Annotated in this window: 103 protein-coding genes, 4 pseudogenes and 3 riboswitches (2 of these 110 running past the window's edge); of the genes and pseudogenes, 39 read left to right on the forward strand and 68 right to left on the reverse strand. The window is 65.7% G+C overall.

Translation table 11 applies throughout. From position 1 onward, the window contains the following. Positions 1-429, forward strand: the 3' portion of a protein-coding gene (locus tag U9J23_RS26120) for a hypothetical protein (RefSeq protein ID WP_085470921.1). The gene continues 366 nt to the left of window position 1, outside the view; the window shows 429 of its 795 coding nt (coding positions 367-795); its start codon lies off the left edge, out of view; it ends in the stop codon at positions 427-429. A 385-nt stretch (positions 430-814) separates the two neighbouring features. On the opposite strand, the gene U9J23_RS26125 is transcribed toward U9J23_RS26120, so the two are convergent. Further along, on the reverse strand, positions 815-1,693 hold the full coding sequence (locus tag U9J23_RS26125; RefSeq protein WP_263510503.1) for a helix-turn-helix transcriptional regulator: 879 nt from the start codon (positions 1,691-1,693) through the stop codon (positions 815-817). 34 nt (positions 1,694-1,727) lie between these two features. After that, on the reverse strand, positions 1,728-2,498 hold the full coding sequence (locus tag U9J23_RS26130; protein ID WP_272269511.1) for an SDR family oxidoreductase: 771 nt from the start codon (positions 2,496-2,498) through the stop codon (positions 1,728-1,730). A gap of 160 nt (positions 2,499-2,658) precedes the next feature. Between U9J23_RS26130 and U9J23_RS26135 the strand changes: the two genes are divergently transcribed. Continuing rightward, positions 2,659-3,930, forward strand: a complete 1,272-nt coding sequence (locus U9J23_RS26135) for a benzoate/H(+) symporter BenE family transporter (protein WP_192379039.1) — start codon at positions 2,659-2,661, stop codon at positions 3,928-3,930. Between the two features lie 384 nt (positions 3,931-4,314). Here U9J23_RS26135 and U9J23_RS26140 read toward each other — a convergent pair whose 3' ends face one another. Continuing rightward, positions 4,315-4,626 carry a WhiB family transcriptional regulator gene (locus U9J23_RS26140; protein ID WP_263510502.1) on the reverse strand — a complete coding sequence of 104 codons (312 nt, stop codon included), beginning with the start codon at positions 4,624-4,626 and terminating at the stop codon, positions 4,315-4,317. Between the two features lie 17 nt (positions 4,627-4,643). Next, entirely contained in the window at positions 4,644-6,071 is a 1,428-nt protein-coding gene (locus U9J23_RS26145) for a short-chain fatty acyl-CoA regulator family protein (protein WP_272269505.1), read from the reverse strand. A 148-nt stretch (positions 6,072-6,219) separates the two neighbouring features. Between U9J23_RS26145 and prpD the strand changes: the two genes are divergently transcribed. Genes prpD through U9J23_RS26160 form a run of 3 tightly spaced genes read left to right on the forward strand, consistent with a single transcriptional unit; the run spans position 6,220 to position 9,789 of the window. After that, positions 6,220-7,722: a 2-methylcitrate dehydratase PrpD gene (gene prpD, locus U9J23_RS26150; RefSeq protein WP_272269502.1), complete on the forward strand. Its 1,503-nt coding sequence runs from the start codon at positions 6,220-6,222 to the stop codon at positions 7,720-7,722. Between the two features lies 1 nt (position 7,723). Continuing rightward, positions 7,724-8,638, forward strand: coding sequence for a methylisocitrate lyase (gene prpB, locus U9J23_RS26155; RefSeq protein WP_272269499.1), 915 nt, complete (start codon positions 7,724-7,726; stop codon positions 8,636-8,638). After that, positions 8,638-9,789: a bifunctional 2-methylcitrate synthase/citrate synthase gene (locus tag U9J23_RS26160; RefSeq protein WP_272269496.1), complete on the forward strand. Its 1,152-nt coding sequence runs from the start codon at positions 8,638-8,640 to the stop codon at positions 9,787-9,789. The genes prpB and U9J23_RS26160 overlap by 1 nt, the downstream gene beginning before the upstream one ends. Before the next feature lie 111 nt (positions 9,790-9,900). Here U9J23_RS26160 and U9J23_RS26165 read toward each other — a convergent pair whose 3' ends face one another. The 4 genes from U9J23_RS26165 to U9J23_RS26180 all read right to left on the reverse strand — a co-directional run bounded on the left by U9J23_RS26165 (position 9,901) and on the right by U9J23_RS26180 (position 16,336). Beyond that, positions 9,901-11,115 (reverse strand): cobalamin-independent methionine synthase II family protein, encoded by a 1,215-nt coding sequence (locus U9J23_RS26165; RefSeq protein ID WP_272269494.1) that lies wholly within the window; start codon positions 11,113-11,115, stop codon positions 9,901-9,903. A gap of 29 nt (positions 11,116-11,144) precedes the next feature. Next, positions 11,145-13,427 (reverse strand): 5-methyltetrahydropteroyltriglutamate--homocysteine S-methyltransferase, encoded by a 2,283-nt coding sequence (metE, locus tag U9J23_RS26170; protein ID WP_272269492.1) that lies wholly within the window; start codon positions 13,425-13,427, stop codon positions 11,145-11,147. A gap of 163 nt (positions 13,428-13,590) precedes the next feature. Beyond that, a riboswitch (cobalamin riboswitch) is annotated at positions 13,591-13,775 on the reverse strand. A gap of 228 nt (positions 13,776-14,003) precedes the next feature. Then, complete coding sequence (locus U9J23_RS26175; protein WP_272269489.1) at positions 14,004-15,509, reverse strand: PepSY-associated TM helix domain-containing protein; 1,506 nt, start codon at positions 15,507-15,509, stop codon at positions 14,004-14,006. Positions 15,510-15,817: 308 nt separating this feature from the next. Continuing rightward, positions 15,818-16,336, reverse strand: coding sequence for a hypothetical protein (locus tag U9J23_RS26180; RefSeq protein ID WP_272269526.1), 519 nt, complete (start codon positions 16,334-16,336; stop codon positions 15,818-15,820). 218 nt (positions 16,337-16,554) lie between these two features. Further along, positions 16,555-16,688, forward strand: a riboswitch (cobalamin riboswitch). Between the two features lie 227 nt (positions 16,689-16,915). Here U9J23_RS26180 and U9J23_RS26185 point away from each other — a divergent pair. Genes U9J23_RS26185 through U9J23_RS26205 form a run of 5 tightly spaced genes read left to right on the forward strand, consistent with a single transcriptional unit; the run spans position 16,916 to position 21,663 of the window. Next, a complete protein-coding gene (locus tag U9J23_RS26185; RefSeq protein ID WP_326603249.1) occupies positions 16,916-17,992 on the forward strand; it encodes an ABC transporter substrate-binding protein in 1,077 nt (358 codons plus the stop codon). A gap of 8 nt (positions 17,993-18,000) precedes the next feature. After that, the gene (locus tag U9J23_RS26190; RefSeq protein WP_272269484.1) at positions 18,001-19,086 is read left to right on the forward strand and encodes a FecCD family ABC transporter permease; all 1,086 of its coding nucleotides are present in this window, start codon (positions 18,001-18,003) and stop codon (positions 19,084-19,086) included. Further along, positions 19,083-20,153: a FecCD family ABC transporter permease gene (locus U9J23_RS26195; RefSeq protein WP_272269481.1), complete on the forward strand. Its 1,071-nt coding sequence runs from the start codon at positions 19,083-19,085 to the stop codon at positions 20,151-20,153. Before U9J23_RS26190 ends, U9J23_RS26195 begins: the two co-directional genes overlap by 4 nt. Further along, positions 20,150-20,980, forward strand: coding sequence for an ABC transporter ATP-binding protein (locus U9J23_RS26200; protein WP_272269479.1), 831 nt, complete (start codon positions 20,150-20,152; stop codon positions 20,978-20,980). Before U9J23_RS26195 ends, U9J23_RS26200 begins: the two co-directional genes overlap by 4 nt. After that, positions 20,977-21,663 (forward strand): (2Fe-2S) ferredoxin domain-containing protein, encoded by a 687-nt coding sequence (locus U9J23_RS26205; RefSeq protein ID WP_272269476.1) that lies wholly within the window; start codon positions 20,977-20,979, stop codon positions 21,661-21,663. Before U9J23_RS26200 ends, U9J23_RS26205 begins: the two co-directional genes overlap by 4 nt. 105 nt (positions 21,664-21,768) lie before the next feature. On the opposite strand, the gene U9J23_RS26210 is transcribed toward U9J23_RS26205, so the two are convergent. The 10 genes from U9J23_RS26210 to U9J23_RS26255 all read right to left on the reverse strand — a co-directional run bounded on the left by U9J23_RS26210 (position 21,769) and on the right by U9J23_RS26255 (position 31,081). Beyond that, positions 21,769-22,329, reverse strand: a complete 561-nt coding sequence (locus U9J23_RS26210; protein ID WP_272269473.1) for a DUF7676 family protein — start codon at positions 22,327-22,329, stop codon at positions 21,769-21,771. Continuing rightward, complete coding sequence (locus U9J23_RS26215; RefSeq protein WP_272269471.1) at positions 22,326-22,832, reverse strand: (2Fe-2S)-binding protein; 507 nt, start codon at positions 22,830-22,832, stop codon at positions 22,326-22,328. The genes U9J23_RS26210 and U9J23_RS26215 overlap by 4 nt, the downstream gene beginning before the upstream one ends. Before the next feature lie 133 nt (positions 22,833-22,965). Next, the gene (locus U9J23_RS26220; protein ID WP_272269469.1) at positions 22,966-23,781 is read right to left on the reverse strand and encodes an ABC transporter ATP-binding protein; all 816 of its coding nucleotides are present in this window, start codon (positions 23,779-23,781) and stop codon (positions 22,966-22,968) included. Beyond that, the gene (locus tag U9J23_RS26225) at positions 23,778-24,881 is read right to left on the reverse strand and encodes a FecCD family ABC transporter permease (protein ID WP_326603253.1); all 1,104 of its coding nucleotides are present in this window, start codon (positions 24,879-24,881) and stop codon (positions 23,778-23,780) included. The genes U9J23_RS26220 and U9J23_RS26225 overlap by 4 nt, the downstream gene beginning before the upstream one ends. Continuing rightward, on the reverse strand, positions 24,878-26,074 hold the full coding sequence (locus U9J23_RS26230) for an ABC transporter substrate-binding protein (RefSeq protein WP_272269463.1): 1,197 nt from the start codon (positions 26,072-26,074) through the stop codon (positions 24,878-24,880). The genes U9J23_RS26225 and U9J23_RS26230 overlap by 4 nt, the downstream gene beginning before the upstream one ends. A 36-nt stretch (positions 26,075-26,110) precedes the next feature. Then, positions 26,111-26,233: riboswitch (cobalamin riboswitch) on the reverse strand. A gap of 277 nt (positions 26,234-26,510) precedes the next feature. Then, positions 26,511-27,275 (reverse strand): TniQ family protein, encoded by a 765-nt coding sequence (locus U9J23_RS26235; protein WP_272269523.1) that lies wholly within the window; start codon positions 27,273-27,275, stop codon positions 26,511-26,513. 52 nt (positions 27,276-27,327) lie between these two features. Further along, a complete protein-coding gene (locus U9J23_RS26240; RefSeq protein WP_272269461.1) occupies positions 27,328-28,392 on the reverse strand; it encodes an ATP-binding protein in 1,065 nt (354 codons plus the stop codon). Next, positions 28,389-28,784, reverse strand: a complete 396-nt coding sequence (locus U9J23_RS26245; RefSeq protein WP_272269459.1) for a hypothetical protein — start codon at positions 28,782-28,784, stop codon at positions 28,389-28,391. Before U9J23_RS26245 ends, U9J23_RS26240 begins: the two co-directional genes overlap by 4 nt. Before the next feature lie 75 nt (positions 28,785-28,859). Then, positions 28,860-30,449, reverse strand: coding sequence for a helix-turn-helix domain-containing protein (locus tag U9J23_RS26250; RefSeq protein ID WP_272269457.1), 1,590 nt, complete (start codon positions 30,447-30,449; stop codon positions 28,860-28,862). Then, entirely contained in the window at positions 30,446-31,081 is a 636-nt protein-coding gene (locus U9J23_RS26255) for a TnsA-like heteromeric transposase endonuclease subunit (RefSeq protein WP_272269455.1), read from the reverse strand. Before U9J23_RS26255 ends, U9J23_RS26250 begins: the two co-directional genes overlap by 4 nt. A gap of 348 nt (positions 31,082-31,429) precedes the next feature. On the opposite strand from U9J23_RS26255, the gene U9J23_RS26260 reads away from it, so the two are divergent. Next, positions 31,430-32,608 (forward strand): site-specific integrase, encoded by a 1,179-nt coding sequence (locus U9J23_RS26260; RefSeq protein WP_326603258.1) that lies wholly within the window; start codon positions 31,430-31,432, stop codon positions 32,606-32,608. A gap of 5 nt (positions 32,609-32,613) precedes the next feature. Further along, positions 32,614-33,627 carry a hypothetical protein gene (locus U9J23_RS26265; protein ID WP_272269757.1) on the forward strand — a complete coding sequence of 338 codons (1,014 nt, stop codon included), beginning with the start codon at positions 32,614-32,616 and terminating at the stop codon, positions 33,625-33,627. A 390-nt stretch (positions 33,628-34,017) separates the two neighbouring features. On the opposite strand, the gene U9J23_RS26270 is transcribed toward U9J23_RS26265, so the two are convergent. From U9J23_RS26270 to U9J23_RS26290, 5 genes and pseudogenes are all read right to left on the reverse strand, one after another. Next, positions 34,018-35,019, reverse strand: coding sequence for an IS481 family transposase (locus U9J23_RS26270; protein ID WP_272269754.1), 1,002 nt, complete (start codon positions 35,017-35,019; stop codon positions 34,018-34,020). Between the two features lie 2 nt (positions 35,020-35,021). Next, positions 35,022-35,816 carry a 23S rRNA (adenine(2058)-N(6))-methyltransferase Erm(46) gene (gene erm(46) / locus U9J23_RS26275; RefSeq protein WP_272269752.1) on the reverse strand — a complete coding sequence of 265 codons (795 nt, stop codon included), beginning with the start codon at positions 35,814-35,816 and terminating at the stop codon, positions 35,022-35,024. A gap of 422 nt (positions 35,817-36,238) precedes the next feature. Continuing rightward, entirely contained in the window at positions 36,239-36,754 is a 516-nt protein-coding gene (gene soxR / locus U9J23_RS26280) for a redox-sensitive transcriptional activator SoxR (protein WP_272269750.1), read from the reverse strand. After that, a complete protein-coding gene (locus U9J23_RS26285) occupies positions 36,751-38,187 on the reverse strand; it encodes an MFS transporter (protein ID WP_272269747.1) in 1,437 nt (478 codons plus the stop codon). Before U9J23_RS26285 ends, soxR begins: the two co-directional genes overlap by 4 nt. 136 nt (positions 38,188-38,323) lie before the next feature. After that, positions 38,324-38,576, reverse strand: a pseudogene (locus U9J23_RS26290) (integrase core domain-containing protein); the annotation flags it as partial. A 424-nt stretch (positions 38,577-39,000) separates the two neighbouring features. Here U9J23_RS26290 and U9J23_RS26295 point away from each other — a divergent pair. After that, positions 39,001-39,393 carry a transposase family protein gene (locus tag U9J23_RS26295; protein WP_272269745.1) on the forward strand — a complete coding sequence of 131 codons (393 nt, stop codon included), beginning with the start codon at positions 39,001-39,003 and terminating at the stop codon, positions 39,391-39,393. A 103-nt stretch (positions 39,394-39,496) separates the two neighbouring features. Here U9J23_RS26295 and U9J23_RS26300 read toward each other — a convergent pair whose 3' ends face one another. After that, positions 39,497-40,402 carry a sigma-70 family RNA polymerase sigma factor gene (locus U9J23_RS26300; RefSeq protein WP_326603323.1) on the reverse strand — a complete coding sequence of 302 codons (906 nt, stop codon included), beginning with the start codon at positions 40,400-40,402 and terminating at the stop codon, positions 39,497-39,499. A gap of 84 nt (positions 40,403-40,486) precedes the next feature. On the opposite strand from U9J23_RS26300, the gene U9J23_RS26305 reads away from it, so the two are divergent. Together U9J23_RS26305 and U9J23_RS26310 are read left to right on the forward strand one after the other, a co-directional pair. Then, on the forward strand, positions 40,487-40,783 hold the full coding sequence (locus U9J23_RS26305) for a hypothetical protein (RefSeq protein WP_272269739.1): 297 nt from the start codon (positions 40,487-40,489) through the stop codon (positions 40,781-40,783). After that, positions 40,780-41,148, forward strand: a complete 369-nt coding sequence (locus U9J23_RS26310) for a DoxX family protein (protein WP_272269737.1) — start codon at positions 40,780-40,782, stop codon at positions 41,146-41,148. Before U9J23_RS26305 ends, U9J23_RS26310 begins: the two co-directional genes overlap by 4 nt. A 180-nt stretch (positions 41,149-41,328) precedes the next feature. On the opposite strand, the gene U9J23_RS26315 is transcribed toward U9J23_RS26310, so the two are convergent. Continuing rightward, positions 41,329-41,715 (reverse strand): nuclear transport factor 2 family protein, encoded by a 387-nt coding sequence (locus U9J23_RS26315; protein ID WP_272269735.1) that lies wholly within the window; start codon positions 41,713-41,715, stop codon positions 41,329-41,331. Positions 41,716-41,796: 81 nt separating this feature from the next. On the opposite strand from U9J23_RS26315, the gene U9J23_RS26320 reads away from it, so the two are divergent. Both U9J23_RS26320 and mbp1 read left to right on the forward strand, forming a co-directional pair. Continuing rightward, positions 41,797-42,825: a DUF418 domain-containing protein gene (locus U9J23_RS26320; RefSeq protein WP_272269732.1), complete on the forward strand. Its 1,029-nt coding sequence runs from the start codon at positions 41,797-41,799 to the stop codon at positions 42,823-42,825. A gap of 627 nt (positions 42,826-43,452) precedes the next feature. Beyond that, positions 43,453-43,692, forward strand: coding sequence for a microaggregate-binding protein 1 (gene mbp1, locus U9J23_RS26325; protein ID WP_272269729.1), 240 nt, complete (start codon positions 43,453-43,455; stop codon positions 43,690-43,692). Between the two features lie 624 nt (positions 43,693-44,316). On the opposite strand, the gene U9J23_RS26330 is transcribed toward mbp1, so the two are convergent. The 7 genes from U9J23_RS26330 to U9J23_RS26365 form a co-directional block, all read right to left on the reverse strand. Beyond that, positions 44,317-45,369, reverse strand: coding sequence for a phytoene desaturase family protein (locus tag U9J23_RS26330; RefSeq protein ID WP_272269727.1), 1,053 nt, complete (start codon positions 45,367-45,369; stop codon positions 44,317-44,319). Between the two features lie 422 nt (positions 45,370-45,791). Then, a complete protein-coding gene (locus tag U9J23_RS26340) occupies positions 45,792-46,313 on the reverse strand; it encodes a MarR family winged helix-turn-helix transcriptional regulator (protein WP_442802297.1) in 522 nt (173 codons plus the stop codon). Positions 46,314-46,638: 325 nt separating this feature from the next. After that, positions 46,639-47,226: an AMIN-like domain-containing (lipo)protein gene (locus tag U9J23_RS26345; RefSeq protein WP_272269724.1), complete on the reverse strand. Its 588-nt coding sequence runs from the start codon at positions 47,224-47,226 to the stop codon at positions 46,639-46,641. A gap of 106 nt (positions 47,227-47,332) precedes the next feature. Continuing rightward, on the reverse strand, positions 47,333-47,944 hold the full coding sequence (locus U9J23_RS26350) for a hypothetical protein (RefSeq protein ID WP_272269722.1): 612 nt from the start codon (positions 47,942-47,944) through the stop codon (positions 47,333-47,335). Positions 47,945-47,997: 53 nt separating this feature from the next. Beyond that, positions 47,998-48,339, reverse strand: a complete 342-nt coding sequence (locus U9J23_RS26355) for a lipopolysaccharide assembly protein LapA domain-containing protein (RefSeq protein ID WP_264722660.1) — start codon at positions 48,337-48,339, stop codon at positions 47,998-48,000. Positions 48,340-48,606: 267 nt separating this feature from the next. Continuing rightward, positions 48,607-48,756, reverse strand: coding sequence for a hypothetical protein (locus tag U9J23_RS26360; RefSeq protein ID WP_272269720.1), 150 nt, complete (start codon positions 48,754-48,756; stop codon positions 48,607-48,609). 8 nt (positions 48,757-48,764) lie between these two features. After that, complete coding sequence (locus U9J23_RS26365) at positions 48,765-48,944, reverse strand: hypothetical protein (protein ID WP_272269718.1); 180 nt, start codon at positions 48,942-48,944, stop codon at positions 48,765-48,767. 602 nt (positions 48,945-49,546) lie between these two features. On the opposite strand from U9J23_RS26365, the gene U9J23_RS26370 reads away from it, so the two are divergent. Further along, entirely contained in the window at positions 49,547-49,846 is a 300-nt protein-coding gene (locus tag U9J23_RS26370; protein ID WP_326603325.1) for a hypothetical protein, read from the forward strand. Between the two features lie 375 nt (positions 49,847-50,221). Next, positions 50,222-50,629, forward strand: a complete 408-nt coding sequence (locus tag U9J23_RS26375) for a four-helix bundle copper-binding protein (protein ID WP_272269712.1) — start codon at positions 50,222-50,224, stop codon at positions 50,627-50,629. A gap of 29 nt (positions 50,630-50,658) precedes the next feature. On the opposite strand, the gene U9J23_RS26380 is transcribed toward U9J23_RS26375, so the two are convergent. The 3 genes from U9J23_RS26380 to U9J23_RS26390 all read right to left on the reverse strand — a co-directional run bounded on the left by U9J23_RS26380 (position 50,659) and on the right by U9J23_RS26390 (position 53,185). After that, positions 50,659-51,471, reverse strand: coding sequence for a potassium channel family protein (locus tag U9J23_RS26380; RefSeq protein WP_326603266.1), 813 nt, complete (start codon positions 51,469-51,471; stop codon positions 50,659-50,661). 77 nt (positions 51,472-51,548) lie between these two features. After that, positions 51,549-52,796: a cation:proton antiporter domain-containing protein gene (locus U9J23_RS26385; RefSeq protein WP_272269708.1), complete on the reverse strand. Its 1,248-nt coding sequence runs from the start codon at positions 52,794-52,796 to the stop codon at positions 51,549-51,551. An 89-nt stretch (positions 52,797-52,885) separates the two neighbouring features. Further along, positions 52,886-53,185 carry a YrhK family protein gene (locus tag U9J23_RS26390; protein WP_200360353.1) on the reverse strand — a complete coding sequence of 100 codons (300 nt, stop codon included), beginning with the start codon at positions 53,183-53,185 and terminating at the stop codon, positions 52,886-52,888. Positions 53,186-53,228: 43 nt separating this feature from the next. Between U9J23_RS26390 and U9J23_RS26395 the strand changes: the two genes are divergently transcribed. From U9J23_RS26395 to U9J23_RS26405, 3 genes are all read left to right on the forward strand, one after another. Beyond that, complete coding sequence (locus U9J23_RS26395) at positions 53,229-53,783, forward strand: DUF421 domain-containing protein (RefSeq protein WP_272269704.1); 555 nt, start codon at positions 53,229-53,231, stop codon at positions 53,781-53,783. Between the two features lie 16 nt (positions 53,784-53,799). Next, complete coding sequence (locus tag U9J23_RS26400; protein WP_272269701.1) at positions 53,800-55,218, forward strand: DUF2254 domain-containing protein; 1,419 nt, start codon at positions 53,800-53,802, stop codon at positions 55,216-55,218. Positions 55,219-55,323: 105 nt separating this feature from the next. Further along, complete coding sequence (locus U9J23_RS26405) at positions 55,324-55,794, forward strand: DUF4383 domain-containing protein (protein ID WP_231782007.1); 471 nt, start codon at positions 55,324-55,326, stop codon at positions 55,792-55,794. A gap of 251 nt (positions 55,795-56,045) precedes the next feature. Here the strand turns inward: U9J23_RS26405 and U9J23_RS26410 are convergent, their stop codons facing one another. The 7 genes from U9J23_RS26410 to U9J23_RS26440 form a co-directional block, all read right to left on the reverse strand. Beyond that, on the reverse strand, positions 56,046-57,230 hold the full coding sequence (locus U9J23_RS26410; protein ID WP_272269697.1) for a hypothetical protein: 1,185 nt from the start codon (positions 57,228-57,230) through the stop codon (positions 56,046-56,048). Positions 57,231-57,502: 272 nt separating this feature from the next. Further along, complete coding sequence (locus tag U9J23_RS26415; protein ID WP_272269695.1) at positions 57,503-57,847, reverse strand: helix-turn-helix domain-containing protein; 345 nt, start codon at positions 57,845-57,847, stop codon at positions 57,503-57,505. Next, complete coding sequence (locus U9J23_RS26420; protein WP_272269693.1) at positions 57,831-58,982, reverse strand: tyrosine-type recombinase/integrase; 1,152 nt, start codon at positions 58,980-58,982, stop codon at positions 57,831-57,833. Before U9J23_RS26420 ends, U9J23_RS26415 begins: the two co-directional genes overlap by 17 nt. A gap of 842 nt (positions 58,983-59,824) precedes the next feature. After that, positions 59,825-61,267 carry a hypothetical protein gene (locus U9J23_RS26425; protein WP_272269690.1) on the reverse strand — a complete coding sequence of 481 codons (1,443 nt, stop codon included), beginning with the start codon at positions 61,265-61,267 and terminating at the stop codon, positions 59,825-59,827. Between the two features lie 352 nt (positions 61,268-61,619). Continuing rightward, positions 61,620-61,922, reverse strand: coding sequence for a hypothetical protein (locus U9J23_RS26430; RefSeq protein ID WP_272269688.1), 303 nt, complete (start codon positions 61,920-61,922; stop codon positions 61,620-61,622). Further along, positions 61,919-62,425, reverse strand: a complete 507-nt coding sequence (locus U9J23_RS26435) for a hypothetical protein (protein ID WP_272269687.1) — start codon at positions 62,423-62,425, stop codon at positions 61,919-61,921. Before U9J23_RS26435 ends, U9J23_RS26430 begins: the two co-directional genes overlap by 4 nt. Continuing rightward, complete coding sequence (locus U9J23_RS26440; RefSeq protein WP_272269685.1) at positions 62,422-62,781, reverse strand: hypothetical protein; 360 nt, start codon at positions 62,779-62,781, stop codon at positions 62,422-62,424. The genes U9J23_RS26435 and U9J23_RS26440 overlap by 4 nt, the downstream gene beginning before the upstream one ends. Before the next feature lie 741 nt (positions 62,782-63,522). On the opposite strand from U9J23_RS26440, the gene U9J23_RS26445 reads away from it, so the two are divergent. The 3 genes from U9J23_RS26445 (at position 63,523) to U9J23_RS26455 (ending at position 67,130) form a co-directional block, all read left to right on the forward strand. Next, positions 63,523-63,954, forward strand: a complete 432-nt coding sequence (locus U9J23_RS26445; protein WP_068166605.1) for a helix-turn-helix domain-containing protein — start codon at positions 63,523-63,525, stop codon at positions 63,952-63,954. 732 nt (positions 63,955-64,686) lie between these two features. Continuing rightward, positions 64,687-66,051 carry a cytochrome P450 gene (locus U9J23_RS26450; RefSeq protein ID WP_272269986.1) on the forward strand — a complete coding sequence of 455 codons (1,365 nt, stop codon included), beginning with the start codon at positions 64,687-64,689 and terminating at the stop codon, positions 66,049-66,051. A 68-nt stretch (positions 66,052-66,119) separates the two neighbouring features. Then, complete coding sequence (locus U9J23_RS26455) at positions 66,120-67,130, forward strand: GAF domain-containing protein (RefSeq protein ID WP_272269954.1); 1,011 nt, start codon at positions 66,120-66,122, stop codon at positions 67,128-67,130. A 253-nt stretch (positions 67,131-67,383) separates the two neighbouring features. On the opposite strand, the gene U9J23_RS26460 is transcribed toward U9J23_RS26455, so the two are convergent. The 8 genes from U9J23_RS26460 to U9J23_RS26495 form a co-directional block, all read right to left on the reverse strand. Beyond that, positions 67,384-67,980: a hypothetical protein gene (locus U9J23_RS26460; RefSeq protein WP_272269956.1), complete on the reverse strand. Its 597-nt coding sequence runs from the start codon at positions 67,978-67,980 to the stop codon at positions 67,384-67,386. Positions 67,981-67,992: 12 nt separating this feature from the next. Then, a complete protein-coding gene (locus U9J23_RS26465; protein WP_272269958.1) occupies positions 67,993-68,349 on the reverse strand; it encodes a hypothetical protein in 357 nt (118 codons plus the stop codon). Between the two features lie 300 nt (positions 68,350-68,649). Further along, positions 68,650-70,236, reverse strand: coding sequence for an NlpC/P60 family protein (locus U9J23_RS26470; RefSeq protein ID WP_272269961.1), 1,587 nt, complete (start codon positions 70,234-70,236; stop codon positions 68,650-68,652). Beyond that, positions 70,233-71,054 (reverse strand): hypothetical protein, encoded by an 822-nt coding sequence (locus U9J23_RS26475; protein WP_326603279.1) that lies wholly within the window; start codon positions 71,052-71,054, stop codon positions 70,233-70,235. The genes U9J23_RS26470 and U9J23_RS26475 overlap by 4 nt, the downstream gene beginning before the upstream one ends. Continuing rightward, positions 71,054-73,126, reverse strand: coding sequence for a hypothetical protein (locus U9J23_RS26480; RefSeq protein WP_272269964.1), 2,073 nt, complete (start codon positions 73,124-73,126; stop codon positions 71,054-71,056). The genes U9J23_RS26475 and U9J23_RS26480 overlap by 1 nt, the downstream gene beginning before the upstream one ends. A gap of 92 nt (positions 73,127-73,218) precedes the next feature. Next, entirely contained in the window at positions 73,219-76,284 is a 3,066-nt protein-coding gene (locus tag U9J23_RS26485; RefSeq protein ID WP_272269965.1) for an ATP-binding protein, read from the reverse strand. Then, on the reverse strand, positions 76,268-76,678 hold the full coding sequence (locus U9J23_RS26490) for a hypothetical protein (protein WP_272269967.1): 411 nt from the start codon (positions 76,676-76,678) through the stop codon (positions 76,268-76,270). Before U9J23_RS26490 ends, U9J23_RS26485 begins: the two co-directional genes overlap by 17 nt. Before the next feature lie 45 nt (positions 76,679-76,723). Continuing rightward, complete coding sequence (locus U9J23_RS26495) at positions 76,724-77,032, reverse strand: hypothetical protein (RefSeq protein ID WP_272269968.1); 309 nt, start codon at positions 77,030-77,032, stop codon at positions 76,724-76,726. Between the two features lie 1,014 nt (positions 77,033-78,046). On the opposite strand from U9J23_RS26495, the gene U9J23_RS26500 reads away from it, so the two are divergent. From U9J23_RS26500 to U9J23_RS26520, 5 genes are all read left to right on the forward strand, one after another. Beyond that, complete coding sequence (locus U9J23_RS26500; protein ID WP_272269970.1) at positions 78,047-80,203, forward strand: type IV secretory system conjugative DNA transfer family protein; 2,157 nt, start codon at positions 78,047-78,049, stop codon at positions 80,201-80,203. A 124-nt stretch (positions 80,204-80,327) separates the two neighbouring features. Continuing rightward, the gene (locus U9J23_RS26505) at positions 80,328-80,678 is read left to right on the forward strand and encodes a hypothetical protein (protein WP_099698763.1); all 351 of its coding nucleotides are present in this window, start codon (positions 80,328-80,330) and stop codon (positions 80,676-80,678) included. 2 nt (positions 80,679-80,680) lie between these two features. Next, positions 80,681-82,093, forward strand: coding sequence for a ParA family protein (locus U9J23_RS26510; protein WP_272269976.1), 1,413 nt, complete (start codon positions 80,681-80,683; stop codon positions 82,091-82,093). Positions 82,094-82,207: 114 nt separating this feature from the next. Further along, positions 82,208-83,392: an insoluble domain protein gene (locus U9J23_RS26515; RefSeq protein WP_272269979.1), complete on the forward strand. Its 1,185-nt coding sequence runs from the start codon at positions 82,208-82,210 to the stop codon at positions 83,390-83,392. Between the two features lie 27 nt (positions 83,393-83,419). Continuing rightward, entirely contained in the window at positions 83,420-84,103 is a 684-nt protein-coding gene (locus U9J23_RS26520) for a hypothetical protein (protein WP_272269981.1), read from the forward strand. 175 nt (positions 84,104-84,278) lie between these two features. Here U9J23_RS26520 and U9J23_RS26525 read toward each other — a convergent pair whose 3' ends face one another. Next, complete coding sequence (locus U9J23_RS26525) at positions 84,279-84,419, reverse strand: hypothetical protein (protein ID WP_326603283.1); 141 nt, start codon at positions 84,417-84,419, stop codon at positions 84,279-84,281. On the opposite strand from U9J23_RS26525, the pseudogene U9J23_RS27810 reads away from it, so the two are divergent. After that, positions 84,355-84,546: pseudogene (locus tag U9J23_RS27810) on the forward strand (DUF2637 domain-containing protein); the annotation flags it as partial. The gene U9J23_RS26525 and the pseudogene U9J23_RS27810 sit on opposite strands and share 65 nt — an antisense overlap. A 141-nt stretch (positions 84,547-84,687) precedes the next feature. On the opposite strand, the gene U9J23_RS26530 reads toward U9J23_RS27810, so the two are convergent. Beyond that, a protein-coding gene (locus tag U9J23_RS26530) for an IS3 family transposase (protein WP_265572296.1) occupies positions 84,688-85,946 on the reverse strand; the annotation gives its coding sequence in 2 pieces (ribosomal slippage) (positions 84,688-85,601 and positions 85,601-85,946; 1,260 coding nt in all). A gap of 72 nt (positions 85,947-86,018) precedes the next feature. Here U9J23_RS26530 and U9J23_RS26535 point away from each other — a divergent pair. Beyond that, positions 86,019-86,699 (forward strand): hypothetical protein, encoded by a 681-nt coding sequence (locus U9J23_RS26535; RefSeq protein ID WP_326603286.1) that lies wholly within the window; start codon positions 86,019-86,021, stop codon positions 86,697-86,699. 340 nt (positions 86,700-87,039) lie between these two features. Here U9J23_RS26535 and U9J23_RS26540 read toward each other — a convergent pair whose 3' ends face one another. From U9J23_RS26540 to U9J23_RS26605, 14 genes and pseudogenes are all read right to left on the reverse strand, one after another. Further along, positions 87,040-88,335, reverse strand: a complete 1,296-nt coding sequence (locus U9J23_RS26540; protein WP_272269762.1) for an acyl-CoA dehydrogenase family protein — start codon at positions 88,333-88,335, stop codon at positions 87,040-87,042. A gap of 33 nt (positions 88,336-88,368) precedes the next feature. Continuing rightward, the gene (locus tag U9J23_RS26545; protein WP_272269764.1) at positions 88,369-89,421 is read right to left on the reverse strand and encodes a phosphotransferase family protein; all 1,053 of its coding nucleotides are present in this window, start codon (positions 89,419-89,421) and stop codon (positions 88,369-88,371) included. 96 nt (positions 89,422-89,517) lie between these two features. Further along, positions 89,518-91,377, reverse strand: a complete 1,860-nt coding sequence (locus U9J23_RS26550; RefSeq protein ID WP_248675466.1) for a GAF domain-containing protein — start codon at positions 91,375-91,377, stop codon at positions 89,518-89,520. A 79-nt stretch (positions 91,378-91,456) separates the two neighbouring features. After that, complete coding sequence (locus U9J23_RS26555; protein WP_272269767.1) at positions 91,457-92,701, reverse strand: bifunctional 3,4-dihydroxy-2-butanone-4-phosphate synthase/GTP cyclohydrolase II; 1,245 nt, start codon at positions 92,699-92,701, stop codon at positions 91,457-91,459. Between the two features lie 5 nt (positions 92,702-92,706). Further along, positions 92,707-93,201: a flavin reductase family protein gene (locus U9J23_RS26560; protein WP_272269769.1), complete on the reverse strand. Its 495-nt coding sequence runs from the start codon at positions 93,199-93,201 to the stop codon at positions 92,707-92,709. A 65-nt stretch (positions 93,202-93,266) separates the two neighbouring features. Further along, positions 93,267-94,364, reverse strand: coding sequence for an LLM class flavin-dependent oxidoreductase (locus U9J23_RS26565; RefSeq protein WP_229583182.1), 1,098 nt, complete (start codon positions 94,362-94,364; stop codon positions 93,267-93,269). 50 nt (positions 94,365-94,414) lie between these two features. Then, positions 94,415-94,837, reverse strand: a complete 423-nt coding sequence (locus tag U9J23_RS26570) for a nuclear transport factor 2 family protein (RefSeq protein WP_272269771.1) — start codon at positions 94,835-94,837, stop codon at positions 94,415-94,417. Between the two features lie 144 nt (positions 94,838-94,981). Beyond that, positions 94,982-95,707, reverse strand: coding sequence for an SDR family NAD(P)-dependent oxidoreductase (locus U9J23_RS26575; RefSeq protein WP_145709121.1), 726 nt, complete (start codon positions 95,705-95,707; stop codon positions 94,982-94,984). Then, positions 95,704-96,504, reverse strand: coding sequence for an alpha/beta fold hydrolase (locus tag U9J23_RS26580; RefSeq protein WP_326603329.1), 801 nt, complete (start codon positions 96,502-96,504; stop codon positions 95,704-95,706). The genes U9J23_RS26575 and U9J23_RS26580 overlap by 4 nt, the downstream gene beginning before the upstream one ends. A gap of 264 nt (positions 96,505-96,768) precedes the next feature. After that, positions 96,769-97,593 (reverse strand): annotated as a pseudogene (locus U9J23_RS26585) (LLM class flavin-dependent oxidoreductase); the annotation flags it as partial. Between the two features lie 147 nt (positions 97,594-97,740). Then, complete coding sequence (locus tag U9J23_RS26590) at positions 97,741-99,378, reverse strand: long-chain fatty acid--CoA ligase (protein ID WP_272269776.1); 1,638 nt, start codon at positions 99,376-99,378, stop codon at positions 97,741-97,743. Continuing rightward, positions 99,375-100,415, reverse strand: coding sequence for an LLM class flavin-dependent oxidoreductase (locus U9J23_RS26595; protein WP_145709118.1), 1,041 nt, complete (start codon positions 100,413-100,415; stop codon positions 99,375-99,377). Before U9J23_RS26595 ends, U9J23_RS26590 begins: the two co-directional genes overlap by 4 nt. A 139-nt stretch (positions 100,416-100,554) precedes the next feature. Next, the gene (locus U9J23_RS26600; RefSeq protein ID WP_272269778.1) at positions 100,555-101,307 is read right to left on the reverse strand and encodes an SDR family NAD(P)-dependent oxidoreductase; all 753 of its coding nucleotides are present in this window, start codon (positions 101,305-101,307) and stop codon (positions 100,555-100,557) included. 751 nt (positions 101,308-102,058) lie between these two features. Then, on the reverse strand, positions 102,059-103,192 hold the full coding sequence (locus tag U9J23_RS26605; RefSeq protein ID WP_268655833.1) for an IS630 family transposase: 1,134 nt from the start codon (positions 103,190-103,192) through the stop codon (positions 102,059-102,061). Positions 103,193-104,089: 897 nt separating this feature from the next. Between U9J23_RS26605 and U9J23_RS26610 the strand changes: the two genes are divergently transcribed. The 5 genes from U9J23_RS26610 (at position 104,090) to U9J23_RS26630 (ending at position 109,342) form a co-directional block, all read left to right on the forward strand. After that, a complete protein-coding gene (locus U9J23_RS26610) occupies positions 104,090-105,064 on the forward strand; it encodes a hypothetical protein (RefSeq protein WP_272269780.1) in 975 nt (324 codons plus the stop codon). After that, on the forward strand, positions 105,061-105,501 hold the full coding sequence (locus tag U9J23_RS26615) for a hypothetical protein (protein WP_272269782.1): 441 nt from the start codon (positions 105,061-105,063) through the stop codon (positions 105,499-105,501). The genes U9J23_RS26610 and U9J23_RS26615 overlap by 4 nt, the downstream gene beginning before the upstream one ends. Before the next feature lie 787 nt (positions 105,502-106,288). After that, positions 106,289-106,576 carry an N-formylglutamate amidohydrolase gene (locus U9J23_RS26620; RefSeq protein ID WP_326603295.1) on the forward strand — a complete coding sequence of 96 codons (288 nt, stop codon included), beginning with the start codon at positions 106,289-106,291 and terminating at the stop codon, positions 106,574-106,576. A 332-nt stretch (positions 106,577-106,908) separates the two neighbouring features. Beyond that, positions 106,909-108,165: an IS701 family transposase gene (locus tag U9J23_RS26625; RefSeq protein ID WP_326603297.1), complete on the forward strand. Its 1,257-nt coding sequence runs from the start codon at positions 106,909-106,911 to the stop codon at positions 108,163-108,165. Positions 108,166-108,373: 208 nt separating this feature from the next. Then, a complete protein-coding gene (locus tag U9J23_RS26630) occupies positions 108,374-109,342 on the forward strand; it encodes an IS481 family transposase (RefSeq protein ID WP_272269785.1) in 969 nt (322 codons plus the stop codon). Between the two features lie 291 nt (positions 109,343-109,633). Here U9J23_RS26630 and U9J23_RS26635 read toward each other — a convergent pair whose 3' ends face one another. Next, positions 109,634-110,725: an IS110 family transposase gene (locus tag U9J23_RS26635; RefSeq protein WP_272269786.1), complete on the reverse strand. Its 1,092-nt coding sequence runs from the start codon at positions 110,723-110,725 to the stop codon at positions 109,634-109,636. Between the two features lie 281 nt (positions 110,726-111,006). Here U9J23_RS26635 and U9J23_RS26640 point away from each other — a divergent pair, with 281 nt between their 5' ends. Next, on the forward strand, positions 111,007-114,213 hold the full coding sequence (locus U9J23_RS26640) for an SIR2 family protein (protein ID WP_326603300.1): 3,207 nt from the start codon (positions 111,007-111,009) through the stop codon (positions 114,211-114,213). A 99-nt stretch (positions 114,214-114,312) separates the two neighbouring features. On the opposite strand, the pseudogene U9J23_RS27815 reads toward U9J23_RS26640, so the two are convergent. Beyond that, positions 114,313-114,546: pseudogene (locus U9J23_RS27815) on the reverse strand (IS1634 family transposase); the annotation flags it as partial. A gap of 444 nt (positions 114,547-114,990) precedes the next feature. On the opposite strand from U9J23_RS27815, the gene U9J23_RS26645 reads away from it, so the two are divergent. Continuing rightward, on the forward strand, positions 114,991-115,343 hold the 5' end (the start) of the coding sequence (locus U9J23_RS26645) for an IS110 family transposase (protein WP_272269789.1). It continues 727 nt past the right edge of the window; only the first 353 of its 1,080 coding nucleotides appear in the window; its start codon is at positions 114,991-114,993; its stop codon lies off the right edge, out of view.

Here is a 115,343-nt window from a genome sequence, read left to right on the forward strand (position 1 = left end):
AGCCCCTCCTCGGTGCGCAAATACATCTCCGGTAAGACCAATGAGCTCCGCAACGACGCGCGGTCGAAGCTCAAGGACGTCAAGGCCAAGGACGTCATGGACAAGGCCGGTGTTCTCAACCCCGACGGCACCCCGAAGATCGCCACCATCCGCGTTACCGGCCGCGTGCACGTACGCAACGGCGACGAGGCAGGTTACGACTACCGGACCCGCACACTGGACTTCGGCAACTCCGATATTCCCTTCAGCGCCGCAGAATCCCAAGCGTTGGCGGCAGCACTGGCCAATGACGACCAAGCACGAGTCGTCGCCATCCTCGAACGCCACGCCACCATCGACTACCCCGAGAACAAGGGATTCGACGTCTACAACGACCAGTTCGGCTTCCACTTCGACGCCATCGACAAGATCGACGTCACCTGGCACTGACACCGACTCACGCCGATGACGGGTGAACGCAGGCGTAGCACCTGAAACCGGATGTTCACCGGACTCCACCCAGCCACCCGGGAACCTATCTCGAGCACCCCGACCCGCAGTCCCGACCCAGGCGTCACCATCGACGGAGCCGGCACCGTGTCGGCCACCGCGACGAGCATGCACGTCCCGCCGCACCAGCACTCGAGTCCACCGGAACTGCTCGACGTCGCCGAATTACTCGACCGCTTCCGGCCCCGGCGGCCGAACAACAAGCCACAGGTCCGTGCACACATGCGGCCGACTACCGCCGCGTCCGCCCGACTCGTCCTTCAGTCATCACAAGGGGGCGTAGCGCTCGCATCGCGCCCTCCCCATGCTTCGGTCGAACGATCCGTCAGTGCCCGGACGCCGATTCCGCTGGCGCGGAGCGGATCCGATCAGCGAGCACCCGAAGTTTGGACTCCGATTCCGACCCGGGATCGGTGCTGTAGACGAACAAGGTCTGATCCGCTTCCCCGGTCACTTCGAGTGCCTCGTAGAACACGTCGATACGACCGACCAAGGGATGGTCCAGCCGCTTGATGCCATCGCGCCGCTCCACCACCCGATGATCGGCCCACCACCGGCGGAACTGTTCACTGCGCACAGACAGATCACCCACGAGTTGCGCGAGCAGTGGGTCGTCAGGGTGACGGCCGGCATCGAGACGCAGCGTCCCGACCATCGACGACACGACCTTCTCCCAATCGACGTAACGCTGCCGCGCTTCCTCGTCGAGAAGCGCCCACCGAAGCAAGTTGCGATCACGCGCCGGTTTCGCGGGAAAATCCGTGAGCAGGAGCGCGGCCAATTTGTTCATCGCCAGCACATCCGTACGCCGCCCACGGATGAACGCCGGATGCTCGGTGAAGGTATCGAGCAGCCGGTGCAGCGACGGCCGCACCCGCTGCACCGAGGCCGTCGGGAGCCGCCGCTGTGGTGCCGCAATAGCACGAGCGAGGTCGAGCAGATGCCTAGTGGCCAAATCGTCCAATTGCAGTGCTTCGGCCAGGGCGTACAACACCGTCTCGGAGGGACGTTTGTGCCGACCCTGCTCGAGGCGGGTGTAGTAGTCACAGCTGACTCCGGCCAGGGCCGCGACCTCTTCTCGCCGCAACCCCGGGACACGTCGACGCGTCCCACTCTCAGGCGGCGCCACCAGAGCACGTCTGACCTTGAGAAATTCACCGAGTTCGAGACCAGCATTCAATCGCGCGACCCTTCCGTTCACCACACCCCCATGATGCGCGCACCGAACGGCCCCGACCTCATGTGGTGCGGTGCAACTTGTGGATCGCGGCCTGCGCAAGCGGCTTGACCACGAGCCGGTCGATGTTCACATGGTGCGGCCGCTCAAGCGTCCACGCGATGCACTCGGCGACATCGTCACCGGTCAGCGGATCAGGCACCCCCGCATAGACCGCGTCCGCGGCGGCCTGGTCACCACCGAGCCGACGCAGCGAGAACTCCTCGGTATGCACAAGGCCAGGTGAGATCTCGACGACCCGGATCGGCTCCCCGTTCAACTCCAACCGCAAGGTCTCGGCGACCACCCGCTCGGCGCTCTTGGCTGCACAGTAACCACCGCCACCGGCATAGGCAGTCTCGGCGGCCAGGGAGGACACGACGACGATGGTGCCGCGACCGGACTCCCGCAGCGCCGGGATCAACGCCTTGGTCAGGCGCACCGTACCGAGCACGTTCACCTCGTACATCCATGCCCACTTGTTCAGATCGGCAGTATCGATCGACTCCGTGCCCCGCGCCCCGCCGGCATTGTTGACCAGGGCATGAACCGGACCGGCAGCGGCCACGATCCGCGCCACATCGTGATCGGAGGTGATGTCCGCGGCCAGCACATCGCACCCGATCTCCGCGGCCAGAGCGTCGAGGCGGTCCTGGCGCCGGGCCACCGCCAGCACGGACCAGCCGCAGCGGACCAGATGCCGTGCGGTGTCCGCACCGATACCGCTACTCGCACCGGTGACCACAGCGCGTCGGCGATCGGACGAGGGAACGAGGTTCGTGGAATGCGTCATGCGTCCATCTGAGCAACATGTCGGCTCAAGAAGAGTCGTCAACGGTGCCCAGTTGATCCTGGGTATGCCATACCCAGGATCAACTGGGCACCGCCCGCGGCTCGCACACGGGTGAAACGCTGGTGAACTGGATGGACCCATCCGCAGATCCGGAGCGAGCATGTCTGTCACCACCGATCCGTCACCGACCACCATCCGTGCGCGCAACTTCCTATTCGAGCGTCCTGGCATCCGTCCTGCAGGGGTGCGCGATGTCCTACGCGACGTGGGCGCACAGTACGCCGCCAACGGAGTGGTCGGGTTGGTCTTCTCCGCGTCCGGGCCGATTGCCGTGACGTTGGCCGTCGGTGCAGCCGCAGGCCTGACCGACGCCCAGCTCGCTTCGTGGGTGTTCGCAATTTTCCTCTCCGCCGGTCTTGCGACTGTGGTGATGTCGCTGGTGTACCGCCAGCCGCTCGGTTTCGCGTGGTCGATTCCCGGCACCGTGCTGCTGGGACCGTCACTGCAGCATCTGTCCTTTCCCGAAGTGGTCGGCGCGTTCTTCACCGCAGGACTCGTGATCTTGGGATTGGGGATGAGCGGGGTGGTGCGCCGAGCGATGGCCGCGATCCCGATGCCGATCGTGATGGCGATGGTCGCCGCAGTGTTCCTGCGTTTCGGCACCGACATCGTCACCGCCACCCGGGACAACACAATCGTGGCCGTTCCGATGGTGCTCGCCTTCCTCGTCCTATCTGCCGTCCCGTTACTGGGCAGGTTTCTCCCGCCGGTCCTGGGTGCCCTCGGCGTCGGCGTGGTCGCTGTCGTGGCCAGCGGCCAGTTCACGCTCGAGCCCGGTGGCGGGTCGTTCTTCGCCACACCGACATTCACGGTCCCCGAATTCACCTGGGCAGCCCAACTGGAACTGGTAGTGCCGCTAGCGATCACCGTGTTGATCGTTCAGAACGGTCAGGGCATCGCTGTGCTCAACGCGGCAGGCCACCGCCCACCGGTCAACGTCTTTGCTATGAGTTCCGGAATCTTCTCGGTGCTCAACGCGGGGTTCGGCGCAGTATCGGCATGCGTGACGGGCCCGACCAATGCGCTGCTGACGTCCTCGGGTGAAAAGCACCGGCAGTACACCGGTGCCCTCGTTTACGGCGTGCTCTCGCTGGTATGCGCGCTTGTTGCCCCGACCCTGGTTCGACTCATGCTGGCAACCCCGGAGGCGTTCGTCCTGGCGCTGGGCGGCATCGCGATGCTCAAAGCGCTTCAACAGGCCTTCGTGACGGCCTTCGCCACCACCTTCACCTTCGGCTCGCTGGTCACCTTCGTGGTGACGATCGCAGACTTGAACCTGTTCAATATTCACGCCGCGTTCTGGGGCATCCTGATCGGTTACCTCGTTTCGAGGGTGCTCGAACGCGGCCAGTACGCGGACCAGCGGCGTTAGGCGGCCTTCCTCGGCGAATGCAGGGCAGAGCGTTCGTCGTGAAGGGCGTTTCCAATGCAGGGGGTCGGTGTGTCGATCTTGGCTGCATCTCGACAAAGAAGAAGTGTAGGTTCTCGCCGAACTTGTCAGTGGTGCAACGCGTGGACCTGCGACGTTCCCAGTTCGTGTCAGTCCGAGATTCTCAGGATCGTGTCAGAACATCGAGTCCGCTCGGACCGCGGTCTACGGATCGGAACCGAGACTTCCCCAGTCGGGGGTGTCCAGCAGAACCACGTGGCGGCGTTGTTCCACAAGCCCCTACCGGTGAGCAGGCGCTCAGGGCGCCCGGGTCGCGAAATCCTCTCGTCCGATCTGACACTTGCCGAAGACAGTGGAAGGAGCAACTCACTCGATGCCTTCGCGTCCACGTCGTGGAGCGTACGTGAAGGCTTTTCGTTCGTGTTCGGTTGCTCCGCCCCACACGCCATGGTGCTCGCCGGTGGCCAGTGCGTGGTGCAGGCATTCGTGGCGCACCGGGCACGGTCGGCAGATGAGCTTGGCGGTGTGTTCACGTCGTGCGCGTTGCCCACGAGTTTCGTCATCGGGCGCGAAGAACGGAGCAGACCCGAAGAATCTGCATGCGGCAGCGTCCCACCAGTGCTCCGATGTTGTGGTCGTCGACCGCGCGGCGTCGATGCGGTGGTGTAGCAGGGGCATGGTCGAGGTCCGGTTCGTCACTGCGGTGTTTCGGGCGTGTAGGGGACGGTGGTGGCGCGGTTCTCGTCGATGTCCAGGGCCCGGCCGGCTTGCGGGAACGCGCGCTGGGCGCAGTCGGTTCGGTCGCAGACCTTGCAGCCGGCGCCGATCGGAACGGTCGTGGCGACATCGTCGAGGTTCAATCCTCGGGAATAGACGAGCTTGTGGGCGTGGGTCAGATCGCAGCCCAGGCCGATGGCGAAGCTGCGTGGCTGCGACAGATGCCCTCCGGTCGAGTGTTCGTCTGTGGTGCGTGCGATCCAGAGGTACTTTCGACCGTCGGGCATCTGCGCGACCTGGGTGCGGATTTTTCCTGGTGTGGCGAAGGTGTCGTGGACGATCCACAGTGGGCAGCTTCCGCCAACCCGGGAGAAGTGGAATGCTGTGGCGGACTGGCGTTTCGATATGTTTCCGGCCTTGTCCGTGCGAACGAAGAAGAACGGAACTCCGCGTTGTCCGGGACGTTGGAGGGTGGACAGGCGGTGGCAGACGGTTTCGAATCCGACCTCGAATGCGTTCCCGATCAGATCGATGTCGTAGTGCAGGCTTTCGGCCGTGCGCAGGAACTGCGTGTAGGGCAGGAGGAGTGCTCCGGCGAAATAGTTGGCCAGGCCGATTCGGGCGAGCGCTTTCGACTCGGGCGGCAGATCGGAGGCCGCAGTGACGAGCGCGTCGATCGTTTTCTTCTGGGTGAGGAACGCCAACTGGGTGGCCAGGTGGAAGGCGCGCTGGCCGTGGGTGAGTCGACGGGCCAGAGCGAGGGTCCTCGTGGTCGCGTCGTAGCTGCGTTTCGGGCCGGGTGTGCCCGGAGCGTCGGTGCGGATCCGCACGGTGACGGAATGTTCGTCGCGAAGCAGACGCGCGAGTTGCAGGTCGAGACCACCGAGGGACAGCTCCCGAGAGACGAACATCTCCTCGGCGGCATCGTCGAGTTCGGCGATGTGATTGCGGTGGTCGTAGAAGAAATCCCGCACGTCCTCGTAGGGCATGGCGGGTTGCGATTCGGCGGTGGTGCCGTCGTGTGTCGGTGACAGTCGTTCGACCTGTTCGGTGGCGCCACGCAGCCGCCGGTGCATGGCGACCAGAACCTGAGCCGCCGTCGGATGGCGGGTGACCAGCTCGTCGATCTCGGTCGCGCCGGTATCGACGGCGTCGGCATGGTCGGCGAAGACGTCCTGCAGATCGGCGATCAGGCGGGCGTCGCTGTCGACGGCAAAGAAACCCATATCGAGGTCGAAGGTCGAGTTCAGACGCAGCAGGACGGGGACGGTGAGCGGTCGCTGGTCGTTCTCGAGTTGGTTGACGTAGCTGGTGGACAATTGCAGCATCCGCGCCAGGGCTGTCTGGGTCAGTCCCCGTTCCTCACGCAGCCGGCGCAGTCGGGCGCCCGCGTACAGCTTCTGCATGGGCCGAACCTAACAGGAACGGTTTTCGCAACTTACGCAGATTCGGTGGTCGGCTTACACACAAATACTCCTGTGCAAGGTATTTCCACTCCGCTGCGGTGTGCATAGCGTGCGAATCGACAGCTGAGATCCTGTGGAAGGTCGTGTAGTGAAAACCCATCTCGTCCGTACCCATCGCTCTGCCGAAGAGTTCCCGAAGCACGAACACCTCGCCTGGAAGATCGCCGAGGTCGCCACCGATCCGGTCGAGGTCCCTGCCGACACCGCCGAGATGATCGTCAACCGCATCATCGACAACGCGGCGGTCGCGGCGGCGTCGGTGACGCGTCGTCCGGTGGCCAATGCGCGTGCCCAGGCGCTGACCCACCCGTACAGCCCCGGTTCCACGGTCTTCGGTGTCGGTGGCACGTTCTCTCCCGAGTGGGCAGCATGGGCCGACGGCGTCGCGGTGCGTGAACTCGACTTCCACGACACCTTCCTCGCGGCAGAGTACTCGCATCCGGGCGACAACATCCCGCCGATCCTGGCGGTCGCGCAGCACACCGGCCGCAGTGGTGCGGACCTGATCCGCGGCCTGGCCACCGGGTACGAGATCCAGGTCGATCTGGTGCGTGCGATCTGCCTGCACGAGCACAAGATCGACCACGTCGCCCACCTCGGCCCGTCGGCCGCGGCCGGCATCGGCACGCTCCTGAGCCTCGACACCGAGACCATCTACCAGGCGATCGGGCAGGCACTGCATACCACGACCGCGACCCGTCAGTCCCGCAAGGGCGAGATCTCGAGCTGGAAGGCGTACGCGCCGGCCTTCGCAGGGAAGATGGCCGTCGAGGCCGTGGATCGGGCGTTGCGCGGCGAGGGCGCACCGTCACCCATCTGGGAAGGGGAGGACGGGGTCATCGCCTGGCTGCTCGGTGGACTTGATGCGGAGTACCACGTGCCGCTGCCCGCCCCGGGGGAGGCCAAGCGCGCCATCCTCGACACCTACACCAAGGAGCACTCGGCCGAGTACCAGAGCCAGGCACCGATCGATCTGGCCCGGCGCATGCGCGAGCGCATCGGTGATCTGGAGCAGATCGCGTCGATCGTGCTGCACACCAGTCACCACACCCACGTGGTGATCGGCACCGGCTCGAACGATCCGCAGAAGTTCGATCCGCAGGCCAGCCGTGAGACGCTCGACCACTCGGTCATGTACATCTTCGCTGTCGCGCTTCAGGACGGCACCTGGCATCACGAGCGTTCCTACGCCCCCGAGCGGGCGCAGCGGCCGGACACCGTCGAACTATGGCGCAAGATTTCCACCGCGGAGGATCCCGAGTGGACCCGCCGCTACCACTCGACCGATCCCGATGAGAAGGCGTTCGGTGCGCGCGCGGAGATCACCTTGAAGAGCGGCGAGGTGATAGTCGACGAACTGGCCGTTGCCGATGCGCATCCGCTGGGCGCGCGTCCGTTCTCCCGCGAGCAGTACATCGCCAAGTTCCGCACCCTCGCCGAGGGTGTCGTGGACCCGGCCGAGCAGGACCGCTTCCTCGACGTCGCACAGCGTACCCCCGAACTGGCCGCCGGTGAGCTGAACCAGCTGACCTTCACCGTCTCGGACGAGGTTCTCGCCCGCGCTCCGAAGTCGCCGAAGGGACTGTTCTGACATGACGGGTCTCATCGCCGCTGTCACTTCCGCAGCCGACAAACGTCTCGCCCTCCGCACATCGCTGGCTTCCGAGTCGATCACCAGGCTCCCGGGTGCGATCAATCCGCTGACCGCCAAGCTGGTCCAGGAGATCGGCTTCGAAGGGGTCTACGTCTCGGGAGGCGCGTTCTCGGCCGCGCTCGGTCTGCCGGACATCGGCCTGACCACCCTCACCGAGGTCGCCGCACACAGCGCCCAGATCGCGCGCTGCACCGATGTGCCGGTGCTGGTCGATGCGGACACCGGATTCGGTGAGCCGATGTCGGCAGCTCGCACTGTGACCGTCCTCGAAGATGCCGGGGTGGCCGGCCTGCACCTCGAGGACCAGGTCAACCCGAAGCGTTGCGGGCACCTCGACGGCAAGGCCATCGTGCCGACCGACGAGATGGTGCGCAGGGTGCGTGCCGCCGTCTCCGCGCGGCGGGATCCGAACTTCGTGATCTGTGCTCGCACGGACGCCGCCGGCATCGACGGTATCGATGCCGCGATCGAGCGTGCGAAGGCCTACGTGGACGCCGGAGCGGACCTGATCTTCACCGAGGCGCTGCACACTCGTGCCGACTTCGAGAAGTTCCGCGGCGCGGTGGACACTCCGCTGCTGGCGAACATGACCGAGTTCGGCAAGTCCCAACTCATCCCGGCGCAGGCGCTCGAGTCCATCGGGTACAACGCGGTGATCTACCCGGTCACCACTCTGCGGTTGGCGATGGGCGCGATCGAACGTGGACTGCGGGTCATCGCCGAGGAGGGCACTCAGGAAACCCTGCTCGACGAGATGCAGACGCGTTCGAGGCTGTACGAGTTGCTCGAGTACGAGCGCTACAACGAGTTCGATTCCGGAGTCTTCAACTTCACTTTGTCGAGGAGTCAGTGATGACAGCTGCCCACCACGGTTCGCAGACGACCGATTCTGCTGTCCCCACCATCTACAAGGGACTGGCCGGTGTCGTTGTCGACACCACCGCCATCTCCAAGGTGGTGCCCGAGACCAACTCGCTCACCTACCGCGGTTACGCCGTGCAGGACCTCGCAGCACGCTGCAGCTTCGAGCAGGTCGCCCACCTGCTGTGGAACGGGGAACTTCCCGACGATCGACAGCTCGAGCTGTTCTGCCAGCGTGAGCGGGCGAGTCGGCGTGCCGACCGGTCGCTGCTGTCTCTGGTGGCGAAGATGCCCGAGAACTGCCATCCGATGGACGTGGTACGCACCGCGATCAGTTATCTCGGCGCCGAGGATCCCCAGGAATGGGACAACGATCCGAAGTCCAAGCGGGACAAGGCGCTGCGTATGATGGCGTTGTTGCCGACGATCGTGGCGGCCGACCACCGTCGGCGGCGCGGCCTGGATCCGATCCCGCCGCACCACTCGCTCGGATTCGCCGAGAACTTCCTGAACATGTGCTTCGGGGAGATTCCGGATCCGCGGATCGTCAGGGCCTTCGAGGTTTCGCTGATCCTGTACGCGGAGCACAGTTTCAATGCCTCCACGTTCGCTGCGCGCGTGGTGACCTCGACGCTGTCGGATATCTACAGTGCCGTCACCGCCGCGATCGGCACTCTCAAGGGGCCGTTGCACGGTGGCGCCAACGAGGCCGTGATGCACGACATGCTCGAGATCGGTGAACCGGAACGTGCCGAGGAATGGTTGCGGGGCAAGCTCGCCCGCAAAGAGAAGGTGATGGGATTCGGGCACCGGGTGTACAAGAACGGTGACTCCAGGGTGCCGACCATGAAGACGGCGTTCCTCGAGGTTGCCGCCCTCACCGGAGGGGAGAAGTGGGTGCAGATGTACGAAATTCTCGAGAAGACCATGGCGGAGTCCACCGGCATCGAGCCGAATCTGGACTTCCCCACCGGGCCGGCCTACCACCTGATGGGCTTCGACATCGAGGTGTTCACCCCGATCTTCGTCATGAGCCGTATCACCGGGTGGACCGCGCACATCATCGAGCAAGGTGAGTCCAACGCACTCATCCGTCCGCTGAGCGAATACACGGGGGTGCCGCAGCGGTCGATCGTGGCCTGACACTCGCTCGAACGGCCTCCCGGGTAGTTCCGTCACCGTCTCCTGACCCCGGGATGCTCCCGATCGGGCCCGCAGCGTTCAACGCTACGGGCCCAATCGTTTGCGGTCATGTCATGCGATGCGCTTCGTCGCCAACTCCGCGCCTCGGACCAGGGATTCGAGCTTGGCCCACGCGATCTGAGGATGAATGCGTCCGCCGAGTCCGCAGTCGGTGGAGGCGATCACATTCTCGGGACCGACGAGATTCGCGAACCGTTCGATGCGGTCGGCCACGAGTTCGGGATGTTCGACGACGTTCGTCGCGTGACCGATGACGCCGGGCACGATCTGTTTCCCGTCGGGAAGTTTCACGTCCTCCCACACCCGCCACTCGTGTTCGTGACGGACGTTGGCGGCCTCGAACGAGTACGAACCGGCGTCGATGTCCAGCATGGTTTCGACGAGGTACTCGAATTCGAGGTCGGTGGTGTGCGGACCGTGCCAGCTGCCCCAGCACAGATGGAAGCGGATCCGGTCCTGGGGCAGACCCCGCAGGGCGTGGTTCAGCGCTTCCACCCGGATGCGGGTGAAAGCCAGGTAGTCTTCGACCGTCGGCTCGGGGTTGATCTGGTCCCAGTTCTCGGCGATGGACGGGTCATCGATCTGCAGGATCAGACCGGCGTCGATGATTGCCTTGTACTCCTCGCGCATGGCATCCGCGCATGCCCAGATGAACTCTTCCTCGGTGGCATAGTGCTCGTTGCCGATCCGGGAGGCACTGCCGGGAGACAGTGACGTCATGAATCCGTTCTCGACCCCTGCGGCCGCCAGCGCGGTCCTCAGATTCGCGATGTCCGACGCAATGGCGTCGTGTCCGATGTAGGTGACCGGTCCCGTCGCCGTAGGGAAGAGGGGTGCCTCCTTCCCGACCGACACGCCGCTGTCGGGATCGCCGTACGCCTCCGCGAACAGTGTCCAGTCGCGCCGGTCGGGGAAGGTGGTCAGACGAACGTTGCCGGGCGTCGACCGGACCGGGGCACTGCCGAACGGTCCGCCGTCCGTCAACTCGAGGCCGGACAGTCGCTGGAACGAGTACGACCACCAGGCGCCGTAGTCGACCGTCGACGACATGGCCTTGCCGTACTCGCCGTCGCCGGGAGTGGAGATGCCGAGGTCGACCTGGCGCCGAACCAGCGCGGTCACCTCGTCGCCGAGCAACTGTGCGAACTCCTCGGAGGTATCGAGGCGGAAGCCGTCTGCCGCTTCTCGTCGTGCTCGGTTGGCTTCGACGAGGGCCGTGGTGCGCGGGAGACTTCCCGCATGGGTAGTGCGAATATGGGTGGACATTGTCGACGACCTTCTTCGTAGTGCGGTAGTTATCGGTTCAGCTCGGCACGCACGGTGGCGGCAGCGGTGACGAGATTTGCCAGTGAGGCCGTGACCTCCGTCGTACCGCGGGTCTTGAGCCCGCAGTCCGGGTTGACCCACAGTCGCTCGGCGGGCACTGCCTGCAGAGCCTTGCGCAGCAATGCGGTGATCTCGTCCTCGCTCGGCACCCGCGGCGAATGGATGTCGTACACGCCGGGCCCCACGCCGAGTTCGAAGCCCGCGGCGTCGAGATCGCCGAGGACCTCCATGTGCGAGCGGGCCGCTTCGATGGACGTGACATCGGCGTCGAGTTCGGCGATCGCCTCGATCACCTCTCCGAACTCCGAATAGCACAGGTGGGTGTGGATCTGCGTGGAGTCGGCGACACCGGACGTCGCCAACCGGAACGCACCGACCGCCCACTTCAGATACTCGGGCTGTTCCGACGAGCGCAGCGGCAGGAGTTCACGAAGTGCAGGCTCATCGACCTGGATGATGCGCACCCCGGCGGCCTGCAGGTCCACCGTCTCGTCGCGGATCGCGAGGGCGATCTGGTCGGCGGTGTCGGCGAGCGGCTGATCGTCGCGGACGAACGACCACGCGAGGATCGTCACCGGGCCGGTGAGCATGCCCTTGACCGGCTTGTCGGTGAGGGACTGGGCGTAGGTGATCCAGTCGACGGTCATCGGGCCGCGGCGGGCGACGTCGCCGTAGAGGATCGGCGGCCGCACACAGCGCGTGCCGTAGGACTGCACCCAGCCGTTGGCAGTGGCGAAGAATCCGTCGAGCTGCTCGGCGAAGTACTGCACCATGTCGTTGCGCTCGGGTTCGCCGTGCACCAGGACATCGAGTCCCATTTCCTCCTGCAGCGCAACCACTTCGGCGATCTCGTCGCGCATCTGCCGCACGTACTCGCCGTGGTCGATCTCGCCTTTGCGCAGCGCGGCACGGGCCACCCGGATGCGGGTCGTCTGCGGGTACGAGCCGATCGTGGTCGTCGGCAGCAGTGGTAGATCGAGATGGCGACGCTGGATCTCGCGCCGTCGATCGGCGGGGGTGCGGGTGCGATCGGTGGAGATCGAGGCGAGGACACCGCGCACCCGATCGTTGCGTAGACGCGGATCCGACGCTCGTACCTGCGCGGCGGTACGGGCAGCGGCGAGTTCGTCGGTGACGGCGTCGCGCCCCGTACGCAGAGCGGTAGCGAGAGTGACTATCTCCGAGACCTTCTCGTCGCCGAAGGCCAACCACGTGCGCAGCGACTCGTCGAGATCCGGTTCTGCATCGATCGTGTACGGCACGTGCAGTAGTGAGCACGACGACGACACCGCCACGTCGGCTGCGGAACCGAGCAGTGTGGCCAGCGTCGCCAATGCCTGTTCGAGGTCGGTGCGCCAGACGTTGCGGCCGTCGACGACACCGGCGACGATGAGCTTGTCGGCGAGCTCGGGCAGACCTGCGATTCCGGTGGTGGTACCGGCTACCAGGTCGACGGCGAGGCCTTCGACTCCGGTGTGTGCGAGCCGCTCGAGCGCCGGCCCGAGGCTGCCGAAGTACGACGCGACGAGGATCGCCGGCCGCTTCTGTGACTGAGACAGCGCGTTGTACACCCGTCCGATCGCATCGAGGGCAGGTGCGTCGAGATCGCGGACCAACACCGGTTCGTCGAGCTGTACCCAGTCGACCCCGGTGTCGGCGAGCTGCGCCAACAGGTCCCGATAGAGGGAAACGAGCTCGTCGACACGGTCGAGCAACGGTCCTTGCCCGTCGACGGGCTTCGACAGCAGCAGGAACGTCAGTGGACCCAGGACCACGGGGCGAGCGGGCACACCGAGCTCGCGTGCCTGCGCGATCTCACCCAGAATCTTTGTGGCGTCGAGTTCGAAGACGGTGTCGGGTCCGATCTCAGGGACGAGGTAGTGGTAGTTGGTGTCGAACCACTTGGTCATCTCGAGCGGGGCGACCTCGTCGGTGCCGCGAGCGGCGGCGAAGTAACGGTCGAGGTCGTCGGGGTTACCCGCGACCCGGGCAGGCAACGCCCCGAGCATGACTGCTGTGTCGAGGACGTGGTCGTAGAACGAGAACGTTCCGACCGGGATCGAGTCCAGCCCGGCCGTGTGCTGACGTGACCACGTGTCGGCGCGCAGGTGCGCGGCAACCGATTCCAGACCCGCGCGGTCGAGGCGCCCGGCCCAGTAGGCTTCGGTGGCCTTCTTCAATTCGCGGTTCGGTCCGATGCGTGCGGAGCCGAGTACGGTGGCAGTGAACGGGGATGCTGTCGGAGCAGACATCAGGTTTTCTCCGGTGTTCGTCGCTGGGTGGTCTACCGCCCGACGAACGCGCATCCCGATACGAGCCCCGTGTTCTCGACCCGTGGTCGAAGGTGTTGCCGATCGGCGCGCGCCCATTCCACGAGGCGGCATACCGTCGGGCACGGCGTGCCCGACACGATCGGCAGGTCTTCGGACTTGCAGGCACCCATTCCCGACTGCGTCGGGGACGGACCTAGTGGCCGTCGCTTCCCGGACCCTGCTGGTCCAGTGCTCGGTGACGGCGGTCGTTCCTGCATACCGCTGCGGGACAGTCCCGGATTCCCACCGGGTTCCCTCTCACACCCGATACCTGTCGGCATCGGGTGCTTCGGCGCGCACACGAGGTCTTCGGGGCTCCTCACGACGACATGCGGCGAACCGATCGCAGCGCCGACTATACAAGGATCGCCTCTTTCCTCGGCATGCGTGGGCGCGACGACGCTCTACCAAGCCCGGAATGCGTTCCTCTGCCTACGAATTCGAGAGTGTGAGGACTGCCCGGTCGGCCCATACCCGGTGGAAGGGTCCGAGCCGCCGAGCCGGAGACAGCGAGACTCAGCCGGTCGCGGAGGTCGCCTCGGGGGAGTGCTCGGGCGAACGCCGGCGCCGCAGGAGACCGACCGCGACGTCGACGAGCAGGAATGCGAGCAGGCTCAGGCCCAGCAGCGGAGCGAACCACCCGACGGTCACCGCAGCAGCGACCACCGCGACGACGGTGACCGGGTGCAGGCGTCGCCACGTCCCACGCAGCGGTGGGCGCGCCACCCGGCGCGATCCGCGTGTGGGGCGACGCTGCCACCACAGCTGGTAGCCGCGCACGATCAGCGTGCCCAACGCGACCGCGAGAGCGAGCAACACCAGCTGGTTGAACAGCCCGAACAAGATGCCCATGTGCAAGGCGATGCCCCAGGTGGTGAGTTTGGCGGCCAGCGGCCAGTCCGCGAACGTGTTGGTGGCGGTCACCGCCCCGGTGGCCGGGTCGATCGCGACCGCGTCGGTGACGAACTGCCAGGGCTGGCGGGTTTCGGTGACGGTGACGGCGGTGTGACCGTCGGCCGGGATGCTCATCTCGACGTGTTCGGTGACCCGATGCTCGGCAGCGGCGGCAAGGACGCGGTCCAGAGCGCCGACGTTGCGACCGAGTGCGCCCGCATCGGCAACAGCGGCAGTATGGCCGTCGTGGCCGTCGTGTCCACCGGCTGCAGGCGCGGTGTCCGAGACGCCGAGGGTGGTATCGAGCGTCGGGGTGGTCCAGCTCAACGCGGTACGCAACTCGCCCACATTCGCCCCGGCATATGTGGACCAGGTCAACCCGGTGGCCGACAGGAAGATCAAGCCGACCGCGATCCACATGCCGGTGGTGCCGTGCCAGCCGAGGGTGCGGTTGCGGCCCCGGGCTGTGCGGTCGAAGGTCCACAGTCGCGCCGACTGCCGGGTGCGGGTGCGCTGGGTGCGGTAGCGCTGCACCCACAGGTACACCCCGCCCAGAGCGATGACCCACAACCACGAGGCGGCCAGTTCGCTGTAGATCCGGCCGGGCTCACCCAGATGCAGGTGCCGGTGCAGCTGGGAAATCCAGGTGCGTACCGGCAGCGCGCTGCTACTGCCGTAGACCACCGACTCCCCGGTCGACGAGGCGGTCGCGGGATCGATGAACACGGCAGTGCGTTCGGATTCACCGAGGGACGGATCGGTGAACAGCACCCGGGTGGTCTCACCGACCTCGGATGCCGGGCGTACCGCCGAGACGGTCAGGTCCGGGCGTAGTTGCTGTGCGGCGCGAACCTGCTCGGCGAGCGGCAGTGCCGGACCGGTGGAATCGACGTGCAGCAGGTCGCGGTAGAGCACCTGTTCGAGGGTCGGGGCGATCGCGTAGAGGCCCCCGCTGATCGTCGCGATCAGCAAGAACGGAGCCACCAGGATCCCGGCGTAGAAGTGCAGCCGCATGATCAGCGGCCGCATGCTGCGCGGCGGTGAAGAATCCTGCGCCGCAGGCCGGGCGGGCTCGGCGGCAGAATTGTCCGCGGCGATGGTGCCGCGGTCGAGTTCGGGAACGGACATGAGTGTGTCTCGATTCGGCTGTCGTGAGGTGCTCACCGTGTGCGCGTTTCTCGGCGGTGTCCGCGCAGAAGCACGGGCACCGCTGGAGATGCGGTCGGCGAGGTGACCGTCAGGAATAGCGGGCATCGAGGGGACTTGGCAGATCGAATCCGGTCGATGCCGCTGAGGGCACGCACGCCCTACACCCGGCACCTATCAGGGGGCGGAGGCGGGGCGGCGGAAGAAGAAAGTCGGACCCACCCCTCGGCGATCGCGTGCTCTCCCGCGCCGGGGACGGCGCAGCAGGCGGATCAGGGAGGGAAGGTCGGCTACGCCGCGGTCGGCGGTCCGCGGGTACCGGCGGCGGCGCCGGCCAACAACCACAACGACAGCGTCGCCCGATAGACCGGGGTCGCCGACCACACCACGGTCCGCACCGGCGGGACAGAAACGAGCACCAGCATCACGCGGGTGAACGCCCCCAACACGTGCAGACACGCATCTTCGACGGCGCGCACCACAGCGGCGGAGACTGCAACAGCGGCAAGGTGGGCGGCGATCATCGCGGGCGACAGTTCCAGCCCGTGCGCGTGGTCGTCGACCACCGTGAGGGTGGTGTGCCCGACCACCTGCCCGGCAGTCAGTGCCGCGAGGAGAAACAACCAGTTCCGATCGCGCACGGTGACGGCGGCGACCGCGGCACCGACGCCGGCGCACGCGGCCAGCAGCAACACCACCGCCGACTGGCTCGGCGGCATCCCGCCACCGGCCACACCATGGGCGGCGATACTCACCGCCCCCGACACCGACCCCACGGCAGCACCGCGCACCTGCGCAAGCACCGGCATCCGTGAGTCCACCCCGCGAGGATAGCGTTGATGCCCCTCGGGTCTCTCCTCCGGTTTCGCGACAGGGCAGGGCGATGAGCTCGGTCTCCCGCACCGCGGTGGTACCGGCGTCGAACAGGACACAACCGCTACGCCCTTCGAGTGGCGTTGCACCACCACCGACCTGCACCGCCCCCGGCCCCTACTTCGGCCGAGCCGGCAAATCGGGCATGGTCGGCTCCTGCTAGCCTCAGTGCGTCCATCACGATGGGATCCGAGGAAGCCGGTGTGAATCCGGCGCGGTACCGCCACTGTGAGCGGCGCTTCGACAAGCGTCTGCGAGCCAGATACTCACCCCATTCGTACCTTTCGGCATCGGGGCGGCCTACCCCGAGAAAGGCTGCGCGAAGCCGTGCACCCATCTCTCTCCCATTCTGTCTCCGCTGTACCTCCTCGGCGTCCGGATCCTGTCGAAGGGCGCGCCATCGCGATCGCCCACGCACCCGGAATCAGTGATCAGGTCGCTGCGACCCGCACCCTCCATGCCTCGATCCTGCCCGAGTGCCGATTCCCCCAGCGCCTCGAAAGGAGGGCCGTCGCATGACTCCGCTGAACCGTCGGACGCTGACCGTCGCCGCCGCATGTCTGACGCTGATCAGCGTGAGCGCATGTGGCGCAGACGAGAAGGAGACCGCCGCGTCGGCCGACTCCATGACCGTCGAGAACTGCGGGATCGACGTCACCGTGGAAGCGCCACCGGAGCGCGTGTATGCCGCCTACCAGCCGGCCATCGAGATCGCGCATGCGCTGGGCATCAGCGACCGCCTGATCGAGACCGCCTTCCTCGACGCTCAGGTTCTGCCCGAGTACGCAGATGCCCAGGAGCAGGTGCCGTACGTCGAGAAGCTCCCCAGTCGTGAGGCGCTTCTGGCCACCGGGCCCGACTTCATCCTGTCGGGCTACAACAACGTGTTCACCGAAGACGGCGCCGGCGACGAGAGCTTCGGCACGCGGGCGAGTCTGACCCGGCTCGGCATACAGAGCTGGATCCTCAGCCCGCTGTGCCCCAGCGCGGACGGACTGTCGGACGAGGCGATCGACCCCGCCACCGTGAGCGTCGAGACGATCTATGACGACCTGCGCGACCTCGGGGCCCTGTTCGACGTCGAGGAGCGCGCCGAGCAGGTCATTGCCGATCAACAGCAGCGCATCGCGGCGGTCGACCAGGTGCTGGCCGGGGCGGACCGCCCGAGCGTCGCGATCGTCCTACTCGACGAGGGCGGTGGCATCCGCGTCGCCGGTGGCATCGACTTCGGTACCCAGATCATCGCGCAGGCCGGGGGCGTGAACGCCTTCGCCGACCTCGTCGAGCGACGCCACGTCGCGATCGACCTCGAAGAGCTGATCCGTCGCGACCCCGATGTCATCTTGACCAGCACCTGCTGCGACGCCTCCTATACCCGCCAGGACGGCGCCGAGGAGGCGCAGACGATCATGCAGAACCCGGCGCTCGCGGGCCTGTCGGCGGTGCAGAACGGTGCCGTGCATCCGTTCCTGTTCGCTGACCGCGCCGCCGGAGTCCGCATCGCCCATGCAATCGAGCTGCTGGCTTCGCTGCTGCACCCCGACCTGGCCCCGGCCATCCAGGACGAGACCGGACAAGACGGGGGCGAGTGAGGTAGGCGGTGACGACGGCGGCAACGACCCCCGAGCGATCTGCGGACGGTCCGGCCACGGCTGCCGGCGCGCCTGTCGTGCGCTCCGGCCTGCTGAGCGGCAACCGTACTCGCCTACTCGGGCTCGCGGTGGCCACGGCTGTTCTGGTGGCCGTGACCCTCGGCTCGGTCCTGCTCGGCACCCTGCCGGTCAGCCTCTCCGACGTCGTCGAGGCCGTTACAGGCTCGGCGGACAGCGACGTCGAGCGTGCGGTGCGATATATCCGCATCCCGCGGACCGTAACCGGCCTGCTGGCCGGGATGGCGCTCGGCGTCGCCGGCGCGGTGATGCAAGGTCTGACCCGCAACCCCTTGGCGGGACCCGGACTGTTGGGCATCAACGCCGGCGCGGCGCTGGCGGTGGTCTCGGCGATGGTCGGTCTCGGCATCACGAGCGCTGCCGGTTATGTGTGGTTCGCCTTCGCAGGAGCTGCGGTGGCCGCAGTCTTCGTCTACATGCTCGGCTCGCTCGGTCTGGGTGGTGCCACGCCGGTGAAGCTCGCTCTGGCCGGGTCGGCGTTCACCGCGCTCCTGGGCGCGGTCACCACGATGATCACGCTCCAGGACGCCTCCACGATGGAGGACTTCCGCTATTGGGTGGTGGGATCGTTGACCCGTTCGGACAGTGAAGCTCTGGCCGCGGTAGCGCCGTTCATCGCCGTCGGCGTCGTCCTGGCTGTGGGCCTGACCCGCGCGCTGAATGCTCTGGCTCTGGGTGACGATCTCGCCCGCAGCCTCGGTACCCGTGTGTGGGTCGACCGCACCGCGGGGGCTCTCGCCGTGGTTCTGCTTGCGGGTGGCGCCACCGCTATCGCAGGTCCGGTCGGGTTCATCGGGCTCGTGGTACCCCACATCGCACGGATGATCACGGGCTCGGACTACCGCTGGGTGCTCGCCTGGACCATCGTGCTCGCGCCCATGCTGCTGCTGATCGCCGACATCCTCGGACGCCTCCTGGTCCAGCCCGAACAGCTGCAGGTCGGGATCATCACCGGCCTGGTCGGCGCCCCGTTCTTCCTCTACCTGGTCCGCAACCGCAAGGTGGTCGGCACATGAGTTCGCCGGTGCGCCGCGGTCCAACCCGCGACACGCTCCTGGTGGCCCCGCGAGGTACCCCGGTCTCCTTTCGGATCAGCCGCTCCTCGGTGCTGCTCACCGTCCTCACCGGCATGGCCGCCGTTGCGGTCGCCACGGCTTCCTTGGTCCTCGGGGTGTACCCGATCTCGGCTTCCGACGCCCTCACCATCGTGGGCGGCGGAGGCACCCTCATCGAGCGCGAGGTCGTGCTGGGCGACCGCCTGCCCCGGGCACTGGCCGGGCTCGGTGTCGGCGCAGCCTTTGCGCTCTCGGGGGCCATATTGCAGCGCATCGCCGCCAATCCGCTCGTCAGCCCCGACATCATCGGCATCAATTCCGGGGCGGCGATGGGCGCATTGACCGTGCTGCTCATCGTGGGGGGCAGCGGTCTGCAACTCGTGTTCGGTGCGCTGGCCGGCGCGATCCTCGCTGCGCTGATGATCGTGCTCATCGCCTACCGGCGCGGTCTGCACGGCTTCCGGCTGGTGCTGGTCGGGATCGGTGTCGCGGCGATGCTCTCCTCGGCCATCTCCTATCTGCTCACCCGTTCCGACATCCACCGAGCCATGAGTGCCGCCGCCTGGCTGACCGGCAGCCTGGCCAATCGCAGCGGGCTGCACGTGACCATCATCCTCATCGCGCTGGCGGCGACGGTCCCGGTCCTGATCGCGATGTCGCGGCACCTACGGCTGCTCGAGCTCGGCGACGATCTCACCCGCACCCTGACCGGAACCGGTCAAGGCCGCAAGGTGCTGTTGCTCCTGATCGCAGTGGTCCTCGCCGCGATGGCGACCGCAGCTGCCGGCCCCATCGGTTTCGTCGCGCTGGTGGCACCACAGATCACCCGCCGCATCCTCGCCGAGCGGCAGGTCGGCCTTGCGCCCTCTGCCGCCGTCGGCGCCCTCCTGGTGGTCAGCGCCGACCTGGCCGGCCGCTCGATCTTCGCGCCGGCGGAGATGCCCGTCGGAGTCCTCACGGCGATCCTCGGAGCGCCGGTCCTGCTCTATCTCCTCGCCCGCGCCCACCGCATCGGAGCCGCCGGATGACACCGCAGCCAGCACACGCGACCCCGTCGGTCTCGTTGACGACCGAGCAGCTCAGCCTGGGCTACGGCTCCTCGCTGATCGTCGACCAGGTGAGCACGAGCCTGCCTGCCGGCCGGATCACGGCGATCGTCGGACCCAACGGGTGCGGCAAGTCGACACTGTTGCGGGGCCTGGCCCGCCTGTTGTCGCCGCAGCACGGCCGAGTCCTTCTGGACGGTACCGAGCTCACCGAGATGCCGGCGCGCACGCTGGCCCGCACCCTCGGTCTGCTGCCGCAGCAGCCCCTCGCCCCGGACGGCATCACTGTCGCCGATCTCGTCGGCCGGGGCCGGCATCCCCATCAACGGTGGTTCCGCCAGTGGAGTGCCGAAGACGAGCAGGCGGTGGCTGCCGCACTGGCGGCGACCGGCGTCGACCAACTGGCCGAGAGCCCGATCGACGAACTCTCCGGTGGCCAACGCCAACGCGTGTGGATCGCGCTGGCGTTGGCCCAGAATCCCGACATCATGCTGCTCGACGAGCCCACGACCTTCCTCGACCTGGCCCATCAGATCGAGGTGCTCGACCTGCTCGCTTCCCTCAACCACCGGCTCGGACGCACCATCGTGCTGGTGTTGCACGACCTCAATATGGCCAGTCGCTATGCCCATCACCTTGTGGCGATGCGAGCGGGGACGCTGGTGACCGCCGGACCGCCCAGCGAAGTCATCACTCCCGAGGTGGTGCGCGACGTCTTCGGTGTGGAGGCCACCGTGATCACCGATCCCGTCGCAGGCACACCGTTGGTCCTACCCCACCGGTCGGTCGACATCGAGGCCGCCCGGTGACCGGGCGCGTTCTGGTCGGCATGTCGATCCGCGAGGTCAACGCCGCCCGGGAGCTGGAGGCCGCCGCAACAGGAGCGGGCGCGCGGCTCGCCTTCCTGCAGATCGCCGAGCCCGCACTGTCGACAGTGCTGACCGAACTCGCCGACCGAGGGGTGACACGGATCGAGTTGCTCGGGGTGTGTTTCGGGCCGCTGGCCCCCGGCTTGTCGTGGCTGCGACGGGTCGCCGCGCACTGGTGGCGCGAGCGCGGCCCCGAGGCACCGGATGTCGTGATCGCTACCGTCCTGGTCGGCGCGGACGTCGCCGTCCCCGGTGTCATTGATACGGCTCTGCAGAGTGTACGGCCGGTCCGTGGCACCGAAGCGCCGGTCACCTCGCCCGCGTGGGAACAGGTGCCGCCGTATCGTCGCCACGTGACGGTCTGTCGGGGGCCGCGCTGCAGCGCGCGGGGTGCCGAGCAGACCTGGACGGCCCTCGCGGACGGACTGACGCAACGGGGGCTCAAGGACACCGAGGTCCTGATGTGCGCCGCGACCTGCATGTTTCCCTGTAATCAGGCCCCGGTCGTCGCCGTCCAACCCGATGACGTCTGGTACGGCCGTATCGGCCCGGCAGAGGTCGACGAGCTCATCGAAGTCCACCTCGTTGCGGGGACACCCTTGGACGGCGCACGGATCCGATAGGCCGAGATCCTGTCCCAGCCAAGCGTCGGCCAGGGTGCCTCTCGCTGCGTGGTCCCTGAGCGACGCCGCTCCGCGCCGGACCTCGGTCGGCGCCCGGCTTCACACTCATGTGTGCCGGAAGCCCCTACCTGTGCGATCGCGTGGATCGGGTTCCAGCCCCAGAAATTCCGCGCGGATGCGGTCCCACGCCTCGAGGTGTTCCCAGACCGGTTCATCGGTCAACTGTTGGGTATTGGTGAGGAACGGGGTGGGCAGCATGATCGTGAGCATCTGCTCGTCCCGGCCGTTGAACATGCGCAGACCCCACGAGGTGACGGTGTCGTCCTTGCCGATCCTGCGGTACAGCTCGGCGCGGCCGCAGCGGCGGATCCGGCCGAGTTCCGGTCCACTGGCGGTGTGTTCGCCGATGCACAGATGGAAGTGCCACCGGCCGAAGTCGACGGTGACGTACCCGTCGTACATCCCGATCTTCTTCGGTGCGTTCGGGGCCGCGACCTCCAGCGCCGAACCTTCGATGAGCAGACCGAACCACATGTCGTTCCAGTAGTCCTCGAACAGCAGCCGGATCAGACGCAGCAGGCTGTCCTCGTCGGTCGGCAACGGCCAACGCTGTTCACGCCCACCGTCCTCAGTGTCGAGCGTCTCGGGATCGAAACCAACTGTCACGGAATCTCCTTCGAAAGGTCCTTCGGCGGGGTAGGAAAGACGCAATCGCCGCAGACCCCGCCGGTGGGGGTGCGGTAGTACAGACAGCAGCTGCGACGTCGACCGGTCGCCGGGTCGATGGCGTCGGCGAGACGCGGATCGGACAGCAGTGAGTCGACGTGAGGACCCGTGGCGGAACCGATCACCCGGCCTGCACCGATCAAGGCCGATGCAGTGTTACCCCACAGCAGTCCGGCTGCGGCCTTGTTGGACCATGAGTCGACGAGCGGTCCGATCTGCCGGTCGAGCACCTCCACGGCGACACCGTCACCGAAATCCGGTTCGGTGATGTGCAAGTGCAGCCCGCCAGCGTTCCGCCACAGGAGCAGCTCGGGATCGAGCCGGACACACCGTCCGGAGTCGACGACGGAACCGATCGCCATCGACCACAAGCGTGCGACGTAGCCGAAGAAGAGGGTCGATACTGCCACGCGCGGTTCGGCGGTCCCTATCCGTGCTGCCATGTCGGCCACCAGAGCGTCGCGGGTCGCGGGGGTGCGTAGCTCGGCGGTGGGACGCCATCTGTCGTCGGCAGGGCCCGTGCTTACGCGGAAGTACGGGCCCCACACTGTAATTCGCTCAAGAGTCCCGATCGCATCAGACACGGTTGTTCTCCGCTTCCAGGTCGAACACCATCCTGCGAGGATCGAACCGCATGCGTCCACGATCGAACGCCGCCCCGATACGGCCAGATTCGGCGAGGGCAGCGGGGGTGTCGCAGGTCAGGGTCCGGTCGGCGTCGAGCAGCCACATCCGGTCGGACACCCGGAACGCGAGTTCGAGTTCGTGGGTGGACATCACGACCGCCAGATTCTGCTCGCGTGCCAGGCGTCCCAGTACATCGACGAGTTCGACGCGTGACGGAACGTCGAGGAACGAGGTGGGCTCGTCGAGTACCAGCAACGACGGATCCTGGGCGAGCGCCCGGGCGGCGAGAGTCCGTTGTCGCTGGCCATCGGACAGTTCGCCGAACTGACGGGACGCCAGGGGCGTGGCTCCCACAGCGTCGAGGGCCCAGTCCACCGCAGCCCGGTCCTCGGGGGACACCCGGGCGCTGGCCGGCAGGTGCGGCGTCCGGCCCAGGGCGACGAGTTCGCGCACGGTCAGCAAACCCGGGTCGATGCGATCGGTGAGGACCACCGAGATGCGGGTCGCGAGATCGGCGGGGCGCACCGTGGCGAGGTCCTCACCGTCGACGAATACCTGTCCGCCCAGAGGCGGTTGCAGCCCACACAGCGTGCGCAGCAAAGTCGATTTGCCCGCGCCGTTGGGTCCGACCAGCGCGGTCAGTTCGCCCCGTCGAGCAACGGCGGTCAGGTTCGCGGCGATCTTGGTGACCGTGTTCGCGCGGAAGGCGCGACGACGGGTGTAGCCGATGGTCAGATCCCGCAGTTCCACGCCGGCGGGGGTCACAGCGCCGCTCCCAGTGCTCCGCGGCGCGAGCGGATCAGGACGGCGATGACCACGGGTGCCCCCACGATCGCTGTGACGGCGTTGAGGGGGAAGACGGTGTCGGTGCCCGGCATCTGGCTCACGATCCCGCAGATCAGTGCCAGCGCACCACCGAGTAGCGCCACGCCCGGCAGGAGTACGCGGTGGTCCGAGGTGCCGAACGCCATGCGCGCCAGGTGCGGAACGATGAGGCCGAGGAAGCCGATGGGGCCACAGAAGGCCGTGGTGGCACCGGCCAGCAGGGCAGCGGAGATCACCGTCGTCAACCGGACGATGCGGATATCGATGCCCATCGAACGGGCGTATCCCTCGCCGAGGAGCAGAGCGTTCAAGGCACGCACCGTCAGCAGGGCAACGGCGATCCCCCCGAGTACGACGGGGACGAGCAGCCTCAGATCCGACCAGGTCGTCGCCGTGAAGCTGCCCAACCCCCATACCAGGAACTGCTGGCTTCGTTGCGGATCCGCATAGACCAGCAGGACGGATACCACCGCGGTGGTCGCCGACCCCAGCATCACACCGATCAGCAGCAACGTCACCGCGGATTTCACCCACCGCGCCAACACCACGATCAGCAGAAGTACCGCGGCTGCGCCGAGCGCCGCGGCGATCACCACCCCGGCACGGCCGAGGCCCGCCAGCCCTGCGGTGAACCCGCCGGCGCCGCCACCCCCGGCGACCACCACGACAGCGACACCGAGACTGGCACCGGAGCTCGCACCGAGAATGAACGGGTCGGCCAGAGCGTTGCGGAACAGCGTCTGCATCTGCAGGCCCGCGATCCCGAGAGCTGCGCCGACCGCAAGGGCGGTGACGGTGCGCGGCAGGCGCAGATCGCGTATCACCATGTCCCAGCGCGTATCTGTCGCGGAGCCGCCGGACAACACCCTCACGGTCTCGGCGAGCGGGACTGTCACCGATCCCAGGGTCACCGACAGTACCGTCGCGACGGCGACTGCGACCGCGAGAGCCACGAACACGACGGTGACGCGGCCTGCCCGAGGTGATGCGTCCAGCCGCCTATCGACCGCGGGCTCGGGTGTCTTCAGCACGGCGGTCATGCCGGCAGTTGCCGATAGAACGTGAACTCGTGGTCGGGCAGGAGATCGGGATGCAGGATCGCGACGAGATCCGCCAGGATCAGGTCGGGACGCAGCACGCCGCGCTCGTAGAAGTCGTTACCGCCGTTCGGTCCGAGTGCCTTGTTCGCGTTCCAGACCCGGCCGGTATCGACCGCGGCGAGCGATCCGTAGCGTTCGTCGTCCGCGAGAGCGTCACCGATGGAGGTCCAACTGTTGACCACCAGCCAGGTCGGAGCGTCGGCGGCCTGCGCGACCACGGCTTCGAAATCGAGGGGAAGCGAACCGGTGGTCGTCACGTCCTGCCACGGCCACTGCGCACCGGCATCGCCGAACAACCGGCCCATGTAACTGCCGCCGGAGGACATGTACCAGGTGCCCTGCGACATCCCGCCGAGCAACACGGGCACGGTCTCGACGTCGGCGGCCTTCGCCGCGACGTCGAGATACCGGTCGCGGATACCGTCGTAGACCTCGGCGGCCCGAGCTTCCGTGCCGGTGAGCGCAGCCACGACCTTGATCCACTCGGCTCGGCCCAACGGGGACGCCTCGAGCCATTCGGCGTTGGCGACCACGCCGATCCCGGCCTCGCGCAGCTGCGTGTAGGCGGGGTCGTCGGTGCCGCCGGTCATCACCACTTCGGGTGCGGCCAGCACGACGGCCTCGGTGTCGATCGAGGCACCTGCTGCGTATTCGGCGATGTCACCGGAGGCGATGCGCTTGATCACGGTGGTGTCGGAGACGTACGAGCCGTTCGAGACGCCGGTGAGCACATCGAGTTCGTCGAGCGCGGTCACCAGTGGCAGGTGGGTGGTCGAGCCGGAGTACAGGCTCGTGATCGGCACCTGGATCTGTTGGGCTTCGGCCAGCTCGCCCGCCAGCTCCGGGGCGGGTGCCCCGCACTTGACCAGCACGTACGACTCAGGTTTTGCGCCCGTGAACGGTTCGTTCACGGTGAGCACCTGGTAACTCTTTTCGTAGGTAATGGAGAAGTTCTCGGCGTCGACGATCTCGGACTTGTCGGGGAAATAGTCGACCGACGGGTCGAAGTCGGTGATACACCCGTCCGAGGCGGCGTTCTCGGTATCGGATCCCGCCGTCGAACATCCTGCGAGCAGAAGGCTCGCGGCGGTCAGCGCGATCAGGAGCTTCGGGAAGGCTGCGCGTACACGCATGGCGATTACGCCCTCTCTCGGGGAAGTCCGCCCCGGGCAAGGAGGTACGGCGACGTGAGTATCTGGCTCCCGGAGATCGTTCTCCGGTCACAGTGGCGGGACCGCGCCGGAATCACACCGGCTTCCTCGGGCGTCGTCGCAATGACGTGCCGAAATTAGCACACCCTGTCAGATGGTCGGTTTTGCCCTTTGTGCACGGTTAGGCACGACGGCGAGACATGAGGTGTCATGCAGGGACAGGGCCAGACCCCGCTTGAAAGTTCGAATGCCTCGGCCCAGCTATCGGTGTGAGGTCGGCAGGAGCCCGATTGCTGTGGGCGCGTGCTCTCGTGTGTTTCGGCCAGACTCCCGTTACTCCGCCCCACGTGTGCGGCAGAACTCCGACAAGCGAGGAGCATCAGGCATGTCGACGGAACGAATCTCGTCCCTCAGAACATCAGACTGCTCCCTTGCTTGAGTGAAGTCCGACTGCTGCGACGAGTCGCTGGCACAGCCGGTCGAGGGCTTCGATGATGGGTATATCGACGGTGCCGTAGTGCAACTGGCGGCTCGGTTGCCGGTCGGCGAGGGCAGCGAACTCGATCAGATTCTGTTGGGCCGTGCACATCTTCTCCGGCGCAGACAGCGCTGGGACATCACGCAGGTCGTACCGGCAGAGCGGCTGCACACGTCCTGGTCGCTGGGCGGGGTCGCGGGGGCGGCGCTGCGGACATCGCCACGGCACCGCGATATTGCCCATCCATGTGGTGCCGGTCCACGGAACTTGCCCGCACCCGGGACACACCGTCCGCAGATACACCTGATGGCGCAGGCAGATCGGCAGCAGCGGATTCGCCCAGCCTGCGTGCCACCACGGATCTGATTCGACCAGACAGCGGGGACAGTACCGCGCCCCCGCGGGATCGGGTCGAATCTGGCAGTGGTGAACCAGGTAGCGGGCCGCGGCGGCATCGATCGGTGTCCCCCACAAAGCGAGCGACAGCTCACCCATGGGGACGCCGAGGTAAGCGGCGATCCGCCGCTGATTCGCGCTCAGGTAGTCGAGAACGCGGTGATAGGCGACCGGACCCTGCACCACCTGCAACTCCCGCAGAATCTGCAGCGGAGAGAGCCGATACCGCGCACCGACGCGCATCAGCCATCCCGGCAGGTACTCACCGCGGTGCAGGTGCACGGTGATCGGCCACCGCTCCACCCACATCGCCACGACTGTCTCTGGACCTCGGGTGGTGTCGGGTCGAGGTGCGCTGGGCTCAGCCCGTGCGGGCAGCGGATTCGCTGGCATTGTCGACGGTCGCGGTGGTGATCAGCTCGGCGGTGACGGTTTCGACGCCGGTGGCGATCGCGAGATACGAGACGCGGTCGAGCAGGTTCGTCAGCGACGCGATCCGCCCTTGGGTGCGGCGGTGCACCAGCCGGGCGTGCTCGCACAGCATCCCGGCGCGGGCGTCGGCGAGGATGAGGTGGTCTTCGGCGGTGCGCAGCAGCGCGAGCCAGCCGCGCATCCCGGTGTCGGTGTCGATGCTGAACGGGGCGACCGGGCAGCGGGTGGCGCGGCGGCTGGTCTGGGCGTAGACGGTGTGCTCACCGAGCAGGCCTTCGTCGAAGAAGCGTTTGGCGGTCAGATTCACCCCGACGTAGACGAAGGTGGCGGCCATGTCGTTGGCCAAACCCTTGAGATGGTTGGACACCTCCAGGCCGTTGCGGTGCCGGAAGTCGACGAAGTGCAGATCGTCGAGCACGATCAACCGGGTGCCGCAGGAAGTGACGCAGTCCACCGCCAAGGCCCCGAGTTTCGAGGTGGAGGCACGGTCCACGGCCGGGTGGCCGTAAAGCCGCAGGATCTGCTGGTTGAGGCCTTTGAGGGTGACCCCGGCGCTGAGCGGGATGAACGCCACCGGCCACCGTTGATGCCCCTCCACGGTGAGGGGTCCTTCGCGGCGGAGAACACGGCGGTGGAAGTCGCGGGCGTAACGGGTGGCGATGGTGGTCTTGCCGAGACCGGGCTCGGCGTCGATGACCACCGAACCACGCAGCTTGTCGCCGTCCCGATACGCCGAGGCCATCACCTGATCGCAGATCCCGTAGGCAGCGGTGAGTTGACTGGTCTTGATCGTCGGCAGGTTCGCGTTCCACACCATCCGGGATTCGTTGTAGTCCTCGCGGTCCTCCTCCGACAGCCGGGACATCGCGGGGCGCGAGAGGATCTCGAACGGCGGGCGGGCCGGGGCGGTGACGAAGGCGTGCCATCCCTGTTTGCGGGAAAGCTGGTAGCGGGCGGTGCCATACGTCGTCAGCCAGGTGGCCCAGGGGTTCATTCGTCGAACACCTCGAAGATCTCCTCGTCGGGATGCTCCGCGTAGTACCGGTCGAACACGTCGATGTCGTCGACCACCTCCAACCGGTGAGATCGACCGGCGGCGAGTCCGTCGAGCAGCTCGGCGACTCCCGGCACGGACGCGGATTCGCGTTCGTCGTCGAAACCGGTCGGCTGTCCCTCGAGGTTCGCGCCTGGGCGGTGTGCGCTCAGGCGGCGGGCCAGGGCGCGGTCGCGGCGGGTCGCGACGTCGTCTCGACTCCACGCGAGCAACAGATCCCGTACCGCGGCGGCGGGATCGAGGTGGCGACGCTCGCGCACGGCGACGCGTTTGGCGTAGTCGGCGGCGTCCTTGCTGAACGGCTGGTTCAGGCAAGCGCCGTGCTCCCACACCAGCTGATGCCAGCGGTGGGTGTCCGGGTCCTGGAACCAGGCGTGCCGGATGTCGTGGTTATCGACGAAGATCGGTCACTTACCGGCGTGGACACCGACGTACGGGGAGCGGGCGGTGCGATACAGGCTGAGCCCGGGGCCGTCGTAACGCAACCCGTCGACCTCGACGCCGTAGTGCTGGATCGTGCGCCACCGCACATCGAGGAACTCGTACGCCAGATCCGGATTCGCCGGCAACAGCAGACCACCGGATTTGGCGACGCCGATCTCGAACATCTCACTCGGCGAGAACCCCACCCGCGGCAGTTCCGGTACGCACAGTCCGTCGTGGCGGGTGTGGTGATAGACCCGGCCCACCCATTCCCGGATGATCTGCTCGAGCTCACTGGCGTAATAGAACGCGGCGTCTTCGACGTCCTTGCCCCGCGAGTAGACGTCCGGGCCCTTGTAGGCGGGCAGGTGCTGCAGCAGTGATTCGCGCAGGGTACGGAAGAAGCGTTCAACGGTGGGTTTGTCGGTGGGCTTGTGCGGGATCGCCGGCTGGACGGTGATGCCCAGTCGGGCGCACACCCCGATCACGTGCGAGGACAGGTACTGCTTGCCGTGATCGACGACGATCGCTTCGGGCAGACATGCCGGTAGATCCCCGATGCGTTGCTGGGAGATCCCGTCCGGGGTTTCGGTGCCGACGAGCAGGTTTCGTGGCACCCCGTGATACGGCCAGACCTGATCCGGATTCGCGTCGGTGTCGCGGGCGGGAGTGATGCACTGGTACAGCACATTCGCCACGTCCTGGGACCGCGTCGACAGCGGTGTCAGGCGCAGGCCGAGGATGCAGCGGGTGTACAGGTCCATCGCCACGGTCAACTCGACCCCGACCCAGCGCATGGTGACCGGTTCCATCGCGAACACATCCAGGGGCGTGGTGTCGAGCACCACGTACTCGCCCGGACGGGTCGCGCGTAGCCGGCCGAGGACACCGCGGGGCCGATCGGCCACCGAGCGGCGGCCTTTCGCGCTGCCGAACGCGTGCCGCCCCTTCGACAGTGCCTTGAGCCGTTTGTAGGCGGTACTCTTGCCCGGCACCGGCACGACCCCTGGTCCGTATTCGGCCTCCAGTTCCCGGGCGATTGTGTCGATGACTGCGCCCATCGTCGGGGTCGAGGCTGTGACGTAACGGTCGAGCACTCTCACACATGCGGTGTCCCACCGTGGGTCCACGCCGAGGGTGTATCTGTTGCGGACACGGGCGTCGACCAAACCAGCGATGCCACCTGTTCGGTACTCGGCGATCCAGCGCTGAAGGGTCCGCACCGACACGCCGAGTTCTTCGGCCTTTGCTCGCAGTGTCGTTTTGAGCGGTGCTGCATCGCTTCCAACGGTTGTCAGTACGCAGCGAACCTGCTCGGCTCGTTTCTCCAGTTCATAGCGCTGCGTCGCGGTCAACGACGACAGCACGACGGCGGCGGGATCCAGATCAGGATCATTCGTCGCTGTCGGCGTGGCCATCGCACTATTGCGTGCACCGAGCTCGGCGATCGTCATCCGCTGCAATGTTTCACCAGATCGCAGAACGACCTCTGCGCCGGACAATCCGACGACTTCCCACGAGGAACCGTCGACCCACATCTGCACGCCCAGCCGAAGTTCGAGAACATTCGTCATGGTGCGTCCCTCACGGCCGTCAGTACCGACTGCCCGGACAACGGCACCAACAGATCCACCGACCAGATGCCAGACCACAACATCGCCAACACCGCCAACCGGCCGCCGGGCTTCTTCGCGGAGGCACTGACCTCGTCGAGGGTCATCCCCACGCGTGCCGTCGTCGTTGCCATCGCTGACAAAGAACCAGAGGCCACCCACCCGAATCGACGGGCAGCGCCGATCGTCCGGACGTTCGCCAGAACCACCGGATCGGCACCTGACCACACCTCGTAGGACCATCCCCGCGAGGCACACACTCGCTCAGTCCACGCGAACACCTGCGCTACCTCGTCGCGACGGGCGAACTCGGCCGGCTTGACGTCGACCACCGTGAATCCGCCGTCTATGCGTTGGAGCAGCAGGTCTGGCACATGCCGGCGCTTGGCGTTCCCGTCCGGGCCGCACAACCACATCGGCTGCGCCGCGATCCTCACCACCTCGGGTGCATAGTCCGCCAGCCACAACCGATCCAGCTCGAGCCTGCTCTCGTAGAGGACATGGGCACGGTTGGTGGCCGACCAGAACATCCCGGCATAGTGCCGCCGACGGGGAGGGCTGCGGACCTTCCGTACAGGTAGTCCCTGGATCATCCGACAGGGATCCGCTGCAGCGAGAGTCGTCGCGACAGGATCACCTGATTCCTGCACGTACCTGACCTCAACCTCGCTGGTCCGGGGCACTTTTACAGTGTCCGCCCGAGTGACATGAAACTTGGAAAATGACACGCCGGTGACACGAAATCTGGAAAATGACACGTTCCCGTGGAACCTACAACAACCGAAGAAATCGGGTGGACCTCCGCTCTGGGCCTATGTCACTCGTGGTTTGTGCGGGGTTGGTGTTGCTAATTGCCATTAGCGCACCATCGACCCCGAAACCCCAGCTGAGCGCGTTTTCCGGTGGAAACCTGTCCGAACAGGGCGGTAGGCTTCCGGTTCGTGCCCGACGACCTGCTCATGCGCCATCCGGACCCCTCCGACGCCTCTGTGTCGACCGCCGCGGAGCCCGCCACGCCGTCCGTGCCGGTCTTGCCGACCGAGACCCTCACGCAGGTGGCCGGGACAGCGGCGCGGTCGCGGTCCGAGTCGACCCGGCGTAACTACGCCGCCGACTGGGACCGCTTCACCGCCTGGTGCGGCAGGGAAGGACATGTCGCGTTGCCGGCGCATCCGCTCACCGTCGCCGCCTACCTCCACGAGGCCGCCGCCACCGTGACGCAGGCGGGGGAGCGGGCCTACTCACCCTCAACGTTGGCCCGCTGGGTCGCGGGCATCGGCTACCACCACCGCCGCGCCGGCCATCCCGCCCCCGGGGCCGACGAGCTGGTCACCGCGACCCTGTCCGGGATCCGCCGGGACTATGCCGCGGCGGGGGAGCGGCCCCGGAGCCCGCGGGTGCCGTTGCTGACCGCCGACATCGTCACCATCGTCGAGACGATGCGCGCCGACAGTGCCGGCTGGGCCGCGGAGGTCCTCGAACGCCGCGACTCCGCCATCTTCTTGGTGGGCTTCGCCGGGGCGTTCCGGCGCAGCGAACTCGTCACGCTGACCTGCAGTGACATCTCGCTGCACCGGCTCGACGGCCTGCACATCAAGCTCCGGAAATCGAAGACCGATCAGGAGGGACGGGGGAGCATCCGGGCCCTGCCGTTCACGCACAGTCATGCGAGTTGCCCGCCGTGCGCGTGGCTGCGGTGGGCGCAGGTCGTCGCCGCCTTCGACGCCGGGGGCCGCCCCGCCGTCATCCGGCTGCTCCGCACCGCCGAACCATTCGAGGCGCACGTGTGCCGGGGGTCGCGGCCGCGCATGGTGCCGTCCTCGCCGTGGCTGCGGGCGATCCGCAAGAACGGCAACCTCTCCGACACCGCCCTGTCGGGAGCGGCGGTGCACAAGGCGATCCGCCGCCGCGCCGAACAGGCCGGCTACGACCCCGAGATCGTGAAACAGCTCGGTGGGCATTCGCTGCGGGCCGGGTTCGTCACCCAGGCCTTCCGCAACGGCGCCTCCGCGCACGCGATCATGCGCCAGACCGGGCACAGCACCCCTGCCATGCTCGAAACCTACGCCCGCGAACACGCCCCGCTCATCGGCAACGCCGTCACCAACCTTGGACTCTGAACGCGATGATCGACGCTGATCGGATAGTCGACCGCCGCAACGATGTTCACGATGCGGACCTCGGCCTCCGCATCCCGGCTCGCTACCGGCACGACTGGGCGCTGTTCGCCGACTGGTGCACCGCCGCCGATCATCGACCGATTCCCGCCGCGTCGGAGACCCTGGCACTGTTCCTGCACGAGCACCCGGCCGCGGTCGCGACGCAGCGACGCCGCCTGTCGGCGATCAACGCCGTCCACACCGAGCACGGCTATCCCGCCCCGGGGCGGACCGAGACCGTGCGCCGCCGCCTCGACACCACCCGTGCCCAGCGTCTCGACCGGCTCCGGCGCCTTCTGGTGCAGCGAGCGGTCGAGCTACCCACCACCGGCTGGCCGAGCGGACTGTTCGGCCGCCGCGACGGCCTCCTGCTCGTCCTCGCCGCCACCGGCATGAGCTTCACCGACATCACCCGGCTGCGCCGCCGCGACCTCCGCCTCGATGGAGACGTTCTCGTCGTCACGACCCGGGCCGGCGAGCGTTTCCGTCTCGCGCCGGATCCCGAGAACGGGGACAATCCCGCCGTCGCGATCTATGAGCGGTGGGCGGAGATCCAGGCATTTCTCGACCTATATCCCGGCACGCATCTGCTGCGCCATCACCTCACCGACCCCATCGAAATCGTCACCGATCCGCTCGATGCGGAGCAGGCCCGTCAACCGCTGTTGTGTCCGATCGACCGCTGGGGACACCTCCCACACGGCCAACCCATGACTGCGCAGTCGGTGTCGATGCTGGTGCGGGCACACGTGGCCGGCCGCGCCCCGGTGCGGCGGGCGCTCCCCGTTCCCCTCCAGGACGACGTTGATACCTGGGTCGAACCGGAGATCGAACTCGATCCCGCCTACTACGAGCGCGGCATCGCCGCCCGCAGCCGCGATCACGAGGCACTCGAAGACCTTGCCGATGCCTTCGACGAGATCGAAGCGCGCACCGATGCGCTACTCGAGGACCTGATGGGAGTGCTGGAGAGGCTGTAGGCGTTCTCCCCCAAACTGCGAGCCAGTCCGGTCCACGCCATTCACGCGTGCGCAGTGCAACGATCCGTCGATATCCACCGCGGTACGGATCGGCATCGTGTGCGGGTGGGAATAACCGGTCGTATCATCCTGCCTCGTCCTCGGCCTGGTAGCGGGTCACCCGAGTGGACACCCACTTGCGGGAAAACCCCATTGCGCTGGCGATATGCGCGTTGGGCCAGCCACTCGGTGGCCCTCGACGAGGAGCAATCTTCCGAGATAAGTCGTGCGGGCATTACCGTAGGACACGAGAACCTCCGAGCGGATGTGGGCCTGAGACAAGCCCCCAGCTCGGAGGTTCTCTTCGCATCAAGTCGACACGCCTGCTGCCGACGTCCCGACCGGGTACAGCTAGCTGTACGAGGCCATGACGTTGGTGACACCGGACTGGAGCTTGTCCGCGGGCGGTCGATCGCCGACGGCAGTGTGGGGCCGGTGGTAGTTGTAGTGGATGTTCCACACCTGCAGGGCCTCAGAGCGCTGGTGTTCGCTGGTCCAGGTGCGCGCGTAGAGAAACTCCTCTGCCAGGATTCGGTTGTAGCGCTCGACCTTCCCGTTGTGGCGTGGGGTGTACGGGGTGATCCGCTGATGGCGGGCACCGTGGAGGACCTTGACGAAGTCTTTCGCCCGGTAGCAGGACCCGTTGTCGGTGACTACGCGGTGAATGTGGGCGATGCCGTGCGCGGCGAAGAACGCCCGGGCGCGGTGCATGAACGCGATTGCGGTGGAGGACTTCTCGTCAGTCAGGGCTTCTGTGTACGCAACTCGGGAGTATCCGTCGACCGTCGAGCGCAGGTAGACATAACCGGCGCGCGCGCCAGCGGTCTTGGCTCGGTCGACCGCCTTGGCCTGGACGGAGCCTCGGCCGTGGGCGCGCCAACCGCCGCCGTCGGGTATGCGGCCGACCTTCTTGACGTCGACGTGGACCATGTGGCCGGGCCAGCGGGCAACGATCCGTCGTGGTGCGCGGTTGCTCTCACCGGACGGGTCGAGGAAGCTGCGCCGGTTCAACCCGAGGCGGGCCAGGTGCCGGCTGACGGTCCGCACCGAGATGACGACGCCGTCATTGGCGAGTTCGAGGGCGATGCGCCGGGCCGACCACTTCCTCTCGCGGCGCAGGTGCTCGATCCGGGTGACGACCTCTGCTGCGGTGGCAGTGGGCTGGCGGTGCGGGACGCTGTGGCGATCGAGCAGACCGCTCTCACCGAACTCGCGGTACCGGTGCACCCATTTGCTGGCGCAGGCGCGAGAGATCCCCATCTCGGCAGCGACGTGGGAGATCGGACGAGTCAGACATCTCTCGACGAGCCGTCGACGGCCTTCCACAGACAACGGGGCGTTGGGGTGCGTCATCGTCAATTCCCGGCTGCTTCCGATCGGAAGCCGGAGATGATCGCGAATAGCTCAGACCACTGTTCGGGTGAGAGATCGCGCGGCAGCGGTGTGCCCCGAAATCGTTGTTCGGCGAGCCACTTCTTGACCGCCGCCTTCGCCGGGGCGCCAGCAGCCCTCGGTAAGATCTGATGCAGCCCATGGCCTTTGCTTGTGAACACGGAGTGGACGAAGGCGCTATAACGGGTTCGTAGGGCGGGGTCGACGAGTGGATCGATCCGCCGAGTGATGGTCATCAGCCCTGCATCGACTCCAGGTCGTGGCGCGAATGCCGATGCGGGAATACGGCCGGCCAGGCCGTAGTCGTACCACGGCCACCATTGCGCCGTCATCATCGTCGCGCCACCGACCGCCGCGCGGCGTCGTGCGACCTCCCACTGCACCACCAGGACCGCTGTCGTCCAGTGTCCGGCGTGCAGGATGCGCCGCAACATCGCCGTGGTGTGGTGGAAGGGCAAGTTCCCTACGAGGGTGTGCGGTGTTCGTGGCAGTCGGTAGCGCAGGAAGTCGGCGTGCACGATCGTTGTAGTCGGGTTGACGCGGCGTTCAAGCGTTCGCGCATGTCGTGGATCGATTTCGATCGCTGTGATCGGACGGCGTAGCGCCTGCAAGGGCAATGTCAACGCCCCACCGCCGGAGCCGATTTCGATGATCGGCCCGTCCGTTCGGGAAACGAGGTCGACGATCATGTCGACCGCATTGCGGTCGGTGAGGAAGTTCTGGCCGAGCTCGTGGCGGCCGGAACGATAGGTAGGCATGGGGTATGAACTCCGGGCGATTGTGGGGTGGCCCGGGCAGCACAAGGACGCCGCCCAGAACTGACGTGCTGAAAGCGGCGGAGTGTGTTGAAAGTTCGCTCCGCCGCTAGAAGCGGCGGAACTCGGTCACTGCCATGCTTGTACCTCCCACGGCCGCACCCTACAACATCGGTGCCATCACGCGCACAACGTCATGACCCGCAACACCTAGGTAAAGCGCCCCCAGGCGACGGGAAATCATCTGTCTTTGCCCGTCAGCTTCTGGCTTCACCTTGAAGCCGTCCGGCCACAGCCGAACAGGAGAAGGATCAGCACGCTTCCGCCATGGGCGAGCACGCCGCGGAGATACCGTTGTGCTTCTTCCATGTCAGCTCCCAATCTGTAATGCCAGGTTGTGCGCGTAGCGGAAGGGCAACTGAAAGTCACGACGATGCCTTGTTTGTGACGATGTCGTGCCTCTGGATACGGACCGGGCCTGGGCCTTGTGCGCTGAGGGTGTCGTCGGGGTTCAGGAGGAGACAGGCCTTCATGGACAGACATCCACAGCCGATGCAACCGGTCAATTCGTGTTCGAGGTCCTCGATCTGGCGAAGCCGTTCCTCCAGTTGACGTTTCCACAGACGCGAGACGCGTTGCCAGTCCTCGTGGGTGGGCGCATGGTCGGTCGGTAAACCGTGGAACACCTCTTCAACGTCTGCAAGCGGTATACCAAGTCGCTTGGAGACGATCAGGAGGGAGATCCGGCGAAGCATATGCCGCGGATACAGCCGTCTGTTGGCGGAGTTCCGTGCGCTGAAGATCAACCCCTTACGCTCGTAGAAACGCAATGCCGACGCCGATACGCCCGTTCGCCGCATCACCTCCCCGATGGTCAGGGGCTCGGTCGAGTCGATATGACGTCCACAGGCTTCGCCTGCTTCATTGTTGGTGTCCGTCATGACATGGCACCTACATCGTGTCCGGGTTCCGGGGAGCGCATGAACAACAGCACAGCGATGGACGCGGAGAGCAGGAGGCAGACACCGCCGACTCCGATCTGAGTGAAGTGCCACGACGTGGTCAACGCGTCCACCTCGGCGTCATGGGCGGTGTCGAGGCGGCCCGCGCTCACCGCAGCCGCGCGTTCGGGGTCACCGAGCTGATGGGAAAGGAACCCGATCAGGGCGGCGCTGAAGGCGGCGATCACGAGGGCCTCGGCTGCTCCGCGGAGGGTATTGAGAAACCCTGCCGCCGTGCCGACAAGGCGTGCAGGAACAAGGCTCATTGCCTGGCCGTCGGTGATTCCGAATGATGCCCCCATACCGACACCGATCATCAGGAGCGGTACCGCGATCAGAGTCGTCGTGTTGTCGGGGCCGAGCATGAGCAGGCCGAAGTTCCCGGCGACGACGAGCCCGAGTGCGATCATGATGATCAGTCGCGCGGAGACGCCTTTGTTGACCATGCCGACGGCGAGGACAGGGGCCACCAATACCGGTGCGGTCAACAGCAGCATCGTGAGCCCCGCGGTCACAGGTGTGAAGTCAACCGCTGCCTGTAGGTAGGTGGGGAGGAACACCAGAACGCCAAGGAAACCAATCGAGGTGGTCAGCGTTGCCAGGCACCAGCCCATGAACCTGCGGTGGGCGACGAGTTCGGGTGCCAGCACCGGGGCGCTGCTGCGCCGTTGCACGATGGCGAAGGCGACGAGCCCGATTGCTCCGAGAACGAGTGTGAGAAGGACTATGGGGTGCGTCCAACCGAGCTCAGGTGCTTCCAAGAGTGCGAACATCAGAGCGCTGAGGGCTACGACGAACAGGACGCTCCCGACCCAGTCGGTGCGGACGTCGTTCGCGCGGGACTCAGGAAGACGTCTTGCGCCGAGGACGATGCCGAGGCCAATGACCGCGAACACGACGAAGCTCCCTCGCCAGCCGGTCAGCGAGATCAATCCTCCGACCAGGGTTGGGCCGACAGCGATGCCGACTCCCGCCATCGTTCCCATGAACGCGAATGCGCGGTTGCGGGCGGCACCGTCGTAATTCGAGGCCAGGAGCGCTCCGCCAGCAGCCATGATGCCCGCACCACCGGCACCGGAGACGATACGTGCGATATCTACCACCAGGATTGTGGGTGCCGCCGCCGTTGCCAGAAACCCGGAGGAGAACACGATGGCTGCGGCGACGAACATCCGGCGACGACCTACGCGGTCTGCCGCAGCGCCCGCCACGAGCGTCATCGCTGCGAACGCGAGGTTGTACCCGGCAACCACCCAGTTCAGTGCCGAACCGGATGCGTCGAGGTCACGTCCGAGATCCGGCAGGGCAATCGCGGTGCCTGAAATCGACATCGCTACCAGGCCAACGCCGATCAATACGACAGGCAGCGTCAACCGTGACGGTGTCGTTGGTGCCGCGCGTGTAGAAGCGTCGGAGACAGTAAAGGATTCCACGGTGAGGCCCTTTCTTCGCGGGCGCGTTGCCCGTGACATGACCACACCAGCACCTCAACCATGGTTGAGGTCAACTCTAATGTTGCCCCTGGAGAATGGACACCAGATTTCCTGCCGTGAGTGTGAGCGTAGCCGATGCGGTCATTCGTCGTTCGAACTCGATCGGGGTCAGATAGCCCAGCGCGGAATGACGCCGCCGCCGGTTGTAGTACGACAACCACTCGAACAACTCCAGACGCGTTCGAGCTTTCGATGTCGGTCCTCGTCCATGTAGCGATTCACGTTTCAGGCTCTGGAAGAACGCTCCGCCAGGCGTTGTCGTAACTCGAAATCGGCCGCTGACCGGCGCAGGACTCCCGTTCGAGCTGCCGCTCCTTCTCTGCGCTGCGCAGCCGGGTGTTCTCCGCTCGCAGGCGTGCCAATTCCCAGGCTGGGGTTTCGACGCCGGCTCTGCGGTCCGACTCGACGGGGATTCCTACCGTCTGCGTGATCACCATGCCCGGTCGGAAAGCTCTGGGAGACCACCCCGGCGCCCGACAACCGCTACAGTGAACCCAGTTCATGGCCGGGCGCTTTCACCGAGCGCAGTTGAGCCCGTTCGAGGATCTGGCGCACTTTCCGTGAAGGCGACAGCATGCCGCTGACTAGCGGTCACCAACGATGGGCCAAGATCATCTCGGCGTGACCTCGCGCCTCTGACAGTCCTCCTGCCCCATCTGTAAAGCGTCGTCATCGACGCCGTTCATCTGAGCGATGCCACAATCGGCGATCACGGCCCATCCCCGAGGCAACGAGGGGCGGTGCCCGAAGTGCGGCACCGCCTCGAATCGGGTGCATTCACGGTATCGACGTCAGCCCGCCGACACGATCATCGGCGCATATCCGGTCATCCTCGATCTCGTGGTCCGCAGATTCTTCTGCGACGACGACAGCTGTAATGCAACGACATTCGCCCAGCAGGTACCAGGACTAACACAGCGCTGGGCTCGACGAACGACAGTGCTCGACACGATGATCGAGGCGATCGGACTGGCTGTGGACGATGGGTGCACTGCGTGCACGCAGTGCACCCATCGCGATCCGCGCGCACTACAGGTCACGCGCCCGGATCGAGGCGGTCGGGCCTCACAGGAAGGTTCGTGCTGACGTCACAGCTCAAGATCAGGACCGGGACCACGGCTTGCGCCGGGTGCTTCCGTCCCGTCGGCAATGGCCCTGTCTTTCGTTCGGTTACGACACGTCCGTAGGGTCATTCAACTGCGGCTCGTATAAGCATCTTCATGGATGCCACCGTGCTGCTGGGGTGCCTCACGCTCATCTTGTCGGTTGGTTTCAGGCGAGTGATCTCGATACGGGCGATCGTGTTGTCCTCGAACGTGAACATGATGGCCGCGAGGGGGTGCCCGCCGGGGGCTATGACCGCGGCGGCGGTGCCATTGACGAGCAGTGGGATGCTCGTGTGAATTCGGTCCATGAAGTACCGGGTCTCTTCGGCCACAGCGCGACTTCCGAAGACTTCGCCGGATCCGCCCTCGGGAAGCATCGCTGAATCGGCGGCCCGGACGACGTCGGGTGCCATCAGCGCAATGAGGGTGTCCATGCGTCCGCCGCGAGCTGCCGCGAGGAACGCGTCAACGATTCGCCAGTGACCCGATGTTCGTGTGTGCTCTGCAGCGGATGCCGCATCGGCTCCTTCGAGGCGTTGCCGTGCACGGCTGGCTAGTTTCTTCGCGTTCGTCGGCGTGGTCTCCAACACGAGGGCAACCTCGTCGAACGGTACGCGGAACAGGTCGTGCAGGACATAGGCCACGCGTTGAGTCGCGGTGAGCTGGTTGAGGAGCACGAGGAGTGCGCGTGAAATGTCTTCACGCCGGAGGAACTCCTCGTCGGCGGCGAGCTGATCATTGGGGATCGCGTCGGCGAGAAGTGGCAGTTCTCCGCGTCGGTTCCGTGATCGCAGCTGGTCGAGACACAAGCGGGCGGTCACGGTGGTGAACCACCCGGCCGGGCTGTCGATCTGTGAACGGTCGACGGCGTTCGTGCGCAGCCAGACAGTCTGCACAGCGTCCTCGGCGTCTTCGAGGGAGCCGAGGATCCGGTGGGCGAGTGAGAGTAGCCGAGGCCTCGCCACCTCGAATTCGTCAATCAAGTCCACGAGAGCGGTCACCTTTCGGTCGTGCCGGGCGTCATGAATGGCGACCAACCGGAAATCGACAGCCCTTGCACGTAGGAGACACTCATGAGCGTACAGATCATCGAGTTCGGCACCGAGCCGCATCGAGTAGGCGAGGTTGAGGAAGCAATCAGGAATCTGTTCGCCGCCGTCGAGGCGGCCGCGCCTGCAGGCATCGAGTACACGGCAGCCCGCATCGGCGACAGCGCGCAGTTCCTGCTCACGCTCACCCTCCCTGATGACGCTGCCAACCCGCTCCTCGAGATCCCCGAGGCCGGCGCGTTCCGGGGCAAGGTGGGTCAGTGGGCCGGTGGCCCGGTGCCACCGTTCACGCTTCACTTCATCGGGCGGTACACCGCATGAGCGAGGCGGCTTCGCCGGCGCTGCTGATCATCACGGTCGTGTGCGTCGTCGCCAACGCCTTCATCGTTGCTGCGGACCTGGCACGGGCAAGATTTGTGCTGGCGAACTCGGCGGAGGTCGGTGTGCGACCTGGGACGCTGCCGTACCTTGCCGTGCTGAAGGGTGCCGGCGTAATCGGCCTGGTGGCGGGGCTCGCAGGTGTCACAGCCCTGGGCCTGGCCGCTGCAGGGGGACTGGTGCTGTTCTACCTATGCGCGGTCGCAGCGCACGTTCGGGCATCGGTATTCCACAATATCGCCTTCCCGGTGCTCTTCTTGGCTTTGGCTCTGAGCGCTGCCACGTACTTCGCCCTGGTCACGGCTTGACGCAGGCGACGGAGCAACCTTGCGATTCCTCCCTGGCCGGCCTTCAAGAGTGTCCTATTCAAAGTGGACGAAATGGCCTGGGACCCTTTGCGCTTCGCTGCTTGGTTCGGCGTTCCCTCTCGCCGGTCTGAATAGCGGTCGAGGCGCGGGTGACCGAATTGACTGGTCAGATGTCGGCATTCACGCAATAGGCGGGATTGGTGTCTGTTGGTAGAGCGCCAGTCGCCACTGCCCGTCGCAGCGTGTGTAGACGGTCGACATCAGGGCGTGGAAGTGGTCCTCACTGCCGCGGGATGCGCGCCCTGTGTAGATCAACGCGGCGGTGTCCGCGTCGATCTCGACCAGGCGTTCGTCGCTGATGTCGTACGCCTGCCATGGCGGCGCGTCGTTGAGAGAGGCGATCACCGCCTCGCGATCCATGGCCAGACCGTGGGCGAGGACCATCACGGCATCTGGAGTCATGAGCCGGCCGTAGAAGTCCGCACCCTTCCCGTCACACAACGAGGACCAGCCCTGATGTTCGAGTTCCAACAGTTCCGCGATCTCCACACCGCCACGGTAGGTCATCACTCCGCGGCCGACGGGCGAACGGGCCGAGACGGTGTCAGCCCTTCCCGCCAAGCCCTCCGCGGGTGTTACGGTCCGCCCGTGGCCGACGATGTCGACGAGAAGCTGACCTCCGACACCACGATGACCGGGCGTGCGCGGATCGAGGAGCTCGACGTGATCCGCGGATTCGCGCTCTGCGGCATCCACGTGGTCAACGTCTATCAGCAGGTGGTGTTCGCCGCGGTCTTTGGCGACCAGCCCGGACTGGGGGTCACCACAATGCCGGCGATCGTCCGATACGGCTTCTACGAACGCTTCCTCCCCATCTTCACCTTGCTCTTCGGGGTGAGCTTCGCGATCTTCCTCGCCTCCGCCGGTAACCGGACCGACCGGCCACGAGCCGTCCTTGCCAGGCGCCTCGCGGTGCTGGCGGTGTTCGGCGCGCTCCATCAGCTGTTTCACCCCGGCGAGGCACTCCTTCCGTACGCCGTCTTCGGGCTCGTCGTCCTGCTGCCCGCTTCCTACCTCCGGCCGCGCTGGGCGCTCGCCGTCGGCCTCGTCCTCCTGCTCGTCGGAGCACAGACCGTGGCCGGATACGGAGTGATGCCCGGACTCCTCGTCCTGGGCTTCGCGCTGGCCGGCCTGGGGGTCGCCGACGCGCTCGGCGACCATACTCGGCGGTGGGCTCTCGCCACCGCGGTGCTCGGCGCCGTGACGGTCGCCTACTGGAGCGCAGTCGCCGCCGGCATCGAGCTCCCCCGCTTGTCGTTCGGGGCCACGTCGCTCCCGTCGCAACTCGCAGGAGTGGTCACCGGCCTGTTCTACGTCTGCCTAGTGGTTCTCGTCCTGCGGACCAGTACGGGTCGCGTGCTCTCCTGGGCCCTGGCCCCGATGGGCCGCATGGCGCTGACCAACTACCTTTTCGCGACGGTGCTCATCCTCGTGTTCTCCCCGATGCTCGGGATCGACGGGCTCGACGACTGGCCCGCCGTAGCCGGGCTGGTACTCGTCATCATCGCCGTAGAAGTCGGGGCCAGCCGCGTGTGGCTTGCCCGATTCCGCTTCGGCCCCGCAGAGTGGCTGTGGCGCTGCGCGACATGGTGGAAAATGGTCCCGAACTGCCGGTGACACCGAGGGCTGCCGAAGGCTGTCGGAACTATCTGCAATGCTGCGCCATGTGAAACTCGTTTGATGTTGCCGGCGTCGTTAGGGGGCTGATGCCTCCGCGATGGGTGAGCTTCTGCGCGACGGTTTTCCTCGGCAGGATGGTGCTGTTCCTCGGCTGGCCCAGCGGGTGTTTCCCGCCTGGACACAGGCGCGTGCCGAACGGATCGCGAGCATCGTGGTGGACATAATGATTCCCGATGTCCCGGTATCCCAGAACCCGCATCATGCGCCAGCATCAGTCGCTGAGTCTCCAGCTAACGGCTTGGACTTTACATAAGAGCGCCCTATCGGCCGGCCGGGGCGGGAGGTGAGCTAGCGGGCAATCTGCGCAGTGGTGTTCGTTGTCCTGATCTCGGTGGCGTCGTCACTGTCGCATGGTGTCTCGTCGTCCTTCGTGGTCGGTGGCCCACTCGTCGCAACGTAAAACGCACGAGTATCCGAGCCTACTGCCCACACACCAATGGGGCGGTTGGAGCCGGGGTTGGCGGCGCCGCTTGTGGGTAACCGACGGGTGTAGGGCGGTCGGTACCGCAGCGGTAAGGGTCGCCGATCGAACACATACGACCGAACGCACAAAGAGAATGGCTCATGGCAGACGAACGCACCGGTGGTCCGTCCGAAGGCGTCAAAGGTGTCGTCGAGGACGTCAAAGGAAAAGCGAAAGAGGCCGCAGGAGCGGTGAGCGGGAGCGACGAGCTCACCCGCGAAGGACGTGCCCAACAGGACAAGGCCGACAGCCAGCGTGAGGCTGCAGCAAAGGAAGCCGAAGCGGAGAAAGCTCGCGCCGAAGCGGACGTCGACGAAGCACGCCAGCGTAAGCACCAGTAGGAGCCCACGCTACCGGGCGTTGCGATGCAACCCGATATCTGGCCGCTGCGATCAGTGCGAGATGCTTGGCAGCGCAATTCGATCCGTACATTCCGACTATTGTGGCCGGGGATTTCAATCAGTGACTTCCGCGTCGGGGCCCACCGGAACAGTGTACGGGGCGACTGTGCCATGTGATGTCGCGCTGGACGCTGCACACCGCTGACGACCTCGAGCAGGGCCCTCGATCGACCACATTGCCTCGAACTTGCGCTGTACCTCGGTGCACACCTGGTCGCGCCGCGACGAGTGGAGGCTCTCGAGCGATCAGGCCGGTGTGGCGTGCACCCTGCGTCATACGGCCCGGACTCGCTCACCCCATGAGCAAGTTCCTGTGCCGAGATGGCAAAAGAATTCTCGCATATGTTAATTCAGGTAACAGGCACTGTGGGTAACGGAGTTGTCCGGACGGCGATCGGCGCCTGGTGTAGCGACAGGATCGAAGCGACGAACCTTCTCCGCTCGTCGCCGGCGAGCGAATTGCGAAGCAAATCAATTCAATACGATCTGATCATCAGACGATGCGGTGCCTTCGTCGATGGTGCAAGGGATTGCCTCTGCAAGGCCGCGCTATTCTCCGCGGTACTATTGCGTTCCTTTGCATTGCCACGGTAACTTCTTTGGGGTTCGGTGTGATTCCTTGCAGGGGAGGGCAAGTGTCGCCCGGATGTGCGCCCTGCACGGTGCCGGCCGGCTATCCCCCCGACCGATGTCGACACCGTTGTCGGGCGTAGCTGTGTCGATGCCCGCCCCCCACGCATCGGCATGTGTTCCGACGCTGTTCCCCTGTCGCGTCGGAACCCCTCCGTCGGCGCGGCTGTGTCCGTCGCCGCGCCGACGGAGCCACCTTCCCCTAGCGCCCATGCCGTGACCGTTGCGGCCGTTTCGGACCTTCGCTGCGCTGTATCCGACAGGTCGGTGCGGCGGGCGGCGGACCGGTCTCTGCCAGCGCAGCACCGGTTGTCGTGGGAACACCCGGTCGACGGGGGTGTCGGCCCGTCCCAGGCCGGGGGTGGCCTGGAAGATCAGCTGCTGATGCAGGGCGGAGGTGCCCTGGTTGATGGCTCCGCCGACGAGAGCGGCATTGGGTTGTTCGAGCTCGATGGGGCTTTGGATGACGCGGCCGAGGATGCTGCCGGTGAACCCTGGTGCATGTAGTTCGACGACGGTCTGGATCCGGTCGGCGAAGCGTTCTCGCCGCGCGGCGGTCCATTCGAGGTCTCGGCGGGGGACGTGGGTGTACGCCCACACGGCTTCGGTGCCCGGTGGCGAACGTGACGGATCGGTGGTGCTCATCTGCCCCATCAAGACGAACGGTCGCTCCGGCAGTACGCCCTTACGCAATTGCGTGTGATAGACCGCAAGCCCGTTCATGTCGACGCCGAGATGAACGGTGCCTGCTCCGGAGGCGACCGGGTTCGACCAGGGGATCGGGCCCGACAGCGCCCAGTCGGCCTTCACGGTGCCGTCGTCCCACTCGAAATGCTGCAGGTCGTGAATCAGTCGGGCAGGCAGATGCTCCTCACCGATGAGACGACGATAGAGCGTCGGAGCGGGGACATCGGCGAGTACGGCGCGAGTGACCCGGATCTGTTCGTCGTGGGCGTCACGGACGCCGACTCCTCGGCCGTCCCGCACGAGGATGCCGGTGATCTCCCGCCCGCATTAGACGGTGCCGCCGCGGTCGGTGAGCCGACGGACCAATGCTTCGGTGATACGTACCTCCCCGCCCTCGGGCACGGGAAAGCCGACCGTTTGTCCCAGCATGGTCAGCAGCCACCCGAACAGAGCGCCGGCAGCGTCGTCGGGACCCAGATCACTATGGACGGAGTTACCCGCCAACAGTATTCGCGCTCTGGCATCCCGCGGACGGGCCGAACGGAACGGATTTCGGCGCCCACGGCGAATTCGACGACCGTGCCCGGACCTCGAGCGTGCAGGCCTGGCTGTCCCGCCATCACGGACTGCTCGCGGCGTCGGTCACCGGCGCACTCACCGCCACCGGGATGGCTCTCGCGGCACGGCCCCGCATTACATGATCTCCCGGCCACGGCACCCGGTCACGGATGGATCGGCCACAACAACGTGAGCGCGTCCTCGGTGGCCGGCTCCCCGGCGGCATCCGCAAAGGCGTCGAGGGCGACCGCGAGGTCGTCGCGCTGCGAAGCGCTCAACCTTTTCAATACCGCGGCGATGGCATCACGCCGATGGTCTGTGACGGTCTGTACGAGATCGGCACCGGACGGCGTGAGCGTCAAGGCGAGTCTGCGGCGATCCTCCGGAGCATCACGTCGATCCAGCAATCCGGCCTTGATCAATTTATCTACTGTTCGACTCGCGTTGGAAGGATCGACTCCGAGCTCGTCTGCTACGACCGCGAGACTGAGCGGGCCGCGGGTGCCCACCAGCACGAGAACGCGCAACTGCGGAATGCTGACCCGATCCTCCACTTCGGCAACCGACGCTGCCGCAATTCCCACCAGTGCGCGCGACGCCCACATCACCGCATCGACCTGCCGATCGAACTTCTTCTTCGAACGTCGTCGGGAAGAAGAGCAGGGCGGAGCGTCCACGGGCGTCATCCTCCGTCAGTCCCTGCAATACCGCAACCATTGTATCCGCGCAAAGAATTCACCCAGGGCGACGTTTGCGTGCCCCCGCCGGGGGTGCCGCCGAGACTATGACGTCGACGGACCGCATCGGAAATCCGTGGGGCACTCGCCCCCCGTACGGCCCCGGACAGGAGTGGCCGACCCGAGTCGATTCTTTTCTCGCCGACGGGTTGACCGAGGACGAGGTCGACCGATGGGTGCAGTCGGCGAACTGCGCTCATCCGATGGCGGGATGCTCGCGCCGGTGGGTCTAGACAATTGTCGCTGCGCCGGGGTTCCTCGGCGCGTTCTTGAATCAGCGGGCGACGTCGATGACCACGCGGGCCGGGTCGTCGAGGGAGTACACCGCGAAGGGCAGGTTCGGATCGGTGAGGCCGATGAAGGACTGGGTGGCGCCTTCGAAGATCGTCGCGCCGGTGACCTCGACGACCGCACCACCCGCTCGCCCCCGGACCGGGAAGGGACCGGTGTAGGGCGTGACCTCGCTGGTGAACGGATAGGCGGAGCCACTGATCCGGACCTCGAGAACCGAGTCGCCGGCGACAGGCGTCGGGTCGCCGCTGCCGACCTCGATTGCCCGGTCGACATAGCCGACCCGCCAGCCGGGGGTGCCGCGGCCGTCGAGTTCGTAGACCACCCGATCGAACCCCTCGTGGGCGCCGGTGCGAATGTCGGTGACGGTCAGCGCCGCGTCGGCGTCGGCCGGTGCGGTCTTGTCCGCCGCATCGACCGGGACGGTGCCAGGGGTATGGGTAGTGGTGGCCACCGCGACAGCGGCGGCCGGGACGGGATCAGCCTCATCGGAGGCGGCCGAGCATCCGGTCAACACCACCGTGGTGGTGGCAGCAACCGACATGATGCGGATGTGAGTGGTGGGATTCATGCTTTGAGAGTGACCCCTGTGCAGTCAGGACAAACCGGGCCCGGTCCAGATCCACACAGGACGCCGACACGGACGAGAACCTCTGCCGCGCAGAGTCGTCGCGATGTCATTGGCTCGCCGGCAGGGGTGGGAGCGGCCGCTCGGTGGGCAGCGGTTCGTTCGGGGTCCAGGCGTCGAAGGGCACCTCGAAGGTCACCGTGCCGGCTCGTTCGAAGGTGAAGGTCACCGGGTGGGTCAGGCCGGGTCGGATCGCTTCGGCGGGGAATCGGCCGCGCACCGTCAGGGGCCGATCCGGTGCCGCGGTCGGTCGGAGTTGTTCGATGGGTTGCCCGGCGGCCAGGGAGCTGCCGGGCAGCAGTTCGCGTGCCTGATCGGAGGCCTCGAGTGTCAACTCTCCGGCGGGTGAATCGATCGAGACGAGCCGGTCGGTCGTGGAGGACTGGTTGACGACGGTGAAGGCCAGGGTGACCTGGCCGTATCGGGGGACGGCGGGATCGGTGGGCTCGGCCTCGAAGTACACATTGCGCAGCAGCAGGTCGCCGAGTTCGGCGTTGGTGCCGTTGATGGCGGCCTGCTGGGTGTCGGTCTGGGTGATCTGCCCTGCCCCGCATGCGACGAGCAGGAGTGCTGTTGATGCGAGAACGATGAGCGACCAGGCGCGACGATGCGCGGCCGAGATGCGGTGGGCGTGTAGGCGACGGTGTGCAGGCGGTGCCACAGGGTCTCCTTTCGTCGTGATCGACCGGGCGCCGGTTCGGACGGTCTGCCGGGTCACTGGGCTTTGCGGTAGGCGTGGCGCAGCTGCCAGATCCGGGCGCCGCCGATCACCGCGGCGATCAGCAGTCCCGCCAGAGCCGCGAACAGCAGCGCCACGCCCAGCGGCAGGGTGAAATCCCAGCCGAAGAAGGCAATGGCGGTGCGTTCGGTGTTCTGCAGGATGAACACCAGCAGCGCGACGGTGACCACCGCTCCTATGGTCAGTGCCACCAGCATCCGGCCGGTGCGGGTCGGTTCGACCGCTCCAGCTGCGGGCGCGGTGTGGTCTGCGGACCCGGTGGGAGTGGGGTCGGCGTCACCGGAACGCCTACCGGGGTGTGAGTTGTGGGTACGCATGATCGGCTTCTCCCTTCATCGGTCCGGAACACGCACCGGGGCAATCCCGTGGGTGGTCAGAATGTGCCGAGGGTGCCTTGCCACACGGCAGCGAGGAGGTAGAGAGCAACAGCGAGGGGATAGTAGGGATTCATCGATGTTCCTCAGCGTGCTTCAACATGCCTGGGCCGCAGGGGGGATGTGAGGTCACTGCTGGGGGAGCAGTGTGATGGATCGAGATCTCCACGGGGTGCTCGACATGGGCGCCACGCGCTGTCCGAGGCGAGTTCAGTGCGAATCGGTGGAGGTGTTCGGCCGTGTGTCGCCGACCGTGGTGTCGCGCTCGGGCCCGTCTGTGGAGGTCGGGGCGTGCATGCGGTCCAGGTGCAGTTTGATCCATTCGGTGGTCACGGCCGGATGGCCGGAGTGCGGGTTCATGATCGGGCTCAGCTGGTGGGTTGCGGATAGTCGCAGTCCACGGTCGGGTTGATGCCCATATAGTTCAGGGGTCCGGCCACGATGGTCACCGCGATGGTGCCGACGCTGGCGCAGTTGGTCGAGGCGTCACCGTAGTATCCGCGTTGTCCCGCGGCGACGGCGCCGATGATCAGCCAGGCCAGTATCAAGGGTGAGCAGACCGGACAGGCGGCTTCTGGTTCGCATCGTGTGCTCCAATCCACGAAAGCGGCCGCATCGAGCGCGGTGCTCGCTCGGCCGTCCCGACCGGATGGGTGCGGGGTCCGGGGATACTCGATCCGGCCGACTCGATCCGGAGGGGGCGCGCACCCCTCCGGATGCTGTTCGTTGCGGTGGTGCAACCATTGCGACCGGTAGGGCAGATCCAAATCGTCGATGGATCTTGCACTTTCGTTTCTAGGGCTCACCCTAGTAAGCCGGTGTGGGCGTGCCAAGGCGCTGACGTGGTTGACCGTCGATGGTTATGCGATTGCAATCCCTGGGTTCGCTCGAAGTCAATCCGTGCCCGGTTAGGTCCGAACATCGCCCGGTAGGACTGCAGCTCACCGATCCCGGCATCACGGGTGGCGAGTTGGGCACGTAGCGCAGCGATCTCCGCCGCCAGGTCCGTGACCTGTGCCCCGGTGGCGGCCTGGTTCGCCTCGTCCTGTCCACCGACGCGTTCGACGAGTCCTGCATGCCCATCCCGGTGAAGACACCAATTGCGGCAATCGTGCGCGAGCGCGACGGGGGGCTGTGCCAGACTGCGGGCATGGCTGTCGATCCGCGGGGTGCCGAGCTGAAACGTTTTCTTGCCGAGGCTCCCGGTGGGCCGGTGGTGATGCTGAATCTGCTGCGTTTCGCCGATGGCGGACAGGAACTCTACGACCGGTACGCCGCGGCGCTGTACGAGAGGTTTCTGCCACGCTACGGCGGGGAGGTCCTCTACGCCGGAGACGGCTCGACCGCGCTGGTCGCCGACCCCGACTACCAGCAGGTGACCACCTGGCGCACCGAGGCACTGACCGAAGCGGTGCTGCAGGCCACCGTGCCGTGGCCCGAGCGCTCCTGACCAGCATCGCTCCTGAGCAGCAGCGACCCCACCGTCCGGCTCGGCCCGGCAGCCTTCGTCGTGCAGCTGCCGGACGGCACCGACCCGTCGGGGCACCGTGATGGGCGAGGAGTGGCGCGCGGTCATCGGTGCGCACCGCCGAACCGCACACCACCCCCCGCACAGCCCATTGTTACCCGCTGTCCACAGCGGTGTCCGATGAACGACCCGACCTGACCTTTCGATTCTCCTGGGCTGGGCCACCGCGGCGGCGGTACTGTCGGGCACCGAAAAATCTGTACGACATGTTGAGAGCGTGCTTGCTCGGGTACGCGACAGACGAAGCGGAACTTGCTGTTCCGTAAGAAGCCGTCACCCGAGGAAAGGAGCACTGTCATGGGCACTGCAGCGAGCATGCTCGAGAGCTACCCGAAGAATGTGGGCGACATCGACACGGGCGTGTTGGCCGCCTGCATCGAGGCGTGTACCGACTGCACGCAGACGTGCACCGCCTGCGCCGACGCGTGCCTGGCCGAGGACACCGTCGCCGACCTGACCACCTGCATCCGCACCGACCTCGACTGCGCCGACCTGTGTGCGGCGACCGCCCGGATCCTCTCGCGCCAGACCGGCAACAACGCGACGGTCACCAAGGCCGTGCTCGAGGCCTGCGCCACCGCCTGCCAGGTCTGTGGCGACGAATGCGACCGGCACAGTTCCCATCACGAGCACTGCCGGATCTGCGCCGAGGCATGCCGGCACTGTGAGCAGGCCTGCCGCGATCTGCTCGCCGCCCTCAACTGACCTGCTCACGCAGCATCGCCGGCGCCGGGTCACCGTGGTGTGGTCCGGTGCCGGTGGTCGGCGGCGTAAGCAGCGCAGATCTGTTCGATCGATCCTCCGGTGTGCAGATAACGGCTATCGAGATAACTGGTGAGCGACCCGAGTTGCTGCTCGAGCCGCACTGCGGCGCGGCGCACCTCCATCGCCGTCGATGCCTCCCCGGCCCGAACCAGAGAGGGAGCGTGCCCGAGCATCGCGGCCAGGGACCGATCGGAGTCGGCGTCGCGGAAGAAGTACGTTTCGCCGTACTGCCGCAGATCGAACTCCACGGTGGTCAACGACTCGGTGAGCTCGTCGAGTAGCGCGCACGCGATGCTCGCCTCTCCACGGCGGGCAACCTCGGTCGAATCGGTCGAGATCAGCAGATGCACGGTCCGGGCGGCGGCGCGGCGGCGGATCAGCGCCGGGTAGATCTGCAGGATCCACGAGATCGCCGCGGTGAACAGCACGAACCCGATCAACGCCTGCACCGGGAGCAGCAGCCGCAGCACCGGATAGACGGGGGTGATGTCGCCGTAGCCGAGGGTGGCCACAGTCACCAGCGACAGATACAGCGACGCCACCGGATCGGATGACGACTGCGGCTGCAGCGCAGAGGCAAAGGAGAAACCGCCCGGCATGTGCGGCAGGTAGATCAGCGCCCACCCGGTCACGATCATCGCAGCCCACAGCAACACCGTGGCGATCATGCCCAGCGTGCCGGCGGAGCCGAGCGCCCGACCGTGGCGGCGGATCCTCCCGGCGATCGACCAGATGATTCGGACACCCAGCGGCTCAGCGTGCCCAGCCCGTGTGGATGCCACAAGGTCGCATAGATATCCCGCAGCGCCACCGCGATGAGCGCTGCGCCGAGCGCGCTGAGTAACCACGTCATTGCCGTCTACCTCCGGTCCCTAGCGCGCGTCGGCTGCACCCGATCGACTCTTCCTGTTACGGCCCGAACGTAGAGTTTGCGCCCGGCTGCGGCGGTGAGACCGAACGCCACTGTGCTCGCGGTCAGCACGAGCGTGCCGGCGCCGAGCACGGCGTCGTCGACGCCGAGGCGTTCGGCTTCCATCGTCAGATAGAACAATGCGGACACCCCCACCGGCCCGAACCAGCCGAGATACACCGCGTCGGGCAGCGGTAGATGCAGTGGCCGTCGCAACAACAGCACGATCGGGATCCGCCGCAGAAGCAGGACAGCGACCATCAAGGCGGGCGCTTTCCAGCCCAGCTCGGCCCATTGCTGCCACGGCAGGGCGGCGCCGAGCAGGAAGAACAACGGCAGGACTGCGAACCTGTTGACGGCCTCATCGATCTCGACTTCGGAAGTCCGTTCGGCGCCGGTGCCGACGGCGTTGAAGGCCAGACCGCCCACGAATACGGCGAGCACCCCGTCGACGTGCAGCAGACCGGCCACACCGAGGATGCCCAGGGCCAACACAGCGGTGAACAACAGGGCCGGGCCGTGTGCGGTGGCGCCGTGCTTGTCACCCAGTCGCAATGCTGCACCGCCGACGGCGCCGAGGAGTGCGCCGGCGACCAGGGCGCCGAGGACCTGCCACAGTGATTCGCTGACCGCCGCACCGGCGCTGAGTGGGCCGGCGACCGCGATCGCGGCGACCACCAGTGGCAGCGCCAGGCCGTCGTTCGCGCCGGATTCGAGCGAGAGCAGCTGTCGGTCCCGGGCGGGAAGGTCCCGTTCGGCAAGATCGCCAGTGACCACACTCGAGGCCAGCACCGGATCGGTCGGGCAGATCGCGGCCCCGAACAACAGCGCCGCGGCCAGCGGTAATCCGGCCACCGCCCATCCGAGTCCGGCCGAGATCGCCGCCATCGCGGGCATGACGACCAGCAGCAACACCGCCAGTGCGCGGCGGTGGCGACGCACTGCGGCGATGGGGTAACGCAACGCAACCGCCATCACGGACACGGCCAAGAGAACCCTGGCGAGCTCGTGGAACAGGCCGTGCTCGACCGTCACCGGTGCGATCGGCAACGCATCGAGCAGTTGGGGACCGAGCAGTACCCCGGCAAGCAGACCGAGTAAGGGTTCGGACAACGGCAGGCGTCGCATTGTCGAGGAAATCGCTGCCACGACCACGCCGAGCGCGCCGACCACGGTGAGAACGACATCGATGTGCATAACGGTCGCATTCCCGGATCGCCCCCTGGCAATCCTGCACGGCCCGACGAGGGGGCTCGTGCGCGGATCGCGGGCCCAGATTCGGACGGTCAGTAGTCGTAGTCACCGCCGGTGGCACCGGAGTGATGTCCCAGCCGTCGCAGATGCGTGCGCCGGCTCAGGCGGATCACGGGCCGAGCGAGAAAATCGAGCGAGCCGAGCAGGAACAGCCAGGTACCGGCGGTCTGGGTGGAGTCGAAGAAGAACAACACGCTACCGACGGTGAAGAACACCGCGATCAGGACGTCGTTGACGATCGAGGCCGTCTCGTACCGGTTGTCGATCACGACCTGCTCCCGGCCGACGGACAGTCGCAGCGACGGATCTGTTCGGGTGCGATCGGTGGCCATGGCCGGGCGAGTACCCGTCTGCCGGGGCGGGTATGCCCGACGAATGTGGTTCGGAAGCTGGTCCGATCTGATGCGTGTGGTGCTCGTCGGTGCGGCCGCCTATCTCTGGCTGGTGTTCGTACTGCGAATCTCGGGAAAACGAACCCTGGCCAAACTCAACGCCTTCGACCTCGTCGTCACCGTCGCTCTCGGTTCGACGCTGGCGACGATCCTGCTCAGCTCCGATGTGTCGTGGTCCGAGGGCGCGGTGGCACTGGTGCTGTTGGCGGCGCTGCAGTATCTGGCCGCGTTCGTCTCCTCCCGCCGACCCCGCGTGCGCACCGTGCTCACCGCCGATCCCACCCTCCTCGTCGAGGAGGGAGTGCTGCTCGACCGGGCGCTGGCGCAGCAGCGGGTCAGCCCCGGCGAGGTGCGGCAAGCGGTGCGTGCCTCCGGGTTCGGCGACCTGGGACAGGTCGCGGCGGTGGTACTCGAAACGGACGGCAGCTTCAGTGTGATCGCCCGCGAGCAGCGCGGTGACGGCTCGGCCCTCCAGGACGTGGCCCGCCCCGCAGACAACGACCGGCGACCCGATACGCATGATGGAGACCGTCGATGACGCCCCGGAGGCTCCCATGACCAGCGAGAGCACCGGGCACACGAATCCGCTCGAGGTGCTACGTCGGCGGCGCCGCGTGCTGGCCGAGGCCCTGCGCTCGCGCCTATGGCCGTTGCCGGCCGTGGCGGTGCTGCTCGCGGTCCTCGCCGGGATCGGCGTGCCCGAACTCGACACCGCCGTCGACGACCACATGCCCCCGGCGGTGGCCGGCTATCTGTTCGGCGGTGGCGCCGACGCGGCCCGGGAGGTGCTCGGCGCGATCGCCGCCTCGCTCATCACCGTCACTTCGTTGACGTTCTCCCTCACATTGGTGACCTTGCAGCTGGCCAGCAGCCAATACTCGCCGCGGCTGCTGCGTACCTTCGCCGCCGACCGGGTCGTGCAACGCACCCTGGCGTTGTTCCTGAGCACCTTCATCTACGCGCTGACGGTGCTGCGGACAGTCCGCAACGAGACCGGCACCGACACCAACGAATTCGTGCCCCAACTGGCCGTGACCCTGGCGTATGCCCTGACCGTCGCCAGCGTGGTGTCGCTGGTGCTCTTCCTCGGGCATCTGGTCCGGCAGATCCGCATCGAAACCATCCTCGATCAGGTACGCGCCGACACCTGCGCGACCGCCGCGCACATCCTGCCCCGGGCCACCGCCGACAGCGGCCCTGCACAACCGCTACCCGAACCGCCACCGCACGCCCACCTCGTCGACGCGACCGGTTCCGGATTCGTGATCGAAATCGACGAACACGCCGTCCTTACCGCAGCGGTGCACGCCGACGCGCTGGTACGGATCGATCGTCCGGTGGGCAGCCCCCTCGTGGCGGGAACACCGATCGCGCGCTGCTGGCCTGCGCACCCACCACACCCCTTGACCGGCGAGACATCTGACCGGCTCGCCGACCAGATCCGCGACGCGGTGCGCACCGGCAGCGAACGGACCACCGCCCAGGACGTCGGCTACGGACTACGTCAACTCACCGATGTGGTGGTGCGTGCCCTGTCCCCGGGTATCAACGATCCGACCACCGCGGTGCACGGACTGGTCGCGTGCACCGCAGTGCTCGTCGAATTGCTGCCCGCCCGCCTGGGGCCGTATACGGTATGCGACTCCGATGACCGGGCCCGCGTGGTGATCGCGTGCCCGACCTTCGCCGACCTACTGGATCTGGTATGCACGCAGCCGCGGATCTACGGCGCCACCGACCCCGAGGTCCTCGGGGCACTGCTGTCGATGCTGCACCTGTTGGCACGGAAGGCGACCACCGAGGAGCACCGCAGCGCAATCCACGATCAACTCGTCCTGGTACGTGATCGGATCAACGCCCACGACGGCACAACCCGCCTCCATCTCGAGCGCCGTGCCCGCGATGTCGAGGAAACCTTCACACACCGTTGGGCATCCCCTGGCCCCGCACCGCGGCGGCCGGATACACACTGATGGTCCTCGACCTACGCCGCCCCCGGCGGTTTGGTGCTGAGCGACGCCGGAAAACCTATACGGAAGAAGCGCATGCTGCATCGATCGTGCGAAAGGGGGCGCATGATGACTTCTCCATCGTCCCGCCCGACTCGACGCTCACTCACCGCGACCCCGGTCCAGACCGCCGCGCTGGTTGTCGGCGCCGTGTTCCTGCTCGTCGGCATCCTCGGATTCATTCCGGGTGTCACCTCCGACCTCGACCATCTCGCCGGTGCCGGACACAGCTCCGGCGCAATGTTGTTCGGACTGTTCCAGGTGTCCGTGCTGCACAACCTCGTCCACGTGCTCTACGGCATCGCCGGGATCACTTCGGCCCGCATTCCCTCCGCTGCAGGGATCTACCTGCTCCTCGGCGGACTGATCTACCTCGGGCTGTGGGTGTTCGGACTCCTGCTCGACAAAGACGGCGCGATCAACTTCATCCCGCTCAACCACGCCGACGACTGGCTGCACTTCACCCTTGGTGTCGGCATGATCGGACTCGGCATCCTGCTCACCCGCGGACGCCACGCCGACGAGCGTGCACTGTCCTGACGAACACCCTTCGATCGGTTCGAAAGGTCCTAGTCGATGAGCGCCGAGCATGGAACCGCTCAGCGTCGGCGTGCCTACTGCGACATTTTCCGACCCCGCGAGCCCGGAGAGAGTAGTAACTCGCATCCATTAACGAGCTCGATCATCTCGACGGGGGAATGCTCCCGGGCCGCAGGACGACGCTGATGGTCGGTGCCATCCGCACGCAGCTCTCCCGCAGAGATCTACCGGTGTGATCACGTGTTCGACGATCATGAGTTCTCCCGCCCAGAACGGTGAAGCGCAGGATAGGAAGCCCATGTCATGCCGGCTCGAGCAGCATGCGCTTCCAACGAAGCCGTCTTGAATCCGAGCGTTCGAGCCGCAACAACCGCCGGCATCTCCCGGACCAGATCGCGTATGGCCGCCGCCTTCATCGCACGCAACTCAACTCCATGCTTCCTCATCTGTTTCATCAGATAGTTGGCACTGAGCGGCTGGTCAGGGCAGATTCCGGCGAATAAGTAGGACGAGTCAGCGTTGCCTGCAGTGTTGATGTTAGGCCTGGACTGCACATAAAGTCGTAGTATTTCGTCGAACGGGTGGGGGACCTGCACGGGATGATCGCCGAAAAGAATCTCGATCACATCTTCTTTCACCTTAATGTCGTTGAGGGTGAGGCGAACCAACCGAGTGACGGGTTGACCGTAAAGAAGGAAAAGAATGGCGGCAGTGCGACAGGACAGCGGAATTTCCGTGTTGTCGAGCAACCCTGCCATGAGGTTCAATCGCTTGTCCTGATCGATATCAGGTGATCGAAATGCCGTACTCCCTGGGAGATCGATGCGGGAAACATAGCCGTTACGGAGCGACCATTTCATGAAGCTTTTCACACGCATCCGTGTTGTATTTCCTGTAGCGAACCATTCGTCGATATGGGCCTGGCGGCATCGACTCAGCGAAAGCGACCTCTTCTCGAGCCAGTTCAGGAAATTGATAGCTACGGTCGTGTCCTGTTTCGAGGTTCTGACATGGCCCTCCCTCAGGCTTTTCTTGTCGGAGAGTTCCCGCAGCCTTCTTAGGTGATGCCACCGTGCGTACTGCCGAACCACTTTGGTGTGCTCGTCGTTGAGAGCGCACGCGTCCATCGTGCGCTCGAGCCACCGAGTATAAAGTTGCAGGTTCGGATCCCTGTATTCAAGGACGCCTAATTTCGTCAAGAGCTGATGCAGGTGCTTGACCTTCGCGTATTCGCCGTAACTGTCGAATGTCTCATGCTCGATCGGCGACTCGCCGTGAGCCAGACTGCGGAGAACCTGCCGCACATGCCCGTTACGGAGCCAGATTATCGCGCTCATGGGTCGCGGCTGCGCGATGACCGCCTTGTAGAAGGGAGTGAGCTCCTGGCACAGGCTTCCGGACCCGTCGTCCAGGAGAATCGACAAATCATCTGTCACACAACAGCGGACACACATCTGTTGACGAAACAGATGGTCCTCGTTCCCACATCGAGTGCAGTAGAAGCTTCGAGGTATCTCTGCGCAATCCGTACAGATCGGCCGATTATCCGGGTCCAGGCCCGGCAGGAGTCGTTCACGGGAGCATCCCGGGCACATTCCACGTTTGCCGACTGCACGGTGGTAACACCGGCTACACACCACGCCCTCCGGCCACCGCCAGTAGACCCGAACACGACGATCGCACCGGGCGCATGGAGTAGCTGACATGTCTACTCCGCCGGACGGATCCGTGCCCGCTTCGGTCTGATCGTGCTGTTCAGATCCACTACGCCGCCACCGCCACCGCCACCGGCTGTCGTGGTTCTGCGGCTCGGGGTCGCCTCGATGCGGAACTGGCAGAGATCTTCCACCGAGCAGTCGAGCGCATCGCATAGTGCGCCCAGCAGGGCCAGAGACATTCGATCCGGTTGCTGGCCGAGCATTCGATACAGCTGAGACGGGGAGAGGTCGATTCCACGCTCGACCAACAGCGGTATGAGTTCCGAAATATTATTCAAACCCCGCGCTGCCATAATTTCCCGGAGGCGCCACGAATATTCAACTCGTCGATTCACGATTCCTCCTTTCGTCCGAACCCTGTCGGACCGCTCGTCCCGCAATGCGCTCGAAGGCATTTTGAACGACACGTGTGCGGTAGTCGGATGATACGTGCGTGTAGATCGACGTGGTGCTCGCGTGTTCGTGCCCGACTTGCTCCTGCACGAACCGGGCCTCATAACCGTATTCGATGAGATGGCTGACGTAGGATCTGCGGAGCGAATGAAAGTCGATGCCCGAGGCGAGACCGAGCTCCGTGCGGAACTGGTTGAACGTGTTGGATACCGAGCCCAGTGCGATACGGCTACTGCGTTCCGTGCACCACAGGGCAGGGTTGTCCTCGCCTGATATTCGGGGTCGAATATCCTCGATCCATTGGACCAGACTCTCGACCGCCCAGTCCATCTCGGGAACGGTCAGGACACTTCGACGCTTCGGCGGGGCGCCTTTCATCGCCTTCCCGTACCGCACGTACAGAACGCCGTATCGGCCGAACGCGGGAGCTTTCGGATTGAATCCGAAGTCGATCGTGTCGAGCATACGAACTTCGTTTCTGCGAAGTCCCCAGGCGTACGCCACCTTGAGCAGCACCGCGTCCCGAAACGCTGGGATGGCTCCCTTCCTTCCTTGGGTCAGGATGCGTTCGACACGATTGTCGGCGTGGTCGAAAAGGTCCTGAACTTCCTCCCAGGTCAGGGCTCGTTTCTTCGGTCGAGCGATCGCGTCCTGGGTGTGGCGGGCGGTGTTCCATTCGTGGCAGACCTGGGTGGGGTGAGTTCCGAATCGTTCCTCGCATGCTTCGGACCATCCATATGCAGGATCGACGAGATATGCCAAGAACGCCCGCAGTGCCAGTTGATAGCCCAAAAGTGTGCTCTGCGCCAAGCCGTGGATCGCCCGACGCTGCATGAAGAATTCGTCGACATCGGCAGCGGACCATTCCCACGGCTCACTGCCGGCAAAGGCGTGAAAGCGGCGGACGATCGCCTCTCGTGCGTTGACGGTACCGAAGCCCAGATTGCGACTGAGTTGCTGGTTTCGCCATCCGTCGAGCATGGCCTGAAAGACCTGCTCTTCGGGTCGGAGCAGTGCCACACCGTCGGCAAGGTGCAGCGACGCATCCCCAGGTCCACGGCGATCCGAACGACCCATGGAGACCCCCTCGCATTGTGCGCGAAATATTCGCACATAATGCGAATGTGGGTCAAGGTCGCCAGGTCAGAAGGGTGGGGAGGATCCACTGACCGGGTGAACATCCCCCGTGCGAGCGTGGGATAGCGGGAGTCGGCGAGGAGGCGGAGCTCGGCAGATGGGTAGGGAATCCGCAGTTCAGCGCCTGCGTGAGTCGGTCGACACGGAGGGGTTGTCTCGTTCCGCCATGTGGACGTCACGGGTTCGCATGGCGCGCAACTCGTGACGGTTGATCGTGGATAACGATAATTATCCATCAAGATCACATTGAGAAGGGGCTGGTCTACGGCACGGAGGCGACCATCGCCGATGTGACGGCGACGAGCACTGTGGTGGGCTTTCGCACCCTCGGTCGGTATGTCGCCACCCGATAGTCCTATCGTCGGCCCGAGGCGTTGGTTGCCTACCGAGAGTGCACGCCGCAGAGCTGCGGAACCGATCAGCGTGCCGCCCAGGACTGCGGTCATCCGGTGACTGCGGATCTGCGGTTCGTGCCGACAGGCCGCGCGATCGGACGGGCCGCCGAAGCACCTTCATTTGCAGTCCACGCGAATGGCCAACCTGATAGTTAACATAACAGAGGATATCGGCAAACGCCCGCGTCAACGAGTCGTATGCGTGCTGTCGGGCGCGCCGGGCGCTCGAGGTGTCGAGACGAGGGTGGTGACCGGGAGCCGACGCATGTGCGGTGCGGGCACGTATGGCAGTCGGCTCCGCGTCGTGAGGCGGTTGCCGTCTGCGGCTGAGGGTTATCTGCATGCCGAGGTAGCGCTTCCTTGTTGTGCGTGAATGGGTAGGCGCGTTTATCGAGCACAGCGTGCAGCAGCGGTCCTCTTCGCTGCGAGGTCCGTGGCGAGCTGTTCGCGCACTGCTTGTCGATGTTCGCCGGTTGCTGGTCGAGCCTGGGGGATCGAGGTGGCGACGAGGGCACGGTGGCGGGTCTTGATCATCCGGTGTGCTGCATCTGTCGGGGTTTCGCCCTTGTGCGTTCGGTCGTGGATCTTGCGTTCGGTGGGGGAGGGGCCGGACCAGTCGAGGCGGGAGAGGCGGAAGGCCACCATCCGTAGCGGCGAGGTCATCGCGTGTGCGGTGGGCCATGTCCATCCACGAGTGGTGCCGTCGTGGTTGAGGGCGTGAGCGATGTCGATGCCTGTCCAGCGGTCGGTGTCGATGCCGGCGTCGAGTAGGAGGTCGCAGACCGATCCGATGTGCCCTCGGCGTCTGCCGGTTGCGTCGTCGATGCCGACGATCGTGCGGAGTGCCGGGGTGCGGTCGACGAATTGGGCGGCTGCTCGTTGGAGGGCCAGCGGCCGGGGCGTGGTCGGTGTCGAGTTCTGTTCGCCTGCGCGTGTGCGCGCTTGGTGATCTTTCCTGACGGAAAGACACAACGATAAAGAACCACTGGGGGATTGGGGTGCGGAACTCTGTGAGCGGCGATGAGACGAGGAAACAGGACGGGTGGTAGAGGTTCCGGTCGTGGGGATGAAGCGTGGCCGGCGCCGTGGCTTCTTCTGCGGTTCTTCCGGGGCGGGCATGGTCTCGACGGCCCATGCGGGTGCGGACAACGCCCACACACTCGCAGCGCCGATCTGCAGTCGAACAGGGGGTTGGCCGTGGGTACGGCTGTAGAGGCGGGCGGCGGCTTCGCGTTCGGTGGCGTTGAGTTTCTTGCCGCGGGCCAGTTCGACGCCGAGGTCGAGTGTTTTCAGTGCGCGTCGGCCACGTTTGAGCTGGTCGATCGACAGACTGTCTGTGGTGGCGAGGGTGGCCAAGGATGCGCAGACGTGGCGTCCGGTCGTGGATTCGGCGTACCGGGCGTGGGCGGCACACACCCGTAGGAATGTCTGCGCGGCGATGCCGTGGCGTGTGAGGGCGGTGCGTCCGCGTTCGGTGTGGGTGGCGATCCATTCGCACAGGGTCAGCCAGTAGCGGCGGCTGTGCCAGGTCGGGACACGGGCGTATGCGCCGGCAGGGACAGGTAGGGAGAGTGCGGCGCCGGTTCCGGGAGGTTGGGCGTCGAGCAGGTCGTCGACAGCGTCCTCGTCGGGATGGTCCTGCGTTTCGGCGGCTTCCATTGCGGCGACGTTCGCGACGGCGGCAGCGACGATGGCATCCCATTCGGCGTCGGTGAACGGCTGCGGAAGTGGAAGGTCGGAATCATCGATGTTGGTCGACGCGCCGAGGATGGAAGTGTAGGTGGTTGGGCGTGTTTCAGGGTGTGCGCTACCCTGAGACGTACCTGGCACGGTAAGTCCCTTCGGGGAAGCAGTAACTCAGAGTCTGTGAAGCGGCGAACTTCGGAGACTCATCCAAGAACGTGATCGTCCTGCTAGACGTTCGTGCTCGACGGATGAAGGATCTTGCGGGTCCTTCTGTGAATGTTCTGGTGAAGCCCACCCCTTTCGAGGGGTGGGTTTCTCTTTTGGGTTGAGTCACTGCGCTGTTGATTTGTCAGACTGGTTGGTTCGGGTTACGTGGTCATGGATGCGTCTCCTCGGCGTTCAGGTGCGTGTGACGACTCCGTGTCGGAGCGCGCGTAGCTCGTGATGGACGAGCTGCGCACGGACGGAATCCGTAGCGTGGAGCCGGTAGGAGGTCCTACGAACCGTGCGGTGCGACGATCGACTGTGCGAAAGTGGCGACCTGCCTGATCTGTTCGACCGAGGCTGTTTCCGGATCGGAGGCGACGAGACCGACCGTGTCGGCGAGCGCCATGAACTCACCGGCGACATGCGGGTGCGTGGGGGACAGGACGAGTGGTCCGTACCTGTGCACCAGATCGTCGAGGTCCAGGACCGCAGGAGCGGCGGTGCCGCGGACGAGTCGGGCTGTGAGCCTGTTGCCGATGGCGAGGATCGCCCATCGGCGGCCGTCCCGGTCGACGGCGACCGGGGAGTTCACGCGGCATTCCGATCACTTGCCGCGGGTGGGGCTATGCGGTGTTGCCAGGCGGTGTACGCGTCGCGGACGAAGGACATCGCGACCGCAGTGTCGTGCTCGCGCCCGATGGCGTCGAGTGCGCCGAGGATGGCTTCGAGACCACCGAAGGTGCGGCCGGCGAGATGATCGAGCGCGTCGGTGCAGGTGTCGGCGACGGCGCTCCACGCGATGTCGAGACCGGGGGAGTGGGCGGCGGTGCGGGCTGTGCGCGCGATGTCCGCGATGGCGTGCCATTGATCGATCGTCGCGGTGTCGGTGGCGGTGTCCCGGCAGACGGCGGCGATCTGGTCGGCCGCCAGGCGCGGGAACCCGTCGAGGGTAGCGACCAGGCCCCAGGTGCGGTTGGCGTAGAGGTCGGCGAACCACTGCCAGCGGTCTGCATCGGGGTGGTCGTCGCCGGCCGGTGCCTCGATGATGCCCTGGGCGATGGCTTCGAACAGGTTCAGGTGCGGGCTGGGCTTCATGCCACCGCTCCCTTGAACAGCGTGCGTTGTCCGTCGGCGGGGGATGCTGGAACCTCCTGCGCAGGAGTAGAAGCAGGCGCAGTTCGAGCGGTCGTCGCACGCCGGGCCTGTCGAGGCTTCGGTTTGGGCTTTCGACGCTTGGTCTTGGCTCCGCACCGGTCGGCGTAGGCATCGAACATCTCGGGAGCGATCTCGTCGCCTTTACCGGAGAACAGTCGCCCCGCGAGGATCTGATCGCGGATCTTCTCCCCGCTGGCCAGCCTCCGGTCGAGCTCGGTGGTGCATGAGGTGAGCAGCGGGCACTGGGCGCACGCAGCGACGGCTTGGCGCCACGGGGCGGATTTGTTTCCGCTCACCGTCCACACCTGTCCTTTGCCGGAACACAGACCTTGACCTGCGCGGATCTGGCTCATCGGAGCTTTGAAGCGGGATTCGAGCTCGATGGCGATCCGCCGCGAAGTAGGGCATACGCGCACAGTGGGGGTGTAGACGAATCCGCATCGTCGGCACCGGCCGATGCCGCAGTGTTCCCGCTCGAGCGCGCGGAGCTGGTTCGTCGAATAGTCGCTGAATGATCGCGTGTGGGCGCGTGCGGTGAGCGTGCGCAACGCCGCGACGACGGGCAGGCACAGCGGCCGGTCCGTGGAGTAGGTGAACCCGCATGACGAGCATGCGGTGCCCTCCGGATTCGGCAGGTGCTCAGCGAGGAGATAGTGGGGGTCCTTGCTGCCACGAATTGTGTCGTGAGTCTCTCCGTCAGGACGGGCGGGACTCTCTGCTACTAGGCGTATCTGCCCAGCGCCAACTAACCTGTGCATTGCAGGCTCCATATCTGCAATCGAGGCCACGTGCTGCTAACCCGTGCGCCTCTGGCTTGTTCGACTGCTGTAACAGTCGGCTTGCTATTGGACGGTCCCTCAGCTGCTGCTAACAGCTGGGGGACCGTTCGCGTTCAGTGGCTACTTCGCTCCTTCCATATCATCCATCTATACAAACGATCTATTCAAATCCATATGCGCGCATCGTATCGAGGGAGTTGCACAGTGTCTAGCGATGACGACTTCACGAGGAGGATTCGGACGGTGAGCCGACGGGTAATGCGTGGCTTCAGTCCCGACGCTCTGCGTCAGGCGCGCCTCAACGCCGGCTTGTCGCAGACAGAGATCGCACGGGTCGCGAAGGTAGGTACCGGGACCGTCCGCCGCTGGGAAATGGGCGAGTCCTCCCCGCAGGTCGATTTGCTCGCTCGGGTTGTCGAAGTGCTGGGGGTGACGATCGCGGACGTGGTGAAAGTGCCCGAGGCCGAGCGCTACCCGGGTGACTGGCGTGTGCTGCTGGGTCTGACGCAGCCGCAACTCGGTGCCAAAGCTGGTGTTACCACTCAGATCGTGAGCTGCGTGGAACGTGGTGTGATTTCGCTTTCCGACAACGTCGGCGAAAGGCTCTCTGCAGCGTTGGGGATTTCGGAGGATGAACTGCGAGCGGCGCACGAACGCGCTCGAAACAGGCCGCTCGGCGAGCCTTCGTAGGTCTTTCGTCCGCGAACGTCTTATACGTCTTTCGTCGCCGGTGCTCGCGGTCTGCATGTCGTCTCCGATTCCGGGTAGCTGGAAGCAGACCTCACGATTTTCGTGGGCCTACTGCTTCCAGACGGGAATCACTCACCGACCGGCGCGAGCACGAAGGAGGCACTCCCCCGAGCACAAGAGAACTTACCCAGGTGGGACGGCCGAGGCAAAGTGTGTGCCGCAAATCACTGTAACGCTCGATGTTTGGATGTATCGGCGTGGGAGAGCTCCCCATATCTCGTGCTCGGCAGGGTTGTTCGAGCGAGCCAGGGCAAAGGGCGCCATCGCGCTCTCCCCTCTATGCAGAGTTCGGACCCGCTCAGGCCAGTGGCAACAACACCCGCAACGGTTGAACGGGCCGAAGGTGCCTGAGCTGTCGGTAGATTGCTCCTATGGCTGATCTGGTAGCCACGGGTGAATAGTGGCTGTGCGCCGCGGGATTCATAGCTGACTCAGCGGCGGGATGAAGTCATATCCACATTTCGACTCCAGACAGGTCCCCGAAAGGACATGTCCTTTTTGCGTCGTCAAGGCCGGTCTGGCGCGTCGCGGGCCGTGCGGCATGGTCTCAGGTGGGGTTCGGCGGAGGAGATAGCGGTACGGCACACTCGGGCCATGACTTCTGTGGGGAGTGCCAGTTCCGGAGACACCGCGCCGAACGCTCCGGGGGAGGGCAAGGTGGCGGAACAGCGGATGCCTCGGCCGTCGTGGCGGCTGCCATTGCTTGGCGATGTGCTGCGCCTCGATCCTCAGCGACCGGTGCAGCGGGAAGCGCAGTTCGTGCAGGAGTTGGGCGACGTCTTCGAGATCAGCATCCTCGGCCGCAGGGTCATCGTGGTGGGGGGTGGCGACGCAGCCGCAGAGGTCTTTGACGAAACCCGGTTCGCGAAGGCAGTCGTCCCTCCGGTAAGCAATTTGCGAGAACTGGCAGGTGACGGGCTTTTCACCGCATTCAACAGCGAGCCGGCCTGGGCGCAGGCGCACAATGTGTTGATGCCGGCCTTCAGCCAGGCATCGATGCGCAGCTACCACGACGCGATGGTCGAATGCATCGATCAACTATGTGCCTACTGGGCCGATACGGCCAGCGGCGAGCCTGTCGACATATCTTCTGACATGAACCGGCTGACCCTGGAGGTTATCGGCCGCACAGGATTTGGCTACAGCTTCAACTCGTTCGCCCCTGGACGCCATCCGTTCGTCGAATCCATGAGTCGCGCCATGGCGTACGTCTCCCAGACTGCGAACGATGTTCCGGTCCTTCGGGAAATTCTCGGATGGAAGGCTATGCGCCAAAATCCGAAAGACATTGCGTTGATGAAGACCACGGTCGATCAGGTCATTGCAGCCCGCCGCAGCGGTGAGACACCGCGACAGGACGATCTGTTGCAACGAATGCTCGAGAACCCGGACCCCCAGACGGGGGAGATGATGTCGAATCAGAGCATCCGTAACCAGGTCCTGACCTTCTTGATCGCCGGGCACGAGACCACCGCCGGGTTGCTGTCGTTCGCCTTGCACTACCTGTCACTCAACCCTGAGATTGTCGAACGGGCCCGGGAAGAAATCGACGAGGTGTTCGGAACGGGCGGCGCGCCGGTGCGCTTCGAGCAGGTTGCGAAGTTGCGGTACGTACGGCGCATCGTCGATGAGACGCTGCGACTGTGGCCATCTGGCCCGGCCTTCTTTCGCAAAGCTCGCCAAGAGACCACCCTGGCCGGCTATCCGATCCGCAAGAGCGAAACCATCCTGGTGGTCCTGCTCGCCCTGCACCGCGATCCGCAACTGTGGGGCGACGACGTAGAGCGGTTTGATCCGGATCGGTTCTTGCCCCCAGCCGTACGAGCTCGTCCGGCCCACGCATACAAACCATTCGGGGTCGGCGCGCGTGCGTGCATCGGTCGCCAATTCGCGCTGCACGAGGCCATACTCGCACTGGCCCGCATCCTTACGCACTTCGACATCGCACCCGTCCCGGGATACGAGTTGGAGGTGGAAGAGCTTCTGACGATCCGCCCCAAGAACCTGCGCCTGGTTATGCGACCCCGCAAGCGATGAGACGCGACGCCCAATCGCTTGAGAATGGACGACCGTTACACTGACCGCTTGATCGATACGCAATCGTAATGAGCGAGGTCTGCATGGGCGGATGGCACTTGATCGAGACGCTGACCGAGGGCGTCGCGACACTGGTGGCTTCGGGGGGCGAGACGAAAAACATGATCTCCACCAGGAGAAGCATCTCGCCAGCAGCAGACATCCTCGTCGAGCCGATCATCGAGCACGTACGGAAGACACGAGAACCGTTCGAACGTGTCCTGCACTCGAAGCGCTTGAACCGAGCGTGGCGGTTCTACGCCTGGCCCATCATCGGGCCCTTCGGCGACGTGCACGGCATCCACATGTGGGTCGGCGATCCGAAGGAGAAGATGACGCCGCGACGACTGACGTCAGGGGTGTTCTGGTCGACCACCGATTGGCTGATCTACCAGACCTGGGAGTCCGCGGCCATGTCGGGAACGTTGCTCGAAGACTGGGTTCCTACGGCGCTTTCTTCGGATTACATCAATCGGGCAATCCATATGGAGAAAGAACAGGAGTTCCTCGAGATCACGCTGGCACCCAAGCCGGGGATGGTGCTCAGCACCTGGTTCTCAGTCCGTCACGATCACGGCCACGCCATGCAGTGGCAGGTAATCCTGCGACCTACCGCGGACGGGAAGGGCGTACGTGTTCTCTACCATGACTTCTCCGACGCCTATCCGCCATCCATGCCCACGCTCGCCGAACTCGGACTCACCGAAGGACTCGACGGGTCAAAGGTGCACGTCGCACTCTTCGAAGCTCACCGGGGCTCGATCGTGTTGTGGATCGGCCGTGCCCCGGAGTGGCTCGAATGGCAGTACGCGCACCTGACCGGCCCTGTCGTGCACCCGGACGATCTACCTACCTTGCAGGCCAGCGCGAAGCGAATCAGCCTTGGAGAAGCCCCATATACCGTGGATCTGGTGCAATTGCACCGTGGTCAGGACGAGTGGGTGAAGTCCTCGGTAACTATGCGCCCATTCCAACTCAAGGATCGTCCCGCTCATGCGGAGCTGACACTCATCCAGGTCACTCCGGTAGACGATCATTAACGACCTCTGAACGGCACCGTCTTCGAGCATGGGCGGACCACGCGTGACAACGTAGGGCGGTTTGTACTCGTTCATCGTTCTTCTGCCCTTGAGGCGCTGGGATACCGAAGAACTACGTTGGGAACCTCGTTGATGCTCAGCCCTTCTTGCTGAGAAGGAGCACGATCTCGTTCTCGGAAACGAAGGTTGCCTGTCGAACTCGGATAGATTGGCGCGGAACGCTGTGCACGCGTGGCACTGTACGTGTTCAGAGTTACCGTTTACCGCGCAACTCCGTGTACGCAGCCTCGGCGATAGGCTGGGCCTTTGCGTACTCCGACATAGCAGTCTCACCGTTCGTATAAAAGCGCTTGTCCTCGACGTACTCGCGCGTATCGGTCCGCTGCACCGCCAATGCGTACGCCACCGGATTACCCGGATCGACGTCCACGCCAGCGGCGTTGTCCATGAACGTGTCTGTCGCGACGCGCACTGCGTCCGTGGAATCGGCCCCGATGTTGTACGCGAACCGCCATCCGTAGATGTCCGCGATCGCGGTAGCCGGCGCGGGCAGAGATAACCCGGAGGTCCAGCCTGTTTCGGCCTGTCCGGCGAGAAGAGCTGCGACCGCTTGCTCCGGCGTGCCCCCGCGTTCCTCCACAGCCTCGACTATGGCGGTTGCATTCTGCTTGTTGATTTTGTACACCAGGTCGGTGGTGTCCTCGCCGAAGACCGACACGGCCGTCGGTGCTGCAGTCGTGCTCGGGGAAACGGTCGGCGTAGGCGCGGCCGGTTCGTCCCTCCCGCACGAAACCACGCCCACTGCAAGAGCTGCGGTGATCAGGGTGACGACAAGGTTCTTAGGCTTCACAGGTCCTCCGGGTCAGTAACGGATTTCGTCGATGAGCCAGCGGTCGTCTTTTCGAACGATCGTGACCCATACCTTGGTGTCGGGCTGGACGGTCTCGGTGCCGCTGTCGGACACCGCTGTCTGTTTGATGGTGGCTACGCGGCGAATGACGGTGTCGGTGTCCTCGGGACAGCCGGAACATTCGATGCCGACGTCGGCGATAACCTTCGCCTGCTGCTCGCCCCAGTGAGCCCACTGCACGCTTGGTCCGCGTTCGGTGTGGGCATCGACGCTCATGCGTTGGGCAAGGGAATCGGTCAACCAGTGGCGTGCGCGTCCGTAGGCGTCGTTCTGAGTGCGGTCCGTAGCCGGGTACCAGGAGAACACCACCGTCAGACCCTGCCTCGCTGCGTCTTCGGCGGCCTGAGTTGCCGGCGACGGGGTCGGGGCCGCAGTTGCGGAAGGAGAAGCCACTGTCGTGGTGGGTGAAGCTGAGGTCGGGGGGATAGATGGTTCGGAGTCGGTGGGTGCCGATCCCGCGACTTCGCTCTGGGGTGACGGACACCAATGCGCGCCCCAACTGACAGCCAGGACGGTCAGCACCCCCACGACGAGCTTTCCTACCCTCATAAGGACCCCCCTTCGACCTACACGAAGACACTTGATGGCCAGCACGAACGACACGTCCCCTCACATCACCCGCCGGGCTTTCATCCCTGCTTGGAGGGGTGCTTCCTCGACAACGCCTCCGGTCGTCGGGGCATGGACCATCTGGCCGTCGCCGACGTAGATCCCCACGTGGCCGGGCCCGTTCGGCCCCCAATTGCCGAAGACGAGATCACCGGGCCGTGCCCGCTCAAGCGGGATCTCGACTCCGACGTCCCACTGTTGCTCGGACGTGCGAGGAAGCGTGAGCGTGCCGGCGCTGGCCGCATGGACCGCGAACGACGTCAGGCCGGAGCAGTCGAACCCTCCACTGGACGGGCCTGCGACGCCACCGCCACCCCAGACATACGGGGTGCCAAGGTATTCGCGCGCAGCCGCGACGACCTGGCGGTTGTCCCCTGATGCCTTCGGCGTGAACCGGCCGCGCGAGTTCGGGTTGGTGAAGGCCGCGCGAGCCGCCGTGATCTTGGCGATGTAGTTCTGTGTTTCGGCGTAAGGCGGGATGCCGTGATGCAGCAACACCGCCCCCGGGCCGGCGTTGTAGGCCGCGAGCGTCAATTCGATCGGATCCCCCGCAATCCCAGCCACATCTTGATAGAGCGCGCACATGAAGTGCGCCTGCGACATCACGGCATCGCTTATCGAGTTCGGGTCCGCTGTTCCCTCGCCGTCGTAGTCCTTGCCCCAGGTGGCCCATGTACCGGGCATGAACTGCGCCGGTCCGACTGCGCCGGACGGTGAGACTGGGGCGTCCGGGCCGTAGCGGAAGTTGTTCTCCTGCTGGAGTTGCGCCGCCAGCAGTGGTGAGTCGATCTCGGGGCACACCCCGCCCGCGCGGCGCAGCCACGGCTCGAACTCGGCTGGGACAGCTCCGAAGGCCAGGTCGCCGCCGCCGGCCGTGCCAAATCCCGAGCAGTCGGCAGTCGAGCGGGAGGCGGCGACGAGCCGCACGTTGCTGTCCTGGCCACCGTGACGGTCGGCGACGGGAAGCGGTGCTCCTCCGTTCTGCCGAGCGATCTCGGGCAGCACGGTCACTGGGTCGATGGGGGTGCCGCCTTGCAGTCTGCCGCCCTGCCAATATTCGAAGTGCAGGTGCGCTCCGGTGCTGCTTCCGGCGTTGCCGATGTCGGCGATGTGATCGCCGGCAGCGACCTGTTGACCGGGGGTGACGTGGATGCCGTCGGCGAACATGTGTCCGTAGACAGTGCTCACAGGTGAGCCGCCGACGTTCGAGTCGATGATCACCCAATTCTCGAATCCGATACCTGGTCCTTCACCCGTGGATCCTGCAGCGACCACGACTCCGTCGAGCGCGGCAAGGATCGGTGTTCCGACCGGCCCGGCCAGGTCGTCGCCGTGGTGGTGCGTCCCCCAGCGTGGGCCGAACCCGGATGTGTGGATAGTGGTTCCGGGATGGACCGGTAGCTGTATCGGGCCGGAGGCACGCAAGTGCAGGTCCGATGTCCCCTCGGAGGTGTTGTCGCGGGTGGGGACGGTACGGCATGGATCGTGGGGAATCACCGGAGTTCCTGTCGTACAGGCGGATATGCCGACGGTGAGAGCGGCTGCGCTGCTGAGCAACAACACCTTGCTGGCGCCGTGAACGGTCACAATTGCCCCGGGATGGGGGTGTCGAGGTCAGGAATCGGAATTGGCCCAGGCACCGGCGTCGGGGCAGGGTCAGCGCTGCGACTGGACGTGGGCTCGTGTTCCGGCTCGTTAGGGGCGGACGTTAGTTGAGGGATGGACGTCGTGGGTGAGGTCGGCGTCGGTCGCGGTTTCGCCGCCTCCGTCGGAGTTCGAGTGGTTGTGGGGGCGATGGAGCGCGGTGCGGTGTCCTCGACCTCGGAGAGCTTGAGGGTCGGCAGGGGAGTGTCGACCACCCAGCGCTGCGTTCCATCGGACAGCTCCTTGACCACGACGGAGACCGTCATTTCTCCGGCTTGGGTCGGGACGAGGACCCGTGAGCTCTGCGTCCCGGCGGGGCCGGCGACGAGAGTGCTGACCGTGGGTCCGGTAATGACCACCGGAGTGCGCGGTCGTGCCGCCACCATGCTGGGCCCGGGCTCGGAGACGGTGTAGCGGCCCAGCGCGGAGGTCCACTGCGTATCCGACAGGGTGGTGTCGACGAAGGTATGGGCGTAGGCCATCGCGGTGGCCGGTGCACTGGCTGCCGTCGTGGCGACCACCTGGGACTCGCTCACTTCGTCGAGTTCGTAGCTGATGACGTCCGCGGTCGGCGCAGCAGTCTCAGACCCTGCAGCGGATGTGTCCTCCACTGTCTGCGGCTGCGGTTGTTCCCCGACCAGCATGCCGACGAGCGACAACACCGCGACGACCCCGACCACAGAGATTGCCAGGTTCGTGCGTGAGTAGAGCACCCAGCGGCGGACAGGGGCGAGCACGGGGTTGGGTCCGGACCGAGACATCAGAGGTACCTGTCCCGCGGAAAAGGACCGTCCGGAGTGGGCGCATTCCAGACCCGCGGTCGGGACGGCATGCTCCCCGTCGAACACTCACCGCGGAGGACGGCATTCCGTGACTCGCGAGAGCTGGTGCCGGTGCTGGTGGCGTGTGCGGACTCGCGGGGACGGGCCGGGGTATAGACCTTCATCGGTGCGATGGCGGAGCGATCCCCACCGTCCCAGCGCTGACCGACACTGGCGGTCAACAGCTCCGTGCGGGCCTGCCGCTCCCGACGTCGGTTCTCCGCCTCGCCTTTGTCCAACCGTTTCCATACGGCCGCGCCCGATGCGACGGCCCGCTCGGTGTCCTTGTCGCCCAACGTTTTCTTACCCCGGTCCAGATCGCGGCCGGCACTGGCCGCGATACCAGCGATGCGTGCGTCCCGGTCCGCTCCGCGGCCCAGGTGCTCAGTTCTGTTCGTGCGTGCTTCTGCTCGTGCCTGGGCCAGTGCTTGCTGTCGACGATTGTTGAGTCCGCGGCCTTCAGGCCGGAAACCGGTGGACGTCGTCTCAACCTCGTCGTCGTGCCCGCGGTTCCTTCGCGTCATGCGGTCGCCAGCCTTGACTGCGATCGCTCCGCCCGGGCCGCCGAGGGCGGCACCTGCCGCGCCGAATGCCTTCGTTTTGAGGGAGCGCTTTGCCTCCCGGGCCTTGCGGTTGACCATGCTCGAGCTGTTCTGTGTGAACGTCTGGCCGACCCGTTTGAACGGACGCATGATCGCCCAGCACACGACGGTGAGCAGCACCATGAACCACAACCGCCAGGACCCGTCCACCTGCCCGTCGGCATCGACGTACAGCTGCACGAGCGCCATCAGATACAGCGCGACGATGACCGAACCGGCTACGCCCCACAGGTAGGCGGTGGCGAGCATGCGCAGGATGCGGCCCAGCCACCCACCGGCGATCATCGCAAACGGCACCCACAGCGGCGCGAACAGGATGGCGAACCGGATCGCGAGCAGTGCGGTGATCTTCAGGATCGAGGCGCCGATCCACAGCAGCGACGGCATGGCCAGCTTGACCATGCCGATGAAACCGGTCGAGGTGCGGCCGGAGTCTTTGCCCTGAAACTGGTAGTAAGACAACTGATGGTCGGATTCCAGCGACGCGACGATCTCGCGGAACTTATCGGCCTTCTGCTCTGCGAGCTCGGCCTGGGCATTCGGGTCGTTCTTGACACGCTCTTGTTCTTCGTACGAAAAGGCCAGCGAATCACGCAGCTTCGGACCGCGCTTGGCTGTGTCCGCGGGGTCGTAGTTGGTGCCGAACCACCCCGTGCGCCAATCCGGAAGAAAAATCCGGTCGATCAGTACGTTGCGTGGGTCGGTCGGGCCACCGACGAGTGTGCCGCCGCCCGGTCCGTCCCCGAAATGGACCGAGAAAATCTGATCCTGGGTGTCGGTGATCAGTGAGCCGAACGTGTCGTCGCCGACCTGAACCGCTTTCTGCGGTGCACCGACCATCAGCGCTCCGAGCATAAGCCCGGCTGCTGCGATCGCCGAGGTTCGGGTGACGCCCGCGGTGTCCGCCTTCAGCGACTTCCACAGCACGATCACAGCGACGACGGTCAGCGCGATCCCCAGCCATTGTCCGTAGACCCCGCGCATGCCGTCACTGATCGAGTAAATGATCCGGTCGAACTGCTCGAGTGCCGAGTCGACCCCGGCGTCGAGTGCGTCGCGTCCGGTCTTGGTTTGGTCGTCGAGCCAGAACGCCGCGGCCGCCAGTGACTTCCCGATCGTCAGGAAGGCGTTACCGAGGGTGGTGTCGTTGACCGCGCCGGGAGCGCGCACCAGGTCCTCACCGCAGCCGAGGTCGTAGGTGTGCCATTTCAGTCCGGCCCAGCCGTAGCTTTCGTAACCCGTGCCACCCCCGCCGGCGATCGGTGGCCGGTTGGCGCTGGATGAGTCGAAGGTCGTCTCGACGGTCTCGTTCGGGAACTCCGGGGACGGTACGTCTTTGCAGTCGAAACCGCTGGCCGCAGCCGTCCCGGCGCCGATCCCGATCAGTGCGATCGTGGCGAGGATCAGCACGACCAGAACACTGCCCACCAGCCGCGCAGGGCGTCTGACGCAGCGGACGGAGAGCGACGGGACCGGAAGCGTCCGGCGTGCTTGCTGCGCGCTCACGCCGGGGCGCCCATCGTAGCTCGGGTCGCACGGGAATCAAGCGCGGCGAACACGTGGGCGAGGTGGACGAAGTGGGTCCAGTCCGAGCGAATCAGTTCGATGTCGTCGGCCATCTTCACGATGAACCGGCGGGCCTGATCGAGGTGGTCGGTGTCGGTGTCCTCGTCGAGAGTGTCTTCCCCGCCGCCACCGAGATCGGCCAGCAGCGCTTCGTAGCCTTCCCCCGAGGGGAGATTCAATAGTTTGAGGGCGCCGTCGATGGCGTGGGTGTTGCCGCCGAGATCGCCGATGATCACCTCGTAGGTCAATGCGGACTTGTCGTCGCTGCCATCGACACCGAGATAGTCGTCCGGCAGCTGCGAGCACACCAGGGCGCGGACCTTGTACTTGCGGCTGTCGCGGGCGATGCGCAGGTTCAGCGTGCGGCCGGCGCCGGTCTGTTCGAGGTACTTGTTCTCGTCGAGGAACAGCACCTTGCGCTCGAAGCGCGGCAGCTCGTACACGAGGCGGTTCGCCAGCCACGCGGCCATGTGCATCAGAGGGCCGGCCATGCGCTGCTGTGGGGTCCACTGCGACGGATCGGTGCCCGTCGGTGGGAGCTGCAAGCCGGGCAGCGTCAACACCGTCAGTCGAGTGGTGTTGTCGACGATGTCCTCCGGGTCGCCGGTGGTACCTGCTTCGGGGAAGAGCACGCGGGCTTCGGCGAGATCGGCCATCATCGACAATTCCTGGTGCACGCTGCGCGCGCAGGTGCGCAGATCAGCGTTCTCGTCGTCGCGGCCGAGCGCGGCGATCGCGTCGAGTACTTCGCGCAGGTTGTGGTGCCGCTGCCCTCCGACGGTGTTCGCCGCGGTCTGCAGCACGGTTTCGGTCCACTCGTGCTCGAGGCAGGCGGGGGAGAGCATCATCTTCAGCACCGACCCCGCCACCGAGATCCGCTCGGCCTGCGCGGCCCGTAGGTCGGCTTCGTACTGGGCGCGGGCGGCGGCGACCGGATCGGTGTCGTCGGCGTAGTCCGGATTGGTCGGGTTGTAGTCGGGGTCGTCGCGGCGCGGGTCGACGATCACCCGGTACGGATTCAAGGAGCCGGGGCGGGAGGTGCGCCCGGTCAATGCTTGGACGTCGGCGACGCCGCGGAATTCGGGGAGCTGCGCGAGTTTCTTGAGCGGCCCGGACGGGTCGAGCACCACCCCGTAGGCCCCTGCGCGGACTGCTTGGTAGACGAGCATCCCGGCAAGGAAGGTCTTGCCCGAGCCGGGTACCGCGACGATCGGGGTCAAACCCGACTTGTGTTTCTTCTCGTGCGCGGCGAACAGGTCCCACATCGCCGGTCGTGGTGCGATCGAGGCGGTCTCGCCGATCACCACGCCGGTGCGGTCCCCGATCCGGTCACCGACGGTGGCCATCCCAGCGGAGACGGCTTCGACGCTCATGCGCCGGCAGTGCGCGATATTGGCGAGCGGCTCGCCCGGGAGGAACTCGCGCAGCAACTGGTACTGGCCGTGTTCCTGTTCGAGGCGGATACGCGGTGCATACATCTCCTGCAGCATCGCGACCTTCTGCTTCGCTTCGTCCGGGGTGGAGCCGACGACGAGGACGCGGTACCAGCCCTCGGTGCGCACCGACAGCCCGGAGTGGTCATCTTCGATATCGGAAATCACCCGCTGCGCAAGAGCATGCTGCTCGGCGAGTTCCTGCGGCGGGACCTGGTCGTGTTCGACGGTGTAGTGGTCGAACTGCGACTCGATGCGCGCGGTGAGCCGGCGCAGACTGCGGATGGTCTGGCTCTTGGTTTTCAGGCGGAGGCGTTCGGACCATTCGAGCGGTTCACCGGAGGAGTCGCCGATGACCTGCCAGGGCAGCATCTTCTCCGGGATCGGCAGCGGCGCCATGCGCCCGACCGTGAGGACGATGGCGTAGCCGGTGTAGTCGCGGCCGCCGACCTGACCGCGCACGGTGGTGTACCCGTCCCCGGGAGTCAGTTCCAGGTCGGTGAGGTCTTCGAGCGCCGCGACATCGGAGTGCTCCCAGTTACCGCCGCCGGAGATCACCCCCTCGGCATCGAGCGGTAACCCGAGCGAGGCCGAGCGCAGCAGCAGATAGTCCATCTGTGCGGCGGTGGCGGGCTTGGCGCGCACCCCCTGTCCCGAGAGGATGCGTTCGATCGTGGCGAGGTGATCGGCGAGCGTCTTCTGCTCATTCAAGAATGCGGTACGTGCCCACGCGCGAACCAGTCTCGCGACGCGTCCGAGCAGCGGCCACTCGACGACGGGCAGTAGCCATTCGGAGACGGTGTCGAGTCCGACCGCGAGTGTCGCGCGGGGTGGTAGTTCGATGCCCCAGTAGCGGCCTTTGAGGGTGGGGTTGCCCCACAGCATCGCGTGCTGCTGCCCGCGCAGGTAATCCGACCACGACAACGCACCGGGAACATCCGGGATCGGTTCGGCCCACCCGTCGTGCGCTTGCGCCCATGCGCGCACCGGCCACGGGGTACGCACCAGCCGGCGATGCAGACCGGTGACGCCGGCTTCGGCGAGGTTCGCCAGCACCAGCGCTTCGCTGCGGATGTAGCGGCGCTGCCGGGCGACCGGGCGCATGTTCCACGGCCCCGGAGGCTGGACGAACCATGCGGTGGACTGGGTGCGGGTGCGGGTGATGTTGCCTTCCACCCCGACCAGCTGCAGACGCACCGCCTTGCGGGCGCGATCGGCGCGTGTGGCCGCCGCCTTCGACTGGCGGGTGAACTCGGCGTCGGTGCCGGTTGTCTTGCCGCGCTTCGTGCGTCCGCGCGTGCGCTTGTCGGCCGGTACATCTGCGTCGACTGCAGTGGTCGGCGCGGTCTCTGCATCGAGTGCCGCGGTGATGCTGCTGTCGGGCACCTGGGACCACGCCAACGGCGACGCTGGGGAAACGGTCGACGTGGTGGGGGAGTCGGTGCGATGGGCGGCGATCGCGGCGGCCCACGACGGCGGCAACGCACCCGGCGGCACCATGGCCGGTTCGGGGTCGTCGAAGTTCGGGTCGAATAGTGCGGCGATGTCGGTGTCAGGCTGCGAACGCATCGGTGGAGTTCCCTTCGTTCGACGTCGCGGCGCCGGTACTGCGCGCGGTGTGGAAGGTTGCGGGGATGAGGAGCACGACGGTCTGCCCCGGCGTGGGTGGGCGCGGCGCGGTCAGGTCGTTCCACGCCGCGGTGATCACCGAGCGCAAGGGGCGGTCGGCGTTGACGTACTTCGTCACCCGCGCGGTGATCACCACACCGATCCCGACGATCAGCACCAGGGACTGGAAGCCGAGCGGGACGTGCACGATCGCGCGGGCGACGACGAAGACCGCGACGGTGATGACCGTGCCGAGCCCGACCGCCCCGTAGCGCAGCCGGACCGGCAGCGTGAAGCCGGTCGGGCCGAGGTAGTGGCGGTCCACGCGGTGCAGCATGTCGTCGTTGTCGATCACGAACGATCTCCCTTCCCTGGACTGATGTGGGTGCTCACGCGGGGGTCAGACCTGGATGCCGATCAGGCCGAGGATCCAGTTGCCGAGACCGGTCGCTGCGGTGGTGTTCGTCGCGATGCCCAGATACGCCATGCCGACCAGCGACAGGCCGCCGACGGTGACGACCTTCGACAAGTTGCCGCGCAGACCACCCATCAACACCACACAGGCGATGAGCACGAGGATCGTGAAGACGATGTTGTCTTCGATCCAGGCGCGCACCCCGGTCGTAGTGACCTCGGTGGTCTGGGCCAGCACGTCACCGCGCGGGACGGTCGTGATCGCCAAATCGGCAAGGCTTGACGCGAGAGACATGAGCACTCCAGTGACGGGTTCGGTCGTACGCCCGAAAGGCGACGGCCGAGAACGTAAAACGAGGAGCCGATCTCGACCAAGCAGGTGACCGCACACCCGACCCGCATCCGCCGCGATCGGCGCACTGATCGAGCGCGAGAAACCCACCTCGCCAAGCGAGACTGCGAGGTAGTACCGAGCGCGCCCGGTCGAGGTTGCGCAGCAGCGGAGTTCACGCACTCAAAGGCGGTGCTGACGCAGCGGTGTGTTCGTCGGCGCGTCATCGTGCCTGTGCTGCGGTGAGCGGAAGAGCGCTCACAGTGGCGCCGGCTACATGGATCGACGCCGTGCACATGCGGCGTGAAAGCAGTTCGCCGGGCGATGATCGGATCGCCGGAAACAGCTCGCTGCACGAGTGGCGCGCGAGCACGCTCCAACAGCGTTCGAATGAGCGCGCGAACACAGCGGCGGATTCGAGCGGTAGAACGGGGCGCCTGAAGAAGCGCTCGCGACGCCTACCCCTTACGGGGTCACTCCCCCCGGCGTTCCTTGGGGGGAGTGTAATCCAGAATTGCGCCGGGCGCCAACGGTATTCGCAGACGCCCACGTCGAACGCTATGCAGAGCGCAGGACGTTACGACGATATATATCCTCAAAAACCGCATCGTTCAAAGGCCCGGGGAGCGCTCGACACAGCACCTGCAAACACGATCGCACGCGCTCGGTCGAGCGCTCCTCACGCCGGTGCACAGCCGCGGTATGTGACGCAGAAATGAGCGCTGCTCGTGGTGCTGTACGAGCGGCGTGCTCAACGCGGTTCACGGTGCTGAACCCGGCTCACTGTCGGCGCACCTCGACCATGGTGGACCGCAGCCTGATCGGTCAGCGCTGTCACGCACCGGAACATGCACCGTCCACCCGATGCCGAACATGCTCACCTGCTTGGTGAAAACCTGAGCTCCCTGCCACGGTGCTCGCACACACCGCACCGGACCACATCCGAATCAGCGCCACCACGAGCGAAAGGCACAGGCAGTGAGCGGAACTCCCGACCCTCTCAAGGACTGGCTCGTCGCTGCCTGGCGCGACACATTCGGCGACACCACCAACACTCGCGGCGGTCGTGTCGGTGAGTACAACGGCACGTCGTGTGTGCCGCGTTTCGTGCCTGTCTCGCCGTTCACGGCGGTACCTGCCGCAACGGCCTTCGCCAGCTCCCATCTCATTGCCTCCGCAGCCGGCAACCAGGCTGCGATCGACGTGCTGACTCAGCTGCACGACCACCGGTGGCCGCTGGCAGTGGTGACCGCACCGCTCATCGGCCTCGACGTCTCGCGTCACCGTGCTCGCCGCTGGGCGCGGATGCTCGACGCGATGGTCCAGCAGAGCACCGGCCACACACCCACAAAGATCTCCGTTCCGCTGCCCATGAGCGGACATGTGATGCGCCGCGCGACGATCAGGCTGCCGCGTGGTGCGGTGATCCGGCCCAAGCAGTTCGAGCAGTTCTCCCATGCGGTCGAATCCGCGTTCGGTGACGAGTGGTGGGCGATGACGGTGCGGCACGACGCGCACCGCGACCGACTGGTCCTCACGCGCACGGAAATCGCGCCGGATACCCGAAGCGAGCGACAGAGGGTCCTGCAGGATGCGCTCGATGCGGCGTCGATCTTCAAGAGCCCGAAGGTCAGCGTCGACACCCTCGACGAAGAAGGTATCGAGACCGGTTACCGGATCGGATTCGCCAAGTCGATGAACGCCGGCGCCCCCGCGTTTCAGGCCAAGGTCGCCGAAGCTCTCGCCTCGCTGGCCGGCCCGCACGAGTCCGGCCGGCATTGGACGTGTGATTGGTACCCGAACAAGGGCTATCTGGTGATGCGGTTGGTCACCGCCATGCCCGAGCGCGTCGACCATCCCCTGGAACTGGTCGATGAGAACCTGCGGCACCTGCCGTATGCGACCGGTGCGGCGGATCGGATCATGTTCTGGGATGTGTCCACCAGCTCGAACAAGCCGCACTGTCTGATCGTCGGCCCCACCGGTGGCGGCAAGACCTCGGTGATCCGCACCCTGCTCACCGAGGCGGCGCGGCGCGGGATCCCGTTCGTCGGGGTCGATCCGAAGATGATCGAACTCGACGGCCTCGAGGGCTATCCGGGGTGCGGGGCGATCATCTACGACGCGCTGCGCGCGGCGATGTTCGTGCGCGCCCTGCACACCGAGATGATGGCGCGCAACGCCTACATCCATCAGATGAAGATCGAAGGCTCACAGCTGCCGCTGATGATCGCGGTGCTCGACGAGTTCTTCATCCTCTCCGGCAAGTGGCAGCGCCTGGCCAAGACCGGCGACGACGAAACCAAGACGCAGCTCAAAGAACTCGATCCGCTCGGCGCGTGGGCGGATCTGGCGGTGCTCGCGCGCTCGGCCGGCATCCGATTGTTGCTCGGCGTACAGCGACCGGATGCCTCCCTGTTCGGCGGCGCCTCGGGCAATGCGCGCGACAACTTCGGCACCCGCATTTCCCTCGGCAATCTCTCGCAGGACGGCGCGCTGATGATGTGGGGCGACTCCACCGTCGGCCGGGAGGTCGATACCTCGGTCAAGGGCCGCGGGATCGCGCTCGGTGACGACGGGTCACCGGTCGATGCGCAGATGTGGTGGACCCCGAATGTGGACCGGCATCCGAACAAGTGGAACCAACTGTCGCAGAGCGAAAAAGCGATCATCGACGGCCTGATACCGGCGGAGGCGCCGCAGTTCACCTGCTACTCGCCGGAGTTGGCCGACTTCATCGAATCCGAACGGGCGCTGGCGCGGCGTGCGCGCAGCCACGGCAGCGTCCCCGAACCGATCGTGATCGGCGGCGCAGAGGTGGGGGAGAGCGGTGCGGTGTCGATGACCAAGACCGGCGCTGGTGTCGCACCGCAACCGGAGCCGGAGGAGGACGATTTCGCCGATGTCATCCAGGCGTCGAGCGTGACCGCTGGGCAGACCGTGCTCATCGACAACGAGGACGGCGAATTGGTGCCGGTCACCGCCTCGGCGGTCGACGTGCGCCGCGGCGCCCGCGGCGAGGTTGTCGAGACCGTCCTGACCGTCGGCGCCGGTCGGGTGAAAACCCGCATCACCTTCGATGCGACCGGTGTCGTCGTCCTGCCCGAACCCGACCTCGTCGACCAGTCCGCGTGATGCTCCGGCATCGTCCGGCGCGGGCGCCGGATTGCCACTGAGCAGCCGCGTCCGAAGCGCCCCGGCTTCACCGTCCGTCACCCCTCGAATCGTCCCAGCAACCACTCCCTGGAAGGACTGCCCGATGACCCGTCGCATTTCCCAGTCGATCACCCCCACAGCCGAGGACGTCGCCGCGCTGCGGGGACCGTTCGTGTCCAAGGGCGCCAACGATCCGGTGATCAAAGCGCTGCGCGACTACTTCAAGGCGACTTCGCCGGTGTGGCTGGCCAAGCTCGACGAACGCCAGGAACTTACGCGCGAACGCCTCGCCGAGATCCGCGACGCCGCCACCAAGCGCCGTGTGGTGATCGAAGCGCTGCCCGACGGCAAGGCCCGCGACAAAGCCCTCGACGAGCTGGCACAGACCGAGGCGGTCGTCGACGAGATGGACACCGCGCTGGCCGGCGCCGGTGCCTTCGGCGGAATCAACTAACGATGGCGCCGACCGTCGAGATCGAAGCGACCTCCGCGACGACAGCGCGCGCGACGCTCACCGGTGCCGATGTACCGCCGATGGACCTGACGGCGAGCGAGGACAAGGCCCTCGCTGCTGTCGTGCACGAGTTCGTGTGCACCCTGGCGGTCAAGCAGCAGTCCGCCGTCGAGGTGATCTACCGGACTGGCAAAGACACGCGGTTTCTCACGGTCGGTCTCGACGGCACGCTCGCCGAGAGCGCTCCGAGCGTGCCCATCCCGGTGGTGGCGACCGAACCCGAACCGGCAGCGGCGGAACCGGTTACTGCGGCACCGGCCGGACCGGTGACCGTGGCGGCCGACCCGATGACCTTCGAGACACCCGCGCAGAATGCTCCCCAGGCCTCCCCGGGGCCCGCGGAGCCTACGCCGGCACCCATCCAGGGACCGACATCCACACAACCCGCACGATCGGTCACAGAGCCGCTCAGCGCGTCGTTCGATGCGCTGTCTGCGCTGTCCGCACCCCGTGTGGATCCCGCGGCCGGTGCACCTGCCCGCAGCGGTGTTCGCGGCCGCGTCAATGCGATGTTCGGGCTGCGGCTCGCACCGAAGGCGCACTCGCGTGAGATGCGGTTGCGCTGCGCGCAGACATCGATTGGTCGCCTCCTGCCGGAGGGCGCGCTCGTGACCGTCGCCAACGTCAAAGGCGGCGTCGGTAAGACCCCGATGGCCATCGGTCTGGCCGAAACCATCGCCGAACACCGCGGTCCCGCCACGATCGCGTGCCTGGATCTCGGGGAGATCGGCGGCAGCTTCACCGACCGTGTGGCGGTCCCACCGGCCGCGGGGCAGGACGCGGCGTCGTTGCGCGCCGACCTGGGCGAGACGGCGCAGCAGGTGCGCGCTTCCACGCTCACCCGCTATCTGACCCGCCAACCGTGCGGCTCGTACATGATTGCCGGAGCGACCGGCACTTCCGCGCCGTTGACCTCTGACGACGCCGCCACAGTGGCGTCGATCCTCGGACGCCACTACGACCTGTTGCTCGCCGACACCGGCAACTCCAGCCACGCCGGCAGCTGGCAGTGGGCGATCGCGTCCGCACACGCGGTGATCGTTCCGGTGCCGCTGCGCCGCGACAGCGCGGTGGCGGCGCAACGCACCCTCGCCGCGATCGCCGCGGTCCGACCCGATGCGCTCGCGCGCACCGTCGTGGTCATCACCGATGGGCCCGGCGATGTGCCGATGGTCGAAACCGACGCCGTCGATGCGTTCGCTGCGCTCGGGGTGCCGGTGTGCCGGATGCCGTTCGAGCCGCTGTTCGCCTCCGGCGAGCGCATCACCCTCAGCGGGTTGCGGCGCGACACCTGCGATGCGTTGACCGTCCTCGCCGCCACCGTCATCGACCTGATCGCCGACGCCGTGGACTGATGCGTTGGCCCGGAACCACGTTCGGACCGGGCGTGAGGTTCTCCACCCGACTCTTCCCGATTTCCCACCAGACCCGGACTCCCTATGGAGCCGACACACGAAAGGCACTCTTCGATGAACAACGACACTCCCATCGATAACCGCGCGGCCCGCCGCGCCCACCGTCGCCGCACGGTCCGGCAGCAGGCCACGGCCGCATTTGTCGCGTCCGCAGCCGTCGCGGCAGGACTGGTGCTGACCCCCGCAGCCGGGGCGGCTCCCTCGCAGGGCGGCACCACCGGCGGCGCAACCCAAGGCGGCACCACCACTACGCCCGTACCGGCGCCGGAACCCGACGTCGTGTCTGTGCCGGAGGCGCCGTCCGAGCCGATCTACTGGTCCGCCCCACCGGCAGTAGCGCCGCAGTATGCGCCGTTGCCGAACTACGACTACGACACCGGCCGCTACGACCGTCAGGCCGGCTACACCCCGCCGCTGGACCTGTCGACGCTGCACGCCCCGATCGAGGTCGAGCAGGCCCCGATCTACATCGCCCCGCCCGAGAAAATCATGGTCGGCGATATCCACGTCACCCAGCCGAACTGGGTCACCGACGCCGACCGTGAGCGCACCAACAACACCGCCGGCCTGACCCGCTCTCAGGTGGCCACGTTCTGGAAGTCCGTCGGTGTCGGCGCCGACCGTGCCGACCGTGTCGCGGCCGCCCAGATCGGCGGTGTCGCCGCCGGTGCGACCGCCGGTGCGGTGGCCGGTGCGGTGCCCGGTGCGCTGATCGGCGGCACCATCGGCGGCATCGGCGGTGCCGCGCTCGGCGGGGTGGTGCCGCTGCCGATCCCGGTGCTGCCCGAAGTCACCACCGGTGTTGCGGGCACCGTGGCGGGCGCGGCGATCGGCGCCGCCGTCGGCGCAGTGCCCGGTGCCGTCGTGGGCGGCGCGGTCGGGTTGGCCGCCGGTACCGCTTTCGGTGCCGGGGACGACGAAGGCCAGCCGATCGAGGTCGAGTTGCCCGACGTGGACCAGGACGTGATCGCCGAGCAGGCCGCGGCGACGGTTGAGCAGTGGCAGTCCTCCGGACCGGTCGGTGCCGCTGCCGCGGAGATGGTGCAGGACGCGGTGCAGACGGCCCCGCAGATCGATGCGCAGGCCCGCGAGTGGGTGACGGCTCAGCCCGGCGGCGACAGTGTGATCGCCGGAGTCGACAGCACGCTCGAGACGTTCTTCGGTGGCTCGGCCGGGACCGCCGCCGAGATGATCTCGACCGCCATCGGCCAGGGCGCCGGCGCCCCGACCTCCGCCTGACGGCACGGAAAGGAAGTAGGTGCACCTATGAAACTCGGCAAGAACACCTCCCGGCATCCGGCCGTCGTCGACCTTCTCGGCGGTGCACCCACCCCGTCGCCGGGTGCAACCCCTGATGCGGTTGCACCCGGCGATGCGAGGGACGGTGCATTGGTTGCACCCGCAGTGACTCCGCAAGCCCGATCCGGGCGGCGCACACCGCAACGCACACGCATCGCGGCCGCGGTTGTAGGTGTTGCCGCGGCCGTCATCGCAGGCGTGATCTGGGGTGTTGCCGGTGACGACTCCCAGAATGCTGCTGCTGCTGCAACGCAGGTCGAGAGCGCAGACACGCCGATACTCGAGCTCTCCGATGCACCGACGGCTCCGGTTTCCGATCTCGACGACGAGTGCCGCGCCGACCGGGGTGATCAGAGAAGCGGCGCCGGGGTGATCGCCGCGTGGAACTACGCCTACTACGTGCGCCGCGACGCGATCGCCGCCCGCGCCCTGGCCACCCCGACCAGTTCCGTCGTCCCGGCCGAACAGTTGCAGCCGTTCATCGACGACATCCCGGTCGGCACCAACTACTGCGTACGCACCAAAGCCCTCTCGCCGGATGTCTATCTCGTCGATCTGTCCGAACTGCGCCCCGACGGCGTGCACCGCATCACCCAGACCGTCACCACCGCGCAGATCGACGGCAAGTGGTTCGTCGACGTCTTCAACTGACCACCGGATCCGCCCATCTGCCGTCCCCGGCGTGGTTCGTGCAGCGCGTCCTCGATGTCCTGTCCGCATCCATGCGGTAGGGGAGCGGGAACGCGGCACGGGCGTCAGTAGTCGAATCAGCACCCCTCTAGAGATTTTCGTAGAAAGAGGCTCCCGTCGTGTCCGATGACTCCACTCAGTCCGCACCGCCGTTGCGCCACGATGCGCAACCGGTGCGTTCGAAGATGCTCGGTGTCGCCGCAGTGGCGACCATGGCACTGTTCCTCGCCGGCCTGGCGTTCACGCTGTCGTTCGATGCGTTGCGGGCACTGGCCATCGAAATCAATGTGCATCCGAGCCGTGCGTGGATGGCGCCGGTTGCCATCGATGTTGCACAGGCCGCTGCAACAGCCGGCTACGTCATCTTCCGCGTTGCCAACCGGCACACTTGGGCACGCCGCTACTGCATGAGCTTGGCCGTCGTCACCGTCGCGTTGAGTGTGGTGGGCAACTCGTACCACTCGTATCAACTCGCTGCCCGCAACCTCGCGCGCGTTGCAGCGGGAGAGGGGCCTTACCCCCAGCAAATGGACACGGGTGGTGGATTACGCCGCGGATGCCAGCGTAGCGATGTAGAGGGTCTCGTAGGTGTTCGGGGACCGGTGTCCGCACCAGGAATGTCGTCGTCGGGTGTTGTAGCGGGTGACCCAACGGAACACCTGACGCCGGCACGTGGCTTCGTCCGACCAGACGTTCGCGTTCTGGAGGACTTCTCGTTTGAGGGCGGCGTTGAAGGATTCGGCGAGACTGTTGTCGGCGCTCGTGCCGACTTTACCCATCGACTGGGTGACGCCGAGGTCGGCGCAGAGGGAAGCGAAATCCTTCGAGGTGTATTGCGCGCCGTGATCGGAGTGAAAGATAGACCCGGACAATCCATTACGATCTCCATGAGCAGCAAGGAGAGCGTCGGCGACGAGGTCGGTGCGCATATGGTCGGCGATCGCCCAGCCGGCGAGTTTGCGGGAGTAGCAGTCGATCACCGTCGCCAGATACAGGTTGGCACCGCCCTCGATCGGTAAATATGTAATGTCGCCGACGTAGATACAGTTCGGTGCAGGGGCGGTGAAGTCCCGCTCGAGCAGGTCGGGCACCTTCTGGTCCGCAGGTTCTGGGACGGTGGTCGTGACCCGTCGTCGACGGCGGTAGCCGACAATGCTGTTCTGACGCATCACCCGGGCCACCCGCTTGTGGTTGACCCTCTCGTTCACGGTGACGCCATCGTTGAGTTCTGCGGTGATCCTGGGTGCTCCGTAGGTGTTGTCCTCGGTATGGATCGCCCGGATTCGTTCGGCCAGCTGCGCGTCGGCCGCGGCGCGAGCGGTCCTGTCCGGCTCGGCGGATTTCCAGGCGTAGTAGGACGAACGCTCGAGCTCGACGAGCTCGCACAACCGCTTCACCTGATAGGTGTCGGAGTGGTCGGCGACGAACTGGAAGCGGGTCACCAGTTCGTCTCCCCGGCGAAATACTTGGCCGCCTTACGAAGGATTTCGCGTTCGGTGGTGAGCTTGGTTGCTTCCGCTCGTAGGGCGGCGTTCTCGGCTTCGAGACGGGCGAGTTTCTGCTCGACGGTCTCCGATTCGCTACCCGTGCCGGGGCTCGGGTTGTGGGGCCGTGCCGGAGTATGCACCCGGGTGCCGTCGACGTGGGTTTTGGTGCCGGTCCCGTACTGGTCGATCCAGCCTGTCAAGGTACCGCGCACGACCCCGAGGTCAGCGGCGATACCTCGGATCGTCGCGCCCGGCGTGGACTCGTACAACTCGACCGCCTGGCGCCGGAACTCCTCCGAGTAGTTCTTTCGTGACATGACTGAAGATCATCTCGCTTCCCCAGCAGATGCTGGATTCAGCGTGTCCAAGAACCGGGGTCAAGGCCCGAGATGCTCGACTTCATCCCACAACCACCAGCCATTGCTGCGGTCATTGCGGCGATCTTCCCGCTGCTGTGGCTGGCCCTGTTCCACCTGTTCACCATGATGTTGCAGGTTGTCATCGACGAACGCACCCAACGCCGTGATGCTGCACCGGTGGATCATGTCGTGCAACGCGAAAGCAACGCCGCTGCACCGACCCGCACTGCGACTGAGAAGACAACGGAGCATGACTTCACGCTCGTCACCGTGGCAACGCGAGAGAGCGCAACCGATGCGGGCCGCGCCCACGAGGTGCACCACCGAGCAGATGGTGCATCACCGGGCACCTCACACGAGTCCGGCGTTGCGGGTGTTGCCCTCGCCGAGACGACCGTGGACGCCGACGTTGTAGTCAACGACCGCGGCGCCGATACAACGCGCAACGGTTACCCGCACACCGCGGCCGGGTTGCAGCAGTTCCTCGCCGACAGCAGTTTCACCGACTCGGTCAAACGCGTGGCGGCGATGCTCATCGACGAGCCGCACCTGCGGCAAACCCAGGTTGCGCGGCGGTTGCACGTCGACAAGTCCACCGTCAGTCGCCGGTGGCGCTCGTTCGTTGCAGCCGCCGCAACCGAAGGATTCACGGTGCCACCCCTACCGGCTGCCGATGCCGCCGAGACGGTCCGCGAGTTGCAGTCGGCATGACTTCCTCGGTGGGCGTTGCCCGACGTCGCCTACCAGCAGTTGATCAATGACGCGGCTCGAAGAAGTGAGGCAGGCCCGGGAGGACAATCGGGGACGCTCGAGCCCTGCATAGCTGGCTGATATCCCGCACCAACACTTCGGATCAGTCACTTCCCGGACCCGCCACTTTGCAATTGCACTCTCGGCCCGTCCCCTTGGCGCAGAGAGACGCCGTTGTCCCGACACCCCTCGACGGTGGGGTCGCATCCACGAAGAGGGATGCTCTTGCTGTCACACCGTGTGAGCCAGAGGAGCAGGCTTTCGGGGCCGTGGTCTAAGAGGACATGGTCATTCGTTGAGCTCAAACCGAAGCAAGGACCTCGTCGAACAGCGCGGGGTAATGCTCGAGCGCTGAGCGTCGGCGGGTTGGGACATGTTCGCTCGGCACCTGGTCAGCGGGAGCGTGGTAGTTGCGCAGGATCAGTTTGGCGACGGTGTCGCGGTGGACCTCATCCGGTCCGTCGTACAAGCGTGCGGCGCGAGCCGCGCGATACATGAACTCCAGCGGCAGGTCGGAGCTGTAGCCGAGGGAGCCGTGCGTCTGCACGGACCGGTCGATGACGTCGTGCAGGATCTTCGCGCCGTAGTACTTGATCATGGCGATCTCCTTGCGAGCCGCCTTGGTGCCCTGGGTGTCGATCACCCAGGCCGCCTGCAGCGTCATCAGCCGCAGCGCTTGCATCTCCGCGGCCGAATCGGCGATCCAGTTGCGGACGGTCTGCTTCTCGCCGAGGACGCTGCCGTGGGCGAAACGGTAGGTGGCGCGCTCGCACATCATGTCGAAGGCGCGGTTGGCCTGGCCGATCCAGCGCATGCAGTGGTGGATACGACCCGGACCGAGGCGCTTCTGCGAGATCAGGAAACCGTCACCGGGACTGCCGAGCAGGGCGTCACCCCCGACCTGCACGTCGCGGAAGATGACCTCGCAATGCGACCCGTAGGTGTTCTCCCGCGGCGACGGATTCTCCATCGAGGCGATGTCGCGCAGCACCTCGAGGCCGGGGGCGTCGATGGGGACGATGAACTGCGAGGCGCGGCGGTGCCGTTCGGCGTCGGGATCGGTGACGGCGACGACGATGACGAAGTCGGCGGTGGAGGCGTTGGAGATGAACCACTTGGCACCGTTGATGACCCAGCCGTCACCGTCGCGGACCGCGGTGGTGGTCAGGTTCGTCGGATCGGCACCGGCGTTGTCCGGTTCGGTCAGGGCGAAGGCCGAGTACATCTCGCCGGCGAGCAATGGGTCGAGCCAGCGGCGCTTCTGCTCGTCGGTGCCGACCGCGGCGAGGATCTCGGTGTTTCCGGAATCCGGTGCCTGGCAACCGAACACGATCGGCCCGTAGGGGCTGGAGCCGAGGATCTCGTGCATGAGGCCGAGTTTGACCTGACCGTAGCCCTGGCCGCCGAGTTCGGGGTCGAGGTGCGCGGCCCACAGCTGCTGCTTCTTGACCTCCTGCTGCAGCGGCGCGATCGCCTTGCGCAGCTGCGGCCAGGTCAGCTCGAAGGTCTCGAGCGGACGGATCTCGTCACGGACGAAGCTTGTCATCCAGTCCAGTTTCTGCTGGAACTCGGGTTCGGTGGAGAATTCCCAAGCCATGTCGTCGTACCTCCGGGGTGTGTGGGGAGCGGGTCAGTCGATCGAGCGCAGGGTGCGCTCGAACAGGAGCAGGGCGTAGCGGTGCAGGCGGTCACCGACGTCGGTGGGGGCCTGCCCGGAGAGGGAGCGGGCGTAGGTGCCCTCGAGGATGATGCCGAGCTTGAACCCGGCGAGCGCGGTGTACCAGTCGATCGCGGAGAGGTCGCGGTCGCTGTTCGCGGCGTACCGGGCGATCAACTCGGCGCGGCTCGGCAAACCACCGGCGGCGGTGAGGCGGCTCTCGAGCAGGTCGGGTTCGCCGTCGGCGTCCGGCCACATCGCCAACATCCAGCCCAGATCGAGCAGTGGGTCACCGACGGTAGCCATCTCCCAGTCGACCATCGCGACGACCGTGGGGGCCACGCGGTCGAACATGACGTTGGCGACGTGGTAGTCGCCGTGCAGGATGCCGGGTGCACCCTGCGGCGGCCGGTTGTCGTCGAGCCAGGACGCGATCCTCTCGACCTGCGGCAATAGCACCGTGGGGTAACCGGGTAGGTGGGTGAAGGACTCGAGTTCGCCCAGCCAGCGGCCTACCTGTCGTTCGAGGAAACCCTCGGGGCGACCGAAGTCGCTCAATCCGATCGCCGCCGGGTCCAGGCGCGCCAGTTCGGTGAGGGCGTCGACCATGCTCAGGCCCATGCGGTGGCGCAAGGTTCGGTCGGCGCCGTGGGCGGGGGTGAGGGTCTCGGCGGCGTTGTAGCCGTCCACAGCACGCATCAGGTAGAACACCGCACCGAGCACGTGGGTGTCTTCGCAGCCGGCGACGAAGGTCGGGTGCGGCACCGCGGTGCCGGACAATGCACGCAGCAGCGTCATCTCCCGCTGCATCACTCGGTTCGATTGAGGCCGAAGGTGTTTCGGTCCGCGTCGGAGCACGTATCGGACGCCGGAGCGTTCGAAGCCGATCATGATGTTCTGGGTCCCGCCGCCGATGGGGGAGACCGCGGTCGGCTCGCCGGAGCCGAGGCCCTGGGTGTCCATCCAGTCCCGCACGGCGGTGAGATCGACCCCGAGGAGGTCGCTGGGTGTGGTGTCGGTCGGCATGTATCGAACGTATCGGCCGACACCTATGGGGGCACTGCGGTTTTCGGGACCGATTGTGGATTCCTACAACACCCGATGGGCCGGGATCGACGCTGGTCAGCGGGCCGAGAATTCGAGGATCTGGAAGGCCAGGCGCGCCGAGAGCAGGGCGTCGAGGCTGCTCGGGTCCAGCCCGGTCAGCTCCTTGATCTTGCCCATCCGGTAGCGAACGGTGTTCTCGTGCACGTCCAGCATCGCGGCGGCGCCCTGCACCCGCCCCTCCGCGGCGACGAAGGCGCGCCAGGTCGCCAGCAGGATCCCGTCGTCGGTGGCGCGCACGGTGTGCACGTACTCGTGCGCGAACCGCACGGCCTCCTTGACCCGGCCGGAGCTCACGACGACACGCAGCAGACCGAGTTCGGTGACGTCGAGGACGTCCTCGGACCGGTCGAAGGAGTGGGCGATCTCGGCGACCTCCCGCATCTCGCGCGAGGCGTGCGGGAAGTCGGCGACCTCCCGGCACACCCCGGAGATGACGGTGGCGCCGGTGGCCAGATCAGGTTGCAGCGACGCGCGCACCTGCTGCACCTTCTCGCGCACCGCCGCCAGCTCGTCGGCGGAGCCGCCCTCGCGGAGTGGGACCAGCACGATGATGTGGCCGGGCAGTTTCACCGCGGCGGGCTCGTCGATGCCGAAGATCTCCCGGAAACGGCGGGTGACCAGGCGCTGCGCGACCGAGGCGGTCAGGCGCGGGTTCGCGGACAGGGTGAACCGCACCAGCACGTGCGGGTTGGTCAGGTCGATGCCGAACTGCGGGCCGCGGCGGATCAGGTGTTCCTTGTCGCGGGTGTTGCGCAGCAGGTCGGACAAGTAGTCGTCGCGCGCCTGCCCCTGCGTCTCGATCTGGCGGCGTTCGGACAGAATCTGCAGCGACAGCACGGTCGCGCCGTGCTCGGCGATGTTCGCGTCGACTGCCTCGAGCGACCGGCCGACTTCGACGATGCCGAGATAGCCGTTGGGGCGGCCCTCGATGACGAGCCGGCACATCAGGTGCCGGCGGCCGAGCCCGACCGACAGGGTCGGTGGCACCACTGCGGACGGGCGCGCGGGGCTGAGACCGGCGAGTTCGGCCTTCACCGACGGCATGCCCCGGATCTTCTCGGAGATCACCGGTGGCCGGTCGAGGCCGAGGGCGGCGGGCGTGGACCAGGCCAGTACCCGGAAGTCCTCGTCGTAGAGCACGACGGGTTTGCCGGACAGGTCCGATAGCAGCGCGACGACGGTGTGGATGTCGGCGCCTTCGAGCACGGCGTTGGTGAGCTTGCGATGCACGTCGGCGAGATAGGCGAGGGTGTTGCGGCTGCGGGCGATCTCCGAGGCCTGGGTGCGCAGTCGCACGTTGAGCATGGCCTGGCTGATGAACAGCGCACTGAGCTGCGCGAACATCTCGGCGATCTCGATGTCTTCCTGGGTGTAGACGTGGTCGCCGTCGCGGTCGTCGACGAACAGCAGCCCGATGACCTCGCCGTCGAATACCAGGGGGACGCCGAGCATGGCCCGTACCTGCCAGTGCTCCATGGTGCGCCGGTGCGGCCGCGGGTCGTTGCGCACGTCCTCGATGAGCACCGGGCGGGCGGTGTCGATGATCTCCCGGCTGAACCGGTCGCCCTCGATCCCGGATTCCTGGCGTTTGACGGCCTCGGTGATGTCGCCCTGCTCGGCGCAGTGCCCGGCGGCGCCGCGGAAGCGTCCGTCGGGGCGCTTGAGGTAGAGAGAGGAGCGGCAGACCCCGATCACCTCGCACAGCTTGAGGCACACCGCGCGCAGTAGTTCCTCGAGGTCGGTGTCCTTGATCGCCTCCCCGGTGATCTCGGCGAAGGCGGTGATGACGTCGCGCTCGCGGTGACGGGGGACGGTGGCCGTGCCCGGAGGACGGAGCGGTGTGGTTCCGGTTCCGGTGCTCGGCAGCAGGGTCATGCCGTCCTCTCGCCTCCTCGTCGTGGTCGCGGTCACTCGGCATCCACGATGTTGTGCAACATCACAAAATAGTCGATGGTCAGGTCGTGATCACATCGGGGAGAGAAGTGTCGAGCACGTGCCCCATCCGGTCCCGCTTGGCCCGCAGATAGCGCAGGTTATGGGCAGTGACGGCGGTCGGCAGCGACACCCGGCCGACGATTTCGATCGAGTAGCCCTCCAGCCCGCCGAGCTTGCTCGGGTTGTTGGTGATCAGCCGCATGCGCCGTACCCCCAGGTCGGCGAGGATGCGGGCGCCCACCCCGTAGCTACGCGAATCGTCCGGCAGCCCCAGGGCGCGGTTGGCATCGACGGTGTCCAGGCCTTGCTCCTGAAGCGAATAGGCGCGGATCTTGTGGGCGAGCCCGATACCGCGCCCCTCGTGGCCGCGGAGGTAGACCAGCACCCCGCAGCCCTCGCGAGCAATCTCTTCGAGGGCGCGTTCGAGTTGGGCGCCGCAGTCACATCGCAGCGAGCCGAGGATGTCGCCGGTGAGGCATTCGCTGTGTACCCGCACCAGCACCCCCTCGCGGCTGCGGCCGGCTGCGGCGATGTCACCCATCACCAGTGCCAGGTGTTCGCTGTCGTCGAGCACCGACCGGAACGCCACCGCGCGGAACGTCCCGAACTCGGTAGGCATCTGCGCCTCGGCGACGTACTCGACGAACGGTTCGGTCGCCGCACGGTAGCGCACCAGGTCGGCGATGCGCAGGAGCGGCAGCCCGTGGAGGCGGGCGAACTCGGCCAGGTCGTCACCGCGGCGCATGGAGCCGTCCTCGGCGACGATCTCGCCGATCACCCCCACCTCGCCGGCCCCGGCCAGGCGCAGCAGGTCCACGGCGGCCTCGGTGTGCCCGGCGCGAGCGAGGACCCCGCCCTCGCGGGCGCGCAGTGGAAAGACGTGTCCGGGGCGCCGCAGATCGGCGGGGGCGGTGGCCTCGTCGGCGAGGGCCCGCATCGTCGCGGCGCGGTCGGCGGCACTGACCCCGGTGCCGGTGGAGACGTGGTCGACGCTGACGGTGAAGGCGGTGCCGTGCGCATCGGTGTTGTGCTCGACCATCAGCGGCAGGTCGAGCGCGTCGGCGCGGTGCGCCGGCATGGGTGCGCAGACGATGCCGGTGGTGTGGCGTACGAGGAACGCCATCTGCTCGGCGGTGATGGTCGACGCGGCGCCGACGAGGTCGCCTTCGTTCTCGCGGTCGTCGTCGTCGACCACGACGACGAGTCCGCCCGCGGCGAGGGCCTCGACGGCGAGTTCGACCTGCTGGGCCGGGGTGCGGGGCATGGCCACTACTCCTGTTCTGCGCTGTGGGTGCCGAAAGTGCGCCGGTGGTAGGTCAGCGGCGGGTGATCGTGGCGCTCGGCCTCGGTGACGTGGCCGAGGACCACCACATGGTCGCCGCCGTCGACGAGGTCAGAAACGGTGCACGCCACCCATCCAGGAGCGCCGGTGATGCGCGGGGTGCCCGCCGACAGTGACCATGCGACGGCAGCGAACTTGTCGGGACCCTTGCGGGCGAAGGTCAGTGCCAGGCTGTCCTGGCCGTGGCCGAGGATGTTGACTCCGAACCGGCCCTGTCCGCGCACGACGGTCAGCAGGTCCGATCCGCGGTCGAGTGCGACGAGCACCATCGGAGGATCCATCGACAGCGACGCGAAGGCGCTGACGGTGGTGCCGTGCGGACGGTCGCCGTCGAGTGCGGTCACCACCGTGACGGGAGTGCACACGCCGGCCATCACGTCCCGGAACACGGTGGTGAAATCTTGAGTGAGTGGGGAGTTCATGGTCGTCCTCCGACGGGGATGGAACGGGCGGTGCCCGGCTGGGCCGGGCACCGCCCGGGTCAAGATCAGGCGCCGGCCGGGACCTTCGCCTTCAACTTGTGCAGTTCGGGAACGACCTTCTCGCCGAACAGTTTCAGCGACTTCTCGGCCTGGTCGATCGGCAGGCCGCCGAACGCGAAGGCGGCATTGACGAAGACGTCGCCGACCAGTTCGTGGCGGGCTGCGTACTTCTCGACGATCTGCTCGGGAGTGCCGTAGATGTTGGCCTCGACGTAGGCGTCGGCGGCGGCCTCCATGCCAGCCTCGCGGATCATGTCGGCGCCGGCCTGGTAGGTCTCGTAGCCTCGGGTGTTGCGCCAGTGCTCGCCGGCGAAGTCGTAGTGCTTGATCACCGACAGGAAGTAGCGGGCGGTGTGCTCGTAGGCGAGGCGGCGGGCCTCCTCGGCGTCCTCGTGGCAGATGACGAAGTCCTGCACGACCGGCGGCAGCGGTTCGGTGTTCCACCGCTCCCGGTACAGATCGCGCCAGCGGTTGATCGCTTCGGCGTGCTTGGCGAACTCGTACTGCACGAAGGTCATCATGCGCACACCGAGATCGGCGATGACCGGCACGGAATCGGGGGACATGGCGGCGCCGAACAGCCGGTCGCGGGTCCACTCGTAGGCGGGGTTCGGGGCGGGCCGGATCTCCACGCGGGCCTGCTTGTAGAACTCGCCGTCGGGGTTGTCCACGACGCCGGTGCGCAGCCCCTCGATAGTGAGGTTGGCGGCCTCGATGAACCGGCCGCGGGCCTCGTCCATCGGGATGCCGAAGGCGTCGTACTCCATCTTCGCCAGGCCGCGGCCCATGCCGTAGAGGGCGCGGCCGCCGGACATCATGTCGAGCATCGCCATCTTTTCGACGACTCGGACCGGGTTGTTCCACGGCAGGATCACGGCGCCGGTGCCGAGCTTGATCGTCGAGGTCCGACCCGCGATGTAGGACATGATCTGCAGGTTGTCCGGGCACATCGAGTAGTCGTCGAAGTGGTGTTCGGCGGACCAGACGGCGTCGAATCCGTACTTCTCCGCGTCGACGCCCATCTCGAGTTCGCGGAGGAAGACCTCCTGGTCGCTGACGTTCTCGTGGTAGTTCTGGAAGACCAGCAGCATTCCGACGTCCATGGACGTAGCTCCTTGTGTGAGTGGGGTTTCAGGAGGAATGGGGAGGGGAGTCAGCCGAGGAAGACGGCCCGGGTGTGTTCGGTGTCGAGGAACTCCTTGACCGACTGGATCTGCCCGTCGCGGACCTCGAAGACGAAGTGGTAGAGGTTGTTGTAGATGCGGCCGTTCTTCATCTCGGAGTACGACTCGGTCTCCACCGCGACGCGGTCGCCCTCGGCGGTCCACGCCAGCGGGGTCAGACGGATCGCGCCGGTCTTCGTCTCGGTCGACAGACCGGAGAGCATCGCGCGGAACTCTTCTTTGTTCTTGGTGCCGGAGATGCCCTCGATGGTGCCGGCGACCCACCAGGTGGCGGTGGGGGCGAGATAGCCCATGATCGCCTCGACGTCGCCGGTGGAGAAGACCTCCATGAATTCCGAGACGAGCTTCTTGTTGGCCGCTTCGAGGCTTCCGGCGCTCGCGACGTTGTCCATGCGAACTCCTTTTCGGAGGGGATTGGACGAAAAATGCAGCGGGGGAACGTTTTCGATGCTGCTGGACTCGAGACTAGCCGGAAGCCTGTGGCGTGGGTCACGTAAGTTTTCCGGCGGTTGTAGGTCGCTACAACTACCCAGGGGTCAACTGCGGGAACTGAACGAGCTCATCAACCCGCCGTCGGTGGCCACCACCGACCCGGTCATGTACGGCGAATCGGCGACACCCACAATGACCTGCGCGATCTCTTCGGGAAGACCGGTACGGCCCATCGGGATCGCCGCGAGGATCCGCTCACGAGCCCGCCCCGTCAGGGCGGAGGTCATGTCGGTGTCCACGAAACCGGGGATCACCAGGTTCACCCGGATCTGCCGTGGCGCCAGCTCGACAGCGAGCACCTGCGTCAGCCCGTGCAGGCCGGCTTTCGCCGCCCCGTAGGCCACATCACCTGGGAAGCCCCGGAAACCTACCACCGCACCGACATTGATGATCGCTGCGCCGGCCCCGAGTCGGGGTGAGACGGTGCGGGCCAGTTCGAACGCGCCGGAAAGATTGGTGCTGATCACCTCGTCCCAGTGCTTGCGCGACAGGTCGCCGATGCGGCCGCCACGATGCACCCCGGCGGCGTTGACCACCACGTCGAGTGAGCCGAACTGTTCGAAGACGGTGTCGACCCCGCGGGCGAGCGAGTCCGGATCGGCGATATCGGTGTGGATCTCGACCACCCGGTCCGGATGGGCCCACTGCGCGCTGGCAGGCTTGCGGGCGAACACCGCGACCCGGTCGCCGCGGGCGGTCGCCTGCTCGACGACCGCCCGGCCGATTCCCCGCGACCCACCGGTGACCAGCCAGTTCTTCGTCTCGGTCATCGCTTCAGAAATCCCGTCAGCGCGGCGAGATAGCGGTCGCGGTCCTCGAGGAAGGGCGCGTGTCCGACCCCGGTGAACTCGACGAGTTCGGCGCGTGCGTTGATACTGCACACGGCCTCGGACGCGGAGAACGGCACGAACGCGTCGGCGGTGCCGTGCAGCAGCAGGATCGGCACCTCGAGCGCCGCCATCTCCTTGCGCAGATCCACCGTCGCGAGATCGCGCAGCGAGTCGTCCCCGCGCGGACCCATGGCCATGAACATGTCCCAGATCGAATCCAGTACGGCTTCACCGGGATTCTGCGCGCATACCGCCGCGGCAACCCCACGGAAGGTCTCGGCGCGGTTCGCGGCCACGGCCGCGAGGGTGCCCTCGACGTCGTCGACCGAACCTCCGTGCGGCCAGTCGTCGGTCGCGGTGTAGCGCGGGGAGGCCCCGCCGGTGAGCACCAGCCCCGACGCCCGGTCGCCGAGCTGGGCGACGGCGACGGTGGCGACGGCTCCGCCGAGCGACCAGCCGTTGATCACCGGCCGGTCGAGCCCGAGATGGTCGACCAGGCGCACGACGTCCTCACCGAGTGCGGCGATCGACACGTCGTCGAAGTCCTTGTCGGACCGGCCGCAGCAGCGCAGGTCGATGGTGACGACCTCGTTGCCGTGGGCGAGCAGCGCCGGCAGCGTGGTGTCCCAGGCGCGGGCGTTGGCGCCCCAGCCGTGCACCAGCACGATCGGCCGGCCGCTGCCGCGGTGGTGTTCGAAGTAGATGCTGCGGTCGTTCTCGACGGGCAGATATCCCATGGTGTCCTCCTGAACGAGTAGGGAAGGGGGCAAGGACGTGGTCTCGGGGGCCGGATGCTCCCGCAGCGCCCGCGGCACCACTGGGGCGCGGTCGCGAAAGCGCGGCATGACGTGCTCGGCGAACAGTTCCATCGATCGCAGCACCTTGTCGTGCTCGAGGCCGCCGAAGCGCATCCAGCAGATCAGGTGCTGCAGCCCGGTCTCGTCGTGCAGCGCGTCGAGCTGCCGGATCAGGCCGTCGGGGTCGCCGACGTAGACGACGCCGCCGTCGCGCAGACCGTCGACGGTGACGCCGCCGGCCTCGTCGGTGGCCGAGACCAGTTCGGCGTAGCGCTCGTAGGTCGGCGGCACGTCCGAGCCCTGCGGCACCGCCGACAGTGCGGCGTCGAAGTACCAGTTCAACGCCTCGCGGGCGTTGCCCACCGCGGCCTGTTCGGTGTCGGCGAGGTGGATCTGCCAGTTCATCGGGAAATCCAGGTCGAGGATGTCGCGGCCCAGATCCCGCAATCGGCGTTTGGCGTCGACGACGAAGCTGTTCAATTCGGGCATCGTCATCAGGGTGGGGGTGACGAGCATGTTGTAGCCCTGGTCAGCGGCAAGATCGAGGGTCTCGGGGCTGATCGAGGCGATGTAGATCGGTGGGGTGGGGCGCTGCACCGGGGTGGGGCGGCAGTCGACGTCCTCGAGGTCGAAGTGCTTGCCGTGGTACGAGAACGGTTGTCCCGCCGGCTTGCTCCACAGCCCGCGCACGATCTCGAGTGCCTCGGTGAACATGTCCCGGCTCGCGCCCTGCAGGTCGCCGACCCCCATGTTGCGGAACTCCTGGGGTTGGTAGCCGCGGCCGACGCCGAAGTCGAGGCGCCCGCCGGAGAGCACGTCGACCATCGCGTAGTCCTCGGCGATGCGCACCGGCCAGTCGAAGGTCAGATTGCTGACCGCGATCCCGATGCGCATGCGCTGCGTGCGTTGCGCGATGGCGGCCGCCGCCACCTGCGGGGAAGGCATGGAACCGTAGTCGCTGCCGTGGTGTTCGGCCAGCCACACCTCGTCGAAGCCCAGTTTCTCGGCGTATTCGACCTGTTCGAGCATCTCGCGGTAGGCGCGCGGGAAATCGTGGTCGGGGCATTCGAGGACGTAGAAGATGCCGAACTTCACGAGAGCTCCTCCTGGCGACGACGAACGCCCCTTCTTCTTCGGCGGGGCCGGTGTGGCACCGACGCTAGAACGTGAGCCGCGTCACGTGGACGAGGTCGCCGAGGCCGTCTTGTGGGGATCCACAAACAACCCGTCGCCGGCCCGGCTGCGCAGGGTCTTCTTGTCGAGCTTGCCGACGCTGGTGCGCGGCAAGGAGTCCACGACCACGACCTGTTCGGGCACCCACCAGCGCGGCACCCGCTCGGCCAGCGCCGCGCGGACCTGCTCTGGATCGAGGTGCGCGCCGTCCGCGGGCACGACGAACGCCAGCGGGCGTTCCTGCCAGCGTTCGTGCGGCACCGCGATCACCGCGGCTTCGGCGACCTGCGGGATTGTCGTCAGAGCCTGTTCGAGGGCGACGGAGCTGATCCACTCGCCGCCGCTCTTGATCAGGTCCTTGGCCCGGTCCACGATCGTCAGATAGCCCTCGGAGTCGATGGTGGCGATGTCGCCGGTGCGCAGCCAGCCGTCGACGAACGCCTCGGGGTGTTCGTCGCGGTAGTAGCGTTCGGCGACCCAGGGTCCGCGCATGAGCAGTTCCCCGCGGTCGATGCCGTTGTGGGGAACTACAGCGCCGTCGTCGTCGACGAGCTTCCAGTGCAGGCCGGGCAGCAACCGGCCCTGCCGGCGGACGTACTCGTAGCGGCGCTGCGGGTCGTCGTCGGCCGAGCGTGGGGGCCGCGCGAAGGTGCCCATCGGTGACAGCTCGGTCATGCCCCAGCCCTGGTAGGCGCGCACGCCGAGGTCTTCCTCGATGCTGTGGATCAGCTCGGGGGTGGGAGTGGAGCCTCCGAGTACCAGCGCCCGCAGACAGGTCAGGTCGATCTGTTCGGCGAGGGCGTGGCGCACCAGGTCCACCGCGACGGTGGGGACCATGCCGGTGTACGTGACCTGCTCGGCCGCCAGGATGGTCGCGAGGTCGGGCACCGCCGGATGCGGTCCGGGCAGCACCTGGTTCGCGCCGGTCATCAACGCGGCGAAGGGGATGCCCCAGGCGTTGGCGTGGAACATCGGCACGATGTGGCAGACGGTGTCGCGTTCGCTGATCGCGTGCCCGTCGGCCAGGCACGCGGTGAAGGTGTGCAGGTACAGGGCGCGATGCGAATAGCCCACGCCCTTGGGGGATCCGGTGGTGCCCGAGGTGTAGCACAGGGCGGCCAGGTCGTTCTCGTCGCGTGGCACCGGTTCCGGCAGCGGGGATGCGGCGGCGATCAGCTCGTCCTGCGAGCGCAGGCCCGGGGAGTCGCTGTCGGTGGTGAGCACGGGCATGCCGGGGCGGCGCGCCCGGGCGGTGTCGAGCAGGGGCAGCAGCGACGAGTCGGCGAAGACCACCCGGTCGTCGGCGTGGTCGACGATGTAGGCGATTTCGTCGGCCTCGAGCCGCAGGTTGAGCGTGTGCAGCACCGCCCCGGCCAGCGGTACGGCCATGTACAGCTCGAGGTGACGGTGGTGGTTCCACGCCAGCGTGGCGACCCGGTCGCCGGGCTGCACCCCGAGGTCGATCAGCGCCTGCGCCAGGCGCAGTACCCGGTCGGCGTACTCGCCGTAGGTGTATTCGTGGACCTTCCAGCCGTCCCGGTACTCGGTGATCGTCTTCGCGGCGAAAAGATCGCAGGCGCGGTAGAGGAAGTCGGTGATGAGTAGCGGGGTGGTGGAGCCGGTGGCCGGCGGCGGGGTCATGCGGTCACCTCCTGTCGGGCGGCGGCGACCGCCGCACGCACCTGCGGGATCACTTTCGCGGTGAGCAGTTCGATGCGGGCCGAACCGCTTTCGACCGATTCGCCGGGCAGCTGCGCCCAGAAGTGCACGTCCTTGATCTGCGGCCGCTCGCACAGCAGGCTGGTCAGTTCCTTTACGGCGGTGTCGGCGTCCCACAGCACGAACGAGCCGGCATCGAGCAGATCCTGCGGGGTCGCGAAGGTCGGGGTGGACTCGGGCGGGCCGAAGGCGCCCATCTCGATGTAGCCGTTGATCTGGTAGAGCGCGTGCTCGCCGATGCGGGCCCACTCGCGTTCGGGATCCTCGGCGACGATCGCCCACTGACCGGCGTAGATGCGGCCCTCCTCCCGGGAGCGTCCCGTACGTTCGAGCGCGTCGAGATAGGCTTCGTGGTGCACGTTCTGGGTGCTGAGGAACCCGTCGGCGATGCGTGCCACCCGTTCGATCGCGGGTTCGGCCATCGCGCCGACGAGCAGCTGCGGGGTGGATTCCGGGCGTGGGGTGACCGGCAGGGCCGGGAAGTCGTAACGCTTGCCGTGGAATTCGGCGGACGCCCCCGACCACGCCCGCCGAATCATGTCGACGCCTTCCTCGAGGAGGCTGGGGCGGTGTCGCAGTGACCGTCCGAAGGCGTCGAATTCCGGTTGCCAATAGCCCTGGCCCACCCCGAGATCGAAACGTCCACTGGTGAGCAGCGACAGGGTCGCGGCGTCCTCGGCGAGTCGGATCGGGTTGTGCAGCGGGGAGACGATGAGGTTGGTGCCGATGCGCAACGAGCGGGTGCGGGCCCCGATCGCACCGGCGAGTACGAACGGCGACGGGGTGTACCCGTCGGCCATGAAGTGGTGTTCGGTGAGCCAGACCGAGTCGATGCCGCGGCTTTCGGCCCAGGCGATCTGCTCGAGGGTCTCCTCGTAGAAGCGAGTAAAGGTGCGCGGCCACCGCGCGGGATTCCGGAAGTCGTACCACAGGCCGAAGGAGCAGGATTGATCGGTCACGGAGGCTCTCCTCGATCGTCGTTGCATCAGGCCGAACTATGTCGTGGGTCACAGAATGGGATGTCGGTCCCGGTGTGGGAAGGCACCGGGACCGACGGGATTGTCGAAGGATCCAAAAGGGAGGTCGAAAATCCGGGGGTCAGAAATTGCCCTTGGCGGCCCAGCCGCCGTCGACCGGGTAGATCTCGCCGGTGAGGAAGCTGCCCTCACGCATGAGATAGGCGACCATCGAGGCGATCTCCTCCGGCAGACCCAGGCGCCGCACGATGTGCGCGTTCGCGTTGGCCTCGCGCATCTCGTCGGTGATGTCCGCCAGGATCGGGGTGTCGATGGTGCCCGGGCAGATCGCGTTGATGAGGATGTTGTGCGGGCCGTACTCGAAGGCGGCCTGCTTGGTCAGCGACACCACCCCGCCCTTCGCCGCCGAGTAGGAGGCGAGATTGGGCAGGCCCCGCAGCGCGGCCATCGAGGAGATGTTCACGATGCGGCCGCCACCGCGCTCGATCATATGGGGGATGACGGCCCGCATGCCGAGCCAGACACCCTTGAGGTCGGTGTTGATGACGTTGTCCCAGGCCTCCTCGGTGAGCCCGACGACGCTGTCCTCGCTGAGCATGTTGACCACCCCGGCAACGTTGGCGAGCAGGTCGACGCGCCCGTGCCCGTCGATCACCTCGCGGACGGTGTCGGCCCAGCTGTTCATGACCCGGACATCGAGTTCATAGGCATGGGCCTTGCCGCCGAGTTGCGCGATGGCGTCAACGGTGGCGGAGGCGTCCTGGATGTCCGCGGCGATGACGGTGGCGCCCTCGGAGGCGAGACGTTTGGCGGTGGCCTGCCCGATGCCCTGGGCGGCGCCGGTGACGATGGCGATCTTTCCGTTCAACGACATGATGTGCTCTCTTCTCGTGTGAATGCGGGAGAGTGGTGGACCATCGGAGTGGAGAACCGTTCGCGCACAAAAGGCTCGACGGTTGGCGGAGGTTGGCGGTTCTGCGGATCCACACGATATGAAGTCGAGCCGGTAGACCGCACGTTCTTGTCGATGGCTGTTTGGAGACCGGTACAAGATGCTGGTCTGCGTGGTCCGCGTGCACGTCGGTGGTACAGCTGTGGTCACAGCATGCGCTAGCAAGCCTGCTTTGCAGGGCAGATAAATCGACTGGATGAGTATCACTGCTCAGACCTGGCACGGCGCTATCACCGTGAACAGCGATCACGGTGGTGGCTGTATCGCCGGGCTCAGTCCGTACCAGTACGCTGCGGTCTCACCCGGGCACGGATGTGCAACGTACGGTTTCTCGGGCGGATTCTCGTAGGAACGGGGCTTCAACCTCGTGGTACGTGCCGTGGGCAGTGCGGTCGTACGAGGCCCATGACCTGGACGTGAGCCTACCGTCGTGGAGCCGAGTAGAAGCTGGCCGTCCTGGACGATCTGAACTGTGGAAATGTCACACACTTCGCGCCGACGCATGATGCGCCACTGGCTATTTCGGCGACTGGACTGATCGACGTACCTGCCGCTCACGGTAAGAGGTTTGTTGTGCCCGTGTCGGTCAGTCCAATAATGCCGTGATTGCGCGTAGACCTCGCCGTATTCGTTCTCTCCGTCCACCTCGAAGCACGCACATCCTAGTGCCGCATCACGCAACGTTTGCCCTGTCGACGATCTCCCGTAGCTGTTGATCCTCGGCGTGCTTGTTGCGCCAGATGATGTAGCGACGGATCATCGACGCTTGCTCCCGATGACTGCCGTGGTCGGTGCCATCGAGCGCGAAGTACCGCAGCGCGGTGAACTGCGCCTCGATCCGGTTGAGCCACGAACTGTTCGTCGGGGTGTACGCGATCTCGACGTTGTTCGCCTCTGCCCACAGACCGACCCGTTGGCACTTCCTCGTGGTCAGGTGCGGCGAGAAGTTGTCGCACACGATCGCGATACGAACCTCCGCCGGGTAAAGAGTGCGCAGGTAACGGCAGAACTCGAGGAACGTGGAGCGGTTCTTCGTCGTCTTGACGTGCCCGTACAGCTTGTCCTTGCCCAGGTCGTACGCGGCGAACAGATGCCGCACCCCGTTCGGACGGGTGTAGGTCGCCCGCCGCCGGCGCCGCGGCTCCCGGTCCGGGTCCTTGTGCCTGCCGCCACGCTGCGCCCACTGCCGGCCCGGATGCGGCTGCAGATTCAAGGGACCGAACTCGTCGAGACAGAAGATCGCCTGTGGCTCATCGGGATCGGACACGACATCGCCATCGGCGATGGCATACAGGTGTTCGACCCGAGCCTTCTTCACCGCGTAATCGGGGTCCCGAGATCTCTTCCAGGTCTTCACTTTTTGAAAGGAGACACCCTCCTCGCGGAGCAGCACTCGCAGACCCTCGTGGCTGATGTCGTCGACCACCCCCTCGGCGACCAGGAACTCGGCGAGTTTGGTCAGACTCCAGGTCGAGAACGGCAGATCGTGCTCGGCGGGGGCGGACTTGGCGATCTTCTTGATCTCCCGGCGCTCCGGCAGGGTGAACTTTTTCGGCCGGCCGCCGGCGTACTTCGGGTACAGCGAGTCGAATCCGTCGGCGTTGAAGTTGTGGATGACATCACGGACCCGGTCGGCGCTGGTGAAGCTGACCTCGGCGATCTTCGGTACCGGCATGCCCTGGGCCGAGAGCAGGACCATCTGGGCGCGCCGCCAGGTCACCACCGATCCGGTGCCGCGGCGGATGATCCGTACCAGCCGTCTGCCTTCGTCGTCATCGATCTCTCGCACGCGTACTCGTTCTGCCACTCGACCAGGCTGACCGATCCCGTGGCCGACACGCCGCAACCGGTCGGCGTGTCGGCCAGAACGGGCAAAGGTTCACGGGTGCGGCACTAGTAGGTGAACTATTCGGGTAAACCGGTGCAGAGCGGACTGAGCGAACTCGACGAATCCATCCGGCCCGCCTTCGTAGTCGCCATACGAGCACCAGGCCTCGGACCAAAAGACCGAACGTCGCAGCGCCGCGCCTACCGATCTTGTCGCCAGGGGTAACGGCAACTCAGCGCCTAGAGTTCGGCGTGCGACTACCTCGCCCAGTAGTACCGGCCACGGCAACCGCATATATCCGACCTCAACGGGCGACCAATTGCAGAAACCGGCGACATCGTAGGTACGAGCCACCTGGGGGGATCTTCGTGCAGTTCGGCGACGCGGTTCTCGATCAGGTTGTTCTCGGCATCGGACAGTGCCTGCCGGTCCTGGCACCGACACGATTGCGCACATCGATGCCGGGGATGAACATTCGTTCCACAGTTCGCGTCGCCGCCGCCTGTATCCCAGGGGCCAGGCGCGGTCCTGGGCACAGGGGACGGCTTCAGGGGGCGTGCGAGGGGACGCTGTAGAGCAGGCACGCACCCGCGCTCCGAGTTGGGCGAGGTCGATCTCGCCCCGATTTTCGGTCTTCTGGGGAGCTGCGATATCGGCGACGCCGATGGTCCGCGAGCTGCAACCGGCATGGCTCACATGATCGGAACGAGGTCGCCAGGTGTTCCGGCGGGATGGTGGTGCGCTGCGCAGACCCCGTCCGCATCAGGGAAGCACCCGGAGCGAAAGGGGTGTGCGTATCGGCGGTCTAGTAGACGCTGCGGCCCTGCGGTACGATAGTGTACGGATCGTTCGGACTGTACTGATATGGGAGGTGTGATGGCGCACTCACGCAGTGACCTGCACCGGAAGGCAGCGCAGGCAGCCGCGATCAAGCGAGCCAAGGCATGCCGCCATATGCATACGCCTCTGGTGGCTTCTGCCGCCGCCGTCACAGTCCGCAACGGTGGCAATCAAACCGCGCAGACCCCGGGCACCCGACCCGCCAAGGGCTCGGCCACGTCCGCGCGACGAGGCGGCCGCATCCCTGGACTGGTCAAGCCTCAGCCCGGCGCACCGGACGGTCCGGGGCGCAGGCGGAAGGTAACCGCAGCAACCGCGGCGCGCCTCGATCGCATCGTCGACGGACTCGTCGCTTCGTTCCTTGCGTCGAACGGCGCGGCAGCGGTGTCGAAGAAGGTGTCTTTCGGGGCGGCTCCGGAAGCGCACGACAGCCTCATTCGCGCGTACCTGCTGGAGAAGTTGTCGGGGGCTTCCACTCGGGCGCAGTGCCGTGTCGAGATCGAGCGGCAAGGCCCCCTGCTCAGCGTGCGGGTCACCTTCGAACCCGCCACCATAACGACGGCTGTCCCCACGAGGTCGGAATCGGCGCCGCACCGGCCGGTGACCATCCCCACGTCGGCGGGTCCGTTCGAGTACACGCCGCCGATCGACCTGCATCGCGATACCTACTCGGCGCAGGAGGCCTCGAGCCGGCTCTCCCGCACAGGACAGTCGACCTCCCGGACCATCGCGCACGAGCGGCGCAAAGAGTCGAAACTGCTCGCGCTCAAAGTGGCCAACGGGTTCCGCTTCCCGACCTTCCAGTTCGATCCCCGTGGCGGCATCCATCCCCTCGTCGAACGCGCCAATATGCGGCTCGGCGCATTCAACGATCCGTGGGGCACCTTGTCGTGGTGGTTCGAGGACAACGACATTCTCGACGACATGAGCCCGGCAGCAGCTCTGGCCGCCGGCACGCTGGACGAGCAGCTCCTCGACGCGGCGCTCGACGACTTGACGGCAGGAATGTGAGCGAACACCCCACCAGCGACCAACCGGAGGTTCCGCTCCAGCGTCCCGAGGACGACGAGTTCTACAACGGCTCAGCCGTCGAAGTCATGACCGTGCCGGCAGGCACGACACTGTGGCGGTTCGTCGAACTCGACCCGCCCTACGACGTGTCGACGTTCAACCCGAACATCTCTGTCCATCACGAGCACCCCACCGGAGCCGAACTCGGCCAACAAGGCCGGTTCGATCCCCTCGACCACGCACACGGTGGGTACGTGTACTGCTCGCCCACACTCGGCGGTGCGGTCGCCGAAGGGATCCTGCGCGCGAAGAAGATCCCGCCAGCCGCATCATTCCCGCCGTCCAGGTCGACGGACGAGCATTGGTGCGATGGCAACTGCACGTCGACCTCGACGTCGCCGCCCTGCGCGACCCACATCTGCGGAAAATCGGACTGACCAGCAGCATCCACAGCTGCACACGTCGGGACTACGGGTGGAGCCGCCGCGTCGCGCACGCCATCCTTTCCCGAAACCCCCACCTCCACGGCCTGGCATACCCGTGTCGAAACGACACCCACAGCACGGCCCTGCTCCTCGTACAACGCCCACAGGGGCCACTCACCGAGCCCGGTGCGTACTCCTTCGTCGACATGCGTGCCCCGGTCCGTGACGCCTCCCTGCGCTACGACATCGCACGCACCCTCTTCGTCAACGCCGGCGTCGTACTGGGCGAACCCAACCCCGAGGACGAAGAATAAGCGGTCCGGTCGTGTGCACCGGTGTCACCACCCTTGGGATCAGTGCTCAACCACGCGCCGATCTCGTCGACCGATCGTCCCGCGATCTCGAGAAGCTCGCTCCGGACGAAGCTCGAGCGTGACTCTGTCGACGGTTGCCGCTCGAATCGATCATCCCAGCCATGCGAACGGGTTGCGCACGGATTCTGATCTCGATGAAGGCTCAGTACGCAATCCTCGTTCTTCGCCTCGCAGCAGCTTTCACAGCCGGCGTACAAGACGCATGATCCGTGGCCAGGTTGAGCGTCGACGATCGACGGCCCTGCGAGTCCTGCCCGGGCACGCATGCACGTAATCGTGTAGCACCAGGTTGCCAGCACACCGACCGAAACGATCCGCGTCCCACCTGCTTTGTGAATCATCACCCTCTCGAAGCCAATTCGCGTCCCTGGCCCTCCGACTGCACGCAACTCCGCTGCGCGGCCACGACAGAGAAGAGACACGACGTGCCCAGCGCCGCACTCCTCACACGAGGAGACGATCGATCGCCGGTACTGATCCACGTACCGCACGCCTCGCGCATCATCCCCGTCGAACTGCGCCCCGATTTGTTGCTGACCGATGTCGAACTCGCCGCCGAACTCGACGAAGCGACCGACACCGCCACCGACGAGATCGCGGCAGCGGCATTACGCCACACCCGCCTGAAACCCACGACTGTGGTCAACACTTTTTCGCGGCTGGTGATCGGCCCCAAACGATTTCCCGACAGCAGTGAGCCGCGACCTCAGTGAGCTCACCGATGTCTTTGACGAGATCGAGGATCGTACCTACGCACTTCTTAGAGTGCTCCTTACAGTGCTAGGAAAGTAGGACAACCGTCCTTAGTGGCGTGACGCTCGGGGTGGCCGTAGCACCTATACCCCACAAGGCAGCATCCGCTCGGGAGCTGCGTGTTTAGACATGCCTGCCCCTGATGGGAGGCCTATCCAAGATCAGATTGACACGTTACGTAGATCTCGTAGCACTGCGATGTCCGTATCGAGCCCTAGTAGGACTTTGTTAGGTTCGCCACTTCTTGTTGCGGGGCCTCGAGTTTCGGCACGATGTCCGGGACGATGACCGGGTGGATGCCGCAGCCCTGACCGATGTCGGTGAACGTCTCGACGTGTTCGTCGACGAGGTGTTCTCCTCGCTCAAACGCAAGGATCAGCGGGCGACGGCCGGGGTGTATGCGCGGGGGTTGATGCTCGACGGGCGCCGCAAGTCGATGCAGCCGATGGCCGACCGGCTCGGGATCGATCACCAACGCCTGCAGCAGTTCGTCACCACCTCACCCTGGGATCCGGTATCGGTCCGGAAAACACTGTCCCGCAAGGCGTGTGATCTGATCACCCCGGATGCGTGGGTCATCGACGACACCGGATTCGCCAAGGACGGCGACGCCTCCCCGTGTGTGGCCCGGCAGTACTCGGGCACCTTGGGCAAGGTCGGGAACTGCCAGGTCGCCGTCAGCGTGCACGCCGCCACCGACACCGCATCCGCGCCCCTGGATTGGCGCCTGTATCTGCCCGAGAGCTGGGACGATCAGCGTTGCGACGATCCGGAGGCGGCCGCGGCGATCACCGCTCGCCGGCGACGCAATGCGATTCCCGCCGAGGAGCGCTATCGCACCAAGGCGGCGATGGCTCTCGAGATGCTCGACGAGCTGATCTCGTGGGGCCGGACCCCGCCGGTGATCGTCGCCGACGCCGGCTACGGCGACTCGGCCACCTTCCGGCAGGGTCTGACCGACCGCGACCTGGCCTACGTCGTCGCGGTCAAGGGCGCCACCCTCGCGCACCCCGCCGATGCGCTGCCGGCCACCGCCGCGTACTCCGGACGCGGCCGGCCGCCGACCCGACGCTACCCGCCGGCCGCCACCTGCAGGGATCTCGTCCTGGCGGCCGGAACCGTGGCGCTGACCGAGATCACCTGGCGTCGCGGCACCAAGACCGGCCCGGCCAATCCGACCGCGGCGATGCGCTCACGCTTCGTGGCACTGCGGATCCGCCCGGCCAACCGCACCATTCCCCGTGATGAGGACGGTGTGCTGCCGCAGGCGTGGCTGCTCGCCGAATGGCCTACCGGAGTTGCCGAACCGACTGATTTCTGGCTGGCCACCCTGCCCGAGGACACGCCGATCGCGGAGTTGGTGCGTCTGGCCAAGATCCGTTGGCGCATCGAGCACGACTACCGGGAACTGAAAACCGGTCTCGGCCTCGACCATTTCGAAGGCCGCTCCTGGCTCGGCTGGCACCACCACGTCACCCTCGTCACCGCCGCGCACCTGTTCATCACCACCCTGCGGCTGACCGACCCAAAAGCGGTCGGGCGGGACTGACCCTCTATGCAATCGTGCGCGAACTCCAACGCGCACTGGCTTATTGGATCGGTACCTGCCCGACCTGCCACCACATCTTCCCAACCTAACAAAGTCCTACTAGATGTAGTTCCCAGGCAGGTTGTGAACGGCGTGCCGTCACGAGATAGGTGAGGACCTCCGGTATCGGTGTGCCTACCACACACACGCCGACTACCGAGACGTCCTCGTGACACACGCTAACGCCTATCTGACGCCACGGGGCCGATTGGCCCTGGCCGAACTCGTCGTCGAGACCGGCTGGAGCCTGCGCCGGGCCGCCGAACGCTTCCAATGCTCGCCGGCGACCACCAAAAAGTGGGTCGACCGCTACCTCGCCGGTGACCGAGCGATGCAGGACCGATCCTCACGCCCTCGGTCCTGCCCGCGCCGGACCCCGACCCGCACCGAACGCCGCATCATCGGACTGCGCTTCACCCGCCGATGGGGCCCGCACCGCATCGCCTGCCACTTGCACCTGGCGAAATCGACCGTCGAGGCCGTGCTGCGCCGCTACAAGATGCCCAAACTCGCCCACCTCGACCAGGCCACCGGCCTGCCCGTCCGCCGACCGAACCCGCACCGATACGAGCACGAGCGTCCCGGCGACCTGGTCCATGTCGACATCAAAAAGCTCGGCCGCATCCCCGACGGCGGTGGGCACCGCAAGATCGGCCGTCAGGCCGGTAGGAAGACCCGCTCCGGGGTGGGCTACGCCTACCTGCACCACGCCGTCGACGACCACTCCCGGCTCGCCTATTCCGAGATCCTCACAGATGAACGCAAGGACACCGCGGCCGGGTTCTGGACCCGCGCCCGGTCCTTTTTCACCGACCATCGGATCACCATCACACGCGTCTTGACCGATAACGGATCCTGCTATCGCTCCAAGGAATTCGCTGCTGCACTCGGTCCCGGCATCGTCCACAAGCGGACCCGCCCCTACCGGCCGCAGACCAACGGCAAGGTCGAACGGTTCAATCGCACCCTCGCCGCCGAGTGGGCCTACGCGCACACCTACCCATCCGACGAGGCCCGGTCGGTGACCTACCAGGCTTGGCTACATCACTACAATCACCACCGACCCCACACCGGGATCGGTGGACAGTCACCTATCGACCGCGTCGGCGTTCACAACGTCCCTGGGAATTACACCTGATATGTAAGGACCTTTGTCAAGAGGGCAAGGTGAGGCGCCGTCGGGGAGCGACCCCGACGGCGCCTCATTGCTTCGCCCTCGAGTCTGCGTGGTAAGCGTGTCGACAATACGACGCGCGGTCAGACTGATATACGCGGGTTGGCTACCGCAGGACGGGATTTCGGCTGGATCGCATCCGCATCTCTAGCATCGAGCGTCGACCCCGGAAGGCCTGCTCATAGGTGTATCGCGGGTCGATCCACGCGCTGCCACCACCGAACCCATGGGACGAAGCAGTCCATCAGGCCGGCTTCAGCAATCCATCACCGCCAGCAACCAGCACCACCCCGCCAACTCCCGGGCGATCGTCGCATTCGCGACGACGGGTCGTTTGCGGCGTTCGAGGAACCCCACCCAGCGCCCGTGCAACCGGCGGTTGCCCTCATCACCACGGGCCCGGGCCGCGGCCGGGGCCAGATCCCATCGCGACCGCATTACCGCTCCGACGTGATAGCGGGCGCGGTGATGCCAGGCCGCTTCCACCAACAGCCGACGCGCATGAGAATTTCCGGTCTTGGTGATCGACCCCTGCGCCCGCGACGATCCCGAGGAATACTCCGAGGGCACCAACCCGACGAACGATCCGATGGTGTTGCCAGTGAACCGAGTCCAGTCCCCGATCTCCACCGCCAGACCGAACCCGGTCAAGGTGGACACCCCACGCAGGCAGCACATCCGGCGCACCACCGGAGTCAATTCACTGGCCACGGCCATCTCCTCGATCGCCGCATCGAGCCGTCGGCGCCGCGCCTGCATGGTGAGCACATGGTCGTAGTCGGCGTCGAACGCCATCCGCGTCGCCGGTGAGGTCAACTGCGGTGCGGCCTCGGTGCGCAACCACCGGTCGTGCGCACCGGACCACGCCTGCCCGCCGTAGTAGACGATGCCGCGGCGCAGCAACAGTTTCGACAACCGGTGCCGTGCCCGCATCAGATCTCCGCGGCAGTCCTCCCGGGCCCGGACCAGATCCCGCGCCGCTTCCTGCCCGACGGACGGGATCGACACCGAGGTGACTTCGTCCAGGCGCAGCAACCGGGCCAGATGCAGCGCATCGCGGGCATCGGTCTTGACCCGATCCCCGGCAGGTTTGTGCAGCTTCGACGGAGCAGCGACCACACACCGAATGCTCGCTTCGGTCAGATATCGGTACAAGCCGAAGCCTGTCGGGCCGGCCTCGTAGGTCACTGCTGCCGGGCCTGGTAGCTGCGCAATCCAGGATCGGATGTGGTCATAGGACGGCGTCAGTTTGGTTTGGAGCACTTCGCCGGTGACGCTGTCGATGGCTGCTGCCGCGACCGAACGTGCGTGCACGTCCAGTCCTACGCTCGTACGCTCGGTAAACACCGGGGCCTCCCACCACTGTCGGATAGGCCGGGCAGGGGGATTCCTGCTCGGTAACCCACGAACATGGGTGAGAGGGGCCCCGGCCCGCAACCCCTGACTCAACGCCGGGGCTGCCCATACCGTCTAGACCTTCTTGCTGACAAGTTTGCGGTCAGGGATGAGGCAGTAAGCGCAGCTTCGTGTCGTATGATCAAGCGTCGTCGGTCAGGGCTTCGTACCAACGTCCCGCACATGGCACGAAACGCAGCCTCCCCGCCGAACAGACAATTTAATACTTCGAAATGAGCTCAAAGAATGAGGTTATAGTGGACCACGTCGAAGATATTCGCCAAGCCATCCAGAGTAATTCCGCGCTTGTCGTTCTCGGTACGGGGTTCACGGCTGCTTCGGTCAGCGATCGTACGAATTGCTCTTGGCCAGGGCTTCTCAGGTCAGGCATAAAGTATTTGTCGATGAACTTTAGGGACATCGGAGCACGACAGCTCGACAGCATCAAGAACGACATAGAGATCGGGGAAACAGAGGACTCAAGCTACCTATTAAATGCGGCTACGAAAATTGTAAATGCACTCGGCGGGCCGGACTCAACACATTTCGACGCATATATACGTCAAACGGTGGGGTCGTTGAAGGACAAGGTCATTTCACCGGAGCTGGCACAGGCGATCAACTCCCTAAATGCTCCCGTGTGCACAACAAATTATGACACCGTGTACGAAACAGTAAACAACTGTCGACACACAACATGGCGCGACATTCGCTCCATGCGGCGAGCTCTTGTAGATACTAATAACGACACGGTAGTTCATCTCCATGGGGTGTGGGAAGACCCAGAATCTATCATTCTCACGAATTCCGATTATTCTAGGATAACAACCGACCAGGGTATGGAAGCGGCCAGAAGTAGCTTTGGCTTACTGCGCACAATTATTTTTATCGGGTTCGGGGATGGCCTTACCGATCCACATTTCACTACACTTTGGAAATGGTTAGAATCGCTGGCTTCGGGAGCGACCCACTACGCTTTATGTAGAAGTGCCGAATCCGGAAGTTCTCAAGATCTTGCGACTGCATCTACAGTGATAAAAGTTGTTTACGGTAATAAATTCGAAGATCTCACTCCGTTCATCCAGTCCCTAGCTCCAACAAGGGAGAAAAGGGACGGTAAATCCGAATCCATCGACGACCCCGGTGTCGTATTCCGCGTTGCCAGGACGTCTTGCGCAAAAATAATTGATCTCCTTGCGGATTCCGCTCTTATACAGGCGAGGGACGAAAGCACACTCAGCGACTTGGTTGTCGATCCAATCTTCCTACCAACTCCCCCGGAAGTATTTTCTAGAGAAAAGCTCCAGAATGAAAGTCTGGCTGAGCTTAATGCAAGTCTGGAGGCTGTCACGGCTCAGCGTCTGGTTATTATCGGGGAGGAACAGAGTGGATTAACTACCTCCTTGCGCTGGGCAGCAATCCGATGCAGTGAGACGACCGGACTTATTCCCGTGATTGTGGATTATCCTTCCCTTGCTGCCGGCGTTCGATCGATTCATAAGGAAATACGCCGATACCTTCGTGCGAGGAGTGCGCCTCTTGGGAACAAGGATGAAATTCCATTCAATCGGATTTGTTTGTATCTCGATAATGTCTATGTATCCGATAATCATGACATTTTGCAACGAGTTGTAACTGAGTTGGAATCTGCCGGTATCTCTCATGTTGTCTTCGGATGTAGGCCGGGGGTTGAACTACGAATTACTCAGATCTACGAGCAACTAGGGGTGCTGCCCAAGCTCGCATACCTCGGGCCAATTGGAAAGTCGCATGCGACCGAACTTGCTCGACGGATTGACCCACACCAGGCTCCAGATATAGCTGAACGGGTCCTTGCAATCACTCGGAAGGAACGGTTGTCACGAACACCGCTTGCAGTAATTTTGCTGATTGTAGGCGTTTCAAACGACGACGGCTGGATCAATGCAGTATCAAACACCACCTTCGTCGATTCCTTCGTAGACTCGTTGCTCGGCAGGGGCAAGATTCGTGACGATATGCGTTCTCAGGTTGATTCTGCTGGCTATTCTAGAGTTCTAGAGGCACTCAGTCGGCGCTTGATTAGTGACGACTCCGCTTCGATTGATCGACTCGATCTAATTATATTCCTGAGGGACCTCGTGCACACGCTCGATTGGTCGGAACGCCCTGACTTGCTCGTGAATGATCTAATTCAAAAGGGACTGTTAGTTGATCGGGGTGGCCAAGTATTCTTTCGGCAAAGCGCGTATTTGTATATATTTGCAGCACGTGCAGCAGTTCGAGACCGCGATCTGCTTTTACGGTTACGTGAACGCCCACTCTATTATGCGCAGATAATCAGGCACTATGCCGCTTTGAAACGTGATGATGAGGAACTGGTCAAGTGGGCATTTGATTGGATCAAGAAGGTGGACCAATCTAATCCACCCCGTTCTGGATTGTTTGGATCTGTAACCAATGCCGAGATTGAACGAGATGTTCAGGGTTTCGACTCGCTTGTCGACGAGGAATCTTTGCCGGAACCTCTTACCGGCGGACTAGAACATGAATACAGCTCGGAAAAACGGCCCTCGTCTCAAGAACCCGGGCGCGACATTGGTGACGGAAACGCGTCGGATGATTCAGGACGGGAAGAGGGTTCCTCCAACATTAAGATTCGAGACTTTGCTATCCAGATAGGCCCGAGCGAAGATGATATCGTTATCCACGATGTTAATCCCTTCCCGTCCACGCAGCTTGAGAATGCCCCGATCGATATCCAACTGACCGGATTGATTTCCTTGGTATCGAATATACTTCGCGATAGTGAACTTGTCGAAAACCCGTCCCTGAAAGAGGACATGCTGTCGGCGACACTTAGTGCTTGGGGGCGCTACATGGACGTCGTTCATAATTCTGAAGAGCTTCGATCTATGATCGAGACGGTAGTAGAGGCAATTTCCGAGGCCTTAGAGATTGAGGATGAGACTAGGAGGGAAGAGCTGGCGGTTAACTTAGCGGACGCGTGGTCGATGCATTCTTCCTACCAGGGAATTAGCGAAGAGTTGTCTACACGGAAGCTAAGGAACGCTTTAGAGCGCGTTGAAGCTGGATCCGGAATTGAGTCAGAAGTTTATAGAATGATACCTCTATACATGCTCGACTACATGCATCAGAAGAAGTTTTGGGGCGGCAATTTCTCTTCTTACCTAATTGAGAACTCAAGCATCCGCGCCGTCCGCATATTCGTGCGCGTATACGTACGCACTGAGTACATCAACCTCCCCCCTCAGTCCCCCACGCTCGGAGAGATTGAGAACCTTCTCGTAGATTTTTTCATGGCCGATGTTGCACGGAAACTTACCTCGCGAGAAAAGGGAAGAATTGCATCGAAGTATCGCCAATTCCTTCAAAAGGATCGTGCGCGGAGTCGCGCACTGAATTCGGTTCGAGGGCCCACTTTAGCTATTAAGCCTTAAAGCTCACTGTTCCCGTTGCACACTGCACATCGACTTGAGGTTGCTCAGAGACTATTTCGTCGACCTCGTCATGGACCCTCGAAGCACCAACCTTGGAAACGGCAGTGGCGACTTGCTCTCGCCGGAGCCCGCGGGCACATCGAGTCCCAGGTCGAGTTCTTCTTGGCTGGCGTGGAGTTTGCTGCGGCCAGTTGCATCAATGCTGCCAATTCACTGTCGGTGTGGGCCGAACCGACATGCTCGTCGCATTGTCCGGCGACCGCCCTGCTTGACTGCGATCTGTACCGCCGTCGCCCCCGGCGCGGTCCGGACCTTGCGAAGGTACGCCGCCACCCGCCAGATCCTACCGACTGCATAGTGCCCCAAATCGATAGCCTGCGATCTCGCTACCAGCGGAAACCTCCGCAGACCCCCGACGTCTCCGTCAATTTGTGCAAGTCAGGTGCGATGTCCACGAAACTCGCGGACGATCGGATCGAATCATCACCGTCGAAGGTCAAGGTGATCTTGTCCGCTTCCGCGTCCGCGTGGGTGCTTGGAGCGATGGTGACGGCGTCGAGCACGGGTTAGACCACGCCCGCTGGAACTCTCTGGATGGCGGAGCTCGGTCACATGAGGCTTCGGTCGACGGCAGGGGCGTCCGGTTTCCCCCGAGTTGGCTCATTTCGTTAGACGATGTGAGGGGCTGGGCCGGGACCTCACTCACATGTAACCGTGGGTTGCCGACAGGAAATGGGTCCTCGCCGGTAGAGCCACAAGATGTGGGAGGCCCCAGCAATGAATCAGCGTACGAGTATCGGATTGGATGTGCACGCACGATCGGTGGTCGCCTGCGGCCTCGACGGACAGACCGGAGAACTGTTCGAGCGCCGTCTCACGCCGGACCACGGCGAGATCCTCCACTGGATCCGTTCGCTGCCGGATCCGGTAGCCGTGACCTACGAAGCCGGCCCCACCGGGTTCGGCCTCGCACGGTTCCTGACCGCGGAAGGGATCGAATGTCTCGTCGCGGCACCATCGAAGCTGCAACGCCCGCCAGGTGACCGGATCAAGAACGACACGCGTGATGCACAGCATCTGGCGCGACTTCTGCACCTCGGGCAGATCGTCGACATCGCCGTGCCCAGTCT

This window comes from Rhodococcus sp. PD04 (assembly GCF_035918275.1).
In the GTDB taxonomy this organism is placed as follows: domain Bacteria; phylum Actinomycetota; class Actinomycetes; order Mycobacteriales; family Mycobacteriaceae; genus Rhodococcus; species Rhodococcus rhodochrous.

Coding starts and splice junctions, on each gene's coding strand:
- U9J23_RS26130 (WP_272269511.1), bottom strand. CDS start 2,498: ATGACGCATTCCACGAACCTCGTTCCCTCGTCCGATCGCCGACGCGCT.
- U9J23_RS26135 (WP_192379039.1), top strand. CDS start 2,659: ATGTCTGTCACCACCGATCCGTCACCGACCACCATCCGTGCGCGCAAC.
- U9J23_RS26140 (WP_263510502.1), bottom strand. CDS start 4,626: ATGCCCCTGCTACACCACCGCATCGACGCCGCGCGGTCGACGACCACA.
- U9J23_RS26145 (WP_272269505.1), bottom strand. CDS start 6,071: ATGCAGAAGCTGTACGCGGGCGCCCGACTGCGCCGGCTGCGTGAGGAA.
- prpB (WP_272269499.1), top strand. CDS start 7,724: ATGACGGGTCTCATCGCCGCTGTCACTTCCGCAGCCGACAAACGTCTC.
- U9J23_RS26160 (WP_272269496.1), top strand. CDS start 8,638: ATGACAGCTGCCCACCACGGTTCGCAGACGACCGATTCTGCTGTCCCC.
- U9J23_RS26165 (WP_272269494.1), bottom strand. CDS start 11,115: ATGTCCACCCATATTCGCACTACCCATGCGGGAAGTCTCCCGCGCACC.
- metE (WP_272269492.1), bottom strand. CDS start 13,427: ATGTCTGCTCCGACAGCATCCCCGTTCACTGCCACCGTACTCGGCTCC.
- U9J23_RS26175 (WP_272269489.1), bottom strand. CDS start 15,509: ATGTCCGTTCCCGAACTCGACCGCGGCACCATCGCCGCGGACAATTCT.
- U9J23_RS26180 (WP_272269526.1), bottom strand. CDS start 16,336: ATGCCGGTGCTTGCGCAGGTGCGCGGTGCTGCCGTGGGGTCGGTGTCG.
- U9J23_RS26185 (WP_326603249.1), top strand. CDS start 16,916: ATGACTCCGCTGAACCGTCGGACGCTGACCGTCGCCGCCGCATGTCTG.
- U9J23_RS26195 (WP_272269481.1), top strand. CDS start 19,083: ATGAGTTCGCCGGTGCGCCGCGGTCCAACCCGCGACACGCTCCTGGTG.
- U9J23_RS26200 (WP_272269479.1), top strand. CDS start 20,150: ATGACACCGCAGCCAGCACACGCGACCCCGTCGGTCTCGTTGACGACC.
- U9J23_RS26215 (WP_272269471.1), bottom strand. CDS start 22,832: ATGGCAGCACGGATAGGGACCGCCGAACCGCGCGTGGCAGTATCGACC.
- U9J23_RS26225 (WP_326603253.1), bottom strand. CDS start 24,881: ATGACCGCCGTGCTGAAGACACCCGAGCCCGCGGTCGATAGGCGGCTG.
- U9J23_RS26230 (WP_272269463.1), bottom strand. CDS start 26,074: ATGCGTGTACGCGCAGCCTTCCCGAAGCTCCTGATCGCGCTGACCGCC.
- U9J23_RS26235 (WP_272269523.1), bottom strand. CDS start 27,275: ATGTGGGTGGAGCGGTGGCCGATCACCGTGCACCTGCACCGCGGTGAG.
- U9J23_RS26240 (WP_272269461.1), bottom strand. CDS start 28,392: ATGAACCCCTGGGCCACCTGGCTGACGACGTATGGCACCGCCCGCTAC.
- U9J23_RS26250 (WP_272269457.1), bottom strand. CDS start 30,449: ATGACGAATGTTCTCGAACTTCGGCTGGGCGTGCAGATGTGGGTCGAC.
- U9J23_RS26255 (WP_272269455.1), bottom strand. CDS start 31,081: ATGATCCAGGGACTACCTGTACGGAAGGTCCGCAGCCCTCCCCGTCGG.
- U9J23_RS26265 (WP_272269757.1), top strand. CDS start 32,614: ATGATCGACGCTGATCGGATAGTCGACCGCCGCAACGATGTTCACGAT.
- U9J23_RS26270 (WP_272269754.1), bottom strand. CDS start 35,019: ATGACGCACCCCAACGCCCCGTTGTCTGTGGAAGGCCGTCGACGGCTC.
- soxR (WP_272269750.1), bottom strand. CDS start 36,754: ATGACGGACACCAACAATGAAGCAGGCGAAGCCTGTGGACGTCATATC.
- U9J23_RS26295 (WP_272269745.1), top strand. CDS start 39,001: ATGCCACAATCGGCGATCACGGCCCATCCCCGAGGCAACGAGGGGCGG.
- U9J23_RS26305 (WP_272269739.1), top strand. CDS start 40,487: ATGAGCGTACAGATCATCGAGTTCGGCACCGAGCCGCATCGAGTAGGC.
- U9J23_RS26310 (WP_272269737.1), top strand. CDS start 40,780: ATGAGCGAGGCGGCTTCGCCGGCGCTGCTGATCATCACGGTCGTGTGC.
- U9J23_RS26315 (WP_272269735.1), bottom strand. CDS start 41,715: ATGACCTACCGTGGCGGTGTGGAGATCGCGGAACTGTTGGAACTCGAA.
- mbp1 (WP_272269729.1), top strand. CDS start 43,453: ATGGCAGACGAACGCACCGGTGGTCCGTCCGAAGGCGTCAAAGGTGTC.
- U9J23_RS26340 (WP_442802297.1), bottom strand. CDS start 46,313: ATGACGCCCGTGGACGCTCCGCCCTGCTCTTCTTCCCGACGACGTTCG.
- U9J23_RS26345 (WP_272269724.1), bottom strand. CDS start 47,226: ATGAATCCCACCACTCACATCCGCATCATGTCGGTTGCTGCCACCACC.
- U9J23_RS26355 (WP_264722660.1), bottom strand. CDS start 48,339: ATGCGTACCCACAACTCACACCCCGGTAGGCGTTCCGGTGACGCCGAC.
- U9J23_RS26360 (WP_272269720.1), bottom strand. CDS start 48,756: ATGAACCCGCACTCCGGCCATCCGGCCGTGACCACCGAATGGATCAAA.
- U9J23_RS26370 (WP_326603325.1), top strand. CDS start 49,547: ATGGCTGTCGATCCGCGGGGTGCCGAGCTGAAACGTTTTCTTGCCGAG.
- U9J23_RS26375 (WP_272269712.1), top strand. CDS start 50,222: ATGGGCACTGCAGCGAGCATGCTCGAGAGCTACCCGAAGAATGTGGGC.
- U9J23_RS26385 (WP_272269708.1), bottom strand. CDS start 52,796: ATGCACATCGATGTCGTTCTCACCGTGGTCGGCGCGCTCGGCGTGGTC.
- U9J23_RS26390 (WP_200360353.1), bottom strand. CDS start 53,185: ATGGCCACCGATCGCACCCGAACAGATCCGTCGCTGCGACTGTCCGTC.
- U9J23_RS26395 (WP_272269704.1), top strand. CDS start 53,229: ATGTGGTTCGGAAGCTGGTCCGATCTGATGCGTGTGGTGCTCGTCGGT.
- U9J23_RS26400 (WP_272269701.1), top strand. CDS start 53,800: ATGACCAGCGAGAGCACCGGGCACACGAATCCGCTCGAGGTGCTACGT.
- U9J23_RS26405 (WP_231782007.1), top strand. CDS start 55,324: ATGACTTCTCCATCGTCCCGCCCGACTCGACGCTCACTCACCGCGACC.
- U9J23_RS26420 (WP_272269693.1), bottom strand. CDS start 58,982: ATGGGTCGTTCGGATCGCCGTGGACCTGGGGATGCGTCGCTGCACCTT.
- U9J23_RS26435 (WP_272269687.1), bottom strand. CDS start 62,425: ATGAAGCCCAGCCCGCACCTGAACCTGTTCGAAGCCATCGCCCAGGGC.
- U9J23_RS26445 (WP_068166605.1), top strand. CDS start 63,523: ATGCGTGGCTTCAGTCCCGACGCTCTGCGTCAGGCGCGCCTCAACGCC.
- U9J23_RS26450 (WP_272269986.1), top strand. CDS start 64,687: ATGCCTCGGCCGTCGTGGCGGCTGCCATTGCTTGGCGATGTGCTGCGC.
- U9J23_RS26455 (WP_272269954.1), top strand. CDS start 66,120: ATGAGCGAGGTCTGCATGGGCGGATGGCACTTGATCGAGACGCTGACC.
- U9J23_RS26475 (WP_326603279.1), bottom strand. CDS start 71,054: ATGTCTCGGTCCGGACCCAACCCCGTGCTCGCCCCTGTCCGCCGCTGG.
- U9J23_RS26485 (WP_272269965.1), bottom strand. CDS start 76,284: ATGCGTTCGCAGCCTGACACCGACATCGCCGCACTATTCGACCCGAAC.
- U9J23_RS26495 (WP_272269968.1), bottom strand. CDS start 77,032: ATGTCTCTCGCGTCAAGCCTTGCCGATTTGGCGATCACGACCGTCCCG.
- U9J23_RS26505 (WP_099698763.1), top strand. CDS start 80,328: ATGACCCGTCGCATTTCCCAGTCGATCACCCCCACAGCCGAGGACGTC.
- U9J23_RS26510 (WP_272269976.1), top strand. CDS start 80,681: ATGGCGCCGACCGTCGAGATCGAAGCGACCTCCGCGACGACAGCGCGC.
- U9J23_RS26515 (WP_272269979.1), top strand. CDS start 82,208: ATGAACAACGACACTCCCATCGATAACCGCGCGGCCCGCCGCGCCCAC.
- U9J23_RS26520 (WP_272269981.1), top strand. CDS start 83,420: ATGAAACTCGGCAAGAACACCTCCCGGCATCCGGCCGTCGTCGACCTT.
- U9J23_RS26525 (WP_326603283.1), bottom strand. CDS start 84,419: ATGGCCAGTGCCCGCAACGCATCGAACGACAGCGTGAACGCCAGGCCG.
- U9J23_RS26535 (WP_326603286.1), top strand. CDS start 86,019: ATGCTCGACTTCATCCCACAACCACCAGCCATTGCTGCGGTCATTGCG.
- U9J23_RS26540 (WP_272269762.1), bottom strand. CDS start 88,335: ATGGCTTGGGAATTCTCCACCGAACCCGAGTTCCAGCAGAAACTGGAC.
- U9J23_RS26545 (WP_272269764.1), bottom strand. CDS start 89,421: ATGCCGACCGACACCACACCCAGCGACCTCCTCGGGGTCGATCTCACC.
- U9J23_RS26550 (WP_248675466.1), bottom strand. CDS start 91,377: ATGACCCTGCTGCCGAGCACCGGAACCGGAACCACACCGCTCCGTCCT.
- U9J23_RS26555 (WP_272269767.1), bottom strand. CDS start 92,701: ATGCCCCGCACCCCGGCCCAGCAGGTCGAACTCGCCGTCGAGGCCCTC.
- U9J23_RS26560 (WP_272269769.1), bottom strand. CDS start 93,201: ATGAACTCCCCACTCACTCAAGATTTCACCACCGTGTTCCGGGACGTG.
- U9J23_RS26565 (WP_229583182.1), bottom strand. CDS start 94,364: ATGGACGTCGGAATGCTGCTGGTCTTCCAGAACTACCACGAGAACGTC.
- U9J23_RS26570 (WP_272269771.1), bottom strand. CDS start 94,837: ATGGACAACGTCGCGAGCGCCGGAAGCCTCGAAGCGGCCAACAAGAAG.
- U9J23_RS26575 (WP_145709121.1), bottom strand. CDS start 95,707: ATGACCGAGACGAAGAACTGGCTGGTCACCGGTGGGTCGCGGGGAATC.
- U9J23_RS26580 (WP_326603329.1), bottom strand. CDS start 96,504: ATGGGATATCTGCCCGTCGAGAACGACCGCAGCATCTACTTCGAACAC.
- U9J23_RS26590 (WP_272269776.1), bottom strand. CDS start 99,378: ATGACCCCGCCGCCGGCCACCGGCTCCACCACCCCGCTACTCATCACC.
- U9J23_RS26600 (WP_272269778.1), bottom strand. CDS start 101,307: ATGTCGTTGAACGGAAAGATCGCCATCGTCACCGGCGCCGCCCAGGGC.
- U9J23_RS26610 (WP_272269780.1), top strand. CDS start 104,090: ATGGCGCACTCACGCAGTGACCTGCACCGGAAGGCAGCGCAGGCAGCC.
- U9J23_RS26640 (WP_326603300.1), top strand. CDS start 111,007: ATGAGCTCAAAGAATGAGGTTATAGTGGACCACGTCGAAGATATTCGC.